Here is an 89334-nt window from a genome sequence, read left to right on the forward strand (position 1 = left end):
CAGGAAGCTGAGAACTTGAAGTGCAAGCTCCCGACTTCAGTCGGGAGTCGTTGACTCACAAATCATGTTTCAACAGCGTGATTGAAAACTGGCCTATCTTGCAAAGTACATACTGGAATGAAGACGAGCTGGAATACATATTTCTGAAAAATATCCATTCTGTCATCTCATGCCTTTTCACAGGAAAGGAGCTGAAAGCTGAAAAGGTGCAGGAGTTCCTAATGAATAAATTACCTCTCGAAATAAAACCTTCACCGGAGAAAATGTTCAAAAAAACGATCTGTGATGAGTCTGTCGAATCAACAGTGTCCTATATTGAAGACATCGATGAACTCGATATGGTCAAAGACGCTCTTGCAATGCAGAACATGACATTCAGCCTCTGCAATATCCTGGACGAATCGTTGGCCTATCTTTCGGAAAGATACATGAACCGCACCTATGAGGCCAGTAAGCTGGCTGTGGTACATAGTGCAGTAGCGGACACAGAGGATTTTGAGAAGATATATCGGTTGCTTGATGGTATTACAGCAGGTATGGATGAGGAATGTTTTGACATATTTGCTAAAGACCTGTGCGATAAATTCCTTTGCGCATGGAAACCATTCTGGAGTACTAAAGAATACAATGATGCACTTATTAGTGTACTGAACATGCAGTGCTGAACTGAATATAGAAATAAAAAAAATTTAAAAAAATCAAGTGCCTGCCGAAAAAGCAGGCATTGAATGGCATCTGTTTATATGCGCTTTCTGGATACCCACAGTGCTACAGCAATCACTATCAACAATGATATCACTATACCAGCTGCAGGTATTCCCTGGCTCTCTTCCACTTCAAAGGTGCCATTCAGGTTGCCTATAGTTACGTTATAGGTACCTGCTTCTTCCATGCTCACTGTGAAATTCAGAGTCTTTTCCTGATCAGGGTCCAGGATAACCTGCTCAGTTGCCTCAACGTTCCCGTTAATGAGGAGCTGCACATCCTCTTCCCCTGTTTCTGTGCCGATATTCCTTACAGTGGCAGAAATAGTAACATCGTCACCTGTTTCTGCAAGAAGTGGTTCGATGGCAAGGTTCGAGTAAGAGTATCTGGCCTCAGGACCCTGAACCTCAATATTTAATTCAGCTTCAAGGTACTGATCCGAGGAAGTGCTTATCCTGTGGACGCCAGCATCCATTACTGTATGGTTGACCATACCTTCAGTACCGGTGGTTCCAACCAGCCTGTCATCATAAAACACTTCTACATCTCCTACAGGCCTGCCATCTATCAGTGTTGTCACTGAGATATTAATGTTGTCTCCTAATGTCACTTCTGAAGGCGATACCCCAATAGCAACCCTTCTGCTGACATTATCAGGGGATATTACCTCGACTTCAGTGCTTCCCGTGGCAAATCCTTGTCTATCTGCTGTAACAGTGAATGTACCCACTTCTCCCGGAGTGAATGAAATAGTTCCGTTGGCAGATGTATTGCCTACTTCTGTGTTTCCGAACATCACTATAGCATCCTCTACTGCTGCTCCTCTTGAAGTGACCTCTATGTTTACCGACCTGTTCTGTGCGATTGCCCTTGGCATGTTGATCTCAAGAGGATCACCATCAGCTGCTGTTGTGACCTCTACATAAGGATAGAACCTCACAACATTGGAATCTGCGACCATGAACCTGATGTTATCCATAACGGATATACTGCTGTCACTTGAAAGCGTGATGGAACGGTCGCTTGCCATGACGATCTCATCAGAAGAGATACTTGAGACTTCCATCCTTCCGAAAGTTTCACCGGAGTCGATCTCTATAACATTCTCGGATATCTGGAATATACCCTCGACAAATACGGCATTTGATTCAGTACCTCTGAATATTTCCCTGAAATGCACGATTATTATCGGTATATCATCAGTGTCGCCAACATCTGCTTCATACACATAGTCGCCTCCTGAAGATATTATGCCGGTATCAACTTCGCTTCCGTCCTTTTCCAGTCTCACAAGCACTCTTGAACCATCAAGATCAACCTCCTCTATTACGAGTGTGTATCCTTCTTCAAGTATGAGCGAAGAACCCGTAAATAGAGAGGCCTGACTGTCACTGTCTACAAGGACTTTGGAAAGCTGGCTGCCAGATAACAGGCTTTCATCATCTGTGAATCTATTGTCCACATAACCTGCAAAGTACTTCTCAGCAAGGAAGCCAATGACATTGAAACTTCCCCATGGCGCATATTCAAAGCTCACTTGCTGCGGGACGCTCCTATATACAAGGTCTCCTGAACCAATGGTCCTGCCACTAAGGCTTGTGATCTCCAGAGACTCCGTGCCTACACCTTCATCAATGTTATAGTAGAAGCCTTCAAAGTTGAGTGGAGTCCATACGTATCCCTCTCCCTCGGCGACAGTTCCTCTGAGCTCATAAGTTCCGGGCTGGGTTGTGTCCACTACCGGGCCAAATCTTAATGTGTCATCGTCCGCCACAACGAATTGCAACCTGCCCATGATGTTCATAGTGTTTCCCCTTGAGAGTGATATTGAATTGGAATTCTCCATTGTGATCTCATTTTCACTGAAAGACTGGACCTCCATCCTGCCAAAGTTATCTCCGGTCTCTATCTCCACATAATTCTCTGATACCTGGAAAATCCCTTCTATGAAAACAGCATTGGTTTCTGTTCCTCTGAATATATTACTGAAATGAACCGCTATCAGGGGAACATCATCCTCCGAGCCGAGCTCAGTATCATAAACATAATCGTTGTTCCCGGAAACGATAGCGGTATCAACGACCTGGCCGTCCCTTGCCAGATTCACTAAGACACTGTCACCATTAAGGTCCACTTCTTCAATGGTGAGTCTATAACCTTCATTAAGAACAATTGACGAGCCTGCAAAAACAGATCTCCTTTCATCCTCATCTATAAGAACCCTTGTGAGCTGCCCATTTGACATGAGGCTTATATCGTCATCTGTGAATTGCGTATTATTGGTATAGCCTGCAAAGTATCGTTCTGCCATGAACCCGATGACCTGATAGGAACCCCATGCACCGCGGTCAAAATCAGTATTTATTGGCGTAGTGGAGTATTCCAGCGCTCCTGCCGGTATAGTCCTGCTGGTTTCACTCTGCAGATTCACTGTCAGTGTCTCCGATCCTTCGCCTGTATCAAGGTCAAAGTAAAATCCGGAATAACTCTGGGGTGTCCAGGTATATTCCAGGGACAGGCTCTCATCTGCAGACCATATACGGTTTCCCGTAGTGTTATTTTGAGCTGTGGCAGGCACTGACATGACAATTGCCATTAAAACCAGTACACTTACTAGTAAAGATAAATTTATATATTTCTTCATAATAGACCCCTAACCTCAATAATCCTTCGTTCTTATGTTTAATAAGTTTATTCCAGAAAGAGAATACAGCCTATTCTCTTTATTTTGCTAATTGGAAATGTATAAGTCTTAGAGGTATCAAATTTTGTAGCTTCTCTCTCGAAAACCTATCCCTCCACTGTAAAAGGCGTCATTCACTTTTTCTGCCGGATATATCGGGATTTAGCTTCCTGGATTACTCTCTCAGCTGTTTCCAGGCCATCCCAGCCAATGATCTTCACGTGTTTGTGCTCCAAATGTTTATATGTCTCAAAAAAGTGCGGTATCTCCTTTAACAGGTGAGGTGGGACCTGTTCGATAGACTCGATATGGTTCCAGAGTGGGTCGCTTTCCGGAACACATAGTATCTTTTCATCTCTTCCCATATCATCTTCCATATCAAACAATGCAATAGGGTGTACATCTATCAGGCACCCCGGAAACGTAGGTTCCCATGTCAATACCAGAACATCCAGGGGATCACCGTCAAGTGCCAGGGTATCGGGAAAAAAACCATAATCGCAGGGATAGACCATTGAAGAGAAAAGCATTCTGTCAAATTTGATCATCTTTTTTTCTTTATCATATTCATATTTGTTTCGGCTTCCTTTCGGAATCTCAATTATAACGCTTTCAACTTGCCTTTTAGTCATCTTAACACTCCTTGATCATTTTCTTGCAGCCTGCATTTAAGTAACATTTTCTGTTTTATATTCTTCAGTTTCTTCTTCCGGTACGTAAGGCCTTGAAAATTTCGCTTCCACTCTTTCCCGGTGCAGTGTATTATATGTGCAGAAAGGTATGACCTTTCCTTCAGGTGTTGCGTAATGTATCCCACATCTCTGTATCCTTTCAAGGTCCAGGTTGTACATGTCCTGGAAGTGCATGGCCCCAAGGAAAAGGCTCTCCCTGTGGAATTGTTTTACCATACTCTCTCCGCCATCCCTCAGGACATTAAGCAGCATCTTTGTCACGTTAACTGATTTAGGCTCTTTGTCCTTATCTATAAAACCTGGAACCCTGCGCAGCACTTTTGCCAGAACAAGCAGGTTCCTGCTATCGTGATTAAGCTCATGGGAAGCCTCATCGATCATCTCCATAAACCCTTCCACATCCACAAACTCCGTAATAGGGATAATGTCCCCATTTTCGACAAACAGGTATGTAGCTGCCCCGCAATGGGGATGCACTGTCATCTCAGGTAAGGGTTTGTGTTGCGCCTTTGCAAGAAATCTTGATATGGGTACAACAAAAGGTACGGGGTACCAGGCATCACGGGGTATTTTTCCATCTGTCTGCTCCTCAGTGAGTTTTGCAAGATCCGGAATAGTGATCCTGCTCATTTCCCTTTCTTCTTGTCGAATACGTCCCGTGAATGATATCGGCTGGAAATTCACTCCCTTAACAATATCCCTGTTATCCACGGCATATCTGATCACATCTCCCACCTGATGGTCGTTCACTCCTTTTGTGAGCGTGGGTACAAGGGTGATACTGCGGATGCCTGCCTCGCGTGCGTTTTCTATAGCTTTTTGTTTAAGTGGAAAGGCATTGAACCCCCTCATTTTGATATAAGGTTCCGGTGTCACTCCATCGAATTGCAGGTATATCGTATGCATCCCCGCCTGCAGCATCTTCTCGCCGTAAGAAACGCTCTGGGCAAATTTGATTCCATTTGTAGCTACCTGTATCTGCACGAAACCAAGGTCTTTGGCCATTTTTACAATCTCAGGTAGGTCCTTACGTACTGTGGGCTCCCCGCCGGAGAACTGTATGGCAAAGCAAGGCACAGGCTGCTGCTTTCTCAGCATGATCATCATATTGCGTATCTGCTCAATGTCTGGCTCATATATTCTTCCTGATGTCCTGGCGTTTGCAAAACAGACCGGACATGACATATTGCATCTGTTAGTAACATCTATATTTGCCAGGATGGTGCCTGTACGATGGGATGTGCATAAACCGCACTGGAAAGGGCAATCAGAATTGAAATTTATATTCGGGTTCAAGAGACCCGATCCAATACTGGCAAATTCATCGAATTTCTTGTACATCCCGGCATCTGACCAGTATATCTCCCTGAAATGCCCATGAGATGCACATGTTTTTTCCATGATCATCCTGCCATCTTCTTCAAATATGACAGCATTTATCAATTCCCTGCAGAGAGGGCACACGGAGTAAGTATGTTCTTTCAGATAAAGTCCCCACAATAAATATGTCCACTACCCATAAATGAAATGTATATAGTTGCTTTTGTAGTAATCTTATTTATCTCTTTGTAGTTCCCTCTTTTACAGACATGTGATAGATGTAACATCATTTCTTACTAATTTATATGCTACAAAAAATAGATTATTTCTTGCGAGAGGGATTGGAGAAGTAGTATCAAGGGCGAACATCATTGATAACAGATTCAGGAGCAGTTTCTGCATGGGTCTATATCTTTAAATACCAAACTATCCACTACACATTGCCACATCGCCCGTCTCTCTCGCCAGTCATCATATCTCAGATACATATCCATCGCCTGGGCAAAGTATCTTATCGATCTTATATAGCGGGAGTGAATCATGGGAACTAATAATATGCGGGGTATCCTGTCCGCAGACAGGATGATTGGCAAGAAAGTGATAAATCCTCAGGGTGAGGACCTTGGCAAAATAAAAGAACTAATGATAGACCTGCGATATGGCAGGGTCGCATATGCAGTTCTGACATTCAGCGGCCTGTTCGGCATCGCGGAAAAATTATTTGCAGTACCCTGGAAATCACTTTTTTTACCCGGGGAAGATGATAATTTTGTTCTTAACGTTGATAAGAGAACTCTGGAGGATTCAGTAGGTTTTGATCGCGCCAACTGGCCGCTTGCCAATAACAGAAGATGGCTTTGCGATCTCTACGAAGAGTATAAGTGTGAGCCGTACTGGACAGAATGATGCTGCTTCAGTACCGGCTGTACCTGCTCTTTACCTGTCTTTCTTCACCGGTTGCACCCATGTAAATGAATATGGCTATCAACACCAGCCAGATACTTATCAGCAATCCTATGATCGCCATAATGAAAGCAAGTATCTTCCCGATGGCCGCTGCTTTTTCGGTGGCCTCCACAAATCCCATGCGTGTGGCAAGCAAAGCTCTTAGTATCCTTCCGCCATCCATCGGGAATGCAGGGATAAGATTGAAAGCTGCAAGAACTATATTGATGTAACCCAGTATGAATATCACCAAAAATAATGCACTCCCTTCCGTAGAGCTTACGGCCGGATTGAAGAGGTAATTGACAGCAAGAAGAAAAATACCTATTATAAGGCTGGAAAAAGGTCCGGCAAACGCCATAGCGGCTTCTTTTGCAGGATCCCTGATTTCACCTTCTATTGCAGATACTCCGCCTATCAGGTATAGTGATATTTCCCTTATATTGGCCCCATACTTTAAAGAGAGATATGAATGGGATAGTTCATGGACAAGCACGGAAGCAAACAGCAGTATTGATGTAACAAGTGCAAGTGCATATCTTAATGTATCGCCTTCAATTCCCGCGAATCCATAGGGTTCAGGCTGCTGGGCGAATATCCATGCAAAGAATGGCAGTACGAACAGGAATGATACATGTATCTTGATCGGTATGCCAAATATCCTGGCTATCTGCAGCGAATTCTTCATAATAGATTCCTCTTTACTATTTCACAGGCGATTTTCAGTTCTGATATCCACTATCAATGCATGTTCTATCCAGTTTTATACTTTTCTTGTGCTCTTCCTTAAGGTGCCGCCTGAACAAAATAGTGGGATGTGTTCAGGTGTGCTTCCTGATCAGGGGAAATACATCTTCAGCATAGGATTTGATAAACCCGAGCTCATCAGGGCCTGCATAGTGGATATAAACATGCGTGAAACCTGTATCTATATATTGCTGCACGTACCTCGCCTGTTCTTCCGGGTCTGATGAAATACAGGCTTTCTGCTTCAGGGTGTCATAGCCTACAACCTCCCCGTTCTGCTGGGACATTTCGGGTGTATATATCTTATTAGTGAACAGTGCCGGAATAAAAGAGCCAGCCCAGTATTTATGCATTTTTTCCATTGACTCTTCAAGGTGTTCCCCGTATGCCACGAAGAGTTCAACTGCCCTTGGCATATTGGTCAGGTCCTTACCTGCACGCTTTACTCCGTTCCCGAATTTCTCTATAATTTGTTTATATGTCTTCATCTTGGAGCCACCAACTGTGAGCAGGCCATCTCCGTGATATCCTGCAAATTGTGCACTTTCAGGCACCATCGTGGAAATGTAGATCGGTATATCCCGGACAGGAAGTGTGTACAATTTTGCTTCATGCGTACAATAGTGTATGCCATCAAAACTAACCTTCTCTCCGCTCCATAATTCCCTTATGAGATTTATGGCTTCAGCCAGCATCTCCTGCCTTTCATTGTATTCCGGCCACTCGCATGTTACAGGATATTCATTAAGTGCCTCTCCTGTTCCCACTCCCAGGTATGTCCGTCCTCCGGCCAGAGAAGAAACAGTCGCAGCTGCCTGGGCAATAATGGCAGGATTATACCTCAGGATTGGACATGTAAGGCCTGTTCCGAGTTCTATCTTTTTAGTCCTCGCAGCAGCAGCTCCCAGCCAGGTCCAGGTAAAACATGACTGGCCTTCCTCACTCCACGGATGGAAATGGTCACTTACATCAATGCTATCAAAACCATTCTCCTCTGCTGCAATCGTCTGTCTTAGCATCTCGGAAGGCGTATACTGTTCCGGACCTATCTTGTAACCTAATTTTATCATTGCTGTACCCCATCCCCATTCATGTTTAATCTAAAATCCTTTAAGTCCTATATTCATATCTGACTTTATTTAAGGCTGAAGTAAACTAGTATCAGTAGCATTTTTGTAGCAATTCGCTTCCAATTCAGGCCCACTAGATTGGCTTACATGTTCATGTGTTCTCTTTTACACAAAGAAATATTACTCATGAACTATTCCTCCCTGCCCGCTTATTGGAAAAAGAGATTTACAATATCATTAAACTGCTCCATATAAGGAGAGAAACTGCACCAAGAACTGTTATTATGACAAAGTGGATCGTAACTTTTCTATAAAGTTGGTCAGCTCCTATCAATTTGATATAGAGCGGCTTTGCCAGTGTACTTATGAGTCCTGCACTGACAGCTACCTGAGCAGCCTGGTGATAGGAAATAGTACCATTCAATGCGAGCGATGCCATAGAAACGGTGACTGCTGAACTGCTCACAATCCCGCCGATAGCTGTTGCATATATTCCGACCGAGCCTCCATGAGATTGGGCAATGTCTGCAACAAGCGTTATAATCATGAAGAGGATCCCAAACTGTAATGCTGGTACGATGGCAAAAGGAGATCTCAGTTCTATTGTCTCATTAACTGTTGTTGGATGCCGTCTGCGCAAAACAATCAGAAGGGTAACTATGGACATTACAAGGAAAGGAGGTATCATCAATAGTGCCATCTTTCCGGAGGTATCCACAAGAAAAGCAAAAATGATATCCCTTATGACCATAGAAGCAATTGTCAGTAGTGCACCTGTGCATATATGTCCGGTCAGGGAGGTTCTTTTTCTGGAAAGGTTGGATAAGGAGATTACTGCTGCTCCGCTGCTTGCCAGTCCTCCAAGGAATCCTGAGTAGGCTATACCTCCGCGGGCGCCTATTTTCTTGAGAAGCACATAACTGACAAAACTGATAGAAGATATGAGCACGATGATAAGCATGGTTGATTTTAGGCTTATAATGCCAAATATCGGCTCGTCAGGGACCACGGGATACAGGATGAAAGCAATAGCTATGAACTGGAGTGCATCAATTATATCTCTCTCAGACAGGTTCTCCGCTAAGGAATGCAGAGGTTTTTTTTCGATGAGCAGGAATGTTATGATTACAGAAGTGACAATTGCGATTATGAACAGGTCTGCTGCGATCAGTACTCCCAGCAGGTAAGTACAAAAAAGAGATATCGATGTAGTAAGGCCTAAGCTTCCATGTACTCTATTGATATTGTATGCAAGGAAGATGCAGGTAACTCCTATGAATATCGTCGTGATAAGCAGGATTGAAGTTCCTGCATAATCTATAAGGAAAGCGGAAAGCATGCCAAGGATACAGGTTAGCGTGAAAGTTCTTACACCGGCAAATATCCTTGAGTCTGACCTTTGTCGCTCCCTTTCAAGCCCGATGAGTATTCCGATCATCAGTGACAGGAGGATCTTTTGTGTAAAATCCACTATAAGGGAATCCAGGCCAAACCGCAGTACTGTATCTTCCATTCTATCTTTCCGTTACTTCCTGCTTTTGACAGGGTAGTGATACTGTCTGTAGCTGGTCTGGATATATCCATGCTGTTTATACTTTAAATATCTATATATATAATGATATTATAAATATATTTTTTAAATATAAGGTAGGTTTAAATAATATACTAAATAACCTTCTATGGGAGATATGGGTATATCGTTCTGCATTTTAAATGATCCGCCAGCTGGCACTTTCCTTGGAACTACTTTGAATGTCAGTCTGTTTGGGTTGTAATACCTGTAGGTAGTATCTTCCTGTAAGGGTGGGAGTAATCAAATGGCACAAAGTGGGACAATCGGTTTTTCGTTGGCAGGTACAGTTGGGGCTGAAGCTGAGATGGATGGAGAGGGCTTACAGAACATTTCTTCTGCGGCTGGTAATGTATACAATGATGAACAACGGTACGAAAGAGCAAGGAACCTGAGAGACTGGGCTAAGGATTATTATCGGATCAAGGTGATGCCCAAGAACCGTTTCTCTCTCTTCAGGATAGAGCACCTGACAGAGAATGATTCCATACAGATAACAGGTCAATTGGACGACGGGTCATGGGGAACTCAGCAGTGGCTGATAAATAAAAAGGATGTCCACTTTGTAGATGGAAAACTTGTTGCTGATGACCAGAGGATACAGGACGCAATATATCATATGCAGCATTGAAAAATACCTGTTGCGTTCTTAAAATAAGGGAGGTCTATTTTTGGAGGAACCTATTGGAATAGTCGTTGCAGATCCGATAGTCCTGCAGCTTGAATATCATAAAGTTCTGGAAAGCCTGGGAGAACTTAAGGTCTACAACACATGGCCTTTATCAGATGAAGAGTTCATTGAGAGAATAAAGGATGCAAGCATCGTAATTATTGGCAGATATGGTTTTCCTGCCCAAGCTTTCGAGTCTGCTGAGAACCTTCGGATGCTTGCGGTATGGCAGACAGGATATGATCACGTAGATATGGATGCGGCCACAAAACAAGGAGTTGTGGTTTCAAATGTACCCGGCTATGCTTTTGATGCTGTTGCAGAATTCGTTTTTGCCCAGACACTGAACCTGCTGAGACGTTTGCATGAAGCAGACCGCTCTCTCAGGGAGGGAGAATTCGAATGGCGGGATTACATATGCGGAGCATATAAAGGCAATCAGCTTTTGGGCAAAACCATGGGAGTCATAGGTACGGGCAATATCGGCCGGCGGGTCATAGAAATAGCACATGGTTTCAAAATGGAAGTGCTGGCATACACCGCGCATCCTGACCCTGAGAAAGAGGAAAAGCTGGGTGTCAGGTTCACGGATATGGATGAACTGCTTACACGATCGGATATAATTACATTGCATGTACCGCTTACTCCCTCCACCGAGAGGATGATAGGGGCTGAAGAACTGTTGAAGATGAAGCCAACTGCCATCCTAATAAACACTGCAAGAGGGGAAGTGATAGATGAAGCGGCTCTGCTTAGCGCCCTGCGAAGCGGTCATATTGCAGCAGCCGGACTTGATGTATTCGAAGATGAGCCTCTTCCTCCCAATAGCCCTCTTCTTGGATCAGGTAAGGTGTTGCTGACACCACATATAGCTTTCCTTTCAGAAGAGTCTCTGGATGAATGCACATCAGTGACAATAGATAATATCAGGATGTTTTTGCAGGGGAGCCCGCAGAATGTAGTGAACCCGGATGTGCTGGAAAAGGATCAACGCTCTTGACCTTGATTAAAACAATATTGAGAGATGTCGTGTGGAACACGGGAATCAGTGAAAATAATATTACTGCGTGGCAGGAAAGTTTAAAAATCATAATAACCTAACTTTAATGGGGAGTGATTTAAATGCTTTATTGGATAATTCGGATTTTAATTGCCATAATAGTTCTTGTGATACTGTGGCAGATATTGCTGATCTTGCTATAAGCTATGTTAACAGGTCTGGCAGATTTTAAGGTAAGTGTGAATATTCAAATTGGAGGAAGTTTCTGCATGAAATCAGGCAGGACTTTCAGCCTCCTTTTTTCCAGGCATACTATATCAGTGCAGCTATAGGGTTGATAACACAATTATGTTTACATTTTCTGCAGGCCGCACTCCCCAACTTTACTTAAGACTTATTGACCAGGCGTTGCCATTTTTCTGCATGCAGATCTTTTCTTCCCTTGCAAGCCATCCGATGGCCATGAAAACCGTCTGTGAATCAAAACCGCTTTCTTTGAGCACTTTCTTCACATTGGTCAGGTTCGATCCACCATTCTCAAGCAGCCTGTAAACATGGCCGGCTGCATCTCCTATATTGAAACATGCCTCATCCATATTAATTACTTCATGTTACTTGTTTATATAACTTTACAGGTCACTGTCAGTATCATTTATACCGATATCTTCCACGCAGGCACGCATGATCTCACCTACACTCCACGCCTGAGAGATGCATCCGCCCGGTGTGTGAGGTGCGTCACCATCGAATACTTCGGAAATGGTTCCAATACCTGCTTCTCCGAGGTGCCCTTTCAACGCTTCGAGTAAAGTTATCATTTCCATTCTGCTATTGTTGGAGTCTCCGTTCACTTTTATATGTGCTGTTATGTATGGTCCGAGCAGCCAGGGCCACACAGTTCCGTTATGATAACTTGCGTCCCTGCTTTCCGTATTTCCTCGATAGACACCTACATAGCCGGGGTCTGAAGGCGAGAGTGTCCTGAGGCCATAAGGTGTCAGCAGTTCATCTCTGACAACATTCAATATACTCTTTTCAAGCTTCACAGAAAGCATTGTAAAAGGAAGCGACACGGCAAGGATCTGATTTGGCCTCACTGAGGCATCTTTCTGGTTAGTCTGGCCTGCTCTGCCTGAGTTTTCCGGGCCGGGAATGTAATCGTAGAGACAGCCTCTGTCCTCGTTCCAGAACTTTTCCTTATAGTTCTCCTTTGTGAGTTCAGCAAGCTCATGGAAACCGGAAGTTCCCATACCAAGCTGCTCTCCCATTAAAGATGCCTGCATCAGGGCATTATACCAGAGGGCATTTATTTCGCATGCTTTTCCTCTACGGGGAGTGATCTCCCTGTCCCCCACTTTCGCGTCCATCCAGGTAAGCTGCCCGCCATGGGATATCAGGCCATCCCTATCCATCCGGATGTCGTACTTTGTGCCTTTGTGGTAGTATCCGATGATGTCTTCTACGGTGTCCCACATGGTCCTGACGGAGTCCAGGTCGCCAGTATAGTCCAGGTACTTCCAGAGGGCATGAATAAACCACAGGGAAGCGTCCACTGTATTGTACACAGGCGGCTGGAACGGGTCATCCGGGAAAAGGTTGGGTATAAGCCCCTCATTGCAGCTGGATGCGAATGTTGTGAGTATTTCTCTGGCAACATCAAACCTTCCGGTAACAAGTGTCAGGCCGGGTATTGCTATCATAGCATCCCTCCCCCAGTCTGCGAACCAGTGATAGCCCGCTATTAGTGACCTTGAGCCGGTGGACTGCCGGCTTACTATGAAAGAATCTCCTGCAGTAGCGAGCCTGTTGAGAAAATTCCCTTCTTGCCACAAATTCAGAGTGAGCTTGTTCCTTCGCTGGAGTTCACTTTCAAATAACCGGTTGACACCTTCTATATCAAGATGTTCTCTCATTGTAGTAGACGCAGAGACGAAGAAGGAAGAATTCCCTTTTCCAATATCCACCTCAAAGTACCCGGGATTGAAGTTGTCCTCTTGATATGGATAACCTCTTGACCGTTCCTCTTCGTATTCGAGGTTATAATACCACCAGGCCTCCGGTATGAAATCCATATCTGAATGTAATTCCAATGTGCTCTGCCCGGATCTGATTAAAGTGCCTGTTTTGTGTGGATGCTGCTCAAACTCAATATTCCCTGATTTTGTCAGTCCGTGTATGTTCCTGTTATTAACAAGCGGGAATATCCTGAGGGTAGCACTTTTGCTATGCGGGTTTGAGGTATCATAGCGGATAACAGTCGTATTCTCCCCGTAAACCATCATTATGGTTTTTCTGAGTGCGACGTTTTCCATAAGATATTGGCATGCTGGAAAAGGCTCTGCAGAAAAATCATGCAGATAGCGGTAGCCTTCCGGGTATACAGTGCCGGGGTACTGGTGAACTGCAAGCTTATGTGTTTTCCCATTAACCTGTATCTCTTCGTCAAGGGACGAGAGTAACACCCTTCTGTTAACAGGAGGGTTCAGGGGTGCTACCAGCAGACCATGATACTTACGGGTGTTCATTCCGGTAACAGTGGATGAAGCATAGCCTCCAAGGCCGTTGGTGATTATCCACTCTCTGTCCGCACTTTTTTTTAACCAGGGTTCTTTGTCGGTAGTGGCCATGGAAGTCCTTCAATTCAATTATGGATGTCTGAAGTGAAACGTGAACTATTGCAGACTATCAAGCATCAGTATGTTGTCGATCATGAGGGCGCAGCTCCAGCTCAGGGGGATGGCCCAGGCAGGTTTTCCGCTATGTTTGTTTACCTGTTCCGGTAACAGTCCCGTACTTGTTGTGCCTCTGAGAGCCCATTCTATATATTCAAGAGCCTCTTCAAGCATTTTCCTGTATTCCTGTTCATTCCCTTTTCTTCGGGCTGACCCTGCAATCTCAAGCAAAGCTTTAGAGACCCAGAGTGTTGTTACAACCCAGGGATTGCCTTCAATATAATTATCTGTCTCGTAACGTTTTATCCCTTCATGGCCGTTCACATGCACTGCGAGCTTTCTCTGAATTGTACGAATAGTGGAAAGGATCATTTCCCTTTCGTTTTCATCATCTGCGTTAAGCATGCCAAATGGCATGAACGCTCCCAGGATACTGGCATCGATCTCAGTGTCCAGCCTGCCATCAATCCTACCCCTTGCGAAATACCCCTCAGGCAGCCAGAACTCCCGGATAGTTGCTTCCTTGATGATATTCGCTCTGTCAAGCCATCTTTTCCCGAGTTCCTTCTCATCGTATCCTGAAGCCATGTTAGCAGCCCCGGCAAGGCCTCCGTATATGGCAGCGTTTGTGTAGGTGAATATGCCTTTATATGATTCCCAGAGGCAGGTACATGGCTCATGAAGGCCGCCGATCGATCTCCTCATAAGATATTCGGCAGCCGGTAAAACACTTGGCCATATCTCGTTCAGGAAAGCGGTTCTGAGCGAAGGCTCCAGGCTTTGGTAATATTTGTCCATTGCAAAGAGTGTTGATCCTGTCTCATCTATCTGGGTGGAGAAGTTGAAGTTCCCCCATGAAGAACCAAGGCTTCCATCCAGCCAGTAGCGCTGGAACCATGAGCCATCGGACATCTGGGTCTTCCTGCACCATCTGAAGAAACGTAAGCAGAAGTCGGGATAACCGGCGTTGAGAAGCGCAACCACAGTTTCAGCAGCATCCCTGTTCCAGCAGTAGCCATAGCCTCCACTCAGTTCAAAATCATGGTCAAATTCAGGCGCCGCTACAAAAGAGCCTTCTTTTGGGTCATTGAGAAGGGACAGGATCAGTAAAGAACGGTTGAAAGCGTTGATAAGATTCTCTCGGCTCTTATCTTCAAGTTGTGGCAATGTGATCTCTCTTTTTTGGGACAGCCAGCTGGTCTGATCCTCATACTCCTTCTGCACCCTCTTTTCCATAGTCTCATCGCTTATTGCTTTCATTTTACTGTAAAGCATCTCCCTTGTGGGCGCGGCACCAATAAAAATTGTTATTTCTTTAATTGAACCCGGCCCGATATCCAGTTCCCATCCAAGGGCACTGTTGAGCCTGCCTATTTCCTCACGTTTGTTCTGTAATTGCCCGTCCTGCATGTCGTGCAGGGCATTGGTCCATACATCCGAATCAAGTGCCCTGCCTATCTGCCATTCCCCGAACATGGGCTTTGAGGTGAGTCCCAGATGATAATTCCTTTTGTAATGTACAAGTATGCCAGAATCAGGGTCGTAAAAGGCGGAATTCTTCTTTAGCGTCTCCCCAACCTGGAACTTCGAGTAATAAAAGAATTTACCCTTGAAACCTTCAGAAGCACTTATCCTGTAATTACGGACCAGTATGGGAAGAGTGGGATGAGTGAGATCCAGGATGTCCATGCTTAGCCCGTCGGTGCGACTGAGGCGCGTGATCACAACATTTGTATCTTCGATGTATCTCTGGGTAGCCTGCCACTCCTGATCCTCGGACCAGATAAGCCTGTTCCGGTCATACAGGCATGCCTGGGACTCTTCAACATGCTGGGCAAAGTCCCTGCCCGGATAAAAGAATCCGAAAATCTCTGCTTTCTTTCCCATGGTAACAAGCAGTTCCCTGTTACCAAGTATCACGTTAGGTTGTCTTATCAAGCTATATCTCCCCCAAGATGTGCTACATTCTTGCTGTTAGTGCCTGATTTCCTTTAATTTTCGGAATACCATTTCCTTGAAATCCATCATTGCAGCCATGAAATTGATTCCTGCCTCATAGGGTGAGGAGTGTATACTGAAATATGAGTGTATGTCACCATCACCTAGCCACTTTGTGCTCATGTAATAGTAGTGGTCCGAGGTTAGCAGGTGTTTCCATATCTTTAGGAGCTCCGGATCCCCGGTGGCTCTCACATAGGGCCCGAGCAGTTTAGCTTCCTCGAAGCAGCGCCGTTGCATATCATTGCCAAGCCAGGCGCTGGTATCTCTTTCAATATCTGCCCATGAAATGGTGGAGAAATCCCCTGCATCGATATCACCTGCAGGGGTGTATCTGCTTACAGTCTCCGAAGGAGTAAGGAATTGCATTCCACGGTCTATGACCTCGCCCGGGAGCGCTCTCAGGAAGGCGAATATGCCTGTATCCATCCACTGGTGCTCTCCGAATGTCTCGTAATCCATAAAGATGTTGGCCGTCTCCCCTGCACTGCGGGACACCCAGTCAGCCCATTTATTTGCAGTTAGCGGATACTCTTCCCACCAGCGCGATGAAAAGCGATAACCAATATCATCGCTTAACTTATAGTTCCTGAGCAGTACTGCTATGTTGCCATCTCTGGCTTTGTATACATGATTTGGCGAGCGGCCTTCAAGAACCCTCTCAATACCTTCTGTAAGTATGGCTTTGTATCCCATTTTTTCAGCAAGGGCAGCTATGCTGTTGTTGTACAGCAGTTCTGTGTTCCTGAACACCTTAGGTTCAAAACCCAGCAGAGTTGACATTGCTGCACGGTGTTCCGTCACCTGTTCAATGAACTCGTCACCTGACTCGAAAAGTGATGCAAGGGAATGATAATAGGTCTCATCGATGAATTCCATGCACCCGGTATCAGCAAGGTCCCGGAATGTTTCCAGCACATCTTCTCCCCATCTTTCACACTGGCTCAGGAGAGTGCCTGTGACAGACATACTTAGTTTCAGCTTCCCTTCGTTCTCATCGATAAGTTCCAGTATGGTGCGATTTGCAGGCAGATAACATTTTTCTGCAACCCTCCTGAATATCTCCTTATTGACATCATCATCGAAATATCTTCCAAAGCCTGCTGACTTGCTGTCAGGCCAGAACCATTTGAGCCTGTATGGCTGGTGCACCTCAAAGTAGAAACAAACGGATCTCATTTGCCTGCCTCTGTCAAAGCACGTTTCATATCAGAAAGTATGGAGAAATTATTGACCGCTTTCTCGTATCCCAGACGCTGGCTTTCAGCATTCATCTCAAGGAAGATGTCGCTCTGCTGAAGGTAGCGGTATATGGTCTGCAGCTTAGTATGGTCATCATGCATTTTAAGTTTATCAAGTTCCTCCCCGATGCTCTGCAATTCATGCATATAGAGATGCTGAGCATGATTTCCTAAAAGATTATGCATTCCATAACGTGCAGTTTTCTTTGAATGCAGGGAAGGTAATTCTTCCTGCCTGAACCTGCTGGCGGCATCTTCCGGGAACACCATCTCAATACCACGTACTGACAGGCTTCCCGGCAGGTCTTTCAGGAACTGCACGATTTCAGCATCTCTCTGCAGGTGGATATGAAGTGAATCATACCTGATGTATAACGTTATTACATCCCCTTCCATGGCAGCTATCCATGAAGCGAATTTTTCGGCTATCAGCGGGTATCCCGGCCATTTCCTGTCCGAGAGCCTTTTCTCAACATCCTCGCTCAGGTCAATTTGACGCAGCAGGGTTGGAACACTATTTTTGTACACATAAGCCGGACTACATCCGTTCACTATATTATGAGATCCTTCTGAGATAAAACACTTAAAACTGAAATCCCTGCAGACCTCAATTGTCCTCTGTTCAAGAAGCAGTTCCGGATTGATGAACACAGCAGGTTTTATACCGAACAGCTCTTTCAGGGAATCCATGTGCATACTGACCTGCCCCTTAAACTCTTCAAGACCTGGGAATAGGGGACAGACCGAATGATAGTAAGGGGATGCTGCAAGGTTTGCCCCTCTATTCACAAGCTGCCTGAAACTGTCAAGTATCGCAGGCTCCCATTTGCATTGTTCCAGAAAGACCCCGGATATATCAAGGGTGTACCTGCCTCCGGCTTCCATGGAATCCATTAATGCATTATTCAGGATACTGACATCCTCTTTCAACCTGATGAAACTATTGTATGTTTTTTCCATCTCAAAATACTTTTCAAGAGCCGGAGCTCCATATCCCTCGCGCGGCCAGTACCATCTAAGGGGTAATGGAAGATGGACCTCAAAACACACGCAGACAGCTTTCATTTGCTTTCTCTCTCATTCCTTTGTTCCTTCCTGCAACTGAGGGAGGTTATTTGTCATCTCTTCTGTCAGAACATCACTTTCTTCTTCAGGAAGATGATCTTTTCCATTGCCTGAAAGTTTCCTTGTCTGTAATTCGCCTGCGAACCACACGGTCCTCTGCGGGAAGGGTATCTCTATCCCATGTTCTTCCAGTGTCTTTTTAATGACCAGGAGAAGCCTGGTTTTCATCTCGTACCACTCTGTGATCGGAGCCCATATCCTTACTATTATATTGATCGAGTTATCACCAAGGTTGTTCACAAAGATGCTGGCGGGAGGATCTATCAGAGCAAAGGGTTCGCTATCTATGATCTCCTGAATGATACGGATAGCTTTTTCCGCATCATCGCTATAGCGGATTCTCACAACATACTCAAATCTCCTTGTAATGTTAGCAACGTAATTAGTTATATTAGTTGTGAATACCGTCTGATTAGGTATCCGCATGTATAGTCCTTCATAGGTCCTTATGATTGTGGAGAATATGTTGATATCCTCCACGAATCCGACATTATTGTCAATACTGACCTGGTCACCTATCTTTATAGGTCTTTCAACTATCAGGAAAAAACCCGATATAAGGTTTCCCACAATGCTCTGGCTCGCAAAACCAATAACTATACCCAGCACTCCTCCTGTAACCAGAATGCCTGAGCGTTCTATTCCTGTCAGCGGGAGAATGAACACTACAATAGCCAGTGTTATTATACCGTAATAGCCTACCTTAAGCAGGATATCAAGATGTCCCTTGTCGATCTTGTCCTTAAGCGATCTCTGCAGGTATATCGTCAACCCTTTTCCAATGGCAATGGCAATAATGAGTACAAATACTGCACCTACCGTGTTGAACACGATACCAGGAATGGTTGGCAGGGAGCTGATAATTTCGGTAACGTTCATATCCCATGCTCCATAATGCCTTTAATGCTGCTAAGCGTCAGCTTACGGGCAGTGTATAGTTCCATGGACCTCCTGAATTCAGGTGTCGTAGTATATGTCATGAAGCCAGTTTCAGCCAGGTTCCTGCTAACAACCCTCATGAAAGCTCTCATTGATGTGCGATCAGTTCCGTAATATATTTTCATGCCAAAGGCATTGAACACGGATTTCTTCACTTCTATCCAGTTATTTGTGTCATTTATGATATCAAGTTCGATATCTCCCTCGTATCTGATGTCCAGATTGGGGTAGGATGCGAATACTTCGCTCTTCCAGTACCTGCACATTATCCCATGGTTCGGGGTCCCATAAAGGGTGTATTTGGACATGTTGAGGGTGAACATATCGATAAGTTCGTGTTCTCCTTTCCTGCTACTGATGAATATACCCATTTCCACAGGGAATGTAAGGTATATCTTTTGCTTGCTTGCGGGCCCTATCATTATCGGCCGTTCGAAATCTATAAGCAGGAAAGATGTTATCGGCTTTGGCAGGTTCACAGGCTCGATGGGGTTGATCAGGAAATCCCCGTCAGCATCAAGGATCAGCTTTTCGGTGGTCTCATAAGCGCAGGTCCTTCTGTATATCAGGTTCCCTTGCTCTTTTTCCACCGATATCTCATGGCCTTCGTAATTAATAGTGAAAGGGGGAGTATATTTGTCAAACATTTGGATCAACTATTGTTTAAAGCCACCTTTTCCTGCGGAAATACACTAACATTGAAACGGATATCAGCGCCATTATTGTCCAGGCTGCCGGATATCCCCATTCCCAGCCCAGTTCAGGCATATGCTCGAAGTTCATGCCATAGACACCTGCTATGAAAGTTAGCGGGATGAAAATGGTGGCTATTATCGTCAGGGTTTTCATGACCTCGTTCATCTTATTACTAACGCTCGAGAGATAAACATCCATTATGCCGGAAGTAATATCGCGATAAGTTTCTGCAGTCTCTATTATTCTTATGGTGTGATCATACAGGTCCTTGATGAACACCATTGTCACGTTCTCGATAAGCGGAGACTCGGAGCGATCCAGCCTGTTTATGACTTCTCTAAGAGGCCATACAGACCTGCGAAGATAGATTATCTCTTTTTTGATCCCATGGATATCCTGAAGGATCACAGGTGTGGGATTCTCTATCATATCATCCTCAAGCACTTCCAGTAATTCTCCTATCTTTTCCAGCACAACGAAATAGTTGTCTACTATCGAGTCCATCAATGCATAAGCAAGGTAACTGGAACCTACTGAACGGATGCGACCCTTTGAGGTCCTTAATCTTTCTCTTACGGCATCGAAAGTATCTCCTTCGGCTTCCTGGAAGGAGATGACAAATCCCGGACCCAGAATGATACTGACCTGTTCAGCTTTCACGTCCGAAGTGTCCTCGTCGAACTGCAACATCTTCAGTACCAGATAGATGTAGGACCCGAAGTCCTCCATCTTGGGACGCTGGTCTGTGTGGACGATGTCTTCCATTACCAGGGGATGCAGTCCAAAGTGCGCTCCTACCTTCTCAATGATCTCTACCTGATGCACACCATCGACATTTATCCAGGATACGGTTTCTGTGTCCTTACAGAGGAAGCAGTCTTCGATGTTCTCTACGGTTTTTTCCTCAAAGGTATCCTTATTATAATCGATCAGAGTGATCCTGGGATTACCAGTTTTTGCCTCGCCTACATGGATGATTGTTCCCGGAGCAAGACCTGCTTTTTTCGACGCTCCTGATGCTATTTTTCTCATTCGATTGCCTTCAGGTAGACCTCGGTTGTTTTTTCTGCTATCTTGTCCCAGTTGTATTTATCCTTAAGGAGTTTCCTTCCTTCCATGCCAAGCTGCCCGTCAGCATAATTGTCAAGCACATGATTGATTCCCCATGCAATGGAATCAGGTGTCTGGTATACTGTCACTCCATTATGGAAGTTGTCAATAAGCTCTACTGCATTTGTCGCAACAATATTCTTACCTGCATCCCATGCTTCCAGCAGCACTATCCCGAATGGCTCGTTACGGCTTGGAACGCACATAAGGTTACAGGAGTTCACCCACTCCTTTTTCGTATTTTCACTTGCATAGCCCAGAAAGTGGCAGCTGCTGTAAACACCAAGCTTGCGTGCAATATCCTCGCATACTGGTCGCATCTCACCTTCACCTATGAGGACGAATCTCACATCCCACCTGTTCTCAAGGACTTTCGGTATGGCCCTGACGAGAAGGTCCGGTCCTTTCTGATAGTTCATACGGCCCACGAACAGGACCACAGGTGCATAAGGGTGAATGCCATAAGCGGACTTCACTTCTCCCGGAACGACCTCCATCCTCATCTTGTTCTCAGTGAGTCCGTTGGGTATTATCGATATCTTGTAGTCGGGTATCTGGTAGAGGTGCTGGATCTCAGCTTTCAATGCCCGGGAGGTGGAAATGACCTGCGATGACTCATATCCTTCTCTCCATTCCCTGTGGCTGATCTCAATAGCTTCCTGCCAGTTGCCATGAACGTTGCCGTTCCTTCCCCACTCTGTGCTATGGTAAGTAGTAACAAAAGGTATACCTGCTTCAGCTTTTAGCCTGCTGACCACATTCACAGGATGCCAGTCATGTACATGCACAACGTCAAAATTGCCGAACCTGTGCACACTTTCCCAGAAAGCAGAGTGCATGGCATCACACATGCTGTCCATCTGTTGCACTATACCTCCATAGAGCGAATGATCTACCCTGTGATAATGGACCCCGTTGACAATATCATAGGGGTTCATATCTTTATTTCGGGTGAATATGTGTACTTCATGGCCTCTTTCTGCGAGGGCTTCTGCAAGTTCTGAAACATGAGGGGCAAGTCCTCCCACATTCACCGAGTAAAGGCTTTCCCATGCGAACATCGCAATTTTTAATGTTTTCATAATATTACTCCCATCAAATAATATATTTCAGGCTCTGTTCAGAAGGTGATAAATGCAGTGTATGATAAGGAAATAATGATTATGTACTTCTGACATGTTCACTCCATCCTTGTTCCCGTGAGAAGTTCATAATATTCCCTGGTCGGTGCTCTCCAGTTCATGTCTTTTGCAAGCAGGCTGGCCTCCTGGCAGAGCAGGTTGTACTTGACCTTGTCAGCGATGTAAGTGTCTATAAAATAATCCATGGCAAGAGCATAGTCAGCTATGGATTCAATATAGGCAAGATTGATGTTGTCAACAACGATCACCCCTCCCATTCCCATAACAAGTCGTTTGAGAGTATTGAGGGCGTCGCTGAAACCGCATATTTTGCTAACTATGCTTGGTGTCGCCTCTTTCCCGGCTTCCAGTCCAGTTAGCAGGAAGGGTTCATACTTCGAAGGGAAGATACCGGCAATGCAGCCAGACATAAACTCATCAGTGGTCATATTAAGTCCGCCGTCATGCTCAGAGAGCCACTGGGGATAAAGTACTGCAGCAACATGCCTTTTTCCATCCGGAACATGAGTGCAATCAAGTCCTTTGGATTCTATCATTTGCTGGAGTCTTATCTCTTCTCCTATAAGGACCTCTTCAGGCAGATAAATGGGAAAGTTCTCAGGAGTATTTGTTTTTGGTCCATGGGCAGCTACAATGAAACAGATCACTCTGTAATTCTCGTCAAGTTGCCCTGCATCTATCTCGGTCTTTACCATTCTGTCCAGTACGACAAGGGAATCAAGCAGGTCCGGATAACCTTTATTCTCGACCTCGATACGGGAGATAGAGAAAATAGGCACGATCCTGTCCGGAGGGATGACCTTGCTGTCAAATACGTTGTATATTTTCTCTGAAAGGAATTCCTGTATCTTCTTTCGGTTAGCGGTCTTTTTGGCCCATTGGATGTCGCTGCTGGGTAGGTCTATGCCGTTACGTACTACTATTGGGTCAATGCCGTAGAACAGTTTCACTTCTTTGCGTGTAGAGTCCCCGACAGCGGTAACTACATCGGCATGTGATGAAAGGGATTCAAGTTTTGCGAAACTGGCGGGTACTCCGCTGTCCCAGGAACTGTCCTTTTCTCTCACTTTTCGGACCGAGCGGTGGCCTGCGACCCTGCCGGGTATCGTAGCATGGTACGTTGCAACAGTATGTACACCCGCCCCCAGCTTCTCAAGCCGTGCGGCCGCATAGAATACCCCAAATTCATGGCAGTGAAGGGAAACCTGCACTGATGGCAAAAGAGAGGCTGCAAATTCTGAGACTGCCTTATCACTATATTCCGAGTCATCTTTTCTACCGGCGTTTACAAGTAAGCGGACAAGTTCCGATATAGCATAGGACAGATTGAGATAATGTGTGTATTCCATACCATTATTCAGGCTTTCATAATGCAGCGAGTCCAGTCCAATGAGATCATATGCCTCAGCTTTTACCCTGCTTGAAAGGCACATGCGCTCTTGCTTGTATTCAGAACTGATAACATTAAAGTCGTTTGTTTTGAACATAACATAAATAATATCAATATCACTCACTTTGCCGGAACCCACATGTGTCTCTATGCCCTGGGAATTAAGCTGTTCCAGAGCGGAAAGGAGTTCTTCTTCGGGCTCATAGTCACTGAAGATACTCATATCAGTGATACGGTTCAATCCCTTGTTCCAGTCAGCTCCGCTGTGCCCGTAGTAAGGTCCTGCAACTATGATCCTCGGTACTTTTCCTTCCCCTATGTCACCGTCCTTTATCATTTGTGCAAGGTTTCTTGCTTCAGCATCAATAACATTCCAGATGCCTCCCATCTTATTCGATCTTGGCCCTGCTTCTTCACCTGCTATGACTATGAACCTGCTTTCCATTATTTCCAGCTCCCGTTTTCACATTTTCTTTATATTGACTATGATATATCAAAATATCTGAAAAGTTTGAATTGGAATCGTTTTCCAAAAGTATTACCATCCGAGCAAATTACGGACTCGTGCTGAGCCATGGTTTATGAGATATTTCCTTATCTCATCTGCTGCAAACAGTAGCAATGCAAATGGCACTGCCAGCAGTACATATTCCAGTGGAATAGGTGCAGTATTGAATATCGTGTTTGCAAAAGGATAGAAGATTATGAAGGCCAGTATCAACAGTTCACTGGCTATACCAATGAGTACCATCCTGTTGCTGAAAATCCCCTTTGTGAAAACCGACTGTCTACGAGTCCTTGATGTGAACACGTTTGCTATCTGACATATGATCACTGCGGCAAAAAAAGCCGTTATGGCCTGCCGGTAAAGGGGGTCTGCAACATCAAGCTGTTGTCCCCAGCTCCAGCCTCCATCTGTCAGCACTGCAAAGTAGCAGACAAAGCCCGCAGCCGCTTCTATCGGACCTTTAAGCCCGTAGGATGTCAGTAACACCTGAGGTGTGAGAAGTTTCTCTTTGCCTGAGCGGGGTGGACGTTTCATGATATCCCCTTCGCCTCTTTCCACGGCAAGTGCGATCGCTGGCAGTATGTCCGTACCAAGATCTATTGCGAGTATCAACTGCACGTTCATGGGCAGAGGTAGTGCGAGTAACATAAAAGCTATGAAGGGAAGTATTTGGGGGACATTGCTCGTCAGGATATATGCAATGAACTTTTTGATATTGTCAAAGACTGTCCTTCCCTCTTCCACAGCATTGACAATAGTTGCAAAGTTATCATCAAGCAGGACCATGTCTGCAGACTCTTTCGCAACATCGGTACCGCTGCCCATGGCAACTCCCATATTTGCATTCTTGATAGCAGGGGCATCGTTAACACCGTCCCCTGTCATTGTGACTATTTCGCCCGCCGACTGGAAAGCTCTTACTATCTTTAGTTTCTGTAAAGGGGATGTCCGGGCGAATATTATACTTCTTGCCTGTAGTCTGTGGCCGAGCTCCTCCGCTGACAATAACTCAAGTTCCGGACCTGTTATCATTACCGGCTCACCTTTCTCATTGGTGAGCCCAACCATCGAGGCTATGGACCTTGCTGTTACAGGGTGGTCCCCTGTTATCATAACAACTTTTATTCCCGCGCGGTAACATCTGTTGATCGCATCTTTTGCCTCGGGACGCGCAGGGTCCAGGGCGCCGGAGAATCCCAGAAAAATGAAGTTTTCCTGATATTCTCTCACCTCTCCGGCTTTCCTGAATGCATATGCAAGTACCCTCTCACCCCTTTTTGCCATTTTCAGGTACTCATTCTCCAGTTCCCTTTTATCCTTTTCAGTGAGCTCCTTCTCTTTTTCTTCTACCATTATTCGGTTACACATTTCGAGGAGCACCTCAGGGGCACCTTTTAGATAAGAATCCATATTCCCTTCAGGGGTCTTGCAGATAACCTGCATTCTTTTTATTTTAGAATCGAAAGGATATTCGGCTAATCTGGGATACTCGCTCTGCAGATTCTGGATATCTTTGAATCTGTCTATGTAGACGAGCAGTGAGCCTTCAGTGGGATCACCTCTGTATCCCGGCTGTTCATCCGACAGTCTTGAATTATTGCACACAACAGCAACACGTAAAAGCATTTCAGGCGGTATTTCGTCTTTTTTGGCATCCGTGTAACCGGAACCTGTATACACTGAGTTCACAGCCATTTTGTTCTGTGTAAGTGTTCCTGTCTTGTCGGTACAGATGACCGTGGTCGAACCCAGGGTCTCTACTGATTCAAGCTGCTTTATCAGGGCATTCCTTTTAGCCATCCTTTTGGAGGCCAGGCTCAGGGCAAGCGTCACTGTAGGTAAAAGTCCTTCGGGAACGTTAGCAACGATAATACCGATGGCAAATATAAGGCTGGCAAGAAAAGTATCCTGGATAAAAAAACCAAGTATGAAGAATACTATTCCCAGAAAGATAGCAATTGAGGATATTATCTTGACAAAACGGTCCAGTTCTTTACGTATGGGAGTCTGTAGTGATGTCGTCTCTTCTGTAAGCAGGGACAGTTTTCCTATCTGTGTATCAGAACCCGTACTAAAAATGACGGCTTCCCCGTTGCCTGTCTGCACAAGGGTACTGGAGAATACCATGTTCCTGCACTCCAGCATGTCATCATGTGTACATTCAAGGGATCTTAACTGGGGTTCAGCTTCCCCGGTTATCGGTGAATTGTCAACTTTCAGGCTGTTCTGGAGGATAAGCCTGCCATCGGCCGGTACCTTATCACCCTCTTCCAGGTAAACGATATCGCCTACTACTATCTCAGAGGCAGGAAGTTCTACTATGTTTCCATCACGCCGTATCCTGGCAGTTGGCGGCATGAGATTCTGGAAACTTTCCATTATCTTTTCGGCCTGGTATTCCTGTATGAACGTGAAGGTTGCGTTAAGTATGACAACTCCGAGCAGGGCGATAGCAATGAATATGTTGCCCTGTCCCGGGTCCAGGTATTCAGCAGTGAATGATAGTGCAGAACCAAAAAGCAACAGAATAGCAAAAAAGTTCCCGTATTGTTTGAAGTACTTTCTCAGCAGGCTTTCTTTCTTCTTTTTCTCAAGTACGTTAGCGCCACATCTCTCTTTTCGCCGCAGTGCCTCTTCCGACGAGAGCCCTTCAGCTCTTGTATTAAGCCTTTCAAGTAACTCTTTAGATCCGATAGTATGCTCGTCACCTATAGAGGTGCACTGAAAGTTCTCCTTTTTTGCCACCCTGCTCCCCTAACTAAGAAAGTATGCAGGGATGCCATAAAAATGTTACTCATCATTTGTAATTTAAATGCAATGTTTACGGAGTACTGAATGATAAATATGTATCCCATAATCCGGTTGCGATAAAATTAACGGCCAGGGCTGCAAGCAGAAGGCCCATGAGTCTTGTGAATACCAGCATCCCGGTGTATCCCATGAATTTGTATATCCTTCTTGAGAACCTGAAAAGTACAAGGCTGATGGCGAATGTAATTAATATGGATATAATCACACTGATACTTTGCACCACGGAAGCTGCACTGCTCATCAACACGATCACCGTGGATATAGTGCCAGGTCCCGTAAGAAGAGGCAGAGCTATCGGGAATATCCATATGTCGCTGCGGTCAATGGAGCTATCTATCTCGTTTGCAGTTATGCTTTCGCGGGAAACTTTCCCAAGTATCATATCAAACGCCACTACAAAGAGAAGGACACCGCCAGCTACCCTTAGTGAGTGTATGGTTATGCCGAAGAAATCCAGGATGAGACCTCCTGTAATTGCAAAAAAGAGGGCGATTATGCAGGCAAGTGTCACTGATTTATTTGCAATTGTATTCTTTTCATCAAACGTTATGCTATTTGTGAGTGAGACAAAGGTCACCACTCCGCTCAGGGGACTGACTATAGCGAAGAGGGAAAGAAAAGAACCAAGGAAGAATGCCATGTCCTGCACTGTGATTACTCCATACGTTTTTAAAAGACATTCTTACTATACATATCGTTTGTGGTCTGGAATAATTCATTTGTGGGAGTATTCAGATTCATTATTCAGTATTTAAATTACTTATCATAATTAACTACATTTATTCTTTATTTTAGTTACTTAAAAAAGAAGTGCTGAAGTTCCAACGGCGTTATAATAAATGGCTTTGTATGAATATAGTATGTCTGGTCCTATTCAGTAGCCATGCATAATTCACCAAGGTTTAGGTTATATAAAAACAGATCCTAGTATATGTTGCGGGCAGTGGGGTGCTCGCAAATGCGGGAGTGGATTAATTGAGAGATGTTGGGGAACATCTCGGATTCGTAAGGAGAGAGGCGCCTTAAAGCGTGGTGGTTTCCAGGCGCCTCATCTTATCTTGAATTGTACTGTTTTACCTTCAAAAGTGAATACTACTATAAAAGTGAATCGAATTCTTCGTCACATTTGCCTGAGAAGGGCATATTCCCAATGATTATCTTTCCTTTTATCCGTTTCAGGTACTTTTCTCTGAACGACATTCATACCTGTATGCTGCATTTGCCGGAAGCCTCTTCAGGCTCAACATGAATTGTCGTGCCGGAAAGATATGTCACATGCCGTGTCAGTGAGTCCCTTACTTCTCTGGTTATGTCATGACCTTCTTTTACAGAAAGACCGGAATCTACAGCAATCGTTATTTCCGCATGCATCCTGTGACCTATCCATCTGACCTTTACATCGGTGATCTCCATGACTGTTTCTATGTGATCGATGGCATGTAATATATCATCAACTACTTCCGGATCGACACTGTCCATTAGCCTTCCAAAGACCAGTTTCCCCGAATCCCAGAAGACTTTCAATATGGCGACGGTTATGAAGATCGCGGCTATTGGGTCTGCAAACGGATAGCCAAGCCAGACCCCGATGGCTCCCAGCAGGACTGCCAGGCTTGTCAGTCCGTCGCTACGGGCATGATATCCATCTGCCATAAGTGCGGCGCTACCAATCTCCTTTCCAATCTTTATCCTGTACTGTGCTATCATTTCATTGCCTGCAAAACCCACTATGCCCGCCAGAGCAACAACTTCCACGTAGGCTATAGTCCTCCCTGGATCAAGCAGGAGTGTAGTGGCGTTATATGCAGCAAATAATGCGCTGAAGAGGATCAGGGCGACTATGGCCAGTCCGGCTATATCCTCCGCACGCCCATATCCGTATGTGAACCTTCGGTTTGGCTTCCTGTTAGCTATAGAAAAGGCTATCCATAAAGGTACGGTAGTCACGGCGTCGCTAAAGTTATGAAACGTATCTGCAAGCAGCGCCGCACTGCCTGATATATACACAATGACAACCTGAATAACTGCAATCACAGCCAATCCCATAAAAGATATTTTGACGGCTTTTTTTCCCTTCTCCGTACTCAGGATCAAAGGGTCGACAGTCCCATGCTCGCCTGCATGTGCAGCGTTTGGCTTATCGGGAAATACTTTCATAATAACCTGTCCTTTGCTCCATACTCCAAGTCCTGACCCCCTCTCCTTTTCTTCTTATGAGCGATATTTATATATCTCATTTCCGGTTTTGCATTATTCCAATCTGTCAGGCGGACCTGCATTCTCCTTTAATGTTATTACTGGCGGAGGTATGCATAAATCCGGTTAAATCAAACTCACTTGTGCTATTATCTCACTTATCAATAATATTTTGTGCATATCTATATATATAAGTTATTCCTATTACCGCCTCAACCGGAGTGAAGTAATACTCGGGTATTAGTGGCATGGGGTCTATTTCCATCAAAACTACCTCCAATACTACCTCCAACATACTACCACCATTTGCCCATCCACTAAGGGAGGGCTCTGCCAATGGCCGAGCTCTCTCCTCCACACAATTCCCTGCACCAGTTTACTTGCTTTTCACTCATACCTTAAGGTAAGTCGTTTTCTTTCTTGCAAGCTACATGATCACAATTTTAGATAAAAGCTCCAGCTCTGCGAATCCACACTCAACAAGCAAGTAAATCGCATTTTCAAAAACAAATGACCAGTGAGGGATAATTTAACGAAAAAAGATAAAGGGGCTATTCTGAGATCAGTCCGCTATGAACTCTGTGCCAGATGTCCTGAACAGTTCCTGCAAAAGAATCATCTTTATATTCAATGACTGTTTTACCTTCCAGCATCGCTTTAGTGGGAATCTCGCTTAGTGGGAGTTTCCCTACAACATTGACATCTTTTTTCCTGCAATATTCTTCAATATATGCTGTCTTTTCTTTATTGATGTCATATCTATTGATGCATACAACCGTCTTTATCCTGAAATGGGCAGCGACCTCAATTACTCTTTCAAGGTCATGTATCGCTGAGACACTTGGTTCAGTGACGATGAAAACAAGGTCTGCGCCGGAGATGGAAGCTATCACGGAGCAGCCGATTCCCGGGGGTCCATCTATAATGATCAGGTCGGTATTATGCAGTGCAGCCATCTCTGTCGCGTTTTTCCGCACCATTGAGACCAATTTACCTCCGGTCTCTTCTCCGATCCCTAAACGTGCATGAACGAAAGGACCGAACCGGGTCATGGACCTGTATATCTCCCCTGATTTATGTTCCTTCATTACGATCGCCTCTTGCGTACAGACAAGCGCACAAACTCCACAGCCTTCGCAGGCATGTGCATCGATGACAAAGTTTTCAGTGATGGCACCAAATCTGCATCCTTTTCTGCATAATCCACAAACAGAACATCTATTCTGATCGATCGAAGCAACTTTCATGCCATAGAAATCCAGCTTGCTGGTCATTACAGGATGCAGTAGCAGGTGAAGGTTCGCTGCATCCACATCACAATCTGCTATAATGGCGTTACCTGCAAGAGAAGCAAAAGCTGCTGTGAGGGTGGTTTTACCTGTGCCGCCCTTTCCACTGATAACAGTTATTTGTTTTATCATCTCAAAACCTGCCTGTCAGTTCCTGCAGCTGCCTGAATGTATCTTGGAACCTATCTTTCCAGTGAGGCATTCGAAGCACAAAAGGAGTACCCTCAGAGTATAATTGAGCTATCCTTATATCGTAGGGTATCTTCATAAGCACTGGAATGCTGTTCTCAGAACAGTAGTCCTCCACTCCATCATTGCCGGTGCCATACCTGTTGATAATCACTCCATGTGGTAATTGCAGATCTTTTACAAGGTCTACAGCAAGCATCAGATCGTGCAATCCAAAGGGAGTCGGTTCTGTGACAAGTATGCAGTAGTCTGCCCCTGTTATAGAAGAGATGACCGGACAAGAAGTACCCGGGGGTGAATCTATGATCACTGTTCTGCTATTATCAATGTGACCTTTCAGGGTACGTATAATGGGCGAAGCCATCGGTTCACCGATATTCAATACTCCCTGATATAGTTCTATTCCATGGGTATGAGAAGCTGATCTTTCAATGGAACCAATCACCTGGATCGTTTCGGAGATTGCACCTTTCGTGCATGCAATGGAACATGCGCCGCAGCCGTGGCATAGTTTGGGAAAGAGAATGACACCTGTTAATAATACGGCAAGGGCATTGAAGCGACATGCTTCTGCACATTTGCCGCATGAAGTGCACTTATCTTTAGAAATCGCAGGTACCTGTATCCCTACATCCTCTACTTTTTGAAGTGGGTGACCAAGGAACAGGTTGCAGTTTGGTTCCTCTACATCGCAGTCAAGGAGCTGGACGTTTTCCAGGGACAGTGCAAGGTTCACGGAGACAGTAGTCTTGCCGGTTCCGCCTTTCCCACTTGCTATTGCTATCCTCATGGAGCCTCAGCTACTTGCACGAATAAGTATGAAGGGTCAGATCGGTTCAGTGATGGTGATGGTGATGGTGATGGTGGTGGTCGTGGTCGTGGTCGTGGTCGTGATGATCGTGGTTGTCGTGTGAACTGCAGGCATTGTCCTGATTTGCTTTTTCCAGCTTTCCTTCTTTCCACGCATTCAGAGCATCCTGGATAGTTCCCTGTGCTCCTACAAATACTTCTATTCCGTACTCATCGAACATTGCAACAGCTTTTCTACCCAGTCCACCACAAAGCATTATATTCACAGCGTTCCGGGACATCAGTTCAGGAGGCAAACCTACTCCTCCATTGTGTTCACTGGTGTTGGGTAGTATTGAAGTTTCCCCGGTCTGCGTATCATAGACAATGTAGTTTAAAACTTTCCCGAAATGCTGTCCTACCTGGTCTTCCAGGCCGCTTTTACCCATAGATGGTATACTGATCTTCATATTTTCACCTTTAACTATCATTATTTGCAAGGAATGCCTGAACAGCTTCCATAGCTTTCATTTCAGGGAGTTTCACTATCTTTATGCCCGCAGCTTCCATAACTGACATGGAGTTTGGGCCTGGATTACCGCAAATAAGTACATCGGCTCCCCTGCCTGCAATATACTGCGCGGCCTGAACACCTGCACCTTGGGATGCAGTAGCATACGGATTATCGGCAAATTCAGTCTGCAGGCTATCCGTATCGATGAACATAAAATACATGCATCGTCCTAGATGCGGGTCAGTTCCTGCTTCAGGACCCTTGTCCTTTGTGGTAACGCATATCTTCATTTTACTCACTTTTTTAGGCACATGCCTATATGCCAGCAATCATCTTTTTTGCTGAATATGTTCTAATATGAGGGAATATATTTAAGGTTAATCCATAATATTTATGTATTTATTCATTAATGAGGTATATCGCAAGCAATGATATAACCAAACTCATGAGAAAGTATATATGATTGATGACCTTTGAGAAAAATACTATGAAGGAAAGAGGACGTCCGAAATGCCCAAGGCGTGTGGAACACACTCCGGAAGTGGTCTATTTTAAACCAAGGGGAGTGCCTTTATGTGAGCTGGAAGTGGTTGCCCTCGCAGTAGAGGAACTTGAAGCTCTGCGCCTGGTGGATATAGAAGGTCTCACGCAGGAAGATGCTGCATATCAGATGGGGATATCCCGGAGGTCTTTCTGGGAAGACCTGCAAAGTGCCAGGAAGAAGGTGGCTATCGCCTTAACGACCGGGAAAGCTATAGAGATAGCAGGCGGAAATTACGTAAGTACTAAGGAACATACTTAACCGGCTATGCAATGATGATTACTTATCCGTCAGGATAAGTTAGCACCCGGTTAAGTATTCACAATTTCACTCCTTTATGATCATCATGGGATTACCCACGCCCACAATCGTGATCCTGGTTTCCAGAGGCGGATAGGACCAGTTCTCCGGGGAAATATTTACTACAGATACTTTCACCTCTGTTTCTTCCTTGCTTACACCACAGCGCGTTTCATATTCATGCACCATTTCCAGTCCTATCTCTCTTGCCCTATCAAAGGCTTCTCTATAATCTACGATCTGCTCCCTTCCTCCCGGGTAGAAGATAAGGAAATCCTCTGCAGGTTTTTCGATGGACGCCGGCATAATTAGTACTTCCACTCTTTTGACACCTTTACCTGCAAGAGCTCCAACTGCATTTCCGACGTCTGCATGGTCCGGTACTATTATCTCGCCATCAAGGAAAGCGGCCATTTCCTTAGCATATGCCCCTACAGGCCCTCCCAGCAATACAATAGGCAACTTCACACTGAACTTTGCCGGATACAGGCCACTAAGCATCTCGTCCACAAAAGGCCTGGCCCTTTCAGGTAAGAGAAATGTCATCTGGTTATGGGCCATGTTCCTTGCAACGTGTTCTTTAACAGATGTGGAAAACTCATATTTCTTTGTGTCAGTATAACGGCAGAGAAGTTCAGCACCTGCATGAGAAGCATCTGTGCTCCAGGCAGTATACTCTCCTCTCACATGCAGGGCATCCGTTGGTGTAAAACCGATAGCTTGCACAAGTCTCTTCTTTATAAGTGAGTCTATTGCCTTGCCTGAAGGCATAGCATGCAGCGCTTCATTAAGTTCATTTATACTTACCGGCTCATTCCCGATATGCTGCAGTATCTCAGCTTCCTCTTTGCTCAGGCCATTGACGCTGTATTCGGTCCTGACCAGGAACTTCGTAGGCTGGTAATTCTCACTCAGTGATTTGCGTGGGATCAGTCTCATGAGGTTGAGCTTCTGCAACAGGCCGGCATACGTGACAGCAGCAACACATAGGGGAATGACGCGCCTGGGGCCGATCATCACTTTACCGTCCATGACCCATACATGGCTGTCACCGCCAGTTGCCGAAGTTTCCATCTTCATGGCTTTTACGCGTGTTTTCCATCCGCCTATAACTGAACCCGAAGCACTTATCTCAGGCACGCCACGATATATTGCAGATATGTCCGTACTGGTCCCTCCTACATCTATGGCGGCGCATGTATCCAGTTTCGCAAGATAGGATGCACCCAGAAGACTTGCAGCAGGCCCGGAGAAAATGGTCTCGATCGGTTTATCAAGCGCATCCTCCAGATTGTATACTGAACCGTCGCATTTGAGCATCAACATCCTTGCACTGATGCCCCTGTTGCGAATATCTGCCATTACGGCGCTGACAAAATGATGGGTGATAGGGATCAATTGGGCATTCAGAACAGCAGTCACTGCTCTTTCATAGGCCCCCAGCTCCTGACACAATTCATGGCCACAAACGACCGGTTTACCTGTAATCTCCTGAATTATAGATTTGGCCTTAAGTTCGTGTTCAGGGTTCCTTGTGCCAAAGAAGGCGGATATGGCATATGCTGATACTCTGTCCCTGGTCCGGCTGCTAAATATCCTGATAGATTCTATATCCAGGGCTGCTTCTTCCTCGCCACTCGGACCATGGCCTCCGGACACGACTACGAGGTCCGGCGTAGGAAATTCAAGATCAGCAGGATGCTGGCCTATGAGCACAAGTCCTACCGGGGTTCCCGTACCTTCAAGCAATGAGTTAGTTGAAAGGGTGGTAGAAACGGATACCAGGTTTACCTTGTGGAGCAGGTCCTGATCAAGGGAATCCAGAACCATACTTATACCGACCTGCAGATCCGGATAGGTGGTAAATGCCTTTTTTGAATCTACGACAACACCATCGGACCCCCTCAAAAGGACCGCGTCTGTGTAAGTTCCGCCGGTGTCAATACCAAGACCGTAATGCAGAATAAATCTCCTCCTTTTTCTCTATATCTCTTATTAAATCCTATTTGCGAATTAATACTTAAATGCTTTGCAATATTATTATATATTTCTTCCCTTTTGGGGAAAATAAGCTGTTTTTTGGTATGAACACTCTGCAAATAGTCTTTTCATTTTCAGAATGAATCCATGTGCCAATATTTTTCATCTCCCTGGGTAAGGCTTTTATATTTATTCTCAGATGGGTATTATTACAAGTAATTGTGGAATGAAGATGAAGCTAACAGTCATTTACGATAATGAGGCAAGAAACGGTCTGAAAAATGGCTGGGGTTTTTCTTGCCTGATCGAAACTACCGAACATAATATCATATTTGATACCGGATGGGACGGCCATGTATTGCTGGACAACATGCGCACGCTCTCACTATCTCCGGAGGATGTCGATATCCTCGTGCTTTCTCATCAGCACTGGGACCATATCGGAGGTGCGCCGACTTTCCTGAATGCGAACTCGGATGTTGATATCTATGTCCCGACGAGTTTCTCGAAGAATCTGAAGAAAGAGATGTCTACAAGGCAAAGTTATTCGGGTACCTCCGAATCTCTTTCAGGGAGGGATATTCCCATTTATCCAAGAGTGCATGAGGTACAAGCTCCCCGGGAAATATGTAGGGATGTCTACACGACAGGAGAACTCGGAACCGACATTAAGGAGCAATCCTTAGTACTTGATTCAGGCAAAGGGCTGTATGTTATTGTAGGATGTGCACATCCCGGTCTCTCTGCAATACTGGGATCTGCGACATCCTTTGGCACTGTTGCTGGCATTATTGGCGGTTTTCATGATAGTCGGGAGTATGACCTGCTCAAAGACCTGCAGTTGGTCGGGGCAGGTCACTGCACAGCTCACAAGGATGGGTTCCGGCAGATGTATCCTGGGAAGTTTGCGGAGATATTTGCAGGATACTCGCTCACAATTTAAATAAATGATTTCAGATCATAGTCAGTGGCACAGAACTGTTCTGATAATACTCAAACAGATCATTTCCCCATTTAAGAGCATCCGGATTGCAGCATCGAATGTGTTTGTTATCAAACTCCCCATCTTCTCTCAGGGGGCTCATCATCAAGCAATAATCATTATGCATAAAAGATAAGAAGTCCATCTTTTCATGATGAACAAAAAAATGAACAAATTTGTTATTTATCAATTCTGCGAGATCTGTATAATTGTCAGTTCTCAGTTTGTCGAATAACTCGCTGGACATTATTACATAGATATGTACGTTGTTTGAAATGAGCTCCTGGAATAATCTGGGAAAATGCGGGTGAAATGCGGCAGTAATTGCAAAATGGGATGTGGACTTTTTAGAAATCTCGTAGAAATCATCATGAATTTCATACATCTCCTGAATGGTTGGATTTATTTTCTTGCATATTCCCAGTTCATCCAATCTTTTCAAAAGATGTGGTGGTATGAAATCAAGTTTACGGGTCCCCCAATAGTCAACATCTACATCCAAAACTTCAACAGTACTTAATAGAGGGATCATTTCATCAACAATTAACTTTCCGATGTTCGTTAAATCATAAATGTCATCATAATGAAGAATCAGGTGATATTCTTCCAGTGTTCGTATCTGTGGAAGAAGTGCTTGCCTTGTAGTGTTAAGATACTCAAGGATAACTTCCATTTCCTTATGGCCACTTTTCAAAAAAAGGAGTACTTTCTTTCTTTTCTCGGAAGCAAATAGCACGTCAAGTAAAGCTTTCTTCATAGCCAACACTATCCTCAACCTATATTCCCAATGAGAATTTGTCAGTGATGATATAAATAATGAATTGTATTTAACTGTCTGATGTTATCTTTTATCTCTTTTCTACAGAGCCGGCCATTGTAATCAATTGAACAGGCTTCGATAACTATTGATGAAATATCCTGCTGTCATGTTAATGCCTGAGAATATTACTGACAAGGCTGTAAACGCCAGGAGATACATATTATACAGGAATGTTCTGGTCAGTGCCTCTTCTGTGTTCACGTCAAGTGCATATGCCAGGATATTGGCTAACACAATAAGCAGGAATAAAGCAGGTAGTCCCTTTGCTGCGCCTTTGAGATCGGCAGTGCTCAGGGCAATATGGGATGAAACTCCAAAAGCCAGGAAGATGTATATCCAGAAACTGATGTTGCCAGCATTAGACAGATCGAACAGGCTTGATACTATGCTCAACAGAAAACCGGCTATGTACTCCAGGCCCGAAGGACCGAATGCGGTCATGCTGCTAAACAGCAGCATCTGACCAGTAATCTCCCTGAAAATCTCTGGCAGCAGCAGATACATGCTCACGATTAGAAATACATTGGCGCTTAATATGGGCCCTATCCCAATGAAGAAATTTCCCACACTCTGGTAAAGGCTTTTCCTGTTATAGCTATGCCTGACGTAGCCAAGGGTGCCATCCTTGCTCTTGAGGTCCAGAAGTTTCACTTTTGTGACTTTATGCCTGAACAGCCAGCACATGAGCAGGTGTCCGACCTCATGCACTGGCACTCCTATCCACGCGGTCAGAAGAAGGGCCTTGTTTCCTATATTTTTTCTAAAGTATATGTTTGCACGTTTTTCCATGCTGCCCAGCAGGAGACCCAGCAGTAGTACGGGACCTACGAATGCCAGCAGTTCCAGCAGGCTCAGTTCCAGTATCTTTAAGAGCTCCGGTATCATCAATTGTCTCATAATCCTGTTTTCAGGCTTACTCAATTCCTTTCTTTGGGAAATATGCCTGGCTACTGATATTTTGAAATTTACCTTTATATGTTGGTATTCATTGCCTGTTTTTTTAGCTAGTGTAAATACCAGGGTATATGATCAGCTTTTTAATTTAAATCTTATAGGGAATTATCACTAATAATAGTAACTTAAATATAATATTAATAATTATCATTACTATTACTATTATCTGAACATTATAATGCCGGTTGTTAAGACCGGTAGTAAATTCTTCTGATTTGATCTTTATGACAGGTGTTATATTATGAGTAATCTTAAAAAAATAGTTTGTGTTCTTTCCCTGGCTGTTCTGGTGATGGCAGTTGCCGGTTGTGTGCAAGCGGAAGATTCGGCCGTTTATGAATTGGAACATGAGAACATTGTTGAAGAGATTAATGAAGGGCAAAGCGTTTTATCTTCTCACAAAGAGGATACAATGACCCTGGTGAACGAAGCCGTTGAACTGATGAATGAAAAAGGTGAGCTTGCATTTGATGAATTCAGAGAAAAGGATAGCAAGTGGTATCACAACAGTACTTATCTCAGTATCTGGACAACTGAAGGAATACGCGTGGCCTATGCTCCAAATGTAAGCAGTGAAGGCGAGAGCGTGATAGGTCTTAAAGATTACAATGGTGATGCTTTAGATGAGCTTTTTATAGGTACTGCCCTGAGTGAAGAAGGCGAGGGATGGATCAGTTACCAGTGGCCAAAACCCGGTGAAACTTCTCCTGCCCTGAAACACACCTTTGTCAAGAGGGCTTCGATCGGTGATCAGACCTACGCCGTGACCTCCGGTTTCTATGTAGATGACCACGTTTACACCAATAATCTTGAAGACATTGAATATTTCACACGCTTTGGAAACGTATCTATTGGGAATGTCCTCCATCCGGCAGTCATTGACAGGGATCTCGGTGTGGATTACAGCATTGCTCATACCATTATCAAACCAGGCGGTTCCATTGGAGCTCACATGATGAAGAATCCTGAAGCGCATTATGTTCTTGCAGGCGAAGGTATGCTCTACATAGAAGATGTGCCATTTGAGCTTAGTAAGGGACAGTTCGTTCTCGTACCTGCAAACTCAAAACAATATACAGTGAATACCGGGGAGAAAGATCTTGAGTACTTTGCTATAGACCAGCCTGCATGGTCAGAGGAGAATGAGAAAATGTTGGAGTGATCTCCCACTACGATTCTTTCTCTTGTTTACAGAGGTCTTGATCTTTTATGGATTAGATCCTGTTTTCCTTTTTTTTTAAAGTATTTCACCAATTGAGGTAATAATATGATATCTCCAGTGTGCTGCGTATCTCGTGGTTAATTACTTATTCGATGAACATAGGATGTTCTTTATTGTGGGGGATATTCAGCTGTCGGGACATATTCTGTCATGCAGGCTCTACTCCACAGTTTATAAGTGGTGATATATATGGGTGAGAAAAAGGATACACGAAAATATATTGAAGAGCAGTTCAGGGAATTGAAGGATAACCTATCCCGCAACATCAAAGAGATGGAACTGGATAAGGAATTCGACAAGCAAACCAAAGATATAACCGAATATGTGGATACGAGCATCCGCAGGGTAAAGGAAAGTATTGCAGAAAGGACAGCGGGTGAGTCCCCGGTAACTTTCATGCCTTTAATAGGTGACGATGCACCTTCATTCAAAGCAGTCACGACTGCGGATGAGATAAATTTCCCAAGGGATTACAACGGCAAATGGGTAGTCCTTTTCAGCCATCCTGCAGATTTCACTCCGGTGTGCACTACAGAATTCATGACATTCGCAAGCATGGAAAATGAGTTCAACGCTCTCAACTGCCAGCTTATCGGCCTTTCCATCGATAGCATCTATGCACATATCGCATGGCTTCGGACCATCAAGGAGAAGATAGAGTACAAGGGAATGAAAGATGTAGAGATCACTTTCCCTGTGATCGCAGACCTCAAGATGGATATTGCAAAGAAATTCGGTATGCTTCAGCCAACTGCTTCTGACACTCAGGCTGTAAGGGCCGTTTTCATGATCGACCCAAAGGCCAAGATAAGGGCCATACTCTATTATCCGCTATCAAACGGCAGGAATATGGACGAGGTCATGAGGCTGCTTAAAGCCTTGCAAAAGTCCGATGCGGAGGGTGTTGCGACACCGGCAAACTGGCAGCCGGGCGATGATGTAATTATCCCGCCACCCGGTTCATGCGGAGTAGCAAAGGAAAGAATGGAATCCGCTGAAGATGGCAAATACTGTCTTGACTGGTTCATGTGTTTCAAGAAACAGTAAGATATGGATTGACGGATCTTATTGATCCGTCCTCTTTTTTGAAACTGCAGAAAATATCTACTTTTTGTTCTCTTCTTCTTCCAGTGCCTTGCTGACAATTTTCATTGCACATAGGTCACCACACATGGAACATGCACCGCTGTCGGTTATCCTGCTTTCCCGGATATGTCTTGCGCGCTCGCCATCGATAGCAAGGCTGAATTGCGTTTCCCAATCAAGGTTCTTACGGGCGTGTGCCATCTTGTCATCAAGAGCCCTTGCACGTTCCCTTTGCCCTTCTTTTGCAAGATCTGCGGCGTGGGCTGCTATTTTTGTCACGATTGTACCTTCCCTGATATCATCATTGGTCGGAAGGGCCAGATGCTCGGCAGGTGTGGTCATGCACAAAAAGTCGGTACCGCACATGCCGGCAAATGTCCCTCCGATAGCACCTGTTATGTGATCGTAACCAGGGGCTATATCGGTAACCAGGGGCCCGAGCAGATAGAGCGGGGCATTGTCGCACAGGCTTTTCATTCCTTTGACGCTCAGCTCTATCTCATCGATTGGTACATGTCCGGGGCCTTCCACAAAGCACTGCACGTTTGCTTCCCGGGTCCTTTTCACAAGTTCTCCGAGGGTGATGAATTCCATGAACGATGGCCTGTCTGAGGCATCATGGATGCAGCCGGGCCTCATGCCGTCCCCCAGGCTCACGGCCATATCGTATTCACTGGCGATGTCGAGAAGGTAATCATACTCGGAATAGAACGGGTTGTCCTCTCCGTTGTGGAGCATCCAGGCGACTGTAAATGAGCCTCCTCTGCTGACAATGTTGGTGATCCTGTCTCCTTTCTTGAGGCGCTGCATGGAATCAAGGTTAACACCTGCGTGTACCGTAACAAAGTCTACTCCATCCTTTGCGTGTTTGCGTACAGCGTTGAACATATCATCTGAGGTCATATCAACTACGGCCTTCTGGCTGGCTGCTGCCTGGTAAATAGGGACAGATCCTATTGGCAGTTCCACAGCATCCATTATTCTCTTCCTGATAAGGTCCAGGTCCCCTCCGGTAGAGAGATCCATAAGGGCATCAGCCCCGTATTTCTGTGCTGTTCTTGCCTTTTCCACTTCGTCGTCTATATTTATGTAGTCCCTGGACGTGCCTATGTTCGCATTGATCTTGGTACTGAGATATTTCCCGATACCTATCAGCCTGCACTCCCTTTGAGTATTATTGGGAATCGTTATCGTGCCTTTTGCAATGCAGGAGCAGACAGTCCTGGATTCAATTCCCTCGTTCCTGGCGACTATCTCCATTTCGGGAGTGATCATGCCTTTCTTTGCATCTTCCATTAATGTCATTCTTACTACTCCTGCGTTGGTGCCTTTTTACGGCTGCAAGTATAGTTTAGATAGATATATACGTTTCACATTCTTATGTCTGTGTCATTATTAGGTTTAAGAGCAGTCTGCCATTTTAATAAATCAGCCATATTCAGAGGAAAAACAAGAGTGAAGTGATGCAGATGACGGAATCTTAAACGAAAGAGTTCTTCACATTTCATATACAAACATCAAAGTATAATATCTTTATAACAATAGTAATAGTTTTTATATTTGATTGTATTTATGGCAGGAGTTTTCAACAGGGCGCGATGATAATATTACTTTCACTCCGCAAGCTTAACTCTTATCTAATAGCAACTCATAATGGCATGCATGTCCATCGTCGTATTCACGGAGAAGAACAAAGCTGCGGCTCAGATTGCGGGTATACTGAGTGAAGGGGGGTTCAACCGGGCATCAATAGAGGGTATTCCGGTATACGACTTCAAAAAAGGCGGAAAGGAATGGAGGATAATGGGGTTATCGGGTCATATCATGGGATATGACTTTCCTCCGGAGCTCAATAACTGGAGAGGCTGCGATCCTGCAGTGCTTCTTGATACCCCTCCTGTGAAGAACGTTACCAAGCAGCCCTATGCAGCAGCCATAGCATTAGTTTCAAAAGGCGCCGATGAGATAATACTTGCATGTGACTTTGACCGGGAAGGGGAGAATATTGGCTTTGAGGCCAGGTCCCTTGCGGAGAAGGTATCAAAGTCCCCGGTGAAAAGGGCGCGCTTTTCCTCTCTGTCCGAAAGCGAGATCCGGCAGGCATTTAGCAATCTTGTGGAACCGGACTTCAATCTTGCGATGTCTGCAGAGGCACGTCAGATACTGGACCTTAAGATGGGTGCAGCCTTCACCCGGTTCCTGACCCTGGCAGTCCAGCAGAGAGCGCGTACCAAGGATATCATATCCATCGGTCCCTGCCAGACACCTACATGCGGGTTCGTTTACGAGCGTGAGAAGCTGATACTTGATTTCAAGTCGAAGGACTTCTGGAAAATAGAGGGGACCTTCAGCCATTCAAAAATCGATTTTACAGGTACCCATCGCAGCGGCCATATCCAGGATAAAGCAAAGGCCGATGAGATATTCAACCGCATAAAAGGCTCCAAAACAGGCATCCTTGAAAAGAAAAGTGTAAAGGAATCCACTACAAGTCCTCCTTATCCTCTTAACACTACTGAGTTCCTCAAGCGTGCTTCCAAATTCCTTGGGATAAGCCCGGAAAATGCCCTTGAGATAGCAGAGCAGCTTTACCTGTCTGGTTTTACCAGCTATCCGAGGACCGAGACCAATAAGTATGCCGATGATTTCGATTTCAAGCTAAAGGTCCTGGGTTTTGCTTCAGGTGAATACCGGGAATATGCTATGGCCATTCTTTCCCGGCCGCCTATTACATGTAGGAACGGGACCCGTGACGGGCATGACCATCCGCCCATACATCCTATCCGGGCAGCTACGAAAACAGATATCGAGAAGAGTGTACGAATGCCGGATGCCTGGAAAGTGTATGATCTGGTATCCCGGCATTTCCTTGCTAACCTGATGCAGCCTGCCCTCTTTGAAAAGACGCATCTTGAGATCAGCGTCAAAGGGGAGATATTCGATGCCACGGGTTCGGTAATGAAGGATGCAGGCTGGATGACAGCATATCCTTTTGAGACAAAGAACGACAAATTCCTTCCTGATATAGCTGTGAACGAGGAAATAGCGATCAAGAAACTGAGCAATACCAAGTCACAGACAACCCCTCCCAAAAGGCTTACAGAGGCCGAGCTGCTGACCCTCATGGACAAATACAAGATCGGTACAAAAGCAACAGCTCCCTCTCATATCGAAACCAATAAAAAACGCGGATATTTTGAAACAAAGGGCAAGACCATCTCAATCCTTGATACAGGGTTTACACTTATGGAGGCCCTTGATACCACGGTTCCGATACTTGTGAAGCCTGACGTCCGGTCTCGTATTGAGGCTCTTATCCAGGATGTGGAAGATGGGAAGAAAGGATTTGAGGCTGCGCTTGAAGAAGGTTCCGTGCTTATCAGGGATATGTATTCACATCTGGTTATAAACAAGGAACAGATAGTCAGGAAAATGGCAGGGACGATCACCGATGAGCAGGTCGCGGCGGACAAGAAGAACTTCATCGGCCAGTGCCCGGAATGTGACCGGCTGTTGCGCATTGTCAAGACCGAGAAGGGCAGGTTTGTAGGATGCAGCGGTTATCCGGATTGCAGGAAAACTTATCCGCTACCTAAGGAGGGTGCTCTTGTAATAGCCCGGTCAAAGCAGTGCAGCAAGTCCGGCATAGCTGTCCTGAAAGTGGGTACAAAGTACTACTGGTCTGTGGGTATAGGTCCATGTTTTACTTGTGAGCTTGAGAAAGAGTGCTTCCCGCCTGATGTAATAGGCCCCTGCCCTAAATGTGAGGGTTCGATGTTCATTCTTGCCATGAAGGAGACTCGTTTTCTGGCTTGTACCAAGAAGTGTGGATTTACACAATCCCTTCCCAAGGAGGGCAAACTGACACTGGCAGGTGAGTGTGAGCAGTGCGGCTGGAAGAAACTGGGTATAAAAGAAAAAGACAAGGATGCAAGGGAGTTCTGCATAAATCGGCAGTGCGCCTCCAGGAAGTTAAAACAGGTCTAATCAAGCAAACTTGATTTATCATTAAATCAACAAATCTTGTATTACTCCAAATTTAACAAAAATTTAAATATATGAAACACATTCTAAGACTTGGAGACGAAGACTGTCCATACTACACAATAAAGATAAATCGCAATCATACCCCTTCTTTGGTTGGGTCTGCGAAAAATCTACCTCCTTTCTCCACAATCATTGTCTTCGTCTCCAAGCCTCCATATATTTACTTCCACTCTTCTGCATACTTTTCTTCATAACATATATCCTGTATGTCCTTCCTTGAAGCTCTGGTGTTTTCTATCTTTGGGTGCCCTATGGCCAGTACGGCCATAAGTTCCATGGACGCGGGACAACTAAGAATCAAGTTAACTTTCTCTTTGTTGTTCAATATCTCTCCGAGCCAGACTGCTCCAAGTCCCAGCTCGCAGGAGGCAAGCAGCATGTTCTGTATGGCAGCGCCCACTGCCTGCAGGTCCTTTGTCCGGTTGTACATTGTGTTCTGGTCAAGATACACAGCTATTAGAAGGGGCGCATTGCTTACGATCTTGCTGTAATGAGTGCATTCGGCCATCTTTTCCATTGTCTCTTTATGCTGGACGACTATGAATTTCCATGGCTGATTGTTAAGTCCCGAAGGTGCCCATCGTCCTGCGTTAAGGATGGTGGTTATGTCTTCCCTTGGGACCTTCGTTTGCGTGAATTCCCGTATGCTGCGTCTTGATAGAATAGTATAGATAGTTCCTGGCATTGCAAACCTCCGGTTAATGGTGAGTACTTTGTAATCAAAAATAGAAAAAGATGTAGGCTGAAGGCCTACTTTTCGTTAAGTCCGCTGTTGAGCCAGGGCATCTTTGCTCTGATCTGTTTGCCGATGACTTCCACAGGGTGCTCTCTGTCCATTCTTTCCATGGCTGTGAGCACAGGTCTGTTCGCTCTGCCTTCAAGCACGAACTCACGGGCAAATTCTCCGTTCTGGATCCTTTCCAGTGCATCATACATGGCTTCCCTGGACAGTTCGTTTATGACCTTTGGTCCGACTGTCATGCCACCATATTCTGCAGTGTTGGATACGGAGTACCACATCTTCTCGAGCCCTCCCTCATAGATGAGGTCGATTATAAGCTTGAGCTCGTGGCATGTCTCAAAGTATGCCATTTCAGGCTGGTATCCTGCCTCGGTGAGCACTTCAAATGACATCTTGATAAGTGAAGCAACGCCGCCACATAGGTCAACCTGCTCTCCGAAGAGGTCGGTTTCGGTTTCCTCACGGAAGCTTGTCTCGTATACTCCGGCACGTGTGCATCCGACACCCTTTGCGTGTGCAAGTGCAAGTTTCTTTGCATTGCCTGTGGCATCCTGGTAAACTGCGATAAGGCCGGGTACTCCTGCACCTTCCCTGTAGGTCCTTCTTACCAGGTGTCCGGGGCTCTTTGGTGCTACCATGTAAACATCGATATCACTCTGGGGTACGATCTGGTTGTAATGGATGTTGAATCCGTGTGAGAACACAATAGCGTTCCCTGCTTCAAGTCCTGGCTCTATCTCGCTGGCGTATACCTGGGATTGTGTCTCATCGGGCAGAAGTATCTGTATGATATCCGCAGCCTTTGCAGCATCTGCTACTGTCATGACCTTAAGGCCATCATCCTCAGCCTGTTTCCAGCGTTTGCTGCCCTTTCTTAAACCGACGACCACGTCAAGACCGGAGTCATGTAGGTTCTGTGCCTGGGCGTGCCCCTGGCTTCCATAACCCATAACTGCTATTTTCTTACCTTTCAGTACATTCAGGTCTGCGTCATTATCATAGAACATCTGTGCCATTATCTAGTACCTCTTTATGTGAATATTTGCGTGAATATTTATGTAAATGAATTTCATCTAGTAAATGAAAATTAGGCTGTAAACTGTACTTTCAGCTTGAAACACCTTTCGCTCCTCTCCTCAGGGCTACCTTGCCGGTCCTGACCATTTCCTTTATCCCGAAGGGGCGCAGGAGCTGCTCGATGGCCTCTATCTTGGTTTCGTCACCTGTCACTTCCACGATCATCGATCTTGGAGCCACGTCTATTATCCTCGCGCGGAATATGTCTACTATCTGCATGATCTCGGACCTGTTGTTGACGTCCGAGCTCACTTTGAACAGCGCCATCTCTCTTTCAACGGTGTCTTCTGCTTTAAGGTCGCTGACACGGATAACATCGATGAGCTTGTTGAGCTGTTTTGTGACCTGCTCGAGGACCTCGTCATCGCCCCTGACCACAATTGTCATACGGGAGATTGTGGGGTCTTCCGTGACCCCGACAGTCAGGCTGTCAATGTTATATCCTCTTCTTGCGAACATACCTGCGACCCTTGCGAGTACACCGTGCCTGTTCTCAACCAGAACTGAAAGTGTATGTCTCATTCTTTCCTCTCCAGGTCAAGTATCTCATTGATAGCAGCGCCAGCCGGGACCATGGGTGAAACATTCTCCTCGCACTCGACTATGAAGTCTATCAATGTAGGCCTGCCTGATGCGATGGCCTTTTCAAGGGCAGGGCGGACCTCATCACGTGTTGTTGCCCTTATTCCCAGAGCACCGTACGCTTCGGCAAGCTTGACAAAGTCAACGCTGTCCCTTATACAGGTAGAGGAATACCTCTTACCGTAGAATATCTCCTGCCACTGCCTGACCATACCCAGGAATCCATTATTGAATATGGCTATGATGACCGGGATATTGTTCTGAACGATGGTGGCCATTTCCTGGGAGTTCATCTGGAAGGAACCATCACCTGAAACGTCAATAACAACCTTGTCAGGCCTGGCTACCTTTGCTCCTATAGCGGCAGGGAACCCATATCCCATGGTCCCGAGCCCGCCTGATGATATAAATGTCCTGGGCTCGGTGTATTTAAAATACTGGGCAGCCCACATCTGATGCTGGCCAACCTCTGTTACTATGATAGCATCGGGGCAGACAGCGTTGATCTGCTCGACGATATACTGGGGTTTGATCTCGTCCCCGGCAGGTTCCATATAGTGGAGAGGATACTGTTTTTTCCAGCCGTCAATCTTTTCAATCCATTCCTCTGACTGCGCTTTCCCTGCGTATTTAATAAGGTGGGCAAGTATCCATTTTGCATCTCCCACTATTGGTATGTCAACCTTTATGTTCTTGGATATCTCTGCGGGATCGATATCGATGTGGATTATCTTTGCGTTTGATGCAAATGATTTTATTTTGCCGGTGACCCTGTCATCGAATCTCACACCGACGGCAATTAGCAGGTCTGATTCCTGGATCGCGTAATTTGCATACTTTGTGCCGTGCATGCCTGGCATTCCCATGAAAAGGGGATGATTCCCCGGAAACCCACCCATGCCAGTGAGGGTTGTGGTCACGGGGATCTGGGCCTTTTCGGCAAATTGTTTTAGTTCAGCAGCAGCATCCGCGCTGATGACTCCTCCGCCTGCATATATTACCGGGCTCTTTGACTTCCCGATCTCTACGGCAGCTTTTTTGATCTGTTGAAGGTTACCTTCATAGGTAGGGTTGTAACCTCTCAGTTCCACCTTGTCCGGATAATGGAAGTCGATCATATCTGTTGTAATGTCCTTGGGCAGGTCGACAAGGACCGGCCCGGGTCTTCCGGTGGATGCTATGTGGAATGCCTCTTTGATGATCCTTGGGAGTTCCTTAACATCCTGTACAAGGTAATTGTGCTTGGTGATGGGCATGGTTATGCCCGTAATGTTCGCTTCCTGGAATGCGTCATTACCTATCATTGAACTGGGTACCTGCCCGGTAAGTGCTACCATGGGTATGGAGTCCATGTATGCGTTCGCTATGCCTGTGACGAGGTTGGTTGCCCCTGGCCCGGAGGTTGCAAGACATACGCCTGTCTTTCCGGTGGCCCTTGCATAACCTTCCGCAGCATGTGCTGCAGCCTGCTCGTGCCTTACCAGTATATGGCGGATATCGGAACTGTACAGTTCATCATAAATAGGGAGCAGAACTCCTCCGGGGTATCCGAAGATGGTATCAACTCCTTCCCTGTACAGGCACTCAATGAGGGCTCTGGCTCCTGTCATTCTTTCGGTAGGTCCGGTCATATGAATCCTCTGATATGATTTTTTAATGAATATGCGAAATTTGCGGTCCTTTTCAGATAAGGCGATTGATGCCGTTCAGCACAGCTTCCACAGATGCCATAACAATATCTGTGCGTGCACCTCTGGACGTCACCATTTTTCCATCCTTGGAGAGCTTTACAAGCACTTCTACAAGCGCATCGGTACCGCCGGTAATAGCATCCACATGATACTCCTCAAGCTGCACATCACCAAGGCTTTTGATACCTTTCTTGATGCTGGCAAGGGTTGCATCTACGGGCCCGTCGCCAGTGCTTGCCACTATGACCTCTTTCCCGTCCACCCTCAGTCTCACAGAGGCTGTCGGGATTACCCTGTTGCCTGAAACAACCGTGTATTCTTCCAGGACTACCTTTGCTTCTCTCTGGATATTGAGCACTGTCTCCGTAATGGTCTGCAGGTCTGCATCGGTCACTCTCTTTCCGTGGTCCCCAAGCTCCTTTACCCTGTCGAGCACTTCCTGCAGCTGGACGTCATCAACACTCAGTCCCATCTCTTTCACTGCAAGGGTGACCGAGCTTTTGCCAGCATGCTTGCCAAGTACTATCTTGCGCTCCCTGCCTATCACTTCGGGCCGGATGGGCTCATAGGTGGATGTGTCTGCCAGAAGGCCATGTACATGGATACCTGCTTCATGGGTGAATGCATTCCCTCCGACGAGGGATTTATTAGGCGCTACGGGTATGCCTGTCAGCCTGCTCACAAGCCTTGAGGTCTTGAAGATCTCTTTTGTATTAATGTCGGTCTTACATTTGTACAGCCACTCAATGGCCATTACCACTTCTTCCAGTGAGGTGTTACCAGACCTTTCACCAATGCCATTGATTGTCACATGTGCCTGTCTGGCACCTGCGCGCAGGGCTGCAATGGTGTTTGCGGTACCGAGTCCGAAATCATCGTGGCAGTGAATACTTACAGGTGCGCTGACTGCGGATGTGATATCCCGGAATATGGCTTCTGTCCGCTCCGGGACAAGCAGTCCTACAGTATCACAGAAGCATAACCTGTCTGCACCTGCCTGTATCCCATCAATGTAAAGGGACTTAAGGAAATCCATGTCTGCCCTTGAAGCATCCTCGCCGCTCAGCTCTACGATGAGCCCGTGCTCTTTGGCATACTCAGTGGTCTCAATGGCCATCTGCCTCACGGTTTCCCTGTCCTTGCGTAACTTTACCTGAATATGGAGGTCGGATACGGGCGCCACCAGGTGGATCGAGTCCACGTCACATGCCAGGGCAAAATCCACATCCTGCTTCATGATCCTGCAATAACTGCAGATCTCAGCGTTCAATCCTTCAGCTGCCACTGCTCTGATGGACTCGCGCTCACCTTCGGATGTGATGGCAGAGCCTGCCTCGATCACATTCACACCCAGCTCATCCAGTTTTGTAGCAATAGCTATCTTATCTTCACTGGTAAGCGCTACACCTGGTGTCTGTTCACCGTCTCTGAGAGTAGTGTCTAAAAACCGAACATTATTAAATAATATAATCCCTCACATTTTGTTGTCTGTTCAAATAACAGCGTAGAGGGATATACTGAAGTGCTATATATGTATGACGATTATTCTATCACGATTCTTCATGTGATCCAAATTCAATCATCTGAGGACATTCTTCAGCCAGGCCTTATATAAAGCACGGATTAACGCCGATTTACACAGATTTCCTACTTCAGGATTCTGATAACAAGTGTTTTTCAGGAATCCGTGTTCATTTGTGTAAATCTGTGTCTAAAACAAAGCTTCGGAAAAGAATCACTTATGATGGGCAAAAAATAAAAAAGGAAAAGGGGATGAACCCCTGTCCGCTCAGAAATAGTCATTCACACTGAGCATTGCCTTTGCTATGAGGTCGGAGCAATGCTTCAGGTCGGCAACATCAAGAACCTCTACCGGGGAGTGGATGTATCTTGTTGCAACACTGACCACGGTGGAGGGGATGCCCTCTCTTGTGAGGTGTATGGCGGTGGCATCTGTTGTACCACCATCTCCCACATCAGTCTGGTATGGGATATCGTTCTTCTTTGCGGTCTCGATAAGCCATTTGACCACTTGCGGTGCGGCTATTAAGCCCCTTCCAGCTGCATCGGCGATCGTGATAGCTCCTCCTTTGCCGATATCCAGCACGGAATCCTTCTTATCAATACCGGGATGATCTCCGGGAATGGTCGTGTCGATAGCTATGGCAAGGTCGGGGTTGAGTCCGAATGCGGATGTTCTGGCACCCTTGAGGCCTACTTCTTCCTGCACCGTACCAACCGCATAGACGGTTGCCTTGATGTCCATCTTTGATATCTGGCGCATGACATCGATAATAATGGCGCAGCCTGCCCTGTTATCAAATGCCTTTCCGGTTATCTTCCCATTTGCAAGCTTTTTGACCTCACGGTCCATGGAAACAGGGGTACCTATAGTGATTCCCATATTCAGTGCATCTTCCTTGTCGTTGGCACCCACATCAATGAACATGTCATCCGCATTGACCGGTTTCTTCCTTTCCTCGTCCTTCATGACATGCGGAGGCTTTGAACCGATGACCCCTGGTATGGGACCTTTCTCTGTATGGACTATGACCCTCTGGCTGTGCAGGGTAGGATCGAACCATCCTCCTATTTTCACGAACCTAAGGAAACCCTGGTCGTCGATATACTTGACCATGAGTCCGATCTCGTCCATGTGTGCCGCGAGCATAATTGATGGGCCATCGCCTTTTTTGACCGTGATGAGATTGCCCATTTTGTCCACCCGCATTTCATCTACATAGGGTCTGAGCTCCTCTTCAAGAATTGCTCTGATGTTCCCTTCGCTGCCTGAGATGCCGTGAGCATTTGATAATTTAGTGATCAGTTCTTCCATAGTATCATCTTCTGGTATTTTCAGAAAAGAATGGGGTTGCAGGAATATAAGGTTTGAGTAGTGAGAAAAGATAACAGAAAAAAAGAAAGGAAAAAGATGAGAGTAAGTTATTTACTTACTCTTCCTTGCGGCGCTGCATGAAGAATGCAAGACCGAGGATCGCTGCTACCGGGAGCGCAATGGTTGGGAACTCAGGGATCTCGAAGTTCCTTGCTGCTGAGCCTACATCAAGAGTGTTGGTGTCTTCTCCTGCAGTGACGGTTACTCTCCACTTTCCTGTTGCAGGTGCATCTTCGCTGAGACTGATTGAAATTACGCCTACATCAGTGTATGGGTCTTCAATTCCTGGTTCAAAGTTTGCCTTTGAAATGACAACTGTCATATCCGATGGATCTGCTCCAGTTCCTGGAAGTGCCTGTACATTGTATGAATAAGGCATTACCTGGTTAGGTGCAGCGAAGTTTGCTCCATGGTAACTGAATATCTGTGTCTGTCCTGGCTGGAGGACAATGGGGTTTGTAACAGCTGCAGTTCCTGCAGCATTCCATATATTTGCATCATATGCGTATGCTGTTCCTGCCATAGCAATTATTGCTATGAATAGGAGTGATATTATTTTCTTCATTTTGTACCACCTTTTACATTAGTAAGATTTATCTTAATCAGTTGTACTCATCTGTATTCCTATATAAACATTTGCAAAAAGAGTTCGAAGTGCTCATCATCATAATGATGAGGTTCTCTTATTTACACAGTTTTAGAAATATCCTTTTTTGTGTTTTTCCACGCTAATAGAAGGTAAAAGATTGTTCGATTTTATCACGGCCTTTTTTTGAGCTCTTATCAGTTAGCGGACAAATACAACATAATTTATTGTCATGGACTATGTTTATGCAGTTGGGGCAAATGTCCTTCGGATGTGCAGGTTTTTGTTGCATCTGAATATGATAAAACTAAGATGACGCTTTAATCCTCGCAAGTTCCTGTTTAGAGTAAGATTTGATTATAATTGGGATTAACATGAATTTCTATAGGTCAGCTCTGTAGAAGACTTATCTAAATAATAGGCTACGAAGCACAATTTACAAATATTACCAATAATTGGCAGTACTTTATAGATTATTGTACTTTAATTACTACTCTAATATGGAGGACTTTTAGAGAGGCTAAGTACCATCTAGAATAGGTAGCAGCAGCATGACCTCTAAAGGTGTAAATGTTTTGACCGAGGTGCGCGTTGTTGGGAGTGGGTGTTGGGGGTGGTAAAAGAGAACACGCACCTCTATAGGGAGTTAACGGCGTTAACATATATAAAGTTCGTCGCCGCAAAGATTTTGCATCGGTAATTACAATTTAAGTACCGGTTTCTTATTCTTTTTGAGCTTCGTAAACCTTTAATCTACACAGCTAATTCTCGCCTAAAATACTATAAATAGAATTAGCCATACAAACATTACTATGTAGTTATTCTATAGGTCGTATGTTCTCACAGGAAGTAGAGACAATGAAGAAGCCACTGCTTGATGTTCTTTTCATGTCTGAGAAAAGGAAGAATGCTCTTTTACTACTGAACGATGGACCTCAGGAAATGGAGTATCTTCTTAAATCTCTTGGCACCACGAGACAAGCATTACTTCCACAGATAAGAGTACTTGAAGAGCATCACCTTGTAACCAGCGATAAAGACATATATCAATTAACAACACTTGGAAAGCTCATAACGAAGGACATGATCTCTCTTTTAGATGTGGTTGATTTTCTTGATGTCAATATTGAGTATTGGGGTACTCATAAGCTCGATTTTATGCCACAACATCTCTTTGAGAGAATGGATGAACTGAAGGCATGCACCGTTATTGAAATTCCTTTGCATGAAATATTTGAGGAAAATAAGCAGTTCACTGAAGGAGCAAAGAAGTCAAAAGCCGTATACACTGTCACATCATATTCATTTCCTAATTTTGAGAGAATACTTTCTGAGTTAATTGCAAATAACGTTTCCATATCAATAATTATCACAGAAGAGCTCTTCAGGAAACTGTTTAATGAACATTTTGATAACACGCAGGCATTGATTAAAAGTCCAAACATTAATTTGTATATGTACAGTGGCAGCTTTGATTTCTTATCTTTTTCAATCAATGACTATAACATGCTACTGCAATTGTTAACAAAAGACGGTAATCCTGATAATAAGGATGTCATTTGTTCAAGTAAAAGTGCGCTTCAATGGGGAAAAGAGCTCTTTGAGTACTACTTGAAAGATTCAAAACTAATAACTGAACTTTGACACTAGAATTTTAAACCCCTAAAGTTTTGTGCTTGTTTCGGCTTACATTAAATATCATTGTCAACATATGAAAATTAGGGAGTGAGCATATTGAAGAAACCCCTGATTGATGTAATATTTGCCTCTGAGAAAAGAAAAGGCGTGCTCCTCTTATTACAGAATGGCCCCAGACAGATGGAGGATATTCTCAAATCTCTTGATACAACACGACAATCTTTACTTCCTCAGATAAGGATATTGGAGGAACATTACCTGATATCCCATTTTGATGACTCCTATGGTTTAACAAAGATTGGTAAACTAGTGGCTGAGAGAATACCACCTCTTGTAGAGACAAGTGAAACACTTGACATTGATATTGATTACTGGGGGACTAGTGATTTAAACTTCATTCCTTCACATCTTGCAGATACAATATCCATGCTTAAAAGATGCAGTATCTTAACCCCCAAACTTAGTGACTCATACAATGAAAATTTCCAATTTCATGACGCTTCTAAAATATCCCATTCTGTTTATGTGATGACGGAATTCCTATTTCCAAATTATATGGAACTGTTTAATGACCTGGTTTCTAATGATGTTAACATTCATTTCATAATCTCCTCCAGTTTATATAATAAATTGAAGTCCCATGGCAATAGCGAATTAAACCAAATTATCCAACACAAAAGAGCAAACTTCTACACTTATGTCGGAAAAGTCGGTTTTTTGTCATTCGGATTAAATGATTATTACATAATCATGCGCTTACTAAGAACAGACAGTAAAAGCAATGTTAGTTTTATTTGGTGCAATAGTTCAAATGCACTTGAGTGGGGAAAAGCACTATTTGAATATTACCTGAAAGACTCAACACCCATAACAGGACTGTAATCAAAATATTCCTCGTATGAAAACATTTTCGATAACGAGACTATTTTATACTAAAAAATCCTTTTTGGTCTAGTTGTGAATAGAGGATGAGGCGCCGGACAAACCACCACGCTTTAAGGCGCCTCTCTCTTTGCGAATCCGAGATGTTCCCCAACATCCCTCAATTGATCCACTCCCGTTGCGGTTCATTTTCCCCCACGACCCGCAACACCTACTAAGTCAGTTTTCTTATTTAACCAAACCTGATTTTAATATCGGATGGAGCTTTATTTTTGTAAGGGCTCTTTTTTTCTACACGAAGCTTATTTTGGTAAAGGGGTCTATATTTCAATCAGATGCTATTGTTCGATACCTTCGTAATTTCAAGTCCCATATCGAAGGTGGTTTAGAAAATAATCTTAGGGACTCTAGGGCCAATTATATTTGACATCTCAGGAATGCCTTATTGGCTTGTGGGAATCTATTGAAATCAACATCATCTGGTTATTTTCTTTCAAACCGATCAACGAGGGGAACTATTTTCCAAGTGAAACTTGCTCATGACGACGGCTTCGACGGAGAGAGTACATAGCCATTGGGTAACTCTACAGAAAACATTGCGTAATTAATGCAGACCATTACACAATCACTGAATAGTTCTGAACTAGAATCCCGTGTAAATGTGTTAGAACAGAAGTTAGAAAAGATAACAGAAACTTTAGAAAAGTTAAGTGGGCCCGAGGAGATTCAAGTTTCTGACCCTCGTTGTGTAAGGGCTAAGCACACTCGAAGTTGATGGAACAGAATGTAGGACAAATATTTTAGGTGGTATGATATTGTTCATCTGATATAATGAGTCCAAGAAGTAATACTGAGGAATGTCAAAAGTAGTTGCTTTCTAAAAAGAAAAAAAGGGGGAGTAAGTTATTTCCTTACTCTTCCTTGCGGCGCTGCATGAAGAATGCAAGACCGAGGATCGCTGCTACCGGGAGTGCAATGGTTGGGAACTCAGGGATCTCTGTGTTAACATACCTTGATGCAGAGTCGACCTCAGATTCTATTGTGACCGGGCCTGCACCGATGCTAACCCTGTAGATAGTGCCTGCAGGTGCATTAGCAGCTATACTGATAGTGATGGCGCCGACATCCGTATATGTACTTGCTTCAGGAACTGTTACATTCTCAGGAGTTGTGATCACGATGTCAGATTCAGATCCGCCTCCGCTGACCACTGATACCTGTTGGGTGTAATTCAAAACCATTCCGTACTCTACACTGCTAATGCTCTGCATCCTGTAACTAAGGACAACTGTGTCTCCAGGGCTGAGTTTGAGATCTCCGATGGGACCCTCGCCTGCAGCATCCCATACATCCGGAGTATATGCTGAAGCAGTTCCGATCATGGCGATAAGGGCCATAAGAGCTACTATAATTAATCTTTTCATTTTTGTACCACCTTTGAAATATAAATCAATTATATATCGTCCCTATGTCTCTTTGGTTCTTATATAAACTCTTCGGAGAGTTGGTATGTGATTATGATGATGACAATCATACACGCTAACACACTTTGTTCCCGCTCAGGCGGAATTGACCACAAATGTCCAGGTCTTTTCTCTACTGTTACCTGCCTGGTCGGTTACGCTCAGATACACCTCTACCTGTCCGTTATCAAGCCCGGCGGCTGTGTATAAGACGGAGCTTGAACCCACTTCCGCGGAGGACGTCACATCAATGCCATTGACGCGCAGTATTACTCTGCTCCTCTCTATTCCGGCACGGTCATCGGAGTACGATGCCTTGATAGTCGGACTGTCCGTGTTCACCGTCTCGCCACTGTCAGGGGTGTTGCTCTGTATAGTGGGCTTGACCCTGTCAATAATGAAGGTCTCTTCCTCATAGAGACTCTCTGAATTGCTGGTCTTTGCCGTAGCTGTGATCCGTCCCACACCATCAGCAATATCATCATCTACTGTTACAGTATAAATATACTCATTACCTGACAATTCTTCATAATCCACTTCAAGGACCTTGCCGTTCCTGTCCCGTACAGTGACCTTTGGTGTATCCTGCAGGGCGAAAGAAGGAGTGATCCCTATCTCAAAATCTGATGATGTCTTTTCCGGATAAGCTCTTATTACAAGTTTCTCAAGCGAAGTATCGGAGTAGATGGTACCGAATGTATATGCGGTGTTGTTCGAGTAGTCTTTACCCAATACCTCTACATTGAAATTATCTTTAACTTTGAGGGTGTACTTGCCAGTCCAGGTGATACCGCCATCCTTGGTGGTCAGCTTGAGAGTGTCCGATACTCCGAAGTTCTGAGAGTTCAGGTTGCAGGTGACCTCACTTAGCGGCCTGGTCGCCTCGACTATCAGGTTCGTGGATTCGCTGGTGGGGTTTGGAGTGATGTCCAGTGTCACTTCCAGCCTGGCAACGTCTATGGTGGTGCTGGTGTCAGGCAGAAGATGCATGGGCTCCCGGTTCTGGGCGTTGTCTACTGCCATTGACCTGAAGTAATATGTAGTGGCAGCTTTTCCGCTGAACTGAGCAGTGGTCTCTGTCGTCCCGCTAAGCCATCTCTGCCAGGTAGTGCCGTCTGTACTGTAGTCTATATTGTAATATGCTATTCCCGAACCAATGTCTGTCCCGTTCCAGCTGACAATGAAATTTTCGTTGCTGATTGATTTTGCAAGTGGGAGGACCTTTGATACAGGCAGGTCGAACTCAATGGTGTAGTCTTCCCTGAGATATGGGGATACCTCTGAAGCCGGCTGGAAACTGATTTCGTCAATTATCATTTCGACTGGCTCAAGCAGCTGGTTCCTGTTCTGCATCAGTGTGAACGCTAGAGTGTTTGTTCCCTCAACCAATGTTACAGGCACTTGCAAACGCTGCCATCCTTCATTGCCGTTGATACCGTCTGTCCAGACAACAGCCCCGTTGAGAAGTACCTGCTTGGATTGGGCCTCGTCTTTTCCGGCAGTGCCTTTTGTATAGGTGTCTTTCAGGTACACTGAAAGAAGCACATTCTCCTCCCTGTCGCTTTGGAACTCCTGGGAGATGTAGTGCCTGTTGATGAGTGGCAACAGTCCCTGGTATGAGCTGTTGATGACATATGCTCTGCCGGAATATATGCCTCCTCCGTCCACGTATGAGCCGCTGGCAACGGTCTCATTGGTGGTTGTGAATTCCCATCCGCTGTCAAGGTCCATGGAGGGATTATCCATGGTGATGAAATCTATCACTGTATCAACCACTGTATCAACAGTGTCCTCAGGCACTACCTGAGAGCCGAATTCCTGTGTGACCCACAGATGGACTGAACGGTATGCTCCTCCGGTAGCTGTCTCCTTATACAAGAGGAAGTCCAGCCTTTGCCTGCCCTGTTTGTAAGCTGCCGTTTTTATCTTAAGTTCCTGTTCCCACTTTTCTTTATGCTGCAGGGATATCTCTTTCTGACCAAGTACAGTCCCGTCCAGCCTTACCTGAAGTATGTAATTAACGTCCTCATGCTCGTAGTTCTCAATACCTGCTATGATGCTTGTAGGCTGGGTCATCGAAAGCGTGGAAGGATAGTTCTCTGCCTTTCCACCGTCTCCCAGTATGTAAAGTGCAGTGAAGGTCTCTTTTTCTCTTGTTTCCTTTGCATAGACGAACATTGCACCCGCAAGGATGATGGAAAGTACCATTGCGATCATCAGGGCCTTTGTCACTGCAGGGGGTATCCTGTCCGGTATGTTCTTCTCAGAGCGTGGTAGCTTTCTTTCAGGAGCTGTCTTTACAGTGGATATCTTTGTACGGGTCTTTGCCCTGAATTTCTTGTTATTCGATTGTAGCGTGTCCTGTTCAGGCTCTTCTGAACCTTCCTGTCCTTCAGGGTCGTTCTCTTCTTCTTTCAGGGACTGGACAAAGGCTCCATATGAGAAACTGAACTGTTCCTCATGGGGAAGACGGCTGCGTGAAAGGTATGCCAGAAGCACGAATGCAAAAGTTAGGAGTGAGAGTGATATGGTTATAGAATCCGGCCTAAACTTCCATTGGGTAACGCTGATGATGAACCCGTCAAAGACCATTATCACTATGCTGAAACCTACGCTCAGGGTGAATCTCTCGATGCCTGAGATCTCCCGGTTGCCGGGGAATAGGGCTGATATGAAAGCGTATCCTGGTATAAAGAATATGATCAGCAGTGCGAAAACTATCCTAAGCGGCGTCTCATTGAAAGGAGATACCAGAATAAAGACAATCGACAGAAGGGATAGGACCAGCATGAGCAACAGGTCCTGTGTGTACAGACATTTTTTAGAGCTTGGCATCGACTCACGTTATCCTGAATAATTTCATAGCATCCGGAATTGTTTTCGTATTTATGGCATTTATATTGCTGGCTGAAACTAATTATTTGCTAAAATATATAAGTATGGTTTGCTATTCTACGTATAAATAATTATAAAACTAATTATACAAATAGTTATACAGCCAAAGTAAGATAAAAAGAGGTATTATTATATATAAACGAATGTACGTTCTGCTTGGTATACCTTTACTGGCAATAGTTCCTGTTGCTTTTTATTTTGGCGGTCCCTATATAGCGGCTGCCTCTCTTATACTGGCGCTGTTGCTTAGTATATCTGTTTATCGATATTCTCCCAAACTCCTGCTTAAGTGGTATAAATGCAGGAAGATGCCTCCAGCCAGAAATGCTGAGCTGAACCCTTCATTGACCTTCCTTGCATCAGAGTTCTCCATTCCGTGCCCAGAAGCTTATACATTTGCATCTGCCGTGCCTATCGTGTTCACAGTGGGAAACGGCAGGAATTACTCTGTGGTCATTTCCGAGGGTGCGCTGGATATACTGGATGAGGATGAGATGAAAGCAGTGCTGACCTGCGAGACTGCAAAGATAGCAAGCGGATCTGTTCCATTGAACACGGTTGTGGCCCTTGTTGCAGGGACTGTCGCATCGCTGTCCACTGTGGCCATGTGGATGTCCATGCTTGCCGGCTTTGGCCAGGAGAAAGATGCTGCTCCCCGCTTTGCCAGGTTCCTTGGCATGGGTCTTGTATCCCTTCCTGCTGCCCTGCTGGTGCACCTGTTCAGTGTCAACTCTACTTTCAGGTCTGATGAGATGGCGGCCAGGGTTATGGCAGATGTAAGCTATCTTTCAGGCTCCCTGTGCAGGATGAACAATTATATCCGGCTGCATTGCATAGAGGACTTCAATCCGGGCCATGTTCATATGTTCTTACTGAACCCCCTGCGGGTCAATGACGTGTTTGATGTCTACTCTTCAATGTTCATGATCAAACCGGACTTTGAGCGGCGCTTGAGTGCGATAGGAAAAATAAGCGATACATGTAACTGCCAAGGGTGATATTATGTTTGCGATGCTATCTGATCTCTTCAGATCCATAAAAAACTGGAAAAAGGCTTTGCTTTTCAGTTTTGTCTCTTACATGATGGTGCTTTTCGGTATCATTGTGGCCATTGTCTTCATCCTTAAAGGCTTTTCCAGGAACCTGCCTATATTGATGGGCACAACTGTTGTCTATACGTTCCTGCTTTTATTAGCACTACTGATAGCCAGGCACCTGTTCAAAAAGAGACTTATCGAAGAGTGAGGCCTATGCCTTGCTATTTTTTTGGAGGATTGTTAATTACGGTTACCTTAATGTTTTTGTGTAACTTTTATTGAGCGTGTCCTTTGTTTTAGTGGAACCTGTGTTGCCTGAGGTTTTGTAGAAATCTCATGAATGTAAATTAGTAAAATATTTGTTCTCTGTATTCTCCCTGTTTAGTGATTAAGATGCATGTTTTCTACAGAGCTTCAATTTAAAAATGGTGAAATGTGCCGCCTTGGGCGTGTGGTTGTATTGTTTTTCTTATCTGCGACCCTAGGATGGACCGCAGATTCATTGACGAAGTTATTTACGGAGCAGATCTTTGCGGTTCATGATGTACATAATAAGACCTGCAGTACCTGCAAAGAGTATCCATCCCAGGTGTGTGTGGAATACCATCATTGTTTCCATTCCGTAATAATAAGCTACCACGTACAGGGTGAACACCCTCACAAGATTGGCGATATAGGCCACACATACGGCGAAAAGGAGTATCATAAGTGACTTTTTAAGCTGGATTCTCTCTATGCGGGAGTAAGCAGCTACTATTCCTATCAGCAGGAACATGGAGTATAGTCCGGAGCAGGGCCCGCCGATAATAATGGTCATTGTTTCCTTGATACCGTACAGAGTGATGGTCTCAATGGCAACTATCTCTACAGGAATGCCGGTGAACTTCAGCAGGGACACCGTCGGCATAAGTACGAAGTAGTGATTGAACAGATGAACAAAATCTATATTGAACAATCCGAAGAATGTGTAGAATACAAGGTACAATGCTGTGAAAACGACAGATATGTACAGGCCGAATTCCCCGAGCTGTCTCATGTCCTTCCTGGCAGTACCTATTGCAAGAAGTGAGGCACCTATGAGGAATGTCATGGAGTCCAGGGTGCCTATGCTGCTCCTGGTGGCAAGGTTGAATACTGTGACCGCCGCCATGATGAACAGACCCGCGAAAAGATATGTTTTTGAGTTCTTGAGAGCTGAATTCTCTCCAGTGAGCTTGATCCTTGAAATGAGGAGTGCTGCCATTATGAACAGAACAATGCCAATGATGGTTGAACCTTCACTAAGCTCGATGGTAGCTCCCGTGAAAAGTGCAAGCACAAGTAGAATTAGAACTATGTTTTTGTTTTCACCCTGCATATTGTGACCTTGCCTAATATGAGTGTTGTTTATTGCTTTCCAAAGGATATAAGTCTAATGACTAAATTTTTATTAAGTTGGTATCGTGTGAGGCCATTTTTTTATCACGTTTGAGTAAGAAAACCACCGTGTTTATATGGTGGATGAATTATGTCCATTTTCTCTCTAAGAGATGTCTAGAATCATAAATGATTGTTAAACATTAAATATATATGCTATTGACACGTAAAATACTTTGATTATGTTAAGAGCCTACAAATATCGATTATATCCTAATAGTTCCCAGAGAGAACTCTTTGAGAAACAGTTTGGTACTTGTCGATTCGTATACAATTGGGCATTGGATCTGAAGAGCACAACATATCTGAATGATAATAGATCAGTAAATAAGAATGATCTCAAGAAAATGCTTCCTGGTCTTAAGGCCCAATACAACTGGTTGAAGGATGTCAATTCCCAATCTTTACAGGGTTCGATTGACAACCTGGATAAAGCTTTTCAGAAGTTCTTCAGGAAAGAAGCAGAATATCCTGCGTTCAAGTCAAAGAACAATCCTGTTCAATCGTTCCATATTCCACAGCATTATGTAGTGGACCTCGATAACGGCATGATTAAATTGCCCAAGCTAAAGGAGCCTGTCAGGGTCAAATTCCATCGCAGATTTGAAGGGGAAACAAAGACTGCTACGGTATCCAGAACACCAACTGGCAAGTATTTCATAAGCATACTGGTTGAAGATGGTCGGGAAATTCCAGAGAAAGTTAGTTCGGGACCAAGCATCGGAGTTGATGTTGGTATTAGTCACTTTGCAATTCTTTCGACTAGTGAAAAAATCGAGAATCCTCGATATCTGAAGAAATCCCTCAGGAAATTGCAACATGAACAACGGGCGTTGTCTCGTAAGAAAAAAGGATCAAGTAACAGGAAAAAACAAAAGTTGGTTGTGGCTAAACTACATGAGAAAATAGCCAGCCAGCGAAATGATTTCCATCATAAGTTATCCAACAGGTTGGTAAACGAGAACCAAGTTATCGTCCTGGAGGATCTGAACATTTCAGGAATGGTCAAAAGCCACTGCTTAGCACAGGCAATCTCGGATGTTGCCTGGGGTAGTTTCATAATGAAATTGAAATATAAGGCAGAGTGGTGTGGTAAGACCATTCAACAAATCGGTAGGTTTGTGCCAAGTTCCAAATTGTGTAGTATTTGTGGCTATAAAAACACTGATCTGACGTTGAACGATAGAAGCTGGGAATGTCCTTCGTGCCATACAAAACATGACAGAGATGTTAACGCAGCTATCAATATCCTGAATATCGCGCTAAACAATACCGCCGCAGGGACTGCGGTCTGAGCTTGTGGATGTATTCTCGCTGGAGAAACAGATGAAGCAAGAAGCCACTCTATTTATAGGGTGGTAGTTCACATAGTATAATGTAATACATTTAAGAAAAATAATTCCTGATAAAACCGGAACCATTTGATGTAACGTTGTTCCTTTAAAGTTAAAAAACCGAGGTCTGAGAGTGCGAGATTTCACATTGTCCAAATACAGAGAGCTTCTGGAGACCATACTCTCGGTGGATTACCTTCCAATGCCGGTACATGATCATCTTGTGGCACCTGCAAAGAGGTCTGTCATCCTGCGCCACGATGTGGACCGGGAGGTCGGGCGCAATCTTGCAATGGCCCGCCTGGAGCACAGTATGGGCATCAGGTCCACTTACTACTTCAGGCATATGAAGGATGTCTTTATCCCCGAGGCCATCAGGGAGGTTGCTTCCATGGGTCACGAAGTGGGATTCCATTACGAGGTCATGGACAAGGCAAAGGGCGATACGCAAAAGGCCCTGGAGATCTTTAAGCAGGAGCTTGAAGACCTTCGAAAATATGCGCAGGTCACAACTGCCTGCATGCACGGCAACCCTCTCGCTTCATGGTCCAACAGGGACCTGTGGGAAGATTACGATTTCAGGGATTTTGGGCTGATTGGAGAACCCTACTTTTCTCTGGATTACTCCCGGGTGCTATACCTCACAGACACCGGCAGGACATGGGCTGACAGGAAGATACGTGTCAAGGACGTCCTTAACGAGTGCTCAGGCGGTTCAAACAGCAGGCTCGCCTGCAAGGTAAGGACCACAGATGATGTGATCCGGCTGGTCAAAAGCCGTGAATTCGCACAGATATGCATCCTCGCCCATCCCAACAGGTGGTGCGACGGTATGTCCGGGTGGACTAAGGAACTGGTAATGCAGAACGTGAAGAACGTGGGTAAAGCGGGGATCATCCACTACAGGAAGATCTCAGGCGAACGTGCCAAAAGCAGGACTGGATGATGTGCTATGATCGAGATTACAGATTCTATTGATGTTTCCCGCTGGGAAGATTTCGTTCTTTCCCACCCTCAGGGTAATGTTTTCCAGTCTTCGATAATGACAGGGGCCTATAGGAAGACCAGGAATTATAATCCGGTATGCCTTGCAGCGGTGGACTCTGTCTCCGGAGATATACTTGCAGTCATGCAGACAACTATCATTTCAGAGTTTGGCGGCTTGCTGTCCGCGTTCTCATCCCGCTCGATACTGCAGGGAGGCCCACTTTTCGTTGATTCGCCGCCAGGCCGGGAAGCTGCCAGGCTGTTGGTGGAGCACTATAACCGTCTTGTTGGTAACAAGGTCGTTTACACCCAGGTACGTAACATGTGGGACACGCAGGATTCTGCTGGGATGCTTGCTGCCCTTGGGTATGAATATGACCAGCACCTGGATTTCCTGATAGACCTTGACAGGAATAAGGATGATATATGGCAAAACATTCACAAGTCCCGCAGGAAAGGTATAAACCGTGCTGAAAAGAACGGTATGGTCGTCCGAAAGGTCAGCAGCATGGAAGAACTCACAGCCTGCTATGACCTGGTGGACGACACTTACAAAAGGTTCAAGGTTCCCATTGCAGACATATCCCTTTTCAAGGCTGTCTACGGAGATCTCGCACCGGCTGGCTTTGCAGACTTTTTCATAGCAATGCTGGACAATGAGCCTGTAGGCACAAGGATCACGCTGAACTATAAGGACATGGTCTACGACTGGTACGCAGGGTCAAAGCCGGAGATCGACTATGTTGATGAGCTTCTCGTCTGGCATGTCCTCAAGGAAAATGCGGGTAAGTACAAGGTCTTTGATTTCGGTGGAGCCGGTCACCCCGATAAACCATATGGGGTGCGGGAGTTCAAGAGAAGGTTTGGCGGGGAGATGGTCAATTTCGGGAGATATGAGAAGGTGCATTCCCGGGCAAGAAGCAGTATTGCAGGCTTTGGCTTTTCAGTTTATAAAAAACTCATGGTGTGATCGCAATTGCTCTGGCGTTTCCGAAAAAAGATATTTAAATGGATCGCGAAAAATATACCGTCCGCTGCTTTGCGCTTATTTCTCTATAGAAAGTGCGGTTACCATATCGGCACCCAGGCTTATATTGCGGAAGGGCTGACAATCGCAGAAAAGCTTGAAGACCGGGGAAATGTGATAATTGGCAACCGGGCAGCAATTGGACCTAATGTGATATTGTTATCCTCTTCTGATCCTAATAATTCATGGATATATCCGTATGTGAAAGTCCGGAGAGGGAAAGTGACCATTGGAGATGATGCATGGATAGGTGCAGGTGTTATCATCATGCCGGATGTCTATATTGGAGCAGGGGCTGTTGTCGGGGCAGGCTCAGTTGTTACAAAGGATGTAGGGGCTTACACGATCGTTGCAGGTGTGCCGGCTAGAAAGATAGGGGATGTGAATATGAATGAAAATATTGCTTGATATTGGTCATCCCAAAGATGTGAACGTTTTCAAGGATGTTATTGCAGAACTTCAAGATAAAGGCCATGAGGTCAAGGTTTTTGCAAGGGCTAAAGAGAATACCCGAAGAATGCTTGAGGACCTTGGGATCGATTATCACTTATGCCCTTATTACTCAAACATCGGAGGAAAGGCTTTTGGAATTGTGGTCAACGACTTCCGTTTATATCAGTTTGCAAGTAAGTTCAGGCCGGATATATTTGTAAGCCCCGGCTCCCCGTACTCCGCACATGTCAGCAGGTTGCTCAGGAGACCTCATATAGCATTCCCGGATACTGAAATAGCCGGTCTTGTCATGAAGCTGACTTTCCCGTTCACTGATAAGATATACACTTCAACAAGCTTTTACGTGGATCTCGGACCTAAGCAGGTGCGATTTGAAGGCTATTATGAGCTAGCATACCTGCACCCGGATCACTTTACTCCAGACAGGACAGTTATTGAAAAATATGGCCTTGAAGGGGACTACATAGTCCTGAGATTATCTGCTCTTGCTTCGCATCACGATATAGGGGCCCATGGGTTCAGTTTTGGATCAGAAGAAGAGCTACGTGATTTTATTTCCCGGCTTAAGGAACATGGCAGGATCATCATCTTCTCAGAAACTGATCAATGGCCGCTGATTGAAGAACACAAGCTTGAGATAGATCCTGCTCATCTACACCATATATTGCACTTCGCCAAACTCTACATCGGTGAAGGAGCAACCATGGCCTCAGAGTCTGCAATACTGGGCGTTCCCTCTATCTATGTTTCTAACACCCGCCGGGGCTATCTGGATGAGCTTGAGACTAAATACGATCTTTGCTATACTATAGTAGACAAAGATGAGGCCATTGCAAAAGCAGAAATGCTCCTCCGGGATAAGGAACTAAATGATAAATGGCGAGTAAAGGCTCAAAGACTATACGACAGTGCAACCGATATAGTTAAGTTCATTGTAGATTCTATTGAGGAAAACATCATCAAAGAGAGATCTTGATCGTGGTGGGTTATGGGAAAAAATGATTATATTATCGTGACTCCTTGTAAAAACGAAGAGAAGTCATTACCTGGACTGATCGAATCGGTTCTTAATAATACTATTAAGCCAAATCTATGGGTCATTGTTGATGACGGCAGTACGGACTCAACCCCGGATATTCTGAAGGATTTTGAGGGGAAACATGAATGGGTTCATATAATTCATGGGGTAGAATCAGTGAGGGATCTCACTTTTCATTACTCTAAGATTGTAGATCATGCAATAAAATATGCAATTGACTTTTGTGAGAATAATGACATCCCATGTGAGTTTATTTCTCTGATCGATGCTGATATGTTTCTGGGGAACAACTTTTTCGAGTCGATTCTTGAGCGCATGAACAATAATCCGTGTATAGGTGTGTGTAGCGGTACGGCTGCGTATTACCTGAATGATTCCCTGGTCAACGAGACCGGACGTTCACAAAATCCAATAGGCGGTCTGCGGGTCTGGAGAAAGAAATGCTTCGAAGAATCCGGCGGTTTCCCCCAAAGTTACTCTGCAGATTCTGTGTCAAATGTACTGGCCATCCTGGGCGGCTGGAAGATTATGAAATACAATGACATAATAGCCATCACCGCCCGCCCTACTACCAGCACAGAAGGCTTCTGGAAAGGCTATAAAACGCGTGGTAAATCTGACTATTATAGGGGTTATCATCCTTTGTATGCCCTGTTTAAGTCTGTAAAATATTGTTTAAAACGCCCTTATTACATCGGGGTTGCTTATTTGTACGGTTTTGTTTATGGAGTGTTCTTTATTAAAGAAAAGATTCATATTCGAGAAGTCCGATGTTACTACAGAAACAAGTATAAGGAATTTTTTGATTAATATGGAACAAAAAACATTATCGTCTGCTAAAAAGTTCCTTCTGACAGGTAAAAGTGCAAAATTCTCTTTACTTTCATTATTAGTTTTACTTAACTTAGTTATACGCATTCCCAGTATCCCTCATGAAAAAGGATACGACTCTTTCTTTATTCACTCACTTGCAAATTCAATCTCTATCTTCGGTGATGCTCAATGGTGGATCCATTGGCTTTCTGCGTTCGGCTTTTATGCGCTTTCATACGCTAGTGCAGTACCTTTCATTTTATCTGGCATGCATCAACTCATGGGAATAGAGATGGAGATAGTGATATTGCTGTATTGTATAATTAGTGGAGTTATTTCCATATTTACCGCCTATGTTCTGGCAGGCAGATTATCCACCCATTTCATTTTTAAATATGGTGTAGCTCTGTTCTTTTCAATTGCCCCCGGTGTCATGCTTTTTTCAACTTGGGAAGTAAGCACTAGAGGTCTTTTCATTACTTTGTTGCCATTATTTATTTACTTGCTAATGTCCAAAATTTCCCATATAACAAAATTGGTCTTACTAACCCTCTTGTTTATATTTCTATTTGGAGTTCATCATTATGGTTTTTTCCTTATCCCCATAATAGTGGTATATGTGACTATTTTGTTATTAGAAAAAACAGGGTATCTTAAAAAGATAAATCCTTATAGCACATATATACTGGTATTTCTCATGGTATTACTTATTGGTTTACCCTTTTTTAGCCGATCGTTAGTTGATTCTGGTTCAAGATATAGTTGGCTAATTACCTCTTCAATTGCAATTATAAGGCAGGCTGGCCCAGCATTACTTCTAGCGATGGGAGGATTTATTTATACATTATTGAAAAAGGACAAATCTAGAACAGAGCTTTTTATACTTTCAATCTTAATTCTCTTTATTCCCGCTGTCTATTCTCATATCTATGGTGCCTACATCCTGTTACTTTTTATTATCTTGCTTACAGGTTTCTCCGTCTTCAACATGGCATCCATAATGCCTCATACAAAATTAGCATCGCTTGCTCTTATCTCAATAATACTTTTATCTGTGGCTTTTGGAAGCTATTATAATCACAATAGGACAGGAGAATCAGATGCATATTGGTATATGGGAGAAGGAGTTTATGCAGCTGGTATGTGGGGTCGAAATTATGTCCCGGATAATTCTCGTGGGTTAGACATGACATTTGAAACCACTAGAGTTTTTGCTGTTTCGGAAGGACATCCAATTACTCCTACTATAGGTGCAGGGAATTTAGCATATGGTTTTGTTAACGAAAGTGATATTGAATATATTCAACATACTTATCGTGAGAAGGATTTCTACTTTGAAGGCCCATATGCGGTAAAACCGGGTACGACACTAGAAGGCCGTATCGAATGGATAAGACAGACAGCTAGTTCTATGAATCAATTACAAGCTTATGATTATTTTGTTCAAGATAAATATGGAAGAAAGCCTGTAGTAAGTTTAGTTACGCAGAATTATAACCGGATATATGATAGTACAAGAATAGCGATGTGGCATTTTGATTATGATGGTAGTTGAATCAGTGAAATGTTTAATCAGTCAACTCTCCACACGGTGTTGTTACGTGAGTATACTATAGGTGTATTTAATAAATTTTTATTCAAAACTAATTAATAATATTAGTAAGTTCTTATAATTAAGCAGTCACAACCTGCAGAATATGTCATTAATAGGAAGCAATAATAATGATAGAAATGCCCTTAATTTTTTATTATCCTTCGGATAAAGGTGCACCTTCTTTGGTAGGAAGAAGCATTTTTGAACATTTATATCATAAAAAGGATGATTTGCCTTTCAGTAATTTATCGATTTTTTCTCCTTCTAAATACAAGAGAGAACTACAAGATAAATTTGAAGATATAACAATTTACACTGAAAAAAATATCTGCAATCTTCCTCGAAGTATTATTCATATTCCTGTAAGCCCGTTAGTCTTCCCGAATCCTAAGTTTTTATTACATCTTTATTCAAACATCCGAAAGTATCCTCTTATTTTAAATTACCATGGAGATTTTCAAAATGAATTTTACCTTCGATATAAAAATAACCATAAAATCGATTTTTTGAATTTGCCAAGTTATTTATTGATGCCTTATTTATTAGCTAGTGCTGACCATGTTATTGTTAATTCTTTTTTACTTGAAAGTGTGATTAAATTAAAGCATGGAATTGACTCTGCGAATGTTATACCAAATGCTGTCGATGATTATTGGTTTGGAGATTATACTAAGCGTTTGTCAAAAATGAATGAATCCTGTAATATTTTCTATCATGGGCGATTATCTGGCGAGAAAGGTGTGGATCAACTAATTCAAGGATTATATCAGTTTACATGCCAAGCAGGTCCCACAAGTAAAGTGACTTTGTATCTTGCAGGGGAAGGACCACAGAGGAGAAACCTACATAAATTATCACAGGATCTTGGTATTAGCGAAAAAGTTATATTTTTAGGAAACTTGGACCGAGATGAGATAAAAACATATCTACAGCAAGTTGATGTAGCTATTTATCCTTCGACATTTGATAATTTCCCTCTTTCCTATTTAGAGGCTTTTGCTTGTGCTCAATGCCCGGTCTATTTTTCCCAAAAAGCAGGTATATACGATTTTACGGTAAAAGATGGATATAATTTAAATTCTTTTGAACCAAATGTTGATAGAATATGTGATATAATTAAATCTATTTATGTAGGTGAAGTAAACTCTGACGTTGTAATTAAACAGAATGAATTTTCAAAGAAGTACACTTGGAACAAAGTAATCAATGATTACATAAAATTATATCAAAAAGCAATTATTACTGAGAACGGATAAAATGAGCAATTCAAATAATAAAAAATGTCTACTTTCCATATGTGATATATCTTCTACAAGATATGGCTCCTTTGAAGAGTTTTTAGTACTTTTAACCGAAAAACTGAGTGCCAATAATTTTCAGCACATCGTTGTCTTTAGGGATAGACCTATAGCCAGCGTGGAGGAAGCCTTGTTAAACCATGGTGCAAAAATTGAGGTATTTAAGCCATTTACGTCTAGTATTCTTAATTTTCTCTCTCTTTACTCTTTATTTAAAACTATCAAGCCTGATATTGTACATTTCCACTTTTATCCCATCTATTCAATTGTTAATTATTTATATATCTTCTTTGATATTAAAATTGTCTATACTGATCACATGGGTGGCAAAAAATCCAACAATACGTTTAAAAGGTTAATAAGGCGGATTTACTATTATACTAATTTTATGCTATTTAATGCAGGAATCGACCGGATTATTTGTGTATCTGAATTTGTAAAACGCAAATATGCGCAGGAGTATGGTATAAATAATAAGAAATTAGTTGTTATATACAATGGGGTCAATGTCGCGAAATTTTGCACAAAAGACAATACTGTTGCCATCAGAAAAGCGTACTCTCTTAAAAGTGAGCCCTTAATAGCTTGCATAGGCTTGAGAAGGGATAAAGGTCCCCACTATCTTATAAAAGCAGCACCTTTAATATTAAAAAAAGTGCCTAGTGCAAAGTTTTTATTTATTGGGGATGGAGATTGTAAAAAAAACCTAGAGTCTATGATTGAAACTTTTAATATCAAAGATCGAGTAATATTTATGGGCAAAGTGCTGGATTTGTCTGATATTTACAGTATTTCTTCTGTAGTTGTGATTCCTTCTATATTTGAAGAAGCATTTTGTTTTGTCGCAGCAGAAGCAATGGCTTGCAAATCTCCTGTAGTTGCATTTGATTCAGGTGCAATAAAGGATGTCTTATACGATAAAAATTATATTGTTTCTGCTGATTATAATCTACTTGCATCTAAAGTTGTTGAGTGCCTCAAAAAAGGTACTGATATAGAAGCTGCAAGAAATCATGTTAAGAGCAATTTTTCATTGGAATCAAATGTAGTAACACACTTGGAAATGTATGATAGCTTACTTTAGGTATGTTTTTAGTAACGTAAATCATGAACTAATATATTATTTTCTTTTTAGGACATTTAATGCGGTAATATCTTCTCGAGTAAAACCCTTTAAAAGTAACACCAGTAAAACGTATACTGTTGCTCCAATTATCACTTGAGATACTATATTTACGTTTATGTTGATTACTACTATCCCCATGCCCATTGATGCACCAATGTACTTCAAAAAATCCTTATTTAAAGGTTGTATCTGGAATCTTTGGTGAATAAAGTAGAACCCAAATAAATATAGTACTACCACTGATATCAATGTTGCAATTCCAGCTCCAAGATAACTGTAGTGTGGAATAAGTATTAAGTTTAATATTATATTAAGGACAGCACATACTGTAACTGATATATTATTCAGTTGTTGGTTATTCGAAGCAACTAATAAAGATGTTTGGATATATATTAATGAATTAAATATTATTGTAAAAGTTAATACTTTAAATACTATAATTGAATTTGTGAAATCTTCTCCATATACTAAATAAATAATATCGTTCCCCAATATGACTCCGCCAAGGGTTATTGGCATAACCAATATTATAACATATCTTATTCCAAGTTTATACGTGTGGATTAACTTTTCTTTGTTTCGATCAAACTGTTTCGTCATAACGGGCATTAAAGTAGCTGCTAACGCCCCCGGTATAAATAGTAACGATTCTGTTAATTTATAAGCTGCAGAGTAATATCCAACCTCTATATCCCCTTGCATTGTTGATAGCATAAGAATGTCAAATCTATTGTAGAGTACAAAAAGCCCATATCCAAGAACAAAAGGTAATGAATTTTTTATTAAATCTTTAAAAGTAGCTCTTTCAAATTGTAATCTAAATCTAAGTATTCTTCTTGAGAAAATAAATGATATAATTGTTCGCGCTAATTCTGATATAAGGTATGCCATAAGTATCTCAGTAAGCCCTAAATTATTTTTAATTATATAATAAATAGAAGTGGCAAAAATTATTTTAGGAATCACCAATGATATAGCTGCATATTCCATTTTCATATTTGCCTGAAACAAGGATTCAAATAAATAGCTTAATCCTTGTATTAATAAAATTGCAGCTATAAGTTGAATGTAATATCTTGTATCAGCCGGATATTTTAAGGCATTTATAGCAGCTATTGCTATAACGATTGCAATAATTGAAGTAAGAATTCTAATTATAGTGGCATTACTCATAATATTTTTGCTTTCGGGGGGATTCTTTGATATCTTCCTAATAACGACCGAGTCAAGTCCAAAACTTGCTATGAATCCAAATAAAAGAAGGTATGTAATAATGAAGGTGTATTTCCCGAAATCTTCAACACCTAAGTATCGCGCCAAATACACAGATATGAAAAAAGCTATCATTTTTGCAGTAATACTACTAAAAGCAATAGAGAATGTATCTTTGGCTACAGTTCTTGCAGTACTCATAAACCAGTGTACTTATTAAATGATAATATATAATAAATTCGATTATCAATTATTTCAACATTTTAACTTAATTGTTTTTAATAAATTGATAAGCATAAGTTTCTAAATTAAAAGCGCTGCTGTGTATTTTTTTAATATTATTAATATCGAAATGCTTCTGTGAATGGTGTAATTATACTATTCAAAATGTAGGCAGAAACATTTTTAAATTTAAAGTACGTCTTTAATATATATAGCCATTAGTTAGGTAAAAGGAATATTAATAAAATATTCTTATTGCGTTTACAGGAATAACAAGTTACAACTACTTAAAATATGACAAATCTCATCGATAAATCTAAGTGCATATTTGCCATAAGCTTCTTAAGATTTAAATATGTAGGGTATTTTTTCAAAAGCATCATTATTAAAGAGTAAATAATGTAAATAGACATCTAAAAACGGAGAGAAAAATGAAAGGCATAATCTTAGCAGGCGGTAACGGAACACGGTTGTATCCAGTCACACTTCCAATATGTAAACAACTTTTACCAATATATGACAAGCCAATGATATATTATCCTATGTCGGTGCTTATGCTGGCAGGCATTAAAGACATACTTATTATCTCCACCCCTGCAGACACTCCTTCTTTTCAAAAGCTCTTTAATGATGGCTCTGCGTGGGGGTTGAATATCTCCTATAAAGTTCAGCAATCACCGGATGGATTAGCTCAGGCTTTCATCCTTGGTGAGGAATTCATCGGTCAGGATAGTGTCTGTCTGATTTTAGGTGACAATATATTTTATGGCCCTAGTTTTTCACCCATGCTCAAAAAGGCGGCTTGCATTAAAGAAGGAGCGATTATTTTTGGGTATCAGGTCAAAGATCCTGAACGATTTGGAGTAGTGGAGTTTGATGAATACAAAAATGTCATCAGCATAGAAGAAAAGCCAACGAACCCAAAGTCGCATTATGCTATCACAGGACTATATTTTTACGATAATGACGTTGTTGAGATTGCAAAAAAGGTAAAACCTTCTCACAGAGGTGAAGTAGAAATAACCTCCGTCAATGAAGAGTACCTCAAGCGGGGTCAACTCAAAGTTGAACGTCTCGTCCGCGGGTTTGCATGGCTTGATACTGGCACCCATGACAGTTTAATTGCAGCCGGGCAATTTGTACAAACGATAGAGCATAGGCAAGGATATAAGATTGCCTGTTTGGAAGAAATAGCTTATAATAATGGCTGGATAGATGATGAGCAAGTTAGATCTGTGGCAAAAACGCTTAACAAGACAGACTATGGGAAATATCTCGAGGACTTGTTAAAAAATGATTAACATATTAATAACGGGTGGAGCCGGCTTCATTGGGAGTAATTTCATTCCATACATTTTGGAAGAATACCCCCAATACAACTTGATAAACCTTGATCTATTAACGTATGCCGGCAATTTGCACAATTTGAGAGAAGTGCAGGATGACCCCAGATATAAATTCATCAAGGGCGATATTTGTAACCGGGAACTGGTTGAGTTTATATTTGATCAGTATCAGATTGGGGGTGTCATCCATTTCGCAGCTGAGTCACATGTAGATAATTCTATAGTGAGACCGGATGTGTTTATCAAGACGAACATAAATGGAACACATACACTTATTGATGTAGCTTACAGGTGTTGGATGAAAAAACCCTTTGTATATAAGGACAAAAATATCCTCGAATCAACATCAAATAATCGACAGTCAGCAGCCCCGCGTTTTCACCATATCTCAACAGATGAGGTATATGGAACCTTAGGTGAAACAGGACTCTTTACAGAGAAAACCCCTTATTCTCCAAACTCTCCTTACAGTGCCAGCAAAGCTGCAAGTGACTTGATTGTTCGAAGCTACCATCATACTTACGGTCTGAATACTGTAATCACGAACTGTTCGAACAATTATGGGCCAAAACAGCATGATGAAAAACTGATACCAACTATCATACAAAATGCTATCAAAGGAAATCCAATTCCAATCTATGGTGATGGTAAAAATATTAGAGATTGGTTGTATGTGCTTGATCATTGTAAGGCAATAGACCTTGTTTATCATAATGGCAAAGCAGGTGAGACTTACAATATCGGTGGCCAAAATGAGAAAGACAATAACTTTATCGCTTCTAAGATATGCGAAATATTGGATACCTTTAAACCAAAAGAAAATGGCAGTTACAAAGATCAGATTACGTATGTAGAAGATCGGGCAGGACACGATAGAAGATATGCTATAGATGCAAGTAAAATTGAAGATACCCTTGGGTGGAAGGCAAACGAGAGTTTCGAAAGTGGGATACTAAAGACTGTAAAGTGGTACTTAACCAAATACGAAGGACAAATAAATGATTAATGTAACCAAACCCTATTTACCTAATAGGACAAAGTTAAATCAGTATATAGATAAAATATATGATACTGCTTGGTTAACTAATAACGGTCCTCTGGTACAGGAACTGACTGGGAGATTGCAAAAATATCTTGGTGTTGAAAAGCTTCTATTAGTTTCCAATGGGACTTTAGCTTTACAGATTGCATACAAAGTTCTTGGAGTAACTGGGCAAGCAATAACTACTCCATTTAGTTTTGTTGCCACGACCAGTTCTCTGGTATGGGAAGACATAGAACCCATTTTTGCAGATATCGATCCAGAAACATTATGTATCGATTCATCTAAAATTGAAGAAACTATTACATCAAGAACTACTGCAATAATACCGGTACATGTCTTTGGTAATGCCTGTGATGTAGAACAAATCGAGAACATCGCGCAGGAACATGGGCTGAAAACCATCTACGATGGAGCACATGCCTTTGGAGTTCAGTATAGAGGTAAAAGTCTTTTATCTTATGGTGACGCAACAACCCTTAGTTTTCACGCAACCAAGCTTTTTCATACTATTGAAGGTGGAGCAATCATTTTCAAAAAGAAGGAAGATTACGAAAAAGCCAGACTGATGATTAAATTTGGTATTGATGATTCAGATTCAATTGTAGAAGTTGGTATAAATGCTAAAATGAACGAATTTCAGGCTGCTATGGGCTTGTGTTTATTAGATGAACTCGAAACTATTATTGAGCAACGTTTTAAGCTATGGCACAATTATGAGGTTTCATTAAAAGATGTTGTAGAATTACAAAAGCGAAATCCTGATATTTCAAACAACTATAGTTATTTTCCAATTATTTTTAAGACCGAAAACGAACTTATGTACGTAAAAGCCACCCTGAGCGCTAACGGTATCAACACGAGACGCTATTTTTATCCATCATTAGACACACTTGAGTATTTACAAAGAAAAAAAAGCCAAGCCATTTCTAGAGATATTGCGGCCAGGATACTGTGCTTACCTCTTTACCCAGACCTGAATCCAAAAGACCAATATCAAATTATTGAAATATTGGTAAATGCAGTATTAAAGTTTAGGAGGATTAGTAAATGAATTCCTTTTACACCGAAATAGAGTTGGAAGACATTGGATTTAATAAAATGGGTACCAATATAAAAATTAGTCGGAAAGCAAGTATATATTCACCAGAAAAAATGACGATTGGAAACAATATACGAATTGATGATTTTTGTCTCCTGAATGGAAACATCGAACTTGAAAACAATATATATATTGGTGGATTTACTGCATTGCATGGTGAGTGTAAAATCCATATAGAAAGTTTCTCTGCTATTGCATCACATGGAAACATCTATAGTTCATCTGATGACTATTCAGGGGAGCACCTGACTAACCCTACAGTACCTGATATCTATCGCAATAGTACCCGACAAGTGGTAAAAATTGGTAGGCATGCAATTATTGGGGCAAGTTGTGTCCTTTTACCAGGTGGCATTGTTGGGGAAGGAACATCTGTTGGATCTATGAGTTTAATTAATACTTCCCTCCCTCCTTGGACAATTTGTGTCGGTATACCTGCAAGACCCATTAAAAAGAGAAGTAATAGAATATTGGAACTAGAAAAGATGTATCTGTCAGGTAAAGAATGACTCTATAGTAGAATCTCATTCAATGTTTGTACATTAAGTACTAGTAATATTAATTTCCCTAAAAGAAAGATATATGAGCATCCATCCGGTTTCTTTTATATATGATACGACAATTATTTATACTGAATTTATACTAGGAGTATATCTTTATACATTAAAAAGAATTTATCATCTCTAATATTCAAAGTTTTAATGCAATTCTGGTGTAGTTGCTATCTGATTTTTTGAAAGGTGTTACTAGGATGAATATATTATTAACTTCAGTTGGACGTAGGGCCTATTTTATACACTATTTCAAAAATGCATTGAATTGTTCCGGATTAGTTCATGCTGCGAATAGTGATCAGACATATGCTATGCAAATAGCTGATAAATGCACTTGCACTCCTTTAATTTATGACTCTAACTATATTAATTACCTAATTGATTACTGTTTAAAAAATGAAATCAAAGCAATTATTCCTTTGTTTGATATTGATTTGCCAATACTGGCTAAATCAAAAAGCAAATTTGCAGAATTGGGTATTCAGGTTATTGTGTCAGATTATGAGACTACGCAAACTTGCAACGATAAATGGAAGACCTATCAATTTTTAGTTTCAATTGGAGTTCCTACTCCAAAGAGTTTTATTTCACTCAGAGATTGCTTAGAGGCTTCTAATAATAACACCCTCTGCTTTCCTTTAATTATTAAACCCAGGTGGGGAATGGGATCGATTGGAATATACCAGGCAGATAATCTCTTAGAACTTGATATTTTGTATAAAAAAACACAAAGGGACATATCAAGTACCTATTTGAAGTACGAGTCAAGTGTTGATTTAGAATCAAGTGTTATTATTCAAGAAAAGCTCATTGGTGAAGAATATGGTATCGATGTTCTCAATGATCTGAATGGGAATTTCCTTACTTGTGTTCCAAAACGAAAAATTGCCATGAGGGCAGGAGAAACAGATAGTGCTGTTATAGTGGATGACAGAGAATTGTGTATTCTGGGTAAAAAAATTGCAACCACTTTAAATCATGTTGCAAACTTAGACCTGGACTGTTTTTTGGTAAATGGGATATATTATGTACTGGAAATGAACTGTCGTTTTGGTGGACAATATCCATTTTCTCATATGGCAGGCGCAAATTTCCCAAAAGCAATAGTCAATATGTTAAGAGGAGAACAAGTTAATATAGATACATTACATGCTACTTCTGGCACAATTGGGATTAAAGATATCGAACCTAAAATATTAGTGATAAATACTACTAAGATATAATAAACTATTATAAGTGCGACAATTCTAAGTTCTTGTTAAAGCCAATTGGATTATGAACGGATGCACTAATTAGTGTTGATGTTTCCACATTCTCTAAATAATGAAACATCTATTGGAATCAAAATGTATAATTATATTACTAGTAAATATCATATTAGCGTCATTATACATGGATATGTAGTTGATTATAATTATTATATTTGAATACGACACAGAGGGACAATTCAATGAAACTTCTAATTGTAAGCGTGGGAAGTCTAGTTGGGCAAAACATTCTTGACGTGCTTGACTATCCAGAATTTAATCGTCGAAAATATGTAACTGTATTTGGAACTAACAGTGTGGCAATAAGTGCAAATAATTTCCGATGTGATCAGTGTTTTTTAGTGCCAAACACCTCCAATAAAGAGTTCTTATCGGCAATTACAACTATTATTAAGGATGTGGAACCAGACTTAATTTTATGTGCTCGGGATGAAGATACAGAGGTTTTATGGAAACTAATGGATGAACACCCCGAACTTCCAGGCCTTATGCCTTATGGAAATCTCAATACGGTACTCTTTGCTTTAGACAAATGGCAGACTTGGAAATTTACACAAAAGTATAACTTGCCTTTTGCAGAAACCTTTATGCTGGGAGAGTCTGGTTCATTAGATGACTTAAAAGAGTTTTGTGATCGAGTGAGTTATCCGCTAATAGCTAAACCTGTGCGTGGTTTTGCTTCTAAAGGAGTGTTTTTTGTACGTAATTGGGAGGACGCATTGATTGCATGTGAATATGAAGGCTATATTCTTCAAGAATATTTAGGTGAAGCTGGAGCAAACAATAAATATTTTGAGTCATTTAACCGCCTGGTTCCCTTATTCTCCCACGCTCCCAATATATACCATTACTCTTGTCATACATTTGTTTACCCGAATGGTGATATATCACCAGTATTCATTTCACAAAACATGCACGATTCTGGAGTGACTATCGGATTTAGCAAAGTGATTAATGAGGAATTGGAAACCCTCGCTCTAAAATATGCCAGAGCACTTTGGAAAGAGGGAGGCGCTGGTCCGGTTACTATTCAGTTCCGCAAAGATAGGAATGGGGCATGGAAAGCACAGGAAATGAATATGCGAACTAATGGCAATACATTTCCCAGAATGTTGCTGGGTCAGGATGATCTGGCGCTGATAGTAAACACATTTGTTCCAGATGCTGAGTTCCCAGAATACAAACCGCCTGAAGAGCATGAAGGTGCTGTCTTCACGAAGACCTTGACAGCTACACCTATAACTCGGTCACAGTTGAACTCCTTGAATAATCTCAAAACCTGGTCACGTTATTAAAAAAAAAGTATATGCTTGAAAATAAAATTTTGAAAATATGACTTTTTTGTGCATTCTATGGTGACATGATTATTTCATTGTAATATTTTCAGAAACCATCAGGAGTAGCATGTCAAGTATACAAAATAAAATTAGAAAACGATATGCGGAGTATGAATGTAGTGATATCGAATACAAGATTCAATTTGGGTGATACCACAAAGAATCTGGCTCACTTTATTATTGATACACAAGCTGATTCAATACCTGAAGCTGCTATAACAACAGTAAAAAGAGTGATGCTGGATTCCCTTGGAGTCACCCTTGCCGGAAGAGAAACCGATGTCGGTGTGAAACTGCAAGATTTTGCGCGCAATTTTCTTGGTGTAGGAGATGTTCGTGTACCAGGCGGAGATGATATGTTTTCCTGCGTTGATGCAACACTCATTACCGGCTCTATTATGCATGCACTTGATTATGATGACACGGGTGCATTTTCACAGGGACACCCAAGTGCCTCCGTTTTCCCAGTTATTTTTTCATTGTCCCAAGTAAAACCTTTTAGTGGCATTGATTCGATCGTTGCTTACTGCATTGGTGTAGAGGTACTTTCACGGTTCTCAAGAGCTATGCCAATGATGCACCTAAAAGGATGGCATCCTACAGGAGTTATAGGATCATTTGCAGCAACAGCAACTGCAGCCAAGTTGCTTCATCTCAATGAAAAACAGATAATTCATGCTTTTGGTATTTGTGCCTCGCAATCATCTGGAATAGTGCAGAATTTCGGTACAATGTGTAAACCACTTCAAGCTGGAAATGCTGCACGTAGTGGTATTGTCTCTGCACTCTTGGCTCTTGAGGGGTTTACAGCTTCAGAACAGGCATTAGATAGTGACATGGGCTTCTTTAACATATACTTTGGCCCCCAGAATAACGTTCATGACTGGTTTAGTGATTTTAAATCAACTCTTGTCATTACACATCCGGGTATCAACATAAAAAGACATGCATCATGTGCACTTACACATCGTTCTGTAGACGGTGTTCTGTGCTTGCAAAAAATGTATAGTTTCAATATTGCAGATGTTGATTCTATCCAATGTTTTGTACCTCCCCGAGCCCTAAAAGTACTTTTTTATCATCAGCCAGAAAACGGTCTACAAGCGCGTTTTAGCATGAACTATGTAATTGTAGCTGCGCTCATATTCAATAAAGTTGGACCATTTGAGTTTGAAGAACAACAGTTCAAGCAAGTAATAGATAGTAATCTGCTTACCCGCGTAAAAATGCAGGTTCATCCTGACTGGGAAGAAGGGGATGATGCAAGGCCAGATGTCGTTAGAGTAAGGCTGAAAAATGGCGAGGAGTATGAATTGGCTGTCAAATTCCCCAGAGGAAATATTGCTAACCCTCTTTCTTGGGAAGAATTAACTAGTAAGTTCAGAAACTGTGTTCAAAACTGCTTAACAAAAGTGCAAGCAGATACCTCTATACATTATATCGCTAATCTGGAAACACAAAGTGATTTTTCAACACTTTGCAGGATAATAACGAAATAAAATGACCCTTACCAACAAAACTACCATCGGAATTTTCTGGAATTTTGGCGAGCAACTTAGCAAGCGCGGAATTGGTATAGTAGTTACTCTATTACTTGCCCGTTTTCTGACACCAGATGATTATGGCTTAGTTGCCATGATAGCTGTGTTTTTAGCTATTGCTAGCAGCCTTATGGATTTAGGTTTTAATCAGGCCCTAATTCGCAAGAAAGATGCTACAAATTCGGACTTTAGTACTGTATTTTATATCAACTTGACCTTGGGGTTTTTGTCCTATATACTATTGTATATTTCTGCCCCATTTATTGCTGCATTCTATAATGAACCGCGACTAGTGCTTCTTGTCCGAGTAATAAGTGTCGTTATTATAATCAATGCCTTTCAAGTTGTCCAAAGTGCCATTCTAAGCCGCAATCTCAACTTTAAGGCACAGCTTCAAGCCACAGTTCCTGCAACCATAATATCTGGTTTGTGTGCGATTATTATGGCATATGCTGGTTTTGGTGTATGGGCCCTGATCGCGCAAACAATAATCTCTTCCGTGCTGATTACCGTTTTCTTGTGGTCTATGGACATATGGAGGCCCACGTTCGTCTTTAGTCGAAGGTCGCTGTCTGAAATGTTTGGCTTTGGTTCAAAACTGTTCTTATCGGGTTTATTAGATACCGTATTCCGTAACATCTATGTAGTAGTCATAGCAAAACTGTTTACAACTACTATTGCTGGTCACTACTTCTTTGCTAATAAAGTAAAAGAATTAATTCTTTATCAACTAGTGAACTCCATCCAAACAGTTACATATCCTGCACTTGCAACGCTTCAGGACGATGACATCAGGCTGAAAGCGGGATACAGGAAAGTGATACAAGTAACAACCTTTGGGCTCTTTCCTGTAATGGCAATCGTGGCAGCCTTAGCCGAGCCATTATTTAGTGTATTCCTGACTGATCAGTGGCTACCTGCTGTACCATACCTTCAACTTATGTGCATAGCTGGGCTAATGTATCCACTTCATTCAATCAATCTGAACATCCTTAAAGTAAAAGGCCGTTCTGATCTTTTTTTTTACTTAGAGATTATTAAGAAAATAAACATCACTGTTATTCTATTGATGAGTATACAATTCGGAGTGATGGGAATTCTCATAGGACAGATTATATCATCTGTGTTATCCTATCTACCAAACAGTTATTACTCTGGGAAATTAATTAATTATCCCGCTAGGGAACAAATCCGAGATTTTTTTCCAGGGCTGTTTTTATCCAGTGTTATTGCACTTCTGACATATTTTGCTGTAGAACTATCGACTCAACCGGCATTGATTAAATTAGTACTCTTTAGCACTCTTGCGGGGATTATGTACATTGCAGCAAGCTATACTCTTAAACTGGAAGCATTGAAATTCGCAGAGGAACTTGTCACGGAAAAACTCAGGAGGAAAGCATAATGTGTAAACACGAAGAAGTAATGGTAAGCATATGTTGTGCCACTTATAATCATGAAAACTACATTGCTGATGCTATCGAAGGTTTTCTCATGCAAGAAACAAATTTTAAATATGAGATATTAATACACGATGACGCATCTACCGACAAAACTGCAGAAATTATAAGAACTTACGAACAGAAATATCCTGATATCATCAAGCCGATTTATCAGAAAGTGAACCAGTATTCACAGGGTGTAAAAGTTACTCCTACATTTAATTATCCACGAGCTAAAGGGAAATATATTGCTATCTGTGAGGGCGATGATTATTGGACTGACTCTAAAAAATTACAGATTCAGTTTGATTGTCTTGAAAGAAATCAAAATGTTGTGTGTTGTTACCATAGTGACTATATTTTGGATAAGAATGGTCTTAGAAAAGAATCAAGACTATCGCTTCAGGATCAGCGATCATACACTAGTTATGAAATGATGGCCTGTCAAACTCATATCTTACCGTTGACTGCATTTTTTAGAAATCTTGATGTTCTACAAAATTACCCTCCGGAAGCAAAATATGTAAAAAATGGTGATACATTTCTTTTTTCTATATTAGGACAGTATGGATCTGGCATGTATTTACAAGTAATAGAGCCAGCTATCTATCGTGCTCATGAGGGAGGAATCTGGTCAATGAAATCTGAGAGAGAACATAAAGTTATGCAAATGAATACTTGGTATTGGCTTGCTGAATACTATTCTCGACTCGGCAATCCAAGGTTACAAGAAAAATTCAAAATACGATGTCTTAGTGTTGTCGTTTCAGATTTAAATAGGCTCCAATTGCTTTCTATGTCTATAAAAATGTGTTTACCCCTCAGGCTGGTGAAAATAATAAAGAAAATCCAGCTCTGTAGAAAACCTATTTCCTATTAAATATTACATAGTTGGCAGCGTAACTAATTTTCTGTAAAATACAATAGTCCTGTACCTCTTAGAATAATTGTCACAACTAAGAAGGTACAAGACCATGAATCTATATGACCTATTAGAAGATTATTTTGTCGATAGAGAAGATGCTGTAAGAACTCTTATAACCTGGTTCTTGAACCAGGTTATGGAAGTTGAGGCCTTCCAGGAGTCTTGATCTTGATATCTTCCATATCTTCAAAGAAATGTTGATTATCATAATCTTTTCCAGAGAATATTTGAAGGGTTAAAGGGAATCCTTCACAGCTTACACAGGCATGGATCTTTACGCCTTTCCTTCTCTTGTGACCGTTGTATGCGCAATCTTCTCTCCTTTTTTTGTTTCGATGAAAGTACTATCAACACATACAGTGTCCATAGAGAACTTACCATCATTGTAAGCGGAATCCCTAGGGACTCCATTTTTGTATCCCATACTCCTTTTTCTGACCACCTTTTTAGCCTTCTCCATGCAGTTGCATAGGAACCATAACATTGCGGCATATCTGCCCATCTGCATCCAGTTATCAGAACAAAGAGAATACAGCTGATAACTGAAGTTCTCAGCTCTTTCTCCAGATAATAGGCTGTGGTGGTAAGCGTGGTCTAATAAACTTCCATTTTTCATCAGAGAGTTATCTGAATTCAATTAGCATCCCCACAATACACATATAAAATATAGGTTTATAATGTTGACATGGGCTCAATATAATGACTAGAAGAGAATTGTTAAAACTGTAGATGTAATAAGGTGATATATCTAATTAAAATAGGAGGGTTTGGAAGCTAATTAGATATCCTCAATCTTGGACTTTGCTGTATCCACAATTAATATATATTTGAGAGATCTATTCTCTTCATGTGCATTCGTGTAAGCATCGTAATTCCAACTTATAATAGATCTTCTTCTCTTCGACAAACAGTAGATTCACTTTTGCAGCAAACATTTCCCATTAAAAATTATGAAATAATTATTTGTGATGATAGTAGTAAAGATGATACTGCGGCAGTTGTTAAAGAAATAATAAACCGAACAAATCATAATATAAAATACCTAAAAGTTCAAAGTCCCCTGAAAGGTCCTGGAAAAGTTAGAAACGCAGGTATAAATGTTTCTTCTGGTTCTATTATAGGTTTTACAGACGATGATTGTGTAGTTTCAAGCAACTGGATTGAAGATGCAGTTAAAACCTTTAATTTAAATGAGAACATATGTGGTGTGAGTGGCGCAGTTATTACAGAAGGAAGATGTCAAAGTAAGTTCAAAATTCCCCGTAAAGTTACAGTTCTTTCAGATGAAGGTTCTTATGTTACATCCAACATATTTTATAAAAAATATGTTCTTTTGGAGGCAGGATGTTTTGACGTATCTATGAGGTATTTGGAAGATATTGAGTTGGGGTGGAGGGTTGAGAAAGTTGGACCAATAATGTTTAATCCCTCTTTATTAGTCAAACACAAATTATTTTGTATGTCTTTCAAAGATTACTTAAAGAAAATGTCTTTTATTGAATATTGGGTTCTAATGTACAAAAAGCACCCCGAGCATCGAAAAAAAGATCAACTTTTATTTGGACGTATTAATAACAAAAGACTATTCTATGTTATTTTTACACTGTTAGGTATTATTTCATATCCATTAATTGTAGAATTATCTTATTTATTCTCAGGGTGCGCTCTTATATCTTATATATTTACGTATGTGGCATACGATAAAAATGTCTCTCAGTATGCTTTAAGGATTTTGAAACTTCCAATTAATTTTTTCATGGATTTTTTGCGCTTTATTTACTCTATGAAAGCTAGTATAAAAAATAATTTTTTTATGTTTTACTAAATTATCTAATTCCCATTAAATATGACGCAATGTTAAATTCTAGGTATTTCGCTTCTTGTATGAATATTATAAGTATACTAATACATTTGTATTACTTTTACTTCAAATTGTTTGAAAGAGATGAGTATGTATTTAAGAGTTCTCTACATTCATTAATGCACTTCTCTTTCCTATTTCATGTTCATACAATGTTCTATCATGTTCACAAGATATATCTCGATGTATTAGTTTTATTTTCAATAGAGCCTCTACTAATAAAGGATGAGAATCAATTATGAACTGGACAAAAAATTGTTATATATTCCTGCTTTTCCTTCTTTTTATTACTATTGCAGATGGACAACAATTTGATATTATTGCTACCGAAGGTGCATATACAGATAGCTTGAATCCGACTATAAATCATGGAGATGATGAATATCTTAAAACATGGAACGCTGCAAATAGGCAACAGGGTACATACTTAAAATTTTTCGTCCCAAATCATACTGATTCAGCTGTAGTTCACCTTTATCTGCAAAATTTTGCAGGTTCTTATTTCCGAATATATCAGGTATCTTCTGATTGGAAAGAGTTAGAGATTACATCTAGTAATGGTAAGCCTATTCTTGAAGGTACTGATATAATAGATCAAGTTTCAAACAAAGGAGCTGGTGTTTGGTATAGTTTTAATGTTAGCTCTGTTGTTGATGAGCCTGGGAATTATTCATTTTATATTACAACACAGTATGGATATAAAAATGAATTCAATTCTACAAGAGCTGCCGCGAATCAGCCATATATGACTCTAACAACATGTGCTGGAAATGTTGATATTGTTCACAATACCAAAACAAATAATGATTCATGTGCTTTTATTGTAGAAGAGGGCGAAGAAGTGTCATTTTCAGTAACAGCAGATGATCTGAATAGTATCTCTTCTTATAGTTGGTATGTCAATAAAGAAAATCAAGGTGTAAATTCATATGAATTTAGTTTCATAGTTCCTGCTGGGATTGAAAATCAACCCTCTTCTAAAATCTGGGAAATAAGGGTCGAAGGAATCTATGAAAACAACTCAAAGCTTGTTAGGGAGTGGTTAATCTCAAGTCTCTCTGAAGAAGAAGCACCTGATTTCATCGATTTCTTTATTGACCGAGACAATCGATGGAGGACCGGTTACATTTCTGATCCATGGGGAAGACCATTTCCCTGTTATAACAGACCAGAAAACTTAATCCCTAATGGTTATTACACTGGAAGTGACACCAGCACAGGAAAAATGTTATCAACCAAATTTGATATCACTGATGGTACTTTTAAGTTCAAAATTAGAAACCCTGGTGCCTTAAACATAAACTATTTCAAAGTATGGGATACAAATGGCAACAGTTGGAGAATGGAATGGACAGCAAATGAGTTTCATGATTATTTTTCAATTCTGAATGAACATGGATATATACCGGTTTCAAGAAGATGGCTTGGTCAGGCTCCTGGTGTCCATTGGTGGAAAGGTGACGAATGGCGCGATATAACTATCATTAAAACGCCCGACGGTTGGTTTAGTGTGTATGAGAACGGCGTATTACTTCCATATGCACATGCCAATTTCGAAGATGCGGTGACCGATGCTACAAAATTGACATTAGCTTCAAACAGCATATTGCAAATGGACTCAATAGAAGTGTATAATAATAAATATATTCATCCAGAAACAACTATTGAATATGGGACATACCCAAAATGGTGGAGAGTAGGGGAAATTACATATGGAAGATTGGACCCGACTGATGAAAACGGCATCATAGTATCTGGAAAAAATGTAACTTTAAAACAAATATCTGATGCCATTGATGATGCCGAGTATATTACTTATGATCCAAGTACCCACACGACCGTACTGAAAACAAACCTGTCGCTATATGACGGTAGTGAACTCACAATTGACAATGAGATATTAATTATCGATACTTCTTCACAGTCATTGAGTATCAACCCAAAGGTTGGAGTAACTCTTAGAATAACTGATTCAACTTTAACAGCAACAGACAATCCCTTGATATGGAACATTGCAAGTTCTGTATCTCAGAATGTGTTTGATCCAGATAATACACGTAATATTGTAGCATCTAGTGGTACAGATAGGCATAATCCTGTATATGATTTCAGAGGAAATTTCATAATTGAAAATTCAACTATTGACAATACTGGGAATCTGTTCCTTGATGCTCCTTATGAAGTCACAATCAGGAACGTGGTATTTAGCAATCATAGTTCAATAGACTATGGTGATTACACTCTTAGGGGAGCATATGAGAACCACAATCAGAAGAAAAGGCAATCTTATGGTGAAAAGGGGCTGTGGATTGTACCGAGAATGGATTTAACCGCCTTTGTTATTGAAAACATTACTTTTATTCAACCTAAAACTGACGTTAGTTTGAAATTCATTGGAGGAGAATGGATACAGAGCGCAACAACTATTTGTGATAGTGATTTGCGCGGTGTTGATATCATTGCAATGAAGGCGTTAAAGTATGAATATTATGTTACTTATTGGGATAAAAATGAAAAATCAACATTGGCACTATTAAATACACTTTATGATGAGGGTAAACTTGCTATAGGGGGACATGTTAGACTTGGTGGGGCATACGATTATAACGAAGCTTCAATTTTAACAAAGTATTATTTAGACATATCCGTTGAAGATAGTGAAGACAATTCAATTAGTGGCAGTGATATAAGCCTAATTTCTTCTAGTACGTCGTATCCGGCTGAGAACTTGTATGAGTATAGGGACTATATTTCTGATGCAGAGGGTCCTGGGCAAGGAGGAGTCACTAACTATGGATCAACTCATGCACACAATGAAACATATACAGGTGGCGTCCATACTCGATGGTACAATGCACTGCCACTCAGCACCGCAGTCACAGATTCCAACGGCCACACGGCTTTGCCAGAATCAGATGATCCGAAGAACTCCATCGTTTTGATAGACTATGTGTTAACAAGCGATGCTGGCAATCTGAAAAAAGAGTCTCTGACCTACACTCTTAATGCCAATGCCCCGAGTGGACAGTCAGTATTCCTCAGTGGCATCTCCCCAGATTCCACTTGGTATCGTGAGGACCCCCATATCCCTTCCTATACCATCACCGCCATCATTCCCGATAACAGCACCAGTGGTCCCAGTATTATAGGCTTTGCTCCGAGCGAAGATAATCCCTTCGTGCCAGGCAGCTCAAAGAAATTCAGGGTGTGGACGGATGAGATGCTGACTACTATGGAATGGTATGTTGATGGTGTTCAGGTATCCTCTGGCTCACTGGAATATGACTGGAGTATCCTGGAAGGATCTCATACAATACACTTTGAGGGAGCATGTACAAACGGTGCTGTGATGCAGAGTTGGTCTGTAACTGGAAAGTTACAAGTTCCTGAAGAACCTAAGGTCCCCGAGTCTTCCGGTTCAGGTACCTCCTACACTCCTTCAGCAACTTCCTTCACTTCCAGTATCGGTGAATCCACAAACTTCATCGTGGACACTGACGAGCAGTTCACAAGCACACAGTGGTACTTCAACGGAGCTGCAGTCGCAAGTGGCACAACGAGCTATACGCAGAACTGGGATGCATCCGGATCGTTTACTGTGAGCTTTGAAGGAGCCACGGACCTTGGTACAGCGACCAGGACCTGGAACGTAGTGGTATCGGGATCCGAGTATTCGGCTATCAGTGTGGTGCCATCGGCAAGCGTGGTGGCGCCGGGTGAGACATTCTCGCTCGATATGTACATCGATCCGAAGCAACCCGTTACAGGGGCGCAGTTAAACATGCATTACAGCACGCTTGCTTCGGTGACATCGGTCAGGGATGGGGGGCTCTTCAAGGTGGACGGGCTGACGAGCACTTTCCAGAGCGGTATAATCGATAACTCCGCAGGTGTGGTCAGGGACGTTTACTCTGCAGTTACGGGTTCCGGGGCAGTTTCAACAGCTGGCAGCATGGCCACAGTGGATATGGTGGCGGGCGCATCCAGCGGGATGCTTGAGCTGACATTGTCCAATGTAGTGCTAAGCGATGCATATTCCAATCCTGCACCGTATGATATCACCTATGCTTCTATACTGGTGGATACGGCGCCAGAGTTCAATGCCATTCCTGCAATATCGGTGGAGGAAGAGTCTGCCCTCACATTTGCAGTGAGCGCAACGGACGAGGATGGCGACACGCTGACATACACCAGTGCATCAATGCCACAGGGCGCTACATTCGATACATCCACCGGTGCCTTCAGTTGGACCCCTGCAAGAGGCCAGGCAGGCACATACAGCGTGGAATTCGAGGTCACTGACGGCTACCTTAATGACACCGCCAATGCAGCCATCACTGTGACAAGTCTCAACCGGGCGCCTGTGATCACTCTCTTCGAGCCGGCATCGGGCTCTGAGTTTGAGGAGGGACAGGTAATTGACATAAGCGTGGTCGCAGAAGACCCGGAGGGAGAGTCACTCAGTTATTCACTGACCATCAACGGCGTCCAGGTGAGCAGCTCCGCGAGCTACCAGTGGGTCACTGACTACTCCTGCGCAGGCACACACACAATAGGTGTCACTGTCAGCGACGGGAACAGCCAGGCAAGCCAGACACACACTGTTACGATCCTTGACGTGCATCCGAGATGGGATGTCAATCAGGACGGCGTTGTGAACATCCTTGACATCACCCATGTGGGACAGAACTATGGAAACACCTATTCTGAAGATCTCCCGCGCTGGGATGTCAATCAGGACTGTATCGTGAACGTACAGGATCTATCGATCGTAGCGGCACACTTTGGAGAAACCTTATAAGCATCCATAAGCCCCTTTAAAGGGGCTATTTTTTTATATTTCTCTTTTTTCCTCAAGAACATCCTGCTTCCACATAATACAGATGCTGCCTGTCCGGACAGTACATGTCCAGCTCGATCTTTAACTTCTGCACCAGGTCACAACAATACTGTTCCAGGACAC

75 protein-coding genes are annotated in these 89334 nt (G+C 42.8%); 34 read left to right on the forward strand and 41 right to left on the reverse strand.

From position 1 onward, the window contains the following. Positions 1-98 precede the first annotated feature (98 nt). Complete coding sequence (locus QZZ22_RS11350; protein ID WP_292464948.1) at positions 99-665, forward strand: hypothetical protein; 567 nt, start codon at positions 99-101, stop codon at positions 663-665. A 74-nt stretch (positions 666-739) separates the two neighbouring features. Here QZZ22_RS11350 and QZZ22_RS11355 read toward each other — a convergent pair whose 3' ends face one another. The 3 genes from QZZ22_RS11355 to tes form a co-directional block, all read right to left on the reverse strand. Next, positions 740-3301 (reverse strand): S-layer protein domain-containing protein, encoded by a 2562-nt coding sequence (locus QZZ22_RS11355; RefSeq protein WP_292464950.1) that lies wholly within the window; start codon positions 3299-3301, stop codon positions 740-742. 221 nt (positions 3302-3522) lie between these two features. Then, positions 3523-4020: an inorganic diphosphatase gene (locus QZZ22_RS11360; protein ID WP_292464952.1), complete on the reverse strand. Its 498-nt coding sequence runs from the start codon at positions 4018-4020 to the stop codon at positions 3523-3525. Positions 4021-4056: 36 nt separating this feature from the next. Then, a complete protein-coding gene (tes, locus tag QZZ22_RS11365) occupies positions 4057-5580 on the reverse strand; it encodes a tetraether lipid synthase Tes (RefSeq protein WP_292464954.1) in 1524 nt (507 codons plus the stop codon). Positions 5581-5940: 360 nt separating this feature from the next. Between tes and QZZ22_RS11370 the strand changes: the two genes are divergently transcribed. Then, complete coding sequence (locus QZZ22_RS11370) at positions 5941-6306, forward strand: PRC-barrel domain-containing protein (protein ID WP_292464955.1); 366 nt, start codon at positions 5941-5943, stop codon at positions 6304-6306. 7 nt (positions 6307-6313) lie between these two features. On the opposite strand, the gene QZZ22_RS11375 is transcribed toward QZZ22_RS11370, so the two are convergent. The 3 genes from QZZ22_RS11375 to QZZ22_RS11385 form a co-directional block, all read right to left on the reverse strand. Beyond that, complete coding sequence (locus QZZ22_RS11375) at positions 6314-7033, reverse strand: site-2 protease family protein (protein WP_292464956.1); 720 nt, start codon at positions 7031-7033, stop codon at positions 6314-6316. A 133-nt stretch (positions 7034-7166) separates the two neighbouring features. Beyond that, entirely contained in the window at positions 7167-8162 is a 996-nt protein-coding gene (locus QZZ22_RS11380; protein ID WP_292464957.1) for a TIGR03557 family F420-dependent LLM class oxidoreductase, read from the reverse strand. Between the two features lie 226 nt (positions 8163-8388). Next, positions 8389-9675 (reverse strand): MgtC/SapB family protein, encoded by a 1287-nt coding sequence (locus QZZ22_RS11385; RefSeq protein WP_292464959.1) that lies wholly within the window; start codon positions 9673-9675, stop codon positions 8389-8391. Positions 9676-9979: 304 nt separating this feature from the next. Here QZZ22_RS11385 and QZZ22_RS11390 point away from each other — a divergent pair, with 304 nt between their 5' ends. Together QZZ22_RS11390 and QZZ22_RS11395 are read left to right on the forward strand one after the other, a co-directional pair. Then, positions 9980-10363, forward strand: a complete 384-nt coding sequence (locus tag QZZ22_RS11390) for a hypothetical protein (protein WP_292464960.1) — start codon at positions 9980-9982, stop codon at positions 10361-10363. 40 nt (positions 10364-10403) lie between these two features. Continuing rightward, positions 10404-11402 carry an NAD(P)-dependent oxidoreductase gene (locus QZZ22_RS11395; RefSeq protein ID WP_292464961.1) on the forward strand — a complete coding sequence of 333 codons (999 nt, stop codon included), beginning with the start codon at positions 10404-10406 and terminating at the stop codon, positions 11400-11402. Between the two features lie 383 nt (positions 11403-11785). On the opposite strand, the gene QZZ22_RS11400 is transcribed toward QZZ22_RS11395, so the two are convergent. The 18 genes from QZZ22_RS11400 to QZZ22_RS11485 form a co-directional block, all read right to left on the reverse strand. Then, a complete protein-coding gene (locus tag QZZ22_RS11400; RefSeq protein ID WP_292464963.1) occupies positions 11786-11998 on the reverse strand; it encodes a winged helix-turn-helix domain-containing protein in 213 nt (70 codons plus the stop codon). 33 nt (positions 11999-12031) lie between these two features. Continuing rightward, positions 12032-14029, reverse strand: coding sequence for an amylo-alpha-1,6-glucosidase (locus QZZ22_RS11405; protein WP_292464965.1), 1998 nt, complete (start codon positions 14027-14029; stop codon positions 12032-12034). A gap of 45 nt (positions 14030-14074) precedes the next feature. Then, complete coding sequence (locus tag QZZ22_RS11410) at positions 14075-16012, reverse strand: glycoside hydrolase family 15 protein (protein WP_292464968.1); 1938 nt, start codon at positions 16010-16012, stop codon at positions 14075-14077. A 36-nt stretch (positions 16013-16048) separates the two neighbouring features. After that, positions 16049-17251, reverse strand: coding sequence for a glycoside hydrolase family 57 protein (locus QZZ22_RS11415; RefSeq protein WP_292464969.1), 1203 nt, complete (start codon positions 17249-17251; stop codon positions 16049-16051). Then, the gene (locus tag QZZ22_RS11420; RefSeq protein WP_292464970.1) at positions 17248-18378 is read right to left on the reverse strand and encodes an alpha-amylase; all 1131 of its coding nucleotides are present in this window, start codon (positions 18376-18378) and stop codon (positions 17248-17250) included. The genes QZZ22_RS11415 and QZZ22_RS11420 overlap by 4 nt, the downstream gene beginning before the upstream one ends. 12 nt (positions 18379-18390) lie before the next feature. Further along, positions 18391-19317 carry a mechanosensitive ion channel family protein gene (locus tag QZZ22_RS11425; protein ID WP_292464971.1) on the reverse strand — a complete coding sequence of 309 codons (927 nt, stop codon included), beginning with the start codon at positions 19315-19317 and terminating at the stop codon, positions 18391-18393. Beyond that, on the reverse strand, positions 19314-20024 hold the full coding sequence (locus QZZ22_RS11430) for a DUF432 domain-containing protein (protein ID WP_292464972.1): 711 nt from the start codon (positions 20022-20024) through the stop codon (positions 19314-19316). The genes QZZ22_RS11425 and QZZ22_RS11430 overlap by 4 nt, the downstream gene beginning before the upstream one ends. Before the next feature lie 16 nt (positions 20025-20040). After that, positions 20041-21105, reverse strand: coding sequence for a magnesium/cobalt transporter CorA (gene corA, locus QZZ22_RS11435; RefSeq protein ID WP_292464973.1), 1065 nt, complete (start codon positions 21103-21105; stop codon positions 20041-20043). Then, on the reverse strand, positions 21102-22265 hold the full coding sequence (locus QZZ22_RS11440) for a glycosyltransferase family 4 protein (RefSeq protein ID WP_292464975.1): 1164 nt from the start codon (positions 22263-22265) through the stop codon (positions 21102-21104). The genes corA and QZZ22_RS11440 overlap by 4 nt, the downstream gene beginning before the upstream one ends. A 98-nt stretch (positions 22266-22363) precedes the next feature. After that, on the reverse strand, positions 22364-24160 hold the full coding sequence (locus QZZ22_RS11445; RefSeq protein ID WP_292464976.1) for a glycosyltransferase: 1797 nt from the start codon (positions 24158-24160) through the stop codon (positions 22364-22366). A 93-nt stretch (positions 24161-24253) separates the two neighbouring features. Then, positions 24254-26968 carry a cation-transporting P-type ATPase gene (locus tag QZZ22_RS11450; protein ID WP_292464978.1) on the reverse strand — a complete coding sequence of 905 codons (2715 nt, stop codon included), beginning with the start codon at positions 26966-26968 and terminating at the stop codon, positions 24254-24256. Positions 26969-27044: 76 nt separating this feature from the next. Further along, positions 27045-27683, reverse strand: coding sequence for a MarC family protein (locus tag QZZ22_RS11455; protein ID WP_292464980.1), 639 nt, complete (start codon positions 27681-27683; stop codon positions 27045-27047). Positions 27684-28234: 551 nt separating this feature from the next. Then, positions 28235-29191, reverse strand: a complete 957-nt coding sequence (locus tag QZZ22_RS11460) for a cation diffusion facilitator family transporter (RefSeq protein ID WP_292464981.1) — start codon at positions 29189-29191, stop codon at positions 28235-28237. Positions 29192-29384: 193 nt separating this feature from the next. Continuing rightward, positions 29385-29588: a hypothetical protein gene (locus QZZ22_RS11465; RefSeq protein WP_292464982.1), complete on the reverse strand. Its 204-nt coding sequence runs from the start codon at positions 29586-29588 to the stop codon at positions 29385-29387. A 193-nt stretch (positions 29589-29781) separates the two neighbouring features. Beyond that, entirely contained in the window at positions 29782-30651 is an 870-nt protein-coding gene (locus tag QZZ22_RS11470) for an ATP-binding protein (protein ID WP_292464983.1), read from the reverse strand. Position 30652: 1 nt separating this feature from the next. Beyond that, positions 30653-31498: an ATP-binding protein gene (locus QZZ22_RS11475; RefSeq protein WP_292464984.1), complete on the reverse strand. Its 846-nt coding sequence runs from the start codon at positions 31496-31498 to the stop codon at positions 30653-30655. A 46-nt stretch (positions 31499-31544) separates the two neighbouring features. After that, positions 31545-31967 carry a NifB/NifX family molybdenum-iron cluster-binding protein gene (locus QZZ22_RS11480; protein ID WP_292464985.1) on the reverse strand — a complete coding sequence of 141 codons (423 nt, stop codon included), beginning with the start codon at positions 31965-31967 and terminating at the stop codon, positions 31545-31547. A gap of 10 nt (positions 31968-31977) precedes the next feature. After that, entirely contained in the window at positions 31978-32301 is a 324-nt protein-coding gene (locus tag QZZ22_RS11485) for a NifB/NifX family molybdenum-iron cluster-binding protein (RefSeq protein ID WP_292464988.1), read from the reverse strand. 197 nt (positions 32302-32498) lie between these two features. Between QZZ22_RS11485 and QZZ22_RS11490 the strand changes: the two genes are divergently transcribed. Beyond that, on the forward strand, positions 32499-32813 hold the full coding sequence (locus QZZ22_RS11490; RefSeq protein ID WP_292464989.1) for a DUF134 domain-containing protein: 315 nt from the start codon (positions 32499-32501) through the stop codon (positions 32811-32813). A 66-nt stretch (positions 32814-32879) separates the two neighbouring features. On the opposite strand, the gene QZZ22_RS11495 is transcribed toward QZZ22_RS11490, so the two are convergent. After that, entirely contained in the window at positions 32880-34814 is a 1935-nt protein-coding gene (locus tag QZZ22_RS11495) for a hydantoinase/oxoprolinase family protein (RefSeq protein ID WP_292465079.1), read from the reverse strand. Positions 34815-35064: 250 nt separating this feature from the next. On the opposite strand from QZZ22_RS11495, the gene QZZ22_RS11500 reads away from it, so the two are divergent. Continuing rightward, positions 35065-35775, forward strand: coding sequence for an MBL fold metallo-hydrolase (locus QZZ22_RS11500; RefSeq protein WP_292464991.1), 711 nt, complete (start codon positions 35065-35067; stop codon positions 35773-35775). Positions 35776-35785: 10 nt separating this feature from the next. Here the strand turns inward: QZZ22_RS11500 and QZZ22_RS11505 are convergent, their stop codons facing one another. Beyond that, the gene (locus QZZ22_RS11505; RefSeq protein WP_342765105.1) at positions 35786-36487 is read right to left on the reverse strand and encodes a transcriptional regulator FilR1 domain-containing protein; all 702 of its coding nucleotides are present in this window, start codon (positions 36485-36487) and stop codon (positions 35786-35788) included. A gap of 207 nt (positions 36488-36694) precedes the next feature. Then, the gene (locus tag QZZ22_RS11510; protein ID WP_292464993.1) at positions 36695-37555 is read right to left on the reverse strand and encodes a hypothetical protein; all 861 of its coding nucleotides are present in this window, start codon (positions 37553-37555) and stop codon (positions 36695-36697) included. 274 nt (positions 37556-37829) lie between these two features. Here QZZ22_RS11510 and QZZ22_RS11515 point away from each other — a divergent pair, with 274 nt between their 5' ends. Then, positions 37830-38750, forward strand: a complete 921-nt coding sequence (locus QZZ22_RS11515; RefSeq protein WP_292464995.1) for a cupin domain-containing protein — start codon at positions 37830-37832, stop codon at positions 38748-38750. A gap of 456 nt (positions 38751-39206) precedes the next feature. Continuing rightward, positions 39207-39857, forward strand: a complete 651-nt coding sequence (locus tag QZZ22_RS11520; protein WP_292465081.1) for a peroxiredoxin — start codon at positions 39207-39209, stop codon at positions 39855-39857. Between the two features lie 57 nt (positions 39858-39914). On the opposite strand, the gene thiC is transcribed toward QZZ22_RS11520, so the two are convergent. Continuing rightward, positions 39915-41201, reverse strand: a complete 1287-nt coding sequence (gene thiC, locus QZZ22_RS11525; RefSeq protein WP_292464997.1) for a phosphomethylpyrimidine synthase ThiC — start codon at positions 41199-41201, stop codon at positions 39915-39917. 357 nt (positions 41202-41558) lie between these two features. Here thiC and QZZ22_RS11530 point away from each other — a divergent pair, with 357 nt between their 5' ends. Beyond that, positions 41559-43883 carry a DNA topoisomerase gene (locus tag QZZ22_RS11530; protein WP_292464999.1) on the forward strand — a complete coding sequence of 775 codons (2325 nt, stop codon included), beginning with the start codon at positions 41559-41561 and terminating at the stop codon, positions 43881-43883. A gap of 220 nt (positions 43884-44103) precedes the next feature. Here the strand turns inward: QZZ22_RS11530 and QZZ22_RS11535 are convergent, their stop codons facing one another. The 7 genes from QZZ22_RS11535 to QZZ22_RS11565 form a co-directional block, all read right to left on the reverse strand. Continuing rightward, positions 44104-44628 (reverse strand): nitroreductase, encoded by a 525-nt coding sequence (locus tag QZZ22_RS11535; RefSeq protein WP_292465002.1) that lies wholly within the window; start codon positions 44626-44628, stop codon positions 44104-44106. Between the two features lie 65 nt (positions 44629-44693). Beyond that, positions 44694-45701, reverse strand: a complete 1008-nt coding sequence (ilvC, locus tag QZZ22_RS11540) for a ketol-acid reductoisomerase (protein ID WP_292465003.1) — start codon at positions 45699-45701, stop codon at positions 44694-44696. A gap of 91 nt (positions 45702-45792) precedes the next feature. Then, on the reverse strand, positions 45793-46284 hold the full coding sequence (ilvN, locus tag QZZ22_RS11545; RefSeq protein WP_292465005.1) for an acetolactate synthase small subunit: 492 nt from the start codon (positions 46282-46284) through the stop codon (positions 45793-45795). Further along, positions 46281-47975 carry an acetolactate synthase large subunit gene (locus QZZ22_RS11550; RefSeq protein ID WP_292465008.1) on the reverse strand — a complete coding sequence of 565 codons (1695 nt, stop codon included), beginning with the start codon at positions 47973-47975 and terminating at the stop codon, positions 46281-46283. Before QZZ22_RS11550 ends, ilvN begins: the two co-directional genes overlap by 4 nt. Before the next feature lie 52 nt (positions 47976-48027). Next, the gene (locus QZZ22_RS11555) at positions 48028-49506 is read right to left on the reverse strand and encodes a (R)-citramalate synthase (RefSeq protein WP_292465083.1); all 1479 of its coding nucleotides are present in this window, start codon (positions 49504-49506) and stop codon (positions 48028-48030) included. A 318-nt stretch (positions 49507-49824) separates the two neighbouring features. Then, a complete protein-coding gene (locus tag QZZ22_RS11560; protein ID WP_292465010.1) occupies positions 49825-50871 on the reverse strand; it encodes a M42 family metallopeptidase in 1047 nt (348 codons plus the stop codon). 115 nt (positions 50872-50986) lie between these two features. Then, positions 50987-51496: a PEF-CTERM sorting domain-containing protein gene (locus QZZ22_RS11565; protein ID WP_292465012.1), complete on the reverse strand. Its 510-nt coding sequence runs from the start codon at positions 51494-51496 to the stop codon at positions 50987-50989. Positions 51497-52375: 879 nt separating this feature from the next. Here QZZ22_RS11565 and QZZ22_RS11570 point away from each other — a divergent pair. From QZZ22_RS11570 to QZZ22_RS11580, 3 genes are all read left to right on the forward strand, one after another. Next, positions 52376-53161, forward strand: a complete 786-nt coding sequence (locus tag QZZ22_RS11570) for a winged helix-turn-helix domain-containing protein (RefSeq protein WP_292465014.1) — start codon at positions 52376-52378, stop codon at positions 53159-53161. An 81-nt stretch (positions 53162-53242) separates the two neighbouring features. Further along, on the forward strand, positions 53243-54037 hold the full coding sequence (locus QZZ22_RS11575) for a transcriptional regulator FilR1 domain-containing protein (RefSeq protein WP_292465017.1): 795 nt from the start codon (positions 53243-53245) through the stop codon (positions 54035-54037). Between the two features lie 86 nt (positions 54038-54123). Next, positions 54124-54255, forward strand: coding sequence for a hypothetical protein (locus tag QZZ22_RS11580; RefSeq protein ID WP_292465019.1), 132 nt, complete (start codon positions 54124-54126; stop codon positions 54253-54255). 693 nt (positions 54256-54948) lie between these two features. On the opposite strand, the gene QZZ22_RS11585 is transcribed toward QZZ22_RS11580, so the two are convergent. Both QZZ22_RS11585 and QZZ22_RS11590 read right to left on the reverse strand, forming a co-directional pair. Further along, positions 54949-55461 (reverse strand): PEF-CTERM sorting domain-containing protein, encoded by a 513-nt coding sequence (locus tag QZZ22_RS11585; protein ID WP_292465022.1) that lies wholly within the window; start codon positions 55459-55461, stop codon positions 54949-54951. A gap of 135 nt (positions 55462-55596) precedes the next feature. Continuing rightward, positions 55597-58335, reverse strand: a complete 2739-nt coding sequence (locus tag QZZ22_RS11590) for a DUF1616 domain-containing protein (RefSeq protein ID WP_292465025.1) — start codon at positions 58333-58335, stop codon at positions 55597-55599. A 203-nt stretch (positions 58336-58538) separates the two neighbouring features. Between QZZ22_RS11590 and QZZ22_RS11595 the strand changes: the two genes are divergently transcribed. Next, positions 58539-59393 (forward strand): M48 family metalloprotease, encoded by an 855-nt coding sequence (locus QZZ22_RS11595; protein ID WP_292465026.1) that lies wholly within the window; start codon positions 58539-58541, stop codon positions 59391-59393. 4 nt (positions 59394-59397) lie between these two features. Beyond that, a complete protein-coding gene (locus QZZ22_RS11600; protein WP_292465029.1) occupies positions 59398-59640 on the forward strand; it encodes a hypothetical protein in 243 nt (80 codons plus the stop codon). Positions 59641-59943: 303 nt separating this feature from the next. Here the strand turns inward: QZZ22_RS11600 and artC are convergent, their stop codons facing one another. Then, positions 59944-60789, reverse strand: coding sequence for an archaeosortase C (gene artC, locus QZZ22_RS11605; RefSeq protein ID WP_292465030.1), 846 nt, complete (start codon positions 60787-60789; stop codon positions 59944-59946). 241 nt (positions 60790-61030) lie between these two features. Here artC and tnpB point away from each other — a divergent pair, with 241 nt between their 5' ends. From tnpB to QZZ22_RS11650, 9 genes are all read left to right on the forward strand, one after another. Next, complete coding sequence (gene tnpB / locus QZZ22_RS11610) at positions 61031-62143, forward strand: IS200/IS605 family element RNA-guided endonuclease TnpB (RefSeq protein WP_292465032.1); 1113 nt, start codon at positions 61031-61033, stop codon at positions 62141-62143. A gap of 187 nt (positions 62144-62330) precedes the next feature. Next, positions 62331-63128 (forward strand): hypothetical protein, encoded by a 798-nt coding sequence (locus QZZ22_RS11615; protein ID WP_292465034.1) that lies wholly within the window; start codon positions 62331-62333, stop codon positions 63126-63128. 6 nt (positions 63129-63134) lie between these two features. Continuing rightward, entirely contained in the window at positions 63135-64139 is a 1005-nt protein-coding gene (locus tag QZZ22_RS11620; RefSeq protein WP_292465035.1) for a GNAT family N-acetyltransferase, read from the forward strand. Positions 64140-64208: 69 nt separating this feature from the next. Further along, positions 64209-64604: a DapH/DapD/GlmU-related protein gene (locus QZZ22_RS11625; RefSeq protein ID WP_292465038.1), complete on the forward strand. Its 396-nt coding sequence runs from the start codon at positions 64209-64211 to the stop codon at positions 64602-64604. After that, on the forward strand, positions 64588-65625 hold the full coding sequence (locus tag QZZ22_RS11630) for a DUF354 domain-containing protein (protein ID WP_292465040.1): 1038 nt from the start codon (positions 64588-64590) through the stop codon (positions 65623-65625). The genes QZZ22_RS11625 and QZZ22_RS11630 overlap by 17 nt, the downstream gene beginning before the upstream one ends. Before the next feature lie 12 nt (positions 65626-65637). Further along, on the forward strand, positions 65638-66498 hold the full coding sequence (locus QZZ22_RS11635) for a glycosyltransferase family 2 protein (protein ID WP_292465042.1): 861 nt from the start codon (positions 65638-65640) through the stop codon (positions 66496-66498). A gap of 1 nt (position 66499) precedes the next feature. Continuing rightward, complete coding sequence (locus QZZ22_RS11640; protein ID WP_292465045.1) at positions 66500-68056, forward strand: hypothetical protein; 1557 nt, start codon at positions 66500-66502, stop codon at positions 68054-68056. A 167-nt stretch (positions 68057-68223) separates the two neighbouring features. Then, a complete protein-coding gene (locus tag QZZ22_RS11645; protein ID WP_292465048.1) occupies positions 68224-69351 on the forward strand; it encodes a glycosyltransferase family 4 protein in 1128 nt (375 codons plus the stop codon). A 1-nt stretch (position 69352) separates the two neighbouring features. After that, a complete protein-coding gene (locus QZZ22_RS11650) occupies positions 69353-70477 on the forward strand; it encodes a glycosyltransferase family 4 protein (protein WP_292465050.1) in 1125 nt (374 codons plus the stop codon). 36 nt (positions 70478-70513) lie between these two features. Here the strand turns inward: QZZ22_RS11650 and QZZ22_RS11655 are convergent, their stop codons facing one another. Beyond that, the gene (locus tag QZZ22_RS11655) at positions 70514-71932 is read right to left on the reverse strand and encodes a flippase (RefSeq protein WP_292465052.1); all 1419 of its coding nucleotides are present in this window, start codon (positions 71930-71932) and stop codon (positions 70514-70516) included. A 452-nt stretch (positions 71933-72384) separates the two neighbouring features. On the opposite strand from QZZ22_RS11655, the gene rfbA reads away from it, so the two are divergent. The 9 genes from rfbA to QZZ22_RS11700 all read left to right on the forward strand — a co-directional run bounded on the left by rfbA (position 72385) and on the right by QZZ22_RS11700 (position 82465). Beyond that, entirely contained in the window at positions 72385-73254 is an 870-nt protein-coding gene (gene rfbA, locus QZZ22_RS11660) for a glucose-1-phosphate thymidylyltransferase RfbA (protein WP_292465055.1), read from the forward strand. Further along, the gene (gene rfbB, locus QZZ22_RS11665; protein ID WP_342765106.1) at positions 73247-74305 is read left to right on the forward strand and encodes a dTDP-glucose 4,6-dehydratase; all 1059 of its coding nucleotides are present in this window, start codon (positions 73247-73249) and stop codon (positions 74303-74305) included. Before rfbA ends, rfbB begins: the two co-directional genes overlap by 8 nt. Continuing rightward, on the forward strand, positions 74298-75395 hold the full coding sequence (locus tag QZZ22_RS11670; RefSeq protein ID WP_292465057.1) for a DegT/DnrJ/EryC1/StrS family aminotransferase: 1098 nt from the start codon (positions 74298-74300) through the stop codon (positions 75393-75395). The genes rfbB and QZZ22_RS11670 overlap by 8 nt, the downstream gene beginning before the upstream one ends. After that, complete coding sequence (locus QZZ22_RS11675) at positions 75392-75952, forward strand: acyltransferase (protein ID WP_292465060.1); 561 nt, start codon at positions 75392-75394, stop codon at positions 75950-75952. The genes QZZ22_RS11670 and QZZ22_RS11675 overlap by 4 nt, the downstream gene beginning before the upstream one ends. A 242-nt stretch (positions 75953-76194) precedes the next feature. Then, on the forward strand, positions 76195-77220 hold the full coding sequence (locus QZZ22_RS11680) for an ATP-grasp domain-containing protein (protein WP_292465062.1): 1026 nt from the start codon (positions 76195-76197) through the stop codon (positions 77218-77220). Between the two features lie 227 nt (positions 77221-77447). After that, on the forward strand, positions 77448-78560 hold the full coding sequence (locus QZZ22_RS11685) for a hypothetical protein (protein WP_292465064.1): 1113 nt from the start codon (positions 77448-77450) through the stop codon (positions 78558-78560). Between the two features lie 185 nt (positions 78561-78745). Next, positions 78746-80101: an MmgE/PrpD family protein gene (locus QZZ22_RS11690; protein WP_292465066.1), complete on the forward strand. Its 1356-nt coding sequence runs from the start codon at positions 78746-78748 to the stop codon at positions 80099-80101. 1 nt (position 80102) lies between these two features. Next, a complete protein-coding gene (locus tag QZZ22_RS11695; RefSeq protein ID WP_292465068.1) occupies positions 80103-81548 on the forward strand; it encodes a lipopolysaccharide biosynthesis protein in 1446 nt (481 codons plus the stop codon). Further along, entirely contained in the window at positions 81548-82465 is a 918-nt protein-coding gene (locus QZZ22_RS11700) for a glycosyltransferase (protein WP_292465070.1), read from the forward strand. The genes QZZ22_RS11695 and QZZ22_RS11700 overlap by 1 nt, the downstream gene beginning before the upstream one ends. 179 nt (positions 82466-82644) lie before the next feature. Here QZZ22_RS11700 and QZZ22_RS11705 read toward each other — a convergent pair whose 3' ends face one another. Both QZZ22_RS11705 and QZZ22_RS11710 read right to left on the reverse strand, forming a co-directional pair. Further along, complete coding sequence (locus QZZ22_RS11705) at positions 82645-82782, reverse strand: hypothetical protein (protein WP_292465087.1); 138 nt, start codon at positions 82780-82782, stop codon at positions 82645-82647. Positions 82783-82784: 2 nt separating this feature from the next. Beyond that, positions 82785-83147, reverse strand: coding sequence for a hypothetical protein (locus QZZ22_RS11710; RefSeq protein WP_292465072.1), 363 nt, complete (start codon positions 83145-83147; stop codon positions 82785-82787). A 210-nt stretch (positions 83148-83357) separates the two neighbouring features. Here QZZ22_RS11710 and QZZ22_RS11715 point away from each other — a divergent pair, with 210 nt between their 5' ends. Next, the gene (locus QZZ22_RS11715; RefSeq protein WP_292465074.1) at positions 83358-84335 is read left to right on the forward strand and encodes a glycosyltransferase family A protein; all 978 of its coding nucleotides are present in this window, start codon (positions 83358-83360) and stop codon (positions 84333-84335) included. A 1261-nt stretch (positions 84336-85596) separates the two neighbouring features. Further along, on the forward strand, positions 85597-89172 hold the full coding sequence (locus tag QZZ22_RS11720) for a putative Ig domain-containing protein (RefSeq protein WP_292465077.1): 3576 nt from the start codon (positions 85597-85599) through the stop codon (positions 89170-89172). Positions 89173-89334: the final 162 nt, after the last annotated feature.

This window comes from Methanolobus sp. (assembly GCF_016278365.1).
Classification (GTDB): Archaea; Halobacteriota; Methanosarcinia; order Methanosarcinales; family Methanosarcinaceae; genus Methanolobus.

Excerpts from the sequence above, each read along its gene's own strand:
- QZZ22_RS11635 (WP_292465042.1), top strand. The coding sequence starts at position 65,638 with ATGGGAAAAAATGATTATATTATCGTGACTCCTTGTAAAAACGAAGAG.
- QZZ22_RS11520 (WP_292465081.1), top strand. The coding sequence starts at position 39,207 with ATGCCTTTAATAGGTGACGATGCACCTTCATTCAAAGCAGTCACGACT.
- QZZ22_RS11375 (WP_292464956.1), bottom strand. The coding sequence starts at position 7,033 with ATGAAGAATTCGCTGCAGATAGCCAGGATATTTGGCATACCGATCAAG.
- QZZ22_RS11385 (WP_292464959.1), bottom strand. The coding sequence starts at position 9,675 with ATGGAAGATACAGTACTGCGGTTTGGCCTGGATTCCCTTATAGTGGAT.
- QZZ22_RS11685 (WP_292465064.1), top strand. The coding sequence starts at position 77,448 with ATGAAACTTCTAATTGTAAGCGTGGGAAGTCTAGTTGGGCAAAACATT.
- QZZ22_RS11475 (WP_292464984.1), bottom strand. The coding sequence starts at position 31,498 with ATGAGGATAGCAATAGCAAGTGGGAAAGGCGGAACCGGCAAGACTACT.
- QZZ22_RS11560 (WP_292465010.1), bottom strand. The coding sequence starts at position 50,871 with ATGGAAGAACTGATCACTAAATTATCAAATGCTCACGGCATCTCAGGC.
- QZZ22_RS11480 (WP_292464985.1), bottom strand. The coding sequence starts at position 31,967 with ATGAAGATCAGTATACCATCTATGGGTAAAAGCGGCCTGGAAGACCAG.
- QZZ22_RS11595 (WP_292465026.1), top strand. The coding sequence starts at position 58,539 with ATGTACGTTCTGCTTGGTATACCTTTACTGGCAATAGTTCCTGTTGCT.
- QZZ22_RS11580 (WP_292465019.1), top strand. The coding sequence starts at position 54,124 with ATGAGGCGCCGGACAAACCACCACGCTTTAAGGCGCCTCTCTCTTTGC.
- QZZ22_RS11355 (WP_292464950.1), bottom strand. The coding sequence starts at position 3,301 with ATGGCAATTGTCATGTCAGTGCCTGCCACAGCTCAAAATAACACTACG.
- QZZ22_RS11600 (WP_292465029.1), top strand. The coding sequence starts at position 59,398 with ATGTTTGCGATGCTATCTGATCTCTTCAGATCCATAAAAAACTGGAAA.
- QZZ22_RS11650 (WP_292465050.1), top strand. The coding sequence starts at position 69,353 with ATGAGCAATTCAAATAATAAAAAATGTCTACTTTCCATATGTGATATA.
- QZZ22_RS11370 (WP_292464955.1), top strand. The coding sequence starts at position 5,941 with ATGGGAACTAATAATATGCGGGGTATCCTGTCCGCAGACAGGATGATT.
- QZZ22_RS11445 (WP_292464976.1), bottom strand. The coding sequence starts at position 24,160 with ATGGAAAGCAGGTTCATAGTCATAGCAGGTGAAGAAGCAGGGCCAAGA.
- QZZ22_RS11720 (WP_292465077.1), top strand. The coding sequence starts at position 85,597 with ATGTTATCAACCAAATTTGATATCACTGATGGTACTTTTAAGTTCAAA.
- artC (WP_292465030.1), bottom strand. The coding sequence starts at position 60,789 with ATGCAGGGTGAAAACAAAAACATAGTTCTAATTCTACTTGTGCTTGCA.
- QZZ22_RS11715 (WP_292465074.1), top strand. The coding sequence starts at position 83,358 with ATGTGCATTCGTGTAAGCATCGTAATTCCAACTTATAATAGATCTTCT.
- thiC (WP_292464997.1), bottom strand. The coding sequence starts at position 41,201 with ATGACATTAATGGAAGATGCAAAGAAAGGCATGATCACTCCCGAAATG.
- QZZ22_RS11535 (WP_292465002.1), bottom strand. The coding sequence starts at position 44,628 with ATGCCAGGAACTATCTATACTATTCTATCAAGACGCAGCATACGGGAA.
- rfbA (WP_292465055.1), top strand. The coding sequence starts at position 72,385 with ATGAAAGGCATAATCTTAGCAGGCGGTAACGGAACACGGTTGTATCCA.
- QZZ22_RS11645 (WP_292465048.1), top strand. The coding sequence starts at position 68,224 with ATGATAGAAATGCCCTTAATTTTTTATTATCCTTCGGATAAAGGTGCA.
- QZZ22_RS11460 (WP_292464981.1), bottom strand. The coding sequence starts at position 29,191 with ATGAAAGTATTTCCCGATAAGCCAAACGCTGCACATGCAGGCGAGCAT.
- corA (WP_292464973.1), bottom strand. The coding sequence starts at position 21,105 with ATGAGAAAAATAGCATCAGGAGCGTCGAAAAAAGCAGGTCTTGCTCCG.
- QZZ22_RS11420 (WP_292464970.1), bottom strand. The coding sequence starts at position 18,378 with ATGAAAGCTGTCTGCGTGTGTTTTGAGGTCCATCTTCCATTACCCCTT.
- QZZ22_RS11640 (WP_292465045.1), top strand. The coding sequence starts at position 66,500 with ATGGAACAAAAAACATTATCGTCTGCTAAAAAGTTCCTTCTGACAGGT.
- ilvC (WP_292465003.1), bottom strand. The coding sequence starts at position 45,701 with ATGGCACAGATGTTCTATGATAATGACGCAGACCTGAATGTACTGAAA.
- QZZ22_RS11430 (WP_292464972.1), bottom strand. The coding sequence starts at position 20,024 with ATGTTTGACAAATATACTCCCCCTTTCACTATTAATTACGAAGGCCAT.
- QZZ22_RS11620 (WP_292465035.1), top strand. The coding sequence starts at position 63,135 with ATGATCGAGATTACAGATTCTATTGATGTTTCCCGCTGGGAAGATTTC.
- QZZ22_RS11700 (WP_292465070.1), top strand. The coding sequence starts at position 81,548 with ATGTGTAAACACGAAGAAGTAATGGTAAGCATATGTTGTGCCACTTAT.
- QZZ22_RS11550 (WP_292465008.1), bottom strand. The coding sequence starts at position 47,975 with ATGACCGGACCTACCGAAAGAATGACAGGAGCCAGAGCCCTCATTGAG.
- QZZ22_RS11485 (WP_292464988.1), bottom strand. The coding sequence starts at position 32,301 with ATGAAGATATGCGTTACCACAAAGGACAAGGGTCCTGAAGCAGGAACT.
- tnpB (WP_292465032.1), top strand. The coding sequence starts at position 61,031 with ATGTTAAGAGCCTACAAATATCGATTATATCCTAATAGTTCCCAGAGA.
- QZZ22_RS11400 (WP_292464963.1), bottom strand. The coding sequence starts at position 11,998 with ATGGATGAGGCATGTTTCAATATAGGAGATGCAGCCGGCCATGTTTAC.
- QZZ22_RS11670 (WP_292465057.1), top strand. The coding sequence starts at position 74,298 with ATGATTAATGTAACCAAACCCTATTTACCTAATAGGACAAAGTTAAAT.
- ilvN (WP_292465005.1), bottom strand. The coding sequence starts at position 46,284 with ATGAGACATACACTTTCAGTTCTGGTTGAGAACAGGCACGGTGTACTC.
- QZZ22_RS11440 (WP_292464975.1), bottom strand. The coding sequence starts at position 22,265 with ATGAAAACATTAAAAATTGCGATGTTCGCATGGGAAAGCCTTTACTCG.
- QZZ22_RS11675 (WP_292465060.1), top strand. The coding sequence starts at position 75,392 with ATGAATTCCTTTTACACCGAAATAGAGTTGGAAGACATTGGATTTAAT.
- QZZ22_RS11630 (WP_292465040.1), top strand. The coding sequence starts at position 64,588 with ATGAAAATATTGCTTGATATTGGTCATCCCAAAGATGTGAACGTTTTC.
- QZZ22_RS11360 (WP_292464952.1), bottom strand. The coding sequence starts at position 4,020 with ATGACTAAAAGGCAAGTTGAAAGCGTTATAATTGAGATTCCGAAAGGA.
- QZZ22_RS11415 (WP_292464969.1), bottom strand. The coding sequence starts at position 17,251 with ATGAGATCCGTTTGTTTCTACTTTGAGGTGCACCAGCCATACAGGCTC.
- QZZ22_RS11570 (WP_292465014.1), top strand. The coding sequence starts at position 52,376 with ATGAAGAAGCCACTGCTTGATGTTCTTTTCATGTCTGAGAAAAGGAAG.
- QZZ22_RS11425 (WP_292464971.1), bottom strand. The coding sequence starts at position 19,317 with ATGAACGTTACCGAAATTATCAGCTCCCTGCCAACCATTCCTGGTATC.
- QZZ22_RS11695 (WP_292465068.1), top strand. The coding sequence starts at position 80,103 with ATGACCCTTACCAACAAAACTACCATCGGAATTTTCTGGAATTTTGGC.
- QZZ22_RS11405 (WP_292464965.1), bottom strand. The coding sequence starts at position 14,029 with ATGGCCACTACCGACAAAGAACCCTGGTTAAAAAAAAGTGCGGACAGA.
- QZZ22_RS11490 (WP_292464989.1), top strand. The coding sequence starts at position 32,499 with ATGAAGGAAAGAGGACGTCCGAAATGCCCAAGGCGTGTGGAACACACT.
- QZZ22_RS11590 (WP_292465025.1), bottom strand. The coding sequence starts at position 58,335 with ATGCCAAGCTCTAAAAAATGTCTGTACACACAGGACCTGTTGCTCATG.
- QZZ22_RS11505 (WP_342765105.1), bottom strand. The coding sequence starts at position 36,487 with ATGGAAGTTATCCTTGAGTATCTTAACACTACAAGGCAAGCACTTCTT.
- QZZ22_RS11500 (WP_292464991.1), top strand. The coding sequence starts at position 35,065 with ATGAAGCTAACAGTCATTTACGATAATGAGGCAAGAAACGGTCTGAAA.
- QZZ22_RS11470 (WP_292464983.1), bottom strand. The coding sequence starts at position 30,651 with ATGATAAAACAAATAACTGTTATCAGTGGAAAGGGCGGCACAGGTAAA.
- QZZ22_RS11565 (WP_292465012.1), bottom strand. The coding sequence starts at position 51,496 with ATGAAGAAAATAATATCACTCCTATTCATAGCAATAATTGCTATGGCA.
- rfbB (WP_342765106.1), top strand. The coding sequence starts at position 73,247 with ATGATTAACATATTAATAACGGGTGGAGCCGGCTTCATTGGGAGTAAT.
- QZZ22_RS11515 (WP_292464995.1), top strand. The coding sequence starts at position 37,830 with ATGAGTAATCTTAAAAAAATAGTTTGTGTTCTTTCCCTGGCTGTTCTG.
- QZZ22_RS11530 (WP_292464999.1), top strand. The coding sequence starts at position 41,559 with ATGTCCATCGTCGTATTCACGGAGAAGAACAAAGCTGCGGCTCAGATT.
- QZZ22_RS11655 (WP_292465052.1), bottom strand. The coding sequence starts at position 71,932 with ATGAGTACTGCAAGAACTGTAGCCAAAGATACATTCTCTATTGCTTTT.
- QZZ22_RS11585 (WP_292465022.1), bottom strand. The coding sequence starts at position 55,461 with ATGAAAAGATTAATTATAGTAGCTCTTATGGCCCTTATCGCCATGATC.
- QZZ22_RS11680 (WP_292465062.1), top strand. The coding sequence starts at position 76,195 with ATGAATATATTATTAACTTCAGTTGGACGTAGGGCCTATTTTATACAC.
- QZZ22_RS11390 (WP_292464960.1), top strand. The coding sequence starts at position 9,980 with ATGGCACAAAGTGGGACAATCGGTTTTTCGTTGGCAGGTACAGTTGGG.
- QZZ22_RS11380 (WP_292464957.1), bottom strand. The coding sequence starts at position 8,162 with ATGATAAAATTAGGTTACAAGATAGGTCCGGAACAGTATACGCCTTCC.